101 protein-coding genes, 10 pseudogenes and 1 riboswitch (1 of these 112 cut by a window edge) are annotated in these 111,083 nt (G+C 71.3%); of the genes and pseudogenes, 45 read left to right on the forward strand and 66 right to left on the reverse strand.

Translation table 11 applies throughout. The features are described from left to right. A partial coding sequence (locus tag B9S57_RS35955; RefSeq protein WP_308457424.1) for an SbcC/MukB-like Walker B domain-containing protein occupies positions 1-1,558 on the forward strand: 1,558 nt, incomplete at its 5' end. On the opposite strand, the gene B9S57_RS28025 is transcribed toward B9S57_RS35955, so the two are convergent. Then, positions 1,548-1,994 (reverse strand): Lrp/AsnC family transcriptional regulator, encoded by a 447-nt coding sequence (locus tag B9S57_RS28025; RefSeq protein WP_103759972.1) that lies wholly within the window; start codon positions 1,992-1,994, stop codon positions 1,548-1,550. The two genes, B9S57_RS35955 and B9S57_RS28025, sit on opposite strands and share 11 nt — an antisense overlap. Positions 1,995-2,088: 94 nt before the next feature. On the opposite strand from B9S57_RS28025, the gene B9S57_RS28030 reads away from it, so the two are divergent. After that, the gene (locus B9S57_RS28030; RefSeq protein ID WP_103759973.1) at positions 2,089-2,574 is read left to right on the forward strand and encodes a rhodanese-like domain-containing protein; all 486 of its coding nucleotides are present in this window, start codon (positions 2,089-2,091) and stop codon (positions 2,572-2,574) included. A gap of 67 nt (positions 2,575-2,641) precedes the next feature. Here the strand turns inward: B9S57_RS28030 and B9S57_RS28035 are convergent, their stop codons facing one another. The 3 genes from B9S57_RS28035 to B9S57_RS28045 form a co-directional block, all read right to left on the reverse strand. Then, positions 2,642-3,511: an ATP-grasp domain-containing protein gene (locus B9S57_RS28035; protein WP_103759974.1), complete on the reverse strand. Its 870-nt coding sequence runs from the start codon at positions 3,509-3,511 to the stop codon at positions 2,642-2,644. Positions 3,512-3,595: 84 nt separating this feature from the next. After that, positions 3,596-5,284 (reverse strand): DUF885 domain-containing protein, encoded by a 1,689-nt coding sequence (locus tag B9S57_RS28040; RefSeq protein WP_103759975.1) that lies wholly within the window; start codon positions 5,282-5,284, stop codon positions 3,596-3,598. A gap of 67 nt (positions 5,285-5,351) precedes the next feature. Beyond that, a complete protein-coding gene (locus B9S57_RS28045; protein ID WP_103759976.1) occupies positions 5,352-5,882 on the reverse strand; it encodes an Lrp/AsnC family transcriptional regulator in 531 nt (176 codons plus the stop codon). 59 nt (positions 5,883-5,941) lie between these two features. Here B9S57_RS28045 and B9S57_RS28050 point away from each other — a divergent pair, with 59 nt between their 5' ends. Then, complete coding sequence (locus B9S57_RS28050; protein WP_103759977.1) at positions 5,942-7,216, forward strand: PLP-dependent aspartate aminotransferase family protein; 1,275 nt, start codon at positions 5,942-5,944, stop codon at positions 7,214-7,216. Here the strand turns inward: B9S57_RS28050 and B9S57_RS28055 are convergent. From B9S57_RS28055 to B9S57_RS28065, 3 genes and pseudogenes are all read right to left on the reverse strand, one after another. Next, positions 7,182-8,516: pseudogene (locus B9S57_RS28055) on the reverse strand (GNAT family N-acetyltransferase); the annotation flags it as partial. The gene B9S57_RS28050 and the pseudogene B9S57_RS28055 overlap by 35 nt on opposite strands. A 216-nt stretch (positions 8,517-8,732) precedes the next feature. Continuing rightward, positions 8,733-10,313, reverse strand: coding sequence for an alkaline phosphatase (locus B9S57_RS28060; RefSeq protein ID WP_103759978.1), 1,581 nt, complete (start codon positions 10,311-10,313; stop codon positions 8,733-8,735). A gap of 150 nt (positions 10,314-10,463) precedes the next feature. Next, positions 10,464-11,936 (reverse strand): PLP-dependent aminotransferase family protein, encoded by a 1,473-nt coding sequence (locus B9S57_RS28065; RefSeq protein WP_103759979.1) that lies wholly within the window; start codon positions 11,934-11,936, stop codon positions 10,464-10,466. A gap of 47 nt (positions 11,937-11,983) precedes the next feature. Here B9S57_RS28065 and B9S57_RS28070 point away from each other — a divergent pair. Beyond that, a pseudogene (locus tag B9S57_RS28070) lies at positions 11,984-12,784 on the forward strand (EamA family transporter); the annotation flags it as partial. Between the two features lie 96 nt (positions 12,785-12,880). Here the strand turns inward: B9S57_RS28070 and B9S57_RS28075 are convergent. Beyond that, positions 12,881-13,714: an alpha/beta fold hydrolase gene (locus B9S57_RS28075; protein WP_103759980.1), complete on the reverse strand. Its 834-nt coding sequence runs from the start codon at positions 13,712-13,714 to the stop codon at positions 12,881-12,883. Between the two features lie 145 nt (positions 13,715-13,859). On the opposite strand from B9S57_RS28075, the gene B9S57_RS28080 reads away from it, so the two are divergent. Together B9S57_RS28080 and B9S57_RS28085 are read left to right on the forward strand one after the other, a co-directional pair. Next, positions 13,860-14,741 (forward strand): RNA polymerase sigma-70 factor, encoded by an 882-nt coding sequence (locus tag B9S57_RS28080; protein ID WP_103759981.1) that lies wholly within the window; start codon positions 13,860-13,862, stop codon positions 14,739-14,741. Positions 14,742-15,084: 343 nt separating this feature from the next. Beyond that, on the forward strand, positions 15,085-15,852 hold the full coding sequence (locus tag B9S57_RS28085) for a GntR family transcriptional regulator (protein WP_103759982.1): 768 nt from the start codon (positions 15,085-15,087) through the stop codon (positions 15,850-15,852). A 139-nt stretch (positions 15,853-15,991) separates the two neighbouring features. Here the strand turns inward: B9S57_RS28085 and B9S57_RS28090 are convergent, their stop codons facing one another. From B9S57_RS28090 to B9S57_RS28100, 3 genes are all read right to left on the reverse strand, one after another. Next, positions 15,992-17,149, reverse strand: coding sequence for an ROK family protein (locus tag B9S57_RS28090; RefSeq protein ID WP_103759983.1), 1,158 nt, complete (start codon positions 17,147-17,149; stop codon positions 15,992-15,994). A gap of 327 nt (positions 17,150-17,476) precedes the next feature. Further along, positions 17,477-18,127: a response regulator transcription factor gene (locus B9S57_RS28095; protein ID WP_103759984.1), complete on the reverse strand. Its 651-nt coding sequence runs from the start codon at positions 18,125-18,127 to the stop codon at positions 17,477-17,479. Positions 18,128-18,131: 4 nt separating this feature from the next. Continuing rightward, positions 18,132-19,304, reverse strand: a complete 1,173-nt coding sequence (locus tag B9S57_RS28100; RefSeq protein ID WP_103759985.1) for a sensor histidine kinase — start codon at positions 19,302-19,304, stop codon at positions 18,132-18,134. A 107-nt stretch (positions 19,305-19,411) separates the two neighbouring features. Between B9S57_RS28100 and B9S57_RS28105 the strand changes: the two genes are divergently transcribed. The 3 genes from B9S57_RS28105 to B9S57_RS28115 all read left to right on the forward strand — a co-directional run bounded on the left by B9S57_RS28105 (position 19,412) and on the right by B9S57_RS28115 (position 21,671). Continuing rightward, positions 19,412-20,347, forward strand: a complete 936-nt coding sequence (locus B9S57_RS28105; RefSeq protein ID WP_103759986.1) for an ABC transporter ATP-binding protein — start codon at positions 19,412-19,414, stop codon at positions 20,345-20,347. A gap of 11 nt (positions 20,348-20,358) precedes the next feature. Continuing rightward, the gene (locus B9S57_RS28110; protein ID WP_181011505.1) at positions 20,359-21,096 is read left to right on the forward strand and encodes an ABC transporter permease; all 738 of its coding nucleotides are present in this window, start codon (positions 20,359-20,361) and stop codon (positions 21,094-21,096) included. A gap of 137 nt (positions 21,097-21,233) precedes the next feature. Continuing rightward, entirely contained in the window at positions 21,234-21,671 is a 438-nt protein-coding gene (locus B9S57_RS28115; protein WP_103759988.1) for a hypothetical protein, read from the forward strand. Between the two features lie 324 nt (positions 21,672-21,995). On the opposite strand, the gene mug is transcribed toward B9S57_RS28115, so the two are convergent. From mug to B9S57_RS28150, 7 genes are all read right to left on the reverse strand, one after another. Further along, positions 21,996-22,544, reverse strand: a complete 549-nt coding sequence (gene mug, locus B9S57_RS28120; RefSeq protein WP_103759989.1) for a G/U mismatch-specific DNA glycosylase — start codon at positions 22,542-22,544, stop codon at positions 21,996-21,998. Between the two features lie 19 nt (positions 22,545-22,563). Further along, on the reverse strand, positions 22,564-24,006 hold the full coding sequence (purB, locus tag B9S57_RS28125) for an adenylosuccinate lyase (RefSeq protein WP_181011506.1): 1,443 nt from the start codon (positions 24,004-24,006) through the stop codon (positions 22,564-22,566). A gap of 106 nt (positions 24,007-24,112) precedes the next feature. Continuing rightward, positions 24,113-24,877: an SAM-dependent methyltransferase gene (locus B9S57_RS28130; RefSeq protein WP_103760083.1), complete on the reverse strand. Its 765-nt coding sequence runs from the start codon at positions 24,875-24,877 to the stop codon at positions 24,113-24,115. A gap of 156 nt (positions 24,878-25,033) precedes the next feature. Next, a complete protein-coding gene (locus B9S57_RS28135; RefSeq protein WP_103759991.1) occupies positions 25,034-25,870 on the reverse strand; it encodes an SGNH/GDSL hydrolase family protein in 837 nt (278 codons plus the stop codon). Positions 25,871-26,018: 148 nt separating this feature from the next. Next, positions 26,019-27,038: a hemolysin family protein gene (locus B9S57_RS28140; protein ID WP_103759992.1), complete on the reverse strand. Its 1,020-nt coding sequence runs from the start codon at positions 27,036-27,038 to the stop codon at positions 26,019-26,021. Then, positions 27,035-28,372, reverse strand: a complete 1,338-nt coding sequence (locus tag B9S57_RS28145; RefSeq protein WP_103759993.1) for a hemolysin family protein — start codon at positions 28,370-28,372, stop codon at positions 27,035-27,037. Before B9S57_RS28145 ends, B9S57_RS28140 begins: the two co-directional genes overlap by 4 nt. Before the next feature lie 211 nt (positions 28,373-28,583). After that, the gene (locus B9S57_RS28150) at positions 28,584-29,003 is read right to left on the reverse strand and encodes a GNAT family N-acetyltransferase (protein ID WP_103759994.1); all 420 of its coding nucleotides are present in this window, start codon (positions 29,001-29,003) and stop codon (positions 28,584-28,586) included. A gap of 184 nt (positions 29,004-29,187) precedes the next feature. On the opposite strand from B9S57_RS28150, the gene B9S57_RS28155 reads away from it, so the two are divergent. Together B9S57_RS28155 and B9S57_RS28160 are read left to right on the forward strand one after the other, a co-directional pair. Next, on the forward strand, positions 29,188-29,415 hold the full coding sequence (locus B9S57_RS28155) for an antitoxin (RefSeq protein ID WP_073750044.1): 228 nt from the start codon (positions 29,188-29,190) through the stop codon (positions 29,413-29,415). Beyond that, a complete protein-coding gene (locus B9S57_RS28160; protein WP_103759995.1) occupies positions 29,412-29,783 on the forward strand; it encodes a fic family toxin-antitoxin system, toxin component in 372 nt (123 codons plus the stop codon). Before B9S57_RS28155 ends, B9S57_RS28160 begins: the two co-directional genes overlap by 4 nt. Positions 29,784-29,793: 10 nt before the next feature. On the opposite strand, the pseudogene B9S57_RS28165 reads toward B9S57_RS28160, so the two are convergent. The 4 genes and pseudogenes from B9S57_RS28165 to bioB form a co-directional block, all read right to left on the reverse strand. Next, positions 29,794-30,491 (reverse strand): annotated as a pseudogene (locus B9S57_RS28165) (class I SAM-dependent methyltransferase). 73 nt (positions 30,492-30,564) lie between these two features. Beyond that, positions 30,565-31,254: a dethiobiotin synthase gene (gene bioD / locus B9S57_RS28170; protein ID WP_103759996.1), complete on the reverse strand. Its 690-nt coding sequence runs from the start codon at positions 31,252-31,254 to the stop codon at positions 30,565-30,567. Position 31,255: 1 nt separating this feature from the next. Next, complete coding sequence (locus tag B9S57_RS28175; RefSeq protein WP_103759997.1) at positions 31,256-32,560, reverse strand: adenosylmethionine--8-amino-7-oxononanoate transaminase; 1,305 nt, start codon at positions 32,558-32,560, stop codon at positions 31,256-31,258. Beyond that, positions 32,553-33,719 carry a biotin synthase BioB gene (bioB, locus tag B9S57_RS28180; protein ID WP_103760084.1) on the reverse strand — a complete coding sequence of 389 codons (1,167 nt, stop codon included), beginning with the start codon at positions 33,717-33,719 and terminating at the stop codon, positions 32,553-32,555. The genes B9S57_RS28175 and bioB overlap by 8 nt, the downstream gene beginning before the upstream one ends. 144 nt (positions 33,720-33,863) lie before the next feature. On the opposite strand from bioB, the gene B9S57_RS28185 reads away from it, so the two are divergent. Further along, positions 33,864-35,012, forward strand: coding sequence for an 8-amino-7-oxononanoate synthase (locus tag B9S57_RS28185; protein ID WP_103759998.1), 1,149 nt, complete (start codon positions 33,864-33,866; stop codon positions 35,010-35,012). Here the strand turns inward: B9S57_RS28185 and B9S57_RS28190 are convergent. Further along, positions 35,005-35,211 carry a DUF397 domain-containing protein gene (locus tag B9S57_RS28190; RefSeq protein WP_103759999.1) on the reverse strand — a complete coding sequence of 69 codons (207 nt, stop codon included), beginning with the start codon at positions 35,209-35,211 and terminating at the stop codon, positions 35,005-35,007. The two genes, B9S57_RS28185 and B9S57_RS28190, sit on opposite strands and share 8 nt — an antisense overlap. Beyond that, entirely contained in the window at positions 35,148-36,101 is a 954-nt protein-coding gene (locus B9S57_RS28195) for a helix-turn-helix transcriptional regulator (RefSeq protein ID WP_103760000.1), read from the reverse strand. Before B9S57_RS28195 ends, B9S57_RS28190 begins: the two co-directional genes overlap by 64 nt. Positions 36,102-36,331: 230 nt before the next feature. Here B9S57_RS28195 and B9S57_RS28200 point away from each other — a divergent pair, with 230 nt between their 5' ends. Beyond that, positions 36,332-36,760, forward strand: a complete 429-nt coding sequence (locus tag B9S57_RS28200; RefSeq protein WP_103760001.1) for an ATP-binding protein — start codon at positions 36,332-36,334, stop codon at positions 36,758-36,760. 21 nt (positions 36,761-36,781) lie between these two features. On the opposite strand, the gene B9S57_RS28205 is transcribed toward B9S57_RS28200, so the two are convergent. Then, positions 36,782-37,696 carry a LysR family transcriptional regulator gene (locus B9S57_RS28205; protein WP_103760002.1) on the reverse strand — a complete coding sequence of 305 codons (915 nt, stop codon included), beginning with the start codon at positions 37,694-37,696 and terminating at the stop codon, positions 36,782-36,784. A gap of 72 nt (positions 37,697-37,768) precedes the next feature. On the opposite strand from B9S57_RS28205, the gene B9S57_RS28210 reads away from it, so the two are divergent. Beyond that, positions 37,769-38,410, forward strand: coding sequence for a LysE family translocator (locus B9S57_RS28210; protein WP_103760003.1), 642 nt, complete (start codon positions 37,769-37,771; stop codon positions 38,408-38,410). An 18-nt stretch (positions 38,411-38,428) separates the two neighbouring features. On the opposite strand, the gene B9S57_RS28215 is transcribed toward B9S57_RS28210, so the two are convergent. The 3 genes from B9S57_RS28215 to B9S57_RS28225 form a co-directional block, all read right to left on the reverse strand. Beyond that, positions 38,429-38,899 (reverse strand): C40 family peptidase, encoded by a 471-nt coding sequence (locus B9S57_RS28215; RefSeq protein WP_103760004.1) that lies wholly within the window; start codon positions 38,897-38,899, stop codon positions 38,429-38,431. Between the two features lie 3 nt (positions 38,900-38,902). Next, positions 38,903-39,099, reverse strand: a riboswitch (cyclic di-AMP (ydaO/yuaA leader). Positions 39,100-39,441: 342 nt separating this feature from the next. Next, a complete protein-coding gene (locus B9S57_RS28220; RefSeq protein ID WP_103760005.1) occupies positions 39,442-39,750 on the reverse strand; it encodes a hypothetical protein in 309 nt (102 codons plus the stop codon). Between the two features lie 7 nt (positions 39,751-39,757). Next, positions 39,758-40,393: an ATP-dependent Clp protease proteolytic subunit gene (locus B9S57_RS28225; RefSeq protein WP_103760006.1), complete on the reverse strand. Its 636-nt coding sequence runs from the start codon at positions 40,391-40,393 to the stop codon at positions 39,758-39,760. Between the two features lie 96 nt (positions 40,394-40,489). On the opposite strand from B9S57_RS28225, the gene B9S57_RS28230 reads away from it, so the two are divergent. Next, the gene (locus B9S57_RS28230) at positions 40,490-40,771 is read left to right on the forward strand and encodes a type II toxin-antitoxin system Phd/YefM family antitoxin (protein WP_103760085.1); all 282 of its coding nucleotides are present in this window, start codon (positions 40,490-40,492) and stop codon (positions 40,769-40,771) included. A 118-nt stretch (positions 40,772-40,889) separates the two neighbouring features. Here B9S57_RS28230 and B9S57_RS35960 read toward each other — a convergent pair. Further along, positions 40,890-41,499, reverse strand: a pseudogene (locus tag B9S57_RS35960) (ABC transporter permease); the annotation flags it as partial. Positions 41,500-41,677: 178 nt separating this feature from the next. On the opposite strand from B9S57_RS35960, the gene B9S57_RS34735 reads away from it, so the two are divergent. The 8 genes from B9S57_RS34735 to B9S57_RS28275 all read left to right on the forward strand — a co-directional run bounded on the left by B9S57_RS34735 (position 41,678) and on the right by B9S57_RS28275 (position 48,222). Then, entirely contained in the window at positions 41,678-41,824 is a 147-nt protein-coding gene (locus B9S57_RS34735) for a hypothetical protein (RefSeq protein ID WP_181011507.1), read from the forward strand. 138 nt (positions 41,825-41,962) lie between these two features. Continuing rightward, positions 41,963-42,265 (forward strand): urease subunit gamma, encoded by a 303-nt coding sequence (locus B9S57_RS28245; RefSeq protein WP_103760007.1) that lies wholly within the window; start codon positions 41,963-41,965, stop codon positions 42,263-42,265. Positions 42,266-42,279: 14 nt separating this feature from the next. Next, positions 42,280-42,591 carry an urease subunit beta gene (locus tag B9S57_RS28250; RefSeq protein WP_103760008.1) on the forward strand — a complete coding sequence of 104 codons (312 nt, stop codon included), beginning with the start codon at positions 42,280-42,282 and terminating at the stop codon, positions 42,589-42,591. Next, positions 42,584-44,305 carry an urease subunit alpha gene (locus B9S57_RS28255; RefSeq protein WP_103760009.1) on the forward strand — a complete coding sequence of 574 codons (1,722 nt, stop codon included), beginning with the start codon at positions 42,584-42,586 and terminating at the stop codon, positions 44,303-44,305. Before B9S57_RS28250 ends, B9S57_RS28255 begins: the two co-directional genes overlap by 8 nt. Before the next feature lie 17 nt (positions 44,306-44,322). Then, the gene (locus B9S57_RS28260; RefSeq protein WP_103760010.1) at positions 44,323-44,988 is read left to right on the forward strand and encodes an urease accessory protein UreF; all 666 of its coding nucleotides are present in this window, start codon (positions 44,323-44,325) and stop codon (positions 44,986-44,988) included. A gap of 42 nt (positions 44,989-45,030) precedes the next feature. Beyond that, positions 45,031-45,708: an urease accessory protein UreG gene (ureG, locus tag B9S57_RS28265; RefSeq protein WP_103760011.1), complete on the forward strand. Its 678-nt coding sequence runs from the start codon at positions 45,031-45,033 to the stop codon at positions 45,706-45,708. Then, positions 45,705-46,490 (forward strand): urease accessory protein UreD, encoded by a 786-nt coding sequence (locus B9S57_RS28270; protein ID WP_103760012.1) that lies wholly within the window; start codon positions 45,705-45,707, stop codon positions 46,488-46,490. The genes ureG and B9S57_RS28270 overlap by 4 nt, the downstream gene beginning before the upstream one ends. A 154-nt stretch (positions 46,491-46,644) precedes the next feature. Further along, positions 46,645-48,222, forward strand: coding sequence for an alpha/beta hydrolase (locus B9S57_RS28275; RefSeq protein WP_103760013.1), 1,578 nt, complete (start codon positions 46,645-46,647; stop codon positions 48,220-48,222). A gap of 50 nt (positions 48,223-48,272) precedes the next feature. Here the strand turns inward: B9S57_RS28275 and B9S57_RS28280 are convergent, their stop codons facing one another. From B9S57_RS28280 to B9S57_RS28315, 9 genes are all read right to left on the reverse strand, one after another. Beyond that, on the reverse strand, positions 48,273-49,340 hold the full coding sequence (locus B9S57_RS28280; protein WP_103760014.1) for an NAD(P)-dependent oxidoreductase: 1,068 nt from the start codon (positions 49,338-49,340) through the stop codon (positions 48,273-48,275). Between the two features lie 65 nt (positions 49,341-49,405). Then, complete coding sequence (locus B9S57_RS28285; protein ID WP_103760015.1) at positions 49,406-50,116, reverse strand: 1-acyl-sn-glycerol-3-phosphate acyltransferase; 711 nt, start codon at positions 50,114-50,116, stop codon at positions 49,406-49,408. Between the two features lie 282 nt (positions 50,117-50,398). Next, positions 50,399-50,527, reverse strand: coding sequence for a hypothetical protein (locus tag B9S57_RS35965; protein ID WP_258036685.1), 129 nt, complete (start codon positions 50,525-50,527; stop codon positions 50,399-50,401). A gap of 319 nt (positions 50,528-50,846) precedes the next feature. After that, positions 50,847-51,233 (reverse strand): SRPBCC family protein, encoded by a 387-nt coding sequence (locus B9S57_RS28295; RefSeq protein WP_374935993.1) that lies wholly within the window; start codon positions 51,231-51,233, stop codon positions 50,847-50,849. A gap of 273 nt (positions 51,234-51,506) precedes the next feature. Further along, entirely contained in the window at positions 51,507-51,665 is a 159-nt protein-coding gene (locus B9S57_RS34740) for a hypothetical protein (protein WP_164493765.1), read from the reverse strand. Between the two features lie 66 nt (positions 51,666-51,731). Continuing rightward, positions 51,732-52,682, reverse strand: a complete 951-nt coding sequence (locus B9S57_RS28300; protein WP_103760016.1) for a cytochrome c oxidase assembly protein — start codon at positions 52,680-52,682, stop codon at positions 51,732-51,734. Between the two features lie 111 nt (positions 52,683-52,793). After that, entirely contained in the window at positions 52,794-53,819 is a 1,026-nt protein-coding gene (locus B9S57_RS28305) for a 6-phosphofructokinase (RefSeq protein ID WP_103760017.1), read from the reverse strand. A gap of 191 nt (positions 53,820-54,010) precedes the next feature. After that, positions 54,011-54,739 carry a type 1 glutamine amidotransferase gene (locus tag B9S57_RS28310; RefSeq protein ID WP_103760018.1) on the reverse strand — a complete coding sequence of 243 codons (729 nt, stop codon included), beginning with the start codon at positions 54,737-54,739 and terminating at the stop codon, positions 54,011-54,013. 34 nt (positions 54,740-54,773) lie between these two features. Then, complete coding sequence (locus B9S57_RS28315) at positions 54,774-56,012, reverse strand: MurT ligase domain-containing protein (RefSeq protein ID WP_103760019.1); 1,239 nt, start codon at positions 56,010-56,012, stop codon at positions 54,774-54,776. 114 nt (positions 56,013-56,126) lie between these two features. Between B9S57_RS28315 and def the strand changes: the two genes are divergently transcribed. After that, on the forward strand, positions 56,127-56,678 hold the full coding sequence (gene def / locus B9S57_RS28320) for a peptide deformylase (RefSeq protein ID WP_103760020.1): 552 nt from the start codon (positions 56,127-56,129) through the stop codon (positions 56,676-56,678). Between the two features lie 24 nt (positions 56,679-56,702). Here def and B9S57_RS28325 read toward each other — a convergent pair whose 3' ends face one another. After that, positions 56,703-57,353 (reverse strand): TetR family transcriptional regulator, encoded by a 651-nt coding sequence (locus tag B9S57_RS28325; RefSeq protein WP_103760021.1) that lies wholly within the window; start codon positions 57,351-57,353, stop codon positions 56,703-56,705. Between the two features lie 174 nt (positions 57,354-57,527). Here B9S57_RS28325 and B9S57_RS28330 point away from each other — a divergent pair, with 174 nt between their 5' ends. Continuing rightward, a complete protein-coding gene (locus tag B9S57_RS28330; RefSeq protein WP_103760022.1) occupies positions 57,528-58,763 on the forward strand; it encodes an acyl-CoA dehydrogenase family protein in 1,236 nt (411 codons plus the stop codon). A gap of 56 nt (positions 58,764-58,819) precedes the next feature. Here the strand turns inward: B9S57_RS28330 and B9S57_RS28335 are convergent, their stop codons facing one another. From B9S57_RS28335 to B9S57_RS28345, 3 genes are read right to left on the reverse strand one after another with little or no spacing between them, the layout of a single operon-like run. Beyond that, positions 58,820-59,311, reverse strand: a complete 492-nt coding sequence (locus B9S57_RS28335) for a glutathione peroxidase (RefSeq protein ID WP_103760023.1) — start codon at positions 59,309-59,311, stop codon at positions 58,820-58,822. Positions 59,312-59,342: 31 nt separating this feature from the next. After that, a complete protein-coding gene (locus tag B9S57_RS28340) occupies positions 59,343-59,891 on the reverse strand; it encodes a GNAT family N-acetyltransferase (RefSeq protein WP_103760024.1) in 549 nt (182 codons plus the stop codon). A 19-nt stretch (positions 59,892-59,910) separates the two neighbouring features. Beyond that, a complete protein-coding gene (locus tag B9S57_RS28345; protein WP_103760025.1) occupies positions 59,911-60,486 on the reverse strand; it encodes a helix-turn-helix domain-containing protein in 576 nt (191 codons plus the stop codon). Positions 60,487-60,627: 141 nt separating this feature from the next. On the opposite strand from B9S57_RS28345, the gene B9S57_RS28350 reads away from it, so the two are divergent. Beyond that, positions 60,628-61,065: a hypothetical protein gene (locus B9S57_RS28350; RefSeq protein ID WP_103760026.1), complete on the forward strand. Its 438-nt coding sequence runs from the start codon at positions 60,628-60,630 to the stop codon at positions 61,063-61,065. Here the strand turns inward: B9S57_RS28350 and B9S57_RS28355 are convergent. Beyond that, on the reverse strand, positions 61,019-62,263 hold the full coding sequence (locus B9S57_RS28355; RefSeq protein ID WP_258036678.1) for a chloride channel protein: 1,245 nt from the start codon (positions 62,261-62,263) through the stop codon (positions 61,019-61,021). The genes B9S57_RS28350 and B9S57_RS28355 overlap by 47 nt on opposite strands. Here B9S57_RS28355 and B9S57_RS35975 point away from each other — a divergent pair. Further along, on the forward strand, positions 62,262-62,420 hold the full coding sequence (locus B9S57_RS35975) for a hypothetical protein (RefSeq protein WP_258036679.1): 159 nt from the start codon (positions 62,262-62,264) through the stop codon (positions 62,418-62,420). The two genes, B9S57_RS28355 and B9S57_RS35975, sit on opposite strands and share 2 nt — an antisense overlap. Before the next feature lie 65 nt (positions 62,421-62,485). On the opposite strand, the gene B9S57_RS28360 is transcribed toward B9S57_RS35975, so the two are convergent. Continuing rightward, the gene (locus B9S57_RS28360) at positions 62,486-63,916 is read right to left on the reverse strand and encodes a DUF2252 domain-containing protein (RefSeq protein ID WP_103760027.1); all 1,431 of its coding nucleotides are present in this window, start codon (positions 63,914-63,916) and stop codon (positions 62,486-62,488) included. A gap of 94 nt (positions 63,917-64,010) precedes the next feature. Next, entirely contained in the window at positions 64,011-64,964 is a 954-nt protein-coding gene (locus B9S57_RS28365; protein ID WP_103760028.1) for a DUF389 domain-containing protein, read from the reverse strand. 87 nt (positions 64,965-65,051) lie between these two features. On the opposite strand from B9S57_RS28365, the pseudogene B9S57_RS28370 reads away from it, so the two are divergent. Both B9S57_RS28370 and B9S57_RS35020 read left to right on the forward strand, forming a co-directional pair. After that, positions 65,052-65,976, forward strand: a pseudogene (locus B9S57_RS28370) (trehalase-like domain-containing protein). A gap of 179 nt (positions 65,977-66,155) precedes the next feature. Next, positions 66,156-66,383 carry a DUF6011 domain-containing protein gene (locus B9S57_RS35020; protein ID WP_103760029.1) on the forward strand — a complete coding sequence of 76 codons (228 nt, stop codon included), beginning with the start codon at positions 66,156-66,158 and terminating at the stop codon, positions 66,381-66,383. 19 nt (positions 66,384-66,402) lie between these two features. Here B9S57_RS35020 and B9S57_RS28380 read toward each other — a convergent pair whose 3' ends face one another. Together B9S57_RS28380 and B9S57_RS28385 are read right to left on the reverse strand one after the other, a co-directional pair. Then, positions 66,403-67,278 carry an acyl-CoA thioesterase II gene (locus tag B9S57_RS28380; protein WP_103760088.1) on the reverse strand — a complete coding sequence of 292 codons (876 nt, stop codon included), beginning with the start codon at positions 67,276-67,278 and terminating at the stop codon, positions 66,403-66,405. Positions 67,279-67,312: 34 nt separating this feature from the next. Continuing rightward, the gene (locus tag B9S57_RS28385; protein WP_103760030.1) at positions 67,313-69,820 is read right to left on the reverse strand and encodes an RNA helicase; all 2,508 of its coding nucleotides are present in this window, start codon (positions 69,818-69,820) and stop codon (positions 67,313-67,315) included. A gap of 156 nt (positions 69,821-69,976) precedes the next feature. On the opposite strand from B9S57_RS28385, the gene B9S57_RS28390 reads away from it, so the two are divergent. Both B9S57_RS28390 and B9S57_RS28395 read left to right on the forward strand, forming a co-directional pair. Then, positions 69,977-70,768: a metal-dependent hydrolase gene (locus B9S57_RS28390; RefSeq protein ID WP_103760031.1), complete on the forward strand. Its 792-nt coding sequence runs from the start codon at positions 69,977-69,979 to the stop codon at positions 70,766-70,768. A 53-nt stretch (positions 70,769-70,821) separates the two neighbouring features. Beyond that, positions 70,822-72,346, forward strand: a pseudogene (locus tag B9S57_RS28395) (ATP-dependent DNA ligase). A 56-nt stretch (positions 72,347-72,402) separates the two neighbouring features. On the opposite strand, the gene B9S57_RS28400 reads toward B9S57_RS28395, so the two are convergent. The 6 genes and pseudogenes from B9S57_RS28400 to B9S57_RS28425 form a co-directional block, all read right to left on the reverse strand. Then, positions 72,403-73,764 (reverse strand): NAD(P)/FAD-dependent oxidoreductase, encoded by a 1,362-nt coding sequence (locus tag B9S57_RS28400; RefSeq protein ID WP_103760032.1) that lies wholly within the window; start codon positions 73,762-73,764, stop codon positions 72,403-72,405. 169 nt (positions 73,765-73,933) lie between these two features. After that, positions 73,934-74,030, reverse strand: a pseudogene (locus B9S57_RS35980) (AraC family transcriptional regulator); the annotation flags it as partial. 329 nt (positions 74,031-74,359) lie between these two features. Further along, positions 74,360-76,141: an ABC transporter ATP-binding protein gene (locus B9S57_RS28410; protein WP_103760033.1), complete on the reverse strand. Its 1,782-nt coding sequence runs from the start codon at positions 76,139-76,141 to the stop codon at positions 74,360-74,362. After that, entirely contained in the window at positions 76,138-78,000 is a 1,863-nt protein-coding gene (locus B9S57_RS28415) for an ABC transporter ATP-binding protein (protein WP_103760034.1), read from the reverse strand. Before B9S57_RS28415 ends, B9S57_RS28410 begins: the two co-directional genes overlap by 4 nt. A gap of 282 nt (positions 78,001-78,282) precedes the next feature. Further along, positions 78,283-81,225 carry an FAD-binding and (Fe-S)-binding domain-containing protein gene (locus B9S57_RS28420; RefSeq protein ID WP_103760035.1) on the reverse strand — a complete coding sequence of 981 codons (2,943 nt, stop codon included), beginning with the start codon at positions 81,223-81,225 and terminating at the stop codon, positions 78,283-78,285. 51 nt (positions 81,226-81,276) lie between these two features. Next, on the reverse strand, positions 81,277-81,723 hold the full coding sequence (locus B9S57_RS28425; RefSeq protein ID WP_103760036.1) for a MarR family winged helix-turn-helix transcriptional regulator: 447 nt from the start codon (positions 81,721-81,723) through the stop codon (positions 81,277-81,279). Between the two features lie 154 nt (positions 81,724-81,877). Here B9S57_RS28425 and B9S57_RS28430 point away from each other — a divergent pair, with 154 nt between their 5' ends. Then, positions 81,878-83,683: an ABC transporter ATP-binding protein gene (locus B9S57_RS28430; protein WP_103760037.1), complete on the forward strand. Its 1,806-nt coding sequence runs from the start codon at positions 81,878-81,880 to the stop codon at positions 83,681-83,683. Between the two features lie 363 nt (positions 83,684-84,046). Here the strand turns inward: B9S57_RS28430 and B9S57_RS28435 are convergent, their stop codons facing one another. Beyond that, positions 84,047-85,123 carry an NAD(P)-binding domain-containing protein gene (locus B9S57_RS28435; RefSeq protein WP_103760038.1) on the reverse strand — a complete coding sequence of 359 codons (1,077 nt, stop codon included), beginning with the start codon at positions 85,121-85,123 and terminating at the stop codon, positions 84,047-84,049. 74 nt (positions 85,124-85,197) lie between these two features. On the opposite strand from B9S57_RS28435, the gene B9S57_RS28440 reads away from it, so the two are divergent. Beyond that, positions 85,198-85,620: a secondary thiamine-phosphate synthase enzyme YjbQ gene (locus B9S57_RS28440; RefSeq protein ID WP_103760039.1), complete on the forward strand. Its 423-nt coding sequence runs from the start codon at positions 85,198-85,200 to the stop codon at positions 85,618-85,620. An 820-nt stretch (positions 85,621-86,440) separates the two neighbouring features. Here the strand turns inward: B9S57_RS28440 and B9S57_RS28450 are convergent. Both B9S57_RS28450 and katG read right to left on the reverse strand, forming a co-directional pair. After that, entirely contained in the window at positions 86,441-86,851 is a 411-nt protein-coding gene (locus B9S57_RS28450; protein WP_103760089.1) for an FKBP-type peptidyl-prolyl cis-trans isomerase, read from the reverse strand. A gap of 338 nt (positions 86,852-87,189) precedes the next feature. Further along, complete coding sequence (gene katG / locus B9S57_RS28455) at positions 87,190-89,445, reverse strand: catalase/peroxidase HPI (RefSeq protein WP_103760040.1); 2,256 nt, start codon at positions 89,443-89,445, stop codon at positions 87,190-87,192. Between the two features lie 358 nt (positions 89,446-89,803). Here katG and B9S57_RS28460 point away from each other — a divergent pair, with 358 nt between their 5' ends. Together B9S57_RS28460 and B9S57_RS28465 are read left to right on the forward strand one after the other, a co-directional pair. Beyond that, positions 89,804-90,214: a Fur family transcriptional regulator gene (locus tag B9S57_RS28460; RefSeq protein ID WP_103760041.1), complete on the forward strand. Its 411-nt coding sequence runs from the start codon at positions 89,804-89,806 to the stop codon at positions 90,212-90,214. A gap of 71 nt (positions 90,215-90,285) precedes the next feature. Next, positions 90,286-90,987, forward strand: a complete 702-nt coding sequence (locus tag B9S57_RS28465) for a response regulator transcription factor (RefSeq protein WP_103760042.1) — start codon at positions 90,286-90,288, stop codon at positions 90,985-90,987. On the opposite strand, the gene B9S57_RS28470 is transcribed toward B9S57_RS28465, so the two are convergent. From B9S57_RS28470 to B9S57_RS28495, 7 genes and pseudogenes are all read right to left on the reverse strand, one after another. Continuing rightward, positions 90,956-92,182, reverse strand: a complete 1,227-nt coding sequence (locus tag B9S57_RS28470; protein WP_103760043.1) for a sensor histidine kinase — start codon at positions 92,180-92,182, stop codon at positions 90,956-90,958. The genes B9S57_RS28465 and B9S57_RS28470 overlap by 32 nt on opposite strands. 145 nt (positions 92,183-92,327) lie before the next feature. Continuing rightward, positions 92,328-93,698 (reverse strand): ABC transporter permease, encoded by a 1,371-nt coding sequence (locus tag B9S57_RS28475; protein ID WP_103760044.1) that lies wholly within the window; start codon positions 93,696-93,698, stop codon positions 92,328-92,330. Next, positions 93,698-94,456 carry an ABC transporter ATP-binding protein gene (locus tag B9S57_RS28480; protein ID WP_103760045.1) on the reverse strand — a complete coding sequence of 253 codons (759 nt, stop codon included), beginning with the start codon at positions 94,454-94,456 and terminating at the stop codon, positions 93,698-93,700. Before B9S57_RS28480 ends, B9S57_RS28475 begins: the two co-directional genes overlap by 1 nt. A gap of 201 nt (positions 94,457-94,657) precedes the next feature. Further along, positions 94,658-95,050: pseudogene (locus B9S57_RS28485) on the reverse strand (DUF4246 family protein); the annotation flags it as partial. A gap of 45 nt (positions 95,051-95,095) precedes the next feature. Further along, positions 95,096-95,323, reverse strand: a pseudogene (locus tag B9S57_RS36550) (hypothetical protein); the annotation flags it as partial. Between the two features lie 270 nt (positions 95,324-95,593). Continuing rightward, entirely contained in the window at positions 95,594-96,145 is a 552-nt protein-coding gene (locus tag B9S57_RS28490; protein WP_181011513.1) for a TetR/AcrR family transcriptional regulator, read from the reverse strand. Further along, positions 96,142-97,653 (reverse strand): MFS transporter, encoded by a 1,512-nt coding sequence (locus B9S57_RS28495; protein WP_103760047.1) that lies wholly within the window; start codon positions 97,651-97,653, stop codon positions 96,142-96,144. The genes B9S57_RS28490 and B9S57_RS28495 overlap by 4 nt, the downstream gene beginning before the upstream one ends. A 373-nt stretch (positions 97,654-98,026) precedes the next feature. Between B9S57_RS28495 and B9S57_RS34745 the strand changes: the two genes are divergently transcribed. Beyond that, complete coding sequence (locus tag B9S57_RS34745) at positions 98,027-98,191, forward strand: hypothetical protein (protein WP_181011508.1); 165 nt, start codon at positions 98,027-98,029, stop codon at positions 98,189-98,191. Positions 98,192-98,376: 185 nt separating this feature from the next. Here the strand turns inward: B9S57_RS34745 and B9S57_RS28500 are convergent, their stop codons facing one another. Beyond that, complete coding sequence (locus B9S57_RS28500) at positions 98,377-99,564, reverse strand: substrate-binding domain-containing protein (protein ID WP_258036680.1); 1,188 nt, start codon at positions 99,562-99,564, stop codon at positions 98,377-98,379. A gap of 198 nt (positions 99,565-99,762) precedes the next feature. Between B9S57_RS28500 and B9S57_RS28505 the strand changes: the two genes are divergently transcribed. The 6 genes from B9S57_RS28505 to B9S57_RS28530 are packed head-to-tail and all read left to right on the forward strand — an operon-like array spanning position 99,763 to position 106,529. After that, positions 99,763-100,782 carry a hydroxyacid dehydrogenase gene (locus B9S57_RS28505; RefSeq protein WP_103760048.1) on the forward strand — a complete coding sequence of 340 codons (1,020 nt, stop codon included), beginning with the start codon at positions 99,763-99,765 and terminating at the stop codon, positions 100,780-100,782. Between the two features lie 50 nt (positions 100,783-100,832). Next, positions 100,833-102,107, forward strand: coding sequence for a sugar ABC transporter substrate-binding protein (locus tag B9S57_RS28510; protein WP_181011509.1), 1,275 nt, complete (start codon positions 100,833-100,835; stop codon positions 102,105-102,107). After that, the gene (locus B9S57_RS28515; protein ID WP_103760049.1) at positions 102,104-103,048 is read left to right on the forward strand and encodes a carbohydrate ABC transporter permease; all 945 of its coding nucleotides are present in this window, start codon (positions 102,104-102,106) and stop codon (positions 103,046-103,048) included. The genes B9S57_RS28510 and B9S57_RS28515 overlap by 4 nt, the downstream gene beginning before the upstream one ends. Next, complete coding sequence (locus tag B9S57_RS28520) at positions 103,045-103,956, forward strand: carbohydrate ABC transporter permease (RefSeq protein ID WP_103760050.1); 912 nt, start codon at positions 103,045-103,047, stop codon at positions 103,954-103,956. The genes B9S57_RS28515 and B9S57_RS28520 overlap by 4 nt, the downstream gene beginning before the upstream one ends. Positions 103,957-103,975: 19 nt before the next feature. After that, positions 103,976-104,737, forward strand: a complete 762-nt coding sequence (locus B9S57_RS28525; RefSeq protein WP_258036681.1) for a hypothetical protein — start codon at positions 103,976-103,978, stop codon at positions 104,735-104,737. Between the two features lie 4 nt (positions 104,738-104,741). Then, positions 104,742-106,529 carry a heparinase II/III family protein gene (locus tag B9S57_RS28530; RefSeq protein ID WP_146057824.1) on the forward strand — a complete coding sequence of 596 codons (1,788 nt, stop codon included), beginning with the start codon at positions 104,742-104,744 and terminating at the stop codon, positions 106,527-106,529. Positions 106,530-106,657: 128 nt separating this feature from the next. On the opposite strand, the gene B9S57_RS28535 is transcribed toward B9S57_RS28530, so the two are convergent. Then, positions 106,658-107,542: a DUF4394 domain-containing protein gene (locus tag B9S57_RS28535; protein ID WP_103760052.1), complete on the reverse strand. Its 885-nt coding sequence runs from the start codon at positions 107,540-107,542 to the stop codon at positions 106,658-106,660. Between the two features lie 416 nt (positions 107,543-107,958). Between B9S57_RS28535 and B9S57_RS28540 the strand changes: the two genes are divergently transcribed. Together B9S57_RS28540 and B9S57_RS28545 are read left to right on the forward strand one after the other, a co-directional pair. Next, positions 107,959-108,306, forward strand: coding sequence for a chaplin (locus B9S57_RS28540; protein WP_103760053.1), 348 nt, complete (start codon positions 107,959-107,961; stop codon positions 108,304-108,306). 327 nt (positions 108,307-108,633) lie between these two features. After that, positions 108,634-109,281: a class I SAM-dependent methyltransferase gene (locus B9S57_RS28545; protein WP_103760054.1), complete on the forward strand. Its 648-nt coding sequence runs from the start codon at positions 108,634-108,636 to the stop codon at positions 109,279-109,281. 80 nt (positions 109,282-109,361) lie between these two features. Here B9S57_RS28545 and B9S57_RS28550 read toward each other — a convergent pair. After that, a pseudogene (locus tag B9S57_RS28550) lies at positions 109,362-109,693 on the reverse strand (PEP/pyruvate-binding domain-containing protein); the annotation flags it as partial. Positions 109,694-109,843: 150 nt separating this feature from the next. Between B9S57_RS28550 and B9S57_RS28555 the strand changes: the two are divergent. Continuing rightward, positions 109,844-111,083 carry the 5' portion of an acyl-CoA dehydrogenase gene (locus B9S57_RS28555; protein ID WP_103760055.1) on the forward strand. The gene runs 719 nt beyond the window's last position, so 1,240 of the gene's 1,959 nt are visible here — the first part of the coding sequence; its start codon is at positions 109,844-109,846; its stop codon lies beyond the right edge, outside the window.

A 111,083-nucleotide genomic window follows, 5' to 3' on the forward strand; every position in this document is an offset into this window, starting at 1 on the left:
CATCGCGGCGGAACTGGCCGGTCAGCTCGTCGACGGCACGGCCTGCACGGTGTGCGGCTCGGCCGAGCACCCGGAGCCGGCCCGCGCCGAGGCCGGCCATGTGGACCGGGCCACGGAGGAGGAGGCGCTCGCCGCCCACCAGCGGGCCGACCGGGCCCGCGCCGCGGCCGAGAGCGAGCTCGGTGTCGTGCGGGAGCGCCTCGCCGCGGCGCGGTCGGAGTCGGCCGAGCCGGAGCACGGAACCGGAGCCGACGGGGGGCCCGCTCCGGCGGACCGGGCCCCCGCCTCCGTGGCCGCACTCCAGGCGGCGGTCGACGGCCTGACCCGGGAGCACGCGGACGCACACCGCCTGGCCGCGGGAACGCATGCGGCCAGGGAGGCACTCGCCACCGCCGAGCGCGAGCACCTCGGACGGCTCGACGACCGGCAGCAGGCCGAACGGCGCGCCGCTGCCCGCACCTCGCGGCGGGAAGCGCTCGACCGCGAACAGGCGGCGCTGGAGGAGGAGCTGGTCACGGCCCGCGGCGCCTGTGACTCCGTGGCCGAGCACACAGCCCTTCTCGAGCGCCGTGCCGGCCTGGTCGCCGGCGCGGCAGAGGCGCTCCGCGCCGAGCAGGACGCGGCGCAGCGGCTCAAAGAGGCCGACGGCAGGGTGGCCGACGCCGCATTCCGGGCCGGCTTCGACACCCCGCGCGCGGCCGCCGCGAAGCTCCTCGGCGACACCGCGCAGCGGGAACTCCAGCACCGGATCGACGCCTGGCAGACGGAGGCCGCAGCGGTCGCCGACCGGCTCGCGGAGGAGGACGCCCGGACTGCCGCCGACCGTCCGGCCGCGACACCCGACGCGGCGCAGGAGGCGTACGAGCTCTCCGCGAAGCACCTGCGGGACAGCGCCGCCGTGCACGCCTCCGCGCAGGAGCGCGTCAAGGAGCTCGGCCGGCTCTCGCGCGGTGTCGAGGACGCGGTGCGCGCCCTGGGGCCGCGGCGCCAGGAGTACGAAAGGGTGGCCCGTCTTGCCGGCCTGACGGCGGGCACCTCCGCGGACAACGAGCGCAAGATGCGGCTGGAGGCCTACGTACTGGCGGCGCGCCTCGAACAGGTGGCCGCCGCAGCGACGGCCCGTCTCCAGCGGATGTCGTCGGGGCGCTACACGCTGGTCCACTCCGACGAGCGCAGCGGGGGCCGCAGGGCGGGGCTCGGTCTGCACGTCGTCGACTCCTGGACGGGCCGCGAGCGCGACACGGCCACGCTCTCCGGCGGGGAGACCTTCTTCGCCTCGCTCGCACTGGCCCTCGGGCTCGCCGATGTGGTGACCGACGAGGCGGGCGGCGTACGCCTGGACACGCTCTTCATCGACGAGGGCTTCGGCAGCCTGGACGACCAGACGCTGGACGAGGTGCTCGACGTGCTCGACTCGCTGCGCGAACGCGACCGCAGCGTCGGCATCGTGAGCCACGTGGCCGACCTGCGACGCCGCATCCCCGCCCAGCTCGAGGTGGTGAAGGAGCGGCAGGGGTCGGCGGTGGTCCACCGGGCCGCCGGCATGCTCAGCGGCTGATCGCCCGTCGGGGGAGGGGCGAGGAGTAGACGACGTTGGTGGTCACGGAACCGAGGGCGCCGATCCTCCCCGTCACCTCCTCCAGATGACGCATGGACCTGGCGGTGACCTTCAGGACGAAACAGTCGTTCCCGGTGACGTGGTGGGCCTCCACGATCTCCGGCGTCGTCTCCGTCAGGTCGTGGAACGGCTTGTAGTTGCCGTTCGGATAGCGCAGTCGTACGAGGGCGAGGATCGGCAGTCCGAGCCGCTCGGGGTCCACCACCGCGGCGTACCCACTGATCACCCCCGCCTCCTCCAGGCGGCGCACCCGTTCGGTGACGGCGCTGGGGGACATGGCGACGGCGCGGGCCAGCTCGGCGAAGGTCGCGCGTCCGTCACGCTGCAGGACATCGAGGATGCGCCAGTCAGTGGCGTCCGGGGAATACTCGGTCATGAGGCCAGGCAACAGGGGAAGCCCCTGCGGATCAAGTGATGTGCCGGGGATCACCACTTCCGAGAGGGGGTGGACCGATCGTAGATTTCCGGACATGACCCCACAGACCCTCACCACTGCCCGCCCCGTTCTCCGGGTACCGCCTGCCTCCCCGGCAGCTGCCGCCCGGTACTTCGGTGCCTCGCTCGCCTTCCACGCGGACGTCTCCGACGTGGCACACGCCCTGGAGGGCGGCGGCGCCCCCGGATTCGTCGTGCTCGACTCCCGCTCCACAGCGTCCTGGGACCAGGGGCACGTCCCCGGCGCGGTGCACCTGCCGACCGCCCTCATCGCCGAGCAGGCGGCCGGACTCCTGGACCCGGCCGTCCCCGTGGTCACCTACTGCTGGGGGCCGGGATGCAACGGCGCGACCCGGGCAGCACTGGCGCTCGCCGAACTCGGCTACCAGGTCAAGGAGATGCTCGGCGGATTCGAGTACTGGGTACGCGAGGGGTTCGCCTTCGAGACCTGGGAGGGGTCCGAGCGACGCACCGCCGACCCGCTCACAGCGCCTGCGGAGGCCGGCGACTGCGGCTGCTGAACGGGCAGGCCCCACGGCTCACGTCCGGGGCACCCCACGGACCTCGCGCCGAGGCCGGTGAATGGGATCAGGACGCGAGGAGCGCGGCGAACAGCCACGCGCCGTCGTCACCGGCCGGCAGACCGCTGACCTGACCGTCACCGACCTCCACCACGCGCCACGCCCCGTCCTCCCGCAGCGCCATGTCGGTGGTCACCCATCGGCAGCCGAGCGCGCGCACGGCCTCGCCGACGGCGTCGAGTCCGGGCGCCGGCACCAGGCCGGGCGTGTCCGGATGAGCCGTCACCCGGACGGCCTCGCCGTCCACCCACCACACCCGCGCCTCACCGCCCGGCACGAAGGACTCGTACGCCCGCAGCACCACTCCGCCGGTCAGGAACTCCCCCTGCAGCTCCAGGAAACGGCCGACCACGCGGGCGAGCCGCTCCCCGTCCTCCAACTCCGGCACGAAGCAGGCCTCGTGCCACTCATGCTTACGGGACTTCACGAAGTCCTTGACGATGCCGGGGCCCGGGCCGAGAGCCCCGGCGAGGACGGACCAGACGGCGGGGTCCGGAGGAGGCCCTCCGGCGGGCAGGGCACGCCACACACTGTTCGGGGTGAGACCGGCGAACGCCTCGTACCATCCGGGGAGTTCATGGGCGGTGCGGTAGGCGGTCGCGCCCGTGCGCAGCGAGCAGCCACGGTCGGCGAGGGCGCGCTCCAGTTCCCCGTAGTGACCCGCCGGAATCATCCACCCCCGGTAGCCGTACGGCCCCGAGTCCGGCCCGACCCGGCCGACGGCGGTCCGCGTGTCCCCGGCGAGCAGCGCGTCGTGGTCGATCAGGGCGATCCGGGCGCCGGCGCGCCGGGCAGCGGCCGCCTCCCGGGCGAACTCGGGATCGGGGTGCCGCGGCCGCAGCGGGTCGCAGCAGAACAGGAAGCCGGGCGGAGCCATGCGGAGTTCGTCCTTCGGACCGCGTGCGGGGAGGGAGTGTGGTGCCGGGGGCGTGCGTGCGGGCACGCCCCCGGCACCACGGCGTCAGAGCTTGGACAGCTCGTCCACCAGGTCGTCCAGGCCGAGCGACCCCTGGGAGAGGGCAGCCATGTGCCAGGCCTTGAGGTCGAACGCGTCGCCGTGGGCCTTCCGGGCGTTCTCCCGGCCCAGCAGCCAGGCGCGCTCGCCCAGCTTGTAGCCGATGGCCTGCCCCGGCATCGACAGGTAGCGGGTCAGCTCGCTCTCCACGAAGTCGGCGGGCCGGCCGCTGTGGCTGCCGAAGAACTCCTCGGCCAGAGCCGGCGTCCACCGCTCGCCCGGGTGGAACGGCGAGTCCGCGGGGATCTCCAGCTCCAGGTGCATGCCGATGTCGACGATCACGCGGCAGGCACGCATCATCTGGGCGTCCAGATAACCCAGTCGGCGCTCCGCGTCGGGCAGGTAGCCCAGCTCGTCCATGAGCCGCTCGGCGTACAGGGCCCAGCCCTCGGCGTTGGCGCTGACCTGGCCGACCGACGCCTGGTAGCGCGACAGGCTGTCGGCGACGTGCGTCCACTGCGCGATCTGCAGGTGGTGGCCGGGCACGCCCTCGTGGTACCAGGTGGACACCAGGTCGTAGACGGGGAAACGGGTCTCGCCCATGGTCGGGAGCCAGGTGCGTCCCGGCCGCGAGAAGTCCTCCGAGGGACCCGTGTAGTACGGAGCGGCGGCACCCCCCGCGGGGGCGATCCGGGACTCCACCTTCCGCACCCGCTCGGCGAGTTCGAAGTGGGTTCCGTCGAGCGCCTCGATGGCCTCGTCCATCAGGCTCTGCAGCCAGACCCGGACCTCGTCCACACCCTCGACGTGTTTGCCGTGCACGTCGAGATGGGCGAGCGCCTCCCAGGGGCCCGCCCCAGGAAGGATCTTGTCCGCCTCGGTCTTCATCTCGGCCAGCAGCCGGTGGTATTCGGACCATCCGTACGCGTACGCCTCGTCGAGGTCCAGATCGGTGCCGTTGAACTGACGCGCCCAGCGGGCGTAGCGTTCCCGGCCGACGGTGTCGGGGGCGCCCTCGATCGCGGGGGCGTACACGTCCCTCATCCAGTCCCGCAGCGCGACCAGCGCGGCGGCGGCCTGCCCGGCCGCTCCGTCCAGCTCCGCGCGAAGGGCTTCGGGCCCCTCCGCCACGAAGTCCTGGAAGAACCCGGCGCCGCCGTTCTCTCCCGCCCAGGTCCCCAGCTGGCCGATGAACGTCGCCGCCGGGCGCGGGCCGCCGTGGAGCTTGCGCTCCAGGCCCAGCGCGAGGGAGGCGCGGTACCCCTCGAGTGCGTCCGGAACCGCACGCAGACGGTCCACGACCGCCGCCCAGTCCTCGTCCGTCGCCGTGGGCGTCGCCGAGAACACGTCACGGAGGCTGTGCGCGGGAGAGTGGATGTTGGAGACGGCCCGCAGCCCCTCCTCGGCTTCGATGACGGCGAGCTCGGCCGTCAGGCGCTCCCGCAGCAGCCGTGCGCAACGCCTCTCCTCGTCGGTCTCCGCGCCCGGGACCTGCTCCGCGGCGTCCAGTTCCAAGAGGGTGCTGCGGATCAGGGCGGCCATGGCGGCCTGACCGGCGGGCGAGAAATCGGGCAGCCGACGGGAGCTTTCCGCGACACCGAGATAGGTACCGGTGATCGGGTCGAGTTCGATGTATGCGTCGACGTAGGCGTCGGCGACCTGGCGCGGCAGTGCGCTGCTCGATGTGTCTGACATGTGGACATCCTCGTACGCCGAGGGCCCTTACGTCACGAGGGAACGGGACTTCGGCCGGGAAGATCCCCTACGGCGCCGAGGAGTCGGGACGTGGCTCCGTGGAGTCGGCGGGATTCCGGGCGTGCGCCGTGGGCGGCATCAGCGGGCCGCATTCCCACTGCTGGAAGATCAACCGGGTCTCCACGCGTGCCACCTCCCGGCGTGAGGTGAACTCGTCGAGCACCAGACGCTGCAGGTCCGTCGGGTCCGAGACGGCCACATGCACCAGGTAGTCGTCGGGCCCGGTGAGATGGAAGAACGCCCGGGACTCCGGGAGCGCCCTGATCCGTTCGACGAACGGACCGATGAGCTCCCTGCGGTGCGGCCGGACCTGGACCAGCAGCAGCGCCTCCAGGCCGCGGCCGAGCCGCGCCGGGTCGAGCCGCAGGCGGTGTCCGAGGATCACGCCCGAGCGGCGCAGCCGCGCCACGCGGTCCAGACAGGTGGACGGGGCCACCCCGACCTCGGCGGCGAGCTCCCGGTACGTCGTCCGCGCATCGTTCTGCAGGAGACGCAGAATATGCAGATCGACCGGATCCAGTGCGACGGATTCAGACATATGGCGAACGTAGCACGGCTTCACACCGCCATCAGCCGGTCACTGTTCAGTCTGGTGGCATGGACACCGAAGCCTCCTCGCTGACATCCCAGCCCTCCTTCCGGTCCAGGGCCCTCGCCACCGAAGCGGTGCACGCCGGACGCGACGATCTCGCCTCTCTCGGTCTGCACGCCGCGCCGATCGACCTCTCCACCACCTATCCCTCGTACGACTCCCGGGGCGAGGCCGCGCGCATCGACGCCTTCGCCGCCACCGGAGCCCGCCCCGACGGGCCGCCCGTGTACGCGCGGCTGGACAATCCGACGACGGGCCGATTCGAAACGGCGCTGGCCCGGCTGGAAGGCGCCGCCTCCGCGGTCGCCTTCGCCAGCGGTATGGCGGCGCTCACCGCCGTCCTGCTGGCCCGCGCGAGCCTGGGGCTGCGGCATGTGGTCGCGGTGCGTCCGCTCTACGGATGCAGCGACCACCTCCTGGGCGCCGGCCTGCTGGGCACCGAGGTGACCTGGACGGATCCGGCGGGTGTCGCGGACGCGATCCGCCCGGACACCGGTCTGGTGATGGTCGAGACGCCCGCCAACCCGACGCTCGCCGAACTCGACATCCGGGCCGTGGCGCACTCCTGCGGCTCGGTGCCGCTCCTGGTCGACAACACCTTCGCCACCCCCGTGCTGCAGCGGCCGCTCGAACACGGTGCCCGGATCGTGCTGCACAGCGCCACCAAGTACCTGGGCGGTCACGGCGATGTGATGGGCGGCGTCGTCGCCTGCGACGAGGAGTTCGCGGCGACCCTGCGGCAGGTGCGCTTCGCCACCGGCGGCGTACTCCACCCGATGGCCGGATATCTGCTGCTGCGCGGGCTGTCGACGCTTCCGGTGCGGATCCGTGCCGCCTCCGCGTCCGCGGCGGAGCTGGCCCGCAGGCTCTCGGCGGACCCCCGTGTCGCGCGGGTGCACTACCCGGAGATCGGAGGGGCGATGGTGTCCTTCGAGGTGTTCGGGGACCCTCACAGGATCATCGCCGGAGTCCGGCTGATCACGCCCGCCGTGAGCCTCGGCAGCGTGGACACCCTCATCCAGCATCCGGCCTCCATCAGCCACCGCATCGTGGGTGAGGGAGACCGGAAGGCCGCGGGTGTCGGCGACCGTCTGCTGCGTATGTCGGTCGGCCTGGAGGACGTCGAGGACCTCTGGGCCGATCTCTGTCAGGCGCTCAGCGACCGGAGCGCTGCTCCGCCTGCGCGCCCCGGGGCAGCGGCCGTGACACCGACGGCGCCCCCGACCGGGTCGCCGGCCGGTCGAGGGGCTGGGCAGGAGCCGCGGCCAGTCGGGCCGTGATCACCAGCGTGCCCTCTTCGATCTGGTAGTCGAGAGGAAGCGAGAGCGCCCGCATGGCGGCCACCATCCCCGTGTTGTGGGCCTGCGTCACCGCGTACACGCTCTCGCAGCCCGCCTCGACTGCCAGGGTCACCAGGCGGCTGAGCAGCTCGGAACCGATGCCGCGGCGCTGCCAGTCGTCCTCGACGAGGAGGGCCACCTCGGTCTCGTCGCCGTCCCAGAGCAGATGACCGAGCGCCACCATCCGGCCGGAGGCCGTCTGTACGGCTAGGGTGCGGCCGAAGCGCGGGCTCAGGAGGTGGTCCAGATAACGGTCGGCGTCACGGACCGGTCCGTGGTAGCGCAGGCCCAGGGTCTGCTCGGAGCAGCGGTCGTGCATGGCGACGGCGGCGTCGAGGTCGCTCCGGTCCGCGCGGCGGACCGTGATCTCGTTGCCCTCGGGCAGGGTGAGGACGTCCTCGCTGCGGGGCACGCGCGGGCCGAGCCGTGCGTCGAGCTCGACCAGGGCCCGGGCGCGGGCGAACTCGGTCGGAGTGAACGGGAGATAGGGGCGCTCGACGGTGATGACACCGCCCGAGGGATCGCGCAGCCTCATCACGGTGTCCTCGAGGACACCCTCCACCGGAGCACTCTCCCCGGTGGGCCGGCCGGTGATCGACAGGGCGGGCAGCGAGTGGATGGTGCACCGGCCCAGGAGCTGGCGCAGTGCCAGGGGGAGCTCGGCGGCGTCCAGCGCGGTGCGTGTGGCGAGCCCGAGGACCCGGGTGGGCGTGTCCACCAGGTCGTGCGCGTCGGCGCGTTCGATCCAGGTCGACGTACCGCCCGCCTCGGAGATCTCCCGGGTGAGCTGCTGGGCCGGCAGCGACACGGGAGCGCGGAGCAGGAACTCGTCGACGGTGCCCTCGGCCAGCGGGTGGGTCTGCAGGGTGAGGATGTCTATGCGGTGACGGGCCAGCGCGGTGCAGAGGGCGGCCAGGGTCCCGGGCGCGTCCTGCACGGTCGTCCGCATCCGCCACAGCACCGTCTCGGCCGGCTCGTCCGCGGAGGGAAGCCCCGGGCCGGCGCCGGTATCGGTGTCCGGAGGCGGCGCGTGGCTGTGCCGTCGTGCCCACCAGGTGTGGAACGCCGCCGTGGCGACCAGGGCCACGGCCGAGGCGATGAGCAGAGAGGGGCCGTCGGGCTGGTGCCCGATCAGGTTGGCGATCGCGTCGGCCACGGCCACCGCCGTGAAGAGGGCTGCCAGCTCGATCAGGTCCCGCCGCCAGTGGTGCGGACGGCGGGCACTCTTCGCGGATGTCACATCAGTCATGTCTTCACTGTGACCGAACGGTGTTGCCTGGTCACGAACGGATTGTGACTGATGGGTTACGTGTGGATCCGGTCGCCTTGAGCACCTTTTCGCGGCCCCGTAAGGGCATGCCGACGGGGACCGTGAACGGCGGCTGCCCCAGGTGCCCCGGAACCGGGCGGGGCGGGCTCACCGTCCGCAGAGTTCAGGAGCGGGACGCACGTGGGCTCACTGCCCGGTGCGTCCGGGCTGGAGCACCTTGCTGAACAGGACCGTGCCGCCCTGCGCCCGGAGCCGTACGGTCAGCTCCCCGCTCCCGCCGTCGATGTCCACCTCGCCGAAGAACTGCGGCGACTCCATGGGGGACACGTTCGCCCGGTCCGGTGCCCGTACGAAGACCCGCTCCGGGCCGAACGTGCCGTCCAGCGCGTTGGCGGGGAAGCCGCCCGCCGCCAGCGGCCCCGAGACGAACTCCCAGAACGGCGAGAAGTCCTTGAAGGCGGCCAGCCCGGGGGAGTAGTGCTGAGCGGAGGTGTAGTGCACATCGGCCGTCAGCCAGACGGTCCCGGTGATCCGCCGGTGCTTGATGTGGCGCAGCAGCTCGGCGATCTGCAGCTCCCGGCCCAACGGCGCGCCCGGGTCGCCCTGCGCGACCGCCTCGAAGTCCGTTGCTCCGTCGGGCACCACCAGGCCCAGAGGCATGTCGGCGGCGATCACCTTCCACACCGCACGTGACCGCGACAGCTCGCGCTTGAGCCATCCCAGCTGCTCGGCACCGAGGATGCCCGTGGTGTCGTCGGGCTGCCGGCCGGGGGAGTTGGCGTTGCGGAACGACCGCATGTCCAGCAGGAACACATCGAGCAGCGGACCGTGCCGAACGACGCGGTGCATGCGCCGCTCGTCCGGTGCGGCCCGCAGTGTGGGCACGGGGAAGTACTCGCGGAACGCCCGCATCGACCGCGCGGCGAGCCGGTCCACGTTCTTCTCGGTGTACCGGACGTCGTCGAGGATCTGCCCCGGGTACCAGTTGTTGCGCACCTCGTGGTCGTCCCACTGGACGAGGGAGGGTACCTGTGCGTTGAACGCCCGCAGATTGTCGTCGAGCAGGTTGTACCGGAAGTTCCCGCGGTACTCGTCCAGGGACTCGGCGACCTTCGACTTCTCCGGGGTCGTGATGTTGCGCCAGATCCGGCCGTCGGGCAGCGTCACGCTGGGCTCCAGCACCCCGTCCGCGTAGATGTTGTCGCCGCTGCACAGGAAGAAGTCCGGGTCCAGACGGCGCATCTCGTCGTACACCCGGTAGCCGCCGATGTCGGGGTTGATGCCCCAGCCCTGTCCCGCGATGTCGCCCGACCAGAGGAACCGCACCCCGTCCCGGCGGCCCGCGGGGGCCGTGCGGAAGGTTCCGTACACCGGCCTGCCGGTGCGGCGGGGGTCGTGCGGGTCGGCGAGCGTGACCCGGTAGTGCACCTGCTCACCTGCCGGCAGCCCGTGCAGCACGGTCGTCCCGGTGAAGTCCGTCCCGGCCCCGACCAGTGGACCGTGCCAGGTCCGGGCACGGCGGAAGGACTCGGTCGCGGACGTCTCGACCGTCATCCGGGCCGGACGGTCGGAGCGCACCCACACCAGGGCCGACGACGCCGTCACATCGCCCACCTGGACCCCCCACGACGCGCTCGGCCGGCCCGACAGGGCGAACGCCGGCGCGGTGGCGAACGCCGCGGGCGCCGCAACAGCGGCCGAGGCGAGGAGCGAGCCGCGCAGGACGGACCGGCGGCCCGGGGCGGGGACGAGCGGCGGGTTCGACATCGATGCGCCTCCAGGGGGGAGCGGGGCTGCCGGAACAGCGGTTCCGTACAGGCTGGTTGTGAGCCCATGCCTAGTCCCCGGCAGCGGCGGGCACCCCAACCGCAGATGAACAACAGGGCCGGGCCGTTCCTTCGCCCCGGCGACCCGCTCCTACTCCCCGGCGGGCCGGACCTTCCGGACCGCATCGGACAGCAGCCGGACACCGTGCTCGAGGGCCGCGGGCGTCAGATGCGCGTAGCCGAGCACCAGACGGACCGTGCCGTCGTCCGTGCGGTCCGCCGTGCACTGGCTCAGCGGACGCAGGGCGATGCCCGCGGCGGTCGCCCTGCGCAGGAAGTCGTCCTGTGGGCCGCACCGTTCGGGCAGGCGGGCGATGATGTGCAGACCCGCGGAGATCCCGCTGACCTCCGTCCCGGGGAAGTACGCGGCCAGTGCGCCCGTCAGGGCGTCCCGGCGCTCCCGGTACGCGCGCTGGCAGCGGCGCAGCTGCCGGTCGTAGCCACCGCCGGCGACGAAGTCCGCGAGAACCGCCTGGTCGACCGACGGATTGCCGAGGTCCATGGTCCGCTTGCGGGCGACGATCTCGTCGGTCATGGACGCCGGAGCGATCAGCCAGCCGAGGCGCAGACCGGGCGCCAGTGACTTGCTGACCGAGCCGGTGTACACGACGTGCTCCGGGTCCAGGCCCTGCAGCGCCCCGACCGGTGCCCGGTCGTAGCGGAAATCGCCGTCGTAGTCGTCCTCCATGATCACCCCCGAGATGCTGCGGGCCCAGTCGAGCAGGACCCCGCGCCGATCGGCGGAGTACGCGATTCCGGTGGGGAACTGATGAGCCGGGGTGGTGACGACGGCGCGGACGCCGGAGCGCAGGAGTGGCTCCACGGCCAGGCCCTCGTCGTCCAGCGGAAGGGGGACCGTCGTCAGGCCGGTGGAGGCGAAGAGCGAGGCGTGTTCGGGACTGCCGGGGTCCTCGGCACCGACGGTGCTCGCACCGCGCCCGCGCAGGACGAACCCGAGCAGGGCCGTCGCCTGTGCCACGCCGGAACAGACCACCACCCGCTCCGGATCGGCCACCACACCGCGTCGCCTGGTGAGCAGGGACGCCAGCGCCACACGCAGCTCCGGCAGGCCACGCGGGTCCGGATAGCCGAGGGCGCTGTGCGGAAGGCGGTCCATGACCGTGCGGTGAGCAGTTGCCCACGCGCTCCGCGGGAAGAGCGCGAGATCCGGGGTTCCCGGGCGGAAGTCGACCCGGGCACCGGGCGCGCGCGGTGACAGATCCCGCGCTGTCCGTGCGGCCGGCCGCACCGTCCCGCTCACCCAGGTGCCCGCGCCCCGGCCGGACCGGAGGTAGCTCTCCGCGGTGAGCTGCTCGTACGCCTCCGTCACCAGTCCGCGTGAGACCCCGAGGTCGGCGGCGAGTTCACGGCTGGCCGGGAGACGGGTCCCGGCCGGCAGAAGGCCCGAGCGCACGGCATCGCGGAGGGCCGACTGCAGCGCGCGCCCTCGCCGGCGTACGGGGACGGAGGCGGCGGGCAGTAGCAGTTCCCAGGCGGCGGACGCGTCCGCAAGCCCTTGTGCCGAGGTCGGGCCGGACGCTGGATTGGTCCCCGAAGAGGTCATGGAAGTGGACCTTAAACCGGACCGTGCCGGAATCTAGCGTCGCCCTCATGAACGCAACCTCCTTGCGCGGAGCCCTTCTCGCGGCTTTCGCCTGCACTCTGGTCGGTGCCTCCTTCACGGCGAACAGTGTCCTCGGTGACTACCCCTGGGCGGGTGGTCAGGCGCTCCGGTACGGTCTCGCGGCGCTGCTGCTCCTGCCGCTTCTGCGCCTGGGCGGGGGTAGCCGGCCCGCTGTGTCCCCGGCGATGTTCACCCGGCGGCAGTGGGGCCGGCTGGGAGTCCTCGCCGCCGTCGGAATGGTCGGCTTCAACTGTGCGGTCCTGGCGGCGGAGCGCACGGCGGAACCCGCGGTACCGGGGGTGCTCGTCGGCTGCGCGCCCATCGTCGTCGGCGTCCTCGTCCCGGCCCTGGAAGGACGCCGTCCCGCCCGGGCGGTCATGTGCGCGGCGGCTCTGGTGGCCCTCGGGGCGTTCACCGTCCAGGGCTGGGGCAGGACCGACCTGGCGGGAGTCCTCTACTCGGTGGGGGCCCTCGGCGGGGAGGTCGGCTTCGCGGTCCTCGCCGTGCCGTTGCTACGCCCCTTGGGGCCCCAGTTGCTGTCCGCTGCCGTGTGCGCCGTCGCGGCCGTGGAGTCGGTACTGCTCGGCGTCCTGCTCGACGGGGGAGGCTTCCTCCGGGTGCCGACCCAGGTGGAGGCGCTCGCACTGGTCTGGCAGGCGGTGGTGGTCACCGTCGTCGGCTTCGTGTGCTGGTACAGCGGTATGCGGCGCATCGGCGCCGAGCGCGCCACCCTCTTCTCCGGACTGATCCCCGTGTCCGCCGCGCTGACCGCACCCCTGGTCGGCACGGGGACGTACGGTCCGGGCCAGGGTGCGGGAAGCCTCCTGGTGGGTCTGGGGGTCGTGCTGGGCTCGGGTGTCCTGGACCGTGGCGGGCAGGGGACGTCAGCGGCTGGTGTCGAGGATGACCCGCGCCACGGCGGCGGGGTCGTCGTTCATCGGGACGTGGCCGCAGGCGGGAAGGCGGACGAGACGGGCACCCGGGATGACCTGCTTCGCCCTGACGCCCTGCCGGCGCAGGAGGAGACGGTCCTTCACGCCCCACGCGACGGTCACGGGCATGTCCGGCACGTCATCGGTGAACGCGACGGTCAGACCCGCCTCGAGAGTCTGCCGGAATCCGGTGGCCTCGCGCAGAGCGACCGTCTCGGACACGACCGCGTCGGGCGAACGGCGGCCGGGGCGGGCGTAGATGGTGCTGGTCAGCGCGGTGCGGCCCGGTGAGCTCTTCGAGAGCCGCTCGATCATCGGCATCGGCATCGAGAGCGCGGCTCCGCGCATCGCCCGCAGCACTCCGAACGCGTAGCGGCGCTCACTCCGCGTCCAGAACCCCGCGGGGGAGAGCGCCGTCACCGAACGCACCAGCTTCTCCCGGCCCAACTCCAGTGCCAGCAGGCCTCCCAGGGAGTTGCCGGCCACATGCGGGCGCACCACGCCGAGCGCGTCGAAGAACGCGCCGAGCACGGGCACCATGGTCCCCAGGTCGTACGTGAGCCCGTCCGGCAGTGCGGGCGAGGCGCCGAATCCGGGCAGGTCGACGGCTATGACATCCCGCTCCGCCGCCAGGATCCGCAGGACCGGATCCCAGGCCTGACGGTGATGACCGATGCCGTGCAGCAGCACCAACGGCGCTCCGGTGCCCGACCGTTCGTACGCCACCTCGACGGTACGACGGCCGGCGGCGGGGGAGTCGACGGCGAACGAGACCGTAGCGGTCATGATGCTCCTCGGGACGGACCTGCCGGACTGGACGTCGGAGAGTGGGACGCTTCGTCCACCATGATTACCGCCGGGTAGCTTGCGGTTCAAGGGGCCGGTGCCATTCCCGCTGGACACCCACGGGCGCGTCGGCTGGGATGGGCGGGTGACTGCAGACGCCGTGACCGACCTCTTCGAAGAACACCGGCCCTTCCTCTCGGGGGTCGCCTACCGCATGCTCGGCCGCGTCGCCGACGCGGAGGACGTGGTGCAGGACGCCTGGCTGCGCTGGTCCTCGGCCGAGCGCGGGGACGTGCGGGAACCACGCGCCTTCCTCGTGCGGATCACCACGCGCCTGGCCGTGGACCGGCTGCGTCATCTGCGGTCCAGGCGGGAGGCGTACGTGGGGCCCTGGCTGCCCGAACCGGTGGTCACGCGGTTCGGGGCCGTCCCCGATTCCGCGGAGCACGCGGTGCTCGCCGACTCCGTGTCCCTCGCCGTCCTCGTCGTCCTCGAAAGCCTCTCCCCGCTCGAGCGTGCGGTCTTCGTCCTGCGCGAGGCCTTCGGTTTCCCGTACGCGGAGATCGCCGCCGCTCTCGACCGGTCCGAGGCCGCGGTCCGGCAGCTCGCCGGCCGTGCCAAGCGCCATGTGGAGGAGCGCAAGCCGCGGTACGAGGTGGATCCGGCCGTGCGGCGCGACCTCACGGAACGCTTCCTTGCCGCCGCCTCCGGCGGCGACCTGGACCGGATGCTCGCGATCCTGGCTCCCGACGTGCGGCTCGTCGGTGACAGCGGGGGCAGGGCGAAGGCCCCCCGACGGATCGTCGAGAGCGCGGACAAGGTGGGCCGCTTCCTGCTGGCCGTGGGCCACGAGATCCCTGCCGGCACGGAGGTGACGACCATGGAGCTCAACGGCGGTCCCGCCCTGGTGGTCAGCCTGGACGGAAAGGTGGACACGGTCTTCCAGCTGGACGTGGGCGGCGGCGTCATCCGATGCGTCTACGTCATCCGCAACCCGGACAAGCTGGCCGGGATTCGGATGGGTTAGCGGCGGAGCGGGAGCCTGCCCGCTCCCGGCCTCGCCCTCCGCGCACACCCTGCGTGTGCGACGACCTCCGTGAGCTCCCCGAGTCCCGCGCACACCACTCGCTCCTCGAACTTCCCACGTCGGCCCCACGGAAGATGTCCGCCGTGGGGCTTCGTGTTGCCCGGGTTCACAGTCGCGCGAACGTTCCGTGAACGCTCTGCGCCAGCGGGCTGTTTCGCAGTGTCACGGGATGAGGATTGGTCTTGACCAAGGTGGTTCGCCGTCCTAAGGTCTGAACGATAAGGCAGGAACCTTTAATAAATAACGTCGCGGAAGATGCCACCGGGCGGATGCGGAGGACAGGGTGGGGACCACGCAGCTGGAATCGGTGCAGGAGCCGAAGTACTGGCACCTCAAGACCGTGCTCAGTGAGGCACTCGACTCGGACTTCGCGGTGGGGGAGGTCCTGCCCAACGAGCGGGATCTCGCGGCGCGATTCGGTGTCGCCAGGGCAACGCTCCGCCAGGCGCTGGAGCAGCTCGAACTCGAAGGACGGCTGCAGCGGCGCCGGGGTGTCGGCACGACCGTCGCCCCGCCCCGGGTCGGAGTGGCCGTCGCCACCGCTCAGCACGGCTGGGCGGGCGATGACACCTCCGAGGCATGGCAGCCGGTCGAGTGCACGACCGCGACCCCTCCCGCCGCGGTGGCCGCAATGCTCGACGCGGACGCCGGTGAGGTCGTGCACGTGGTGCGCCGCATCCGTGTGGCCCAGGGGCAGGCCGTGGCAGCGGAGCTCCTGTACGTCCCGACGTCATCGGTGCCCGAACTCTCCGCCATCGAAGCTCCGTCCGGGCCCGCCCGGGCCAGGAGCGTGCTGAGGGAACTGCACCGCGTCGGCCTCGACGGGCAGGACCGCTCCGTCGAGCTCGGGTCCGCCCGTGCGGACGACGCCAAGGAGCTCGACCGGCTTCCCGGCGCTCCGGTTCTCGTCGTCACGACCCGGTACTTCTCCGTCGTCGGCACGGCCGCGGTCTCCGTCGCTACCTACCGGGCCGACACCTGCCGGCTCACCTTCGGGGATACCGGAGCGCTGGAGATCAGCCACGACGAGCAGGAGTGCAAGGCTTCCTGACTCCACCGGGGCGCAAGACGGCCACGTCGGCGGCCTCCGGACCGGGGCGGTTCCTGCCCCCTGCTCCCTGCGCCCCTGCCCGGTCGGCGCCGCGCTCCGACCGCACCGCGGGTTCGTTCCCCCTGACGGCCCGTCGCTCTCAGCGGCGGGCCGTCACTGTTCCCTCGACGGCGAAGAGCTCCTCCTCGACGTGGTCGAGCGCCAGCCGCAGCGCCCCGGTGGCGACGGCCGCCTCCCCGAGGAGGGAGAGGGTGACCCGGGGCGGCCGCAGACAGTAGCGGGCGAGTTCCTCACGGAGCGGATCGAGGACACCGTCCAGACCGGCGGCCCACCCGCCGATCACGACGAGCTCCGGATCGAGTGCCAGGACGAGAGCCGCGACGTCGTGGACGAGCCGCTGTATGAACCGCGCCATCGCGGCCTGCGCACCGGCGTCGCCGTCCTTGGCCTTGGCGAAGACGGCGGCGACGGCGTGCTCGTCCAAGGGATCCAGAGGGGTGTCCGTCGTGGAGAGCAGATGCTCCGGTGTGACGTCGCGGCCCAGCAGATGCAGGGCGCCGATCTCCCCGGCCGCGCCGCCGAAGCCGCGGTGCAACCGCCCGCCGATCAGCGAACCCGCGCCCGGGCTCAGGCCCGCCAGGACGAAGACGATGTCGTCCGACTCGGTGGCCGAACCCTTCCAGTGCTCGGCCACCGCTGCGGCGTTGGCGTCGTTCTCCACGAGGACGGGGCATCGGAACGAACGCCGCAGCCTCTCGCCGAGCGCCAGCCCCGTCCAGTCCGGCAGCGCCGTGCCCAGGCGTACGGTGCCGTCGGCCTCGACGATGCCGGGACTGCCGACTCCCACCGCGCGCAGGCTGCTCCGTGCCACGCCCGTGCGCCTCAGCACATCGGCGATCACGCCTCGGACCTGGTCGATCCGGTCGTCCGCGCTCAAGGTCTCGGACACGTCGCGTGAGGCGGCGCCGACGATACGGCCGTCCAGACCGGACAGGAGGGCGGAGACGCGGTGCGAGCCGATCTCGACGCCCAGCAGATATCCGGCCTCGGCACGGAACCGGAACCGCCTCGCGGGGCGGCCCTGGCGCCTGGTCCCACTCTCGTCGGGGAGCGCCTCCACCACGAGGCCCGCCCCGAAGAGCCCTTCGACGACGCCTTCGACCGTGGGACGCGACAGTCCCGTGATCCGGGTGAGATCCGTGAGCGTGGGCGAATCCGCTCCGCGCAGCGCGTGGAGGACCACCGCGGAGTTGATCCTCCGCAGCAGAGACGGGTCCCCACCGGTCAACCGTCCCACCGTGTGTCCTCCCAGGTCGAGCGCGTGTCTGCCGGATCGTACTCGCTGACCCAGGCCACGGCGACCAGCACCCGGGGAGAGATAACCGGAACCCGTACGGCGCCCCTCCGGAACGCCGGCGCGGACCGTGCGGACCCGGGGTCCGCGCTTGGTGCGGAACCTGTCCCGGAACCTGTCCGTGAGCGAGGCCCGGGGCACATGTTCCGGAGGGGCCACGCGGAAGGATGGCGCGGAGCGACTGCGCGGGGGGATTGCACAGCGGGTCTGCGCAGAGGGACTGGGGGCAGGGTCCGCGCAGAGGGACAGCACAGGCCGGACGCGGGCTCGTCAGCGTGGAGTCACGAACCCGGACTCGTAGGCGGCGATCACCGCCTGCGTGCGGTCCCTGGCGCCCAACTTGGCAAGCACCGCACTGACATGTGTCTTCACGGTCTCCACCCCCACCACGAGATCGGCGGCGATCTCCGCGTTGGACAGACCTCGCGCCATCAACCGGAGGACCGCCGCTTCTCGTTCCGTGAGCGCCGCCCGGCCCATCGCCTCCCGTGCCTCGTTCGTGCCGTACGCCGCAGCGAGCTGCCTGACCGCGGCAGGGAAGAGCAGCGACTCGCCCTCCGCCACCAGCCGCACCGCGTGAACGATCTCGGCCGGACGGGCACGCTTGAGCAGGAACCCGTCCGCCCCGGCGCGCAGGGCTTCGTACACGTACTCGTCGTTCTCGAACGTGGTCACCACGAGGATCTTCGGCGGATCCATGACGGTGCGCAGCACCACGCGCGTGGCCTCGATCCCGTCCATCAGCGGCATCCGCACATCCATCGCGACGACATCCGGACGCAGCTGGCGCACCAGCGGAATCACCGCGGCACCGTCGGCCGCCTCACCCACCACCTCGATGTCGGGCTGCGCTTCCAGGACCGCACGGAGCCCCGTGCGCACCAGGGGCTCGTCGTCGACCAGAAGAACGGTTACCGGCATCCCGTCAGCGTATGTGGTCCAGCGGGAGACTCGCGTGCACCCTCCACTCCCCTTCGTGCGGACCGGTCCTGGCCTTGCCGCCCATGAGGGCGGCCCGCTCCCGTATGCCACGTAGCCCACTGCCACCGCCAGGGCCGTGCGGCGATGCCGGGAACGGGTTGGTCACCTCCAGCTCCAGCCGTTCCTCCTCCACCGCGATCCTCACCCGTACGGGAACCGGGCCGGCGTGACGCAGCACGTTGGTGAGCGACTCCTGCAGAATCCGGTAGCCCTCCCGGGACACCGGGCCGGGAACCAGAGCCAGGGGCCCGGTCATCTCCACGTCGATCTTCGTACCGGAGCCGCGGGCCGATTCCAGCAGCCGATCGGCCTCGACCATGGTCGGACGTGCGCTGGAGGGGAGGTCCGGCTCACGCAGCACCCTCAGGACGCGTTCCAGATCGTCCAGCGCGTTGCGTCCCGTCTCCTCGATGGCGGCGAGTGCCCGTGCGGTGAACTCCGGGCTGCCCGCAGTCCTGGCAGCCCCTGCCTGGACCACCGCGACGGTCAGCGCGTGCCCGATCGAATCGTGAATCTCGCGCGCGATCCGGTTGCGCTCCAGCAACTGCTCCGTGCGCTCCTCCAGAGCGGTCATCCGCTCGGTCGGTGAGGGTCCCAGCAGGCCGCGGGCGGCCGCCGTCGCCACTTCGCCGCACAGGACGACCAGCCCGAGGAGTGCCAGGACCGGCAGCGGGACGAACAACGCGCACAACCACCGCGCTTGGAGGAAGCCCGTCAGCCAGTCCAAGCTCGGTCTCGCTCCGACCGAAAAACTGACGAGGTCGTACGTCGTCGCCGACAGCCAGACGGTGACGAACCCCGCCGCGGCCGCGAGCAGCAGCCTGACCTCGAGCCAGACAACGGTTCGCCAGCGGTCGGCCCATGTGACCGACGGTGCGGCGGAGATCGACGCGTCCGCCCGTCCGCGTTCTCCGGGCGTGAGGAGAAGCTGCGCCTGCACCCCTTCGGCGAGACGGATCGCCGGCAGCAGCCCGACCGGAACCGCGAAGACGCAGGGCATCCATGGAGTGTCGACGGAGATGAACATCCACAGGCTGACGACGGTGGACGGGATCAGGAGGTGCAGCCAGCGGCTGTAGGTGACGGGAGCGGCCAGCGGTCGGAGAAGGTGGCGCATGTCGCCATCGTGCCAGCGCCGGGCGGAGGGCGGCTCCCCCGAGCGAGGGAGATGATCCACCCTCGCGAGGGAGGCGGCAGACCGGGGCCGCGAGCCAGGCTCGACACATGACCAGCATCGACGTGCACGAACTCACCAAGGACTACGGGGCCACCCGCGCCGTGGACAGGCTCTCGTTCAGCGTGGGACCAGGACGGGTGACAGGGTTCCTCGGCCCCAACGGAGCGGGCAAGTCCACCACCATGCGGCTCATTCTCGGCCTCGACCGGCCCACGTCCGGCACTGCCACCATCGGAGGGCGGCCGTACGCCGCGCTCGGGAATCCGCTGGGTCGGGTGGGCGCTCTGCTCGACGCCCAGGCAGCTCACGGTTCCCGCACCGCACGCAGCCACTTGCTCGTTCTCGCCGCGAGCAACGGCATAGCCGCCGGCAGGGTCGAGAAGGTCCTCGAGGAGACCGGGCTGGCAGCGGTCGGAGGACGGCGGATCAAGACGTTCTCACTGGGCATGCGGCAACGGCTCGGTATCGCGGCGGCACTGCTGGGTGAGCCGGACGTGGTGATGCTGGACGAACCGTCGAACGGGCTGGATCCGGAAGGGATCGTATGGATCCGTGAGCTGATGCGCGGCATGGCTCGTGAGGGCCGCACCGTCCTGGTCTCCAGCCACCTGATGAACGAGACCTCTTCCTTCGCCGACCACCTGATCGTCCTCGGACGGGGCCGGCTGCTCGCTGACCTGCCGATGCGGGAGTTCCTCGACTCTCGCAGCCGGCCAGGGGCCCGGGTCCGTACCAGCGAGGCGTCCCGGCTCCGCGACGCCCTGATCCGCAAGCGGTACGCGCCCGTGCAGAGTGACGACGGGTCCTGGACGATCGCGGGGGCCACGGCGGAGGAGGTCGGCCTGGTGGCCGCAGCCGAAGCCGTCCCTCTTCTCGAACTCAGCGATGTGCAGCCGACCTTGGAAGAGGCCTATCTCGGCCTCACCGCGGACGCATCGGAATGTGCCAGTGCGGTGTCCCCCGCCGCACGACAGGAGGTCTGATCATCGTGAGCATGTCGATGGCTTCGGTACTGCACTCCGAATGGATCAAGATCAGGTCGGTGCGGTCCGTCCTGGGGGCACTCATCGCGGTATTCGCCGTCACACTGGTCGTCACGGTGCTGGTCTTCGCCACCGTGGGACAGGCAGAGGCGGACCGCGTCGGCTACGAGCCGCTCTACTCCGCCTTCTACGCAATGAACTTCGCCCAGATCGCAGCCATCGGATTCGGGGCCACCGCGCTGTCCTCGGAGTTCCTGAACGGTGCATTGCGCACGTCGCTCTCGGCCGTTCCGCGACGAGGCTTGTTCTACGGGGCCAAGATGGTGGTCATCGCAGGACTTGCCCTCGCCGTCGGGCTGGTCACCAGTTTCGCCGCGTTTCTCGTGGGACAGAGTTTCATGGGCGACCGTGCGACAGGGCTGGGGGACCCCGGATCCCTCCGCGCCGTGTTCGGCGGTGGTGTCTACCTCGCGCTCATGGCGCTGTTCGCCGCGGGCTTGACGACCGTGCTCCGCAGCGCCGTCGCGGTGCTCGGTCTGCTGATCCCCTTCATACTGCTCGTCTCCTTCGTGGTCGGAGACATCGCGGGAGACCTGGCCCGCTATCTTCCCTCCCAGGCGGGCCAGTTGGTGCTCCACCAGGATCCGGAAGGGCCCCTTGGCCCCTGGACAGGGCTGGCGGTGACCGGTGGGTGGGCCGGGATATCACTGTTCGCGGGCTGGTGGAGCCTTCGGAGGCGGGACGCCTGAGTCGTGTGTGGTGGGACGGTCGTCGCGGCTCGGCCACCGTCCCCCTCTCCCTCCGGAACAGGCTTTCGGATATCCGGGATTGGCTGGGGGCGGCTCGACGGAGGCCATGTGTCAGTGCGGGGCGGTTTACTGACGGTATGACCACCGCACATCACCTCCGGCTCATCGACGGGATGCGTGCCAGCGAATTCCCCTCGGAGCGCGTGCCGTCGGGCTCGGGAATCAGCGGACCTGGCTACCACACGACGTTCCTTCGCGGGGAGTACGACCACGGTGACGGCGACCGGGCAGACCTTCTCGAGCTCCGGGCACAGTGCCTCGCGGAACACGATGCACTGCTCGCGCTCCTCACTCTGCGCTGGGGCGAGCCACAGATGGTCAGCCTGTGGAGCGCGCAGGAGCGGATGATGGCGGGGGAGGTGATAGCCGAGCCCTGGGCCGAGCCCGCCGCGAGCTGTGAGCATCTTCTGCTGTGGAGGGCGGACAGCCTGTGGATCGCTGTCGTGCTCTACCTGGAGGACGACGGACCGGGCTGCGAGTTGGGCGTCCTGGTCACGGTGATCGATCCTCCCTGAGCCGAGCCGAGCCGAGCCGAGCCGAGCCGAGCCGAGCCGAGGCAGGCGGCCGCGCGCCGCCCCACCTGGCCGCGCAACCGGCCCGCCCCACCTGCCCGCGTAAACGGTCCACCCCGCCGGTCCGCCACCGCCGCCCTGCGGAACCGGCCCGCCCCGCGCAACCGGCCCGCAGCACGTTGGGTATGGCCTCGGGACGACAGGACACCCGCAGTTCGATGCCGACCTACCGCCGCACCTTCGGCTCGTACCGGCCGAGTGGGCCGACTCCATGCACCTGCCGGGTGGGCCGACCGTACGCACCACCGGGTGAGCCGACCCCACGGGCTAAGCGCGGGTGCCCCGACGGACCGCTGTCAACAGACGGGCGTACTCCTCCGCCATGGCGGTCACGGTCCAATGGGCGTTCAGACCGCTCGGGTTGGGCAGTGCCCAGACTCGGGCGCCGCCGATCGTCCGCTCCTGGGGGCCGATCCGGGCGCCACGTTCCCCGAAGGCCGTGCGGTACGCGGTGACACCGACGACCGCCAGCCACTGTGGGCCCAGCCCCTCCACCTTGGCCGACAGCAATCGTCCGCCCTCACGGAATTCCTCCGCGCTGAGCTCGTCGGCCCGTGCCGTGGCCCTGGCGACCACATTGGTGATGCCGAGACCGTATCGGGGAAGAAGGCCCTGCTCCGACGGCTTCAGCTGTCGTGGCGTGAAGCCCGACAGGTGCAGAACCGGCCAGAACCGGTTGCCGGGATGGGCGAAGTGATGCCCGGTGGCGGCCGACATGAGGCTCGGGTTGATGCCGCAGAACAGGACACGCAGACCGCCCGCGACCACGTCGGGGACGAGGCGGTCGCGGGCGGCCCGGACTTCTTCGGGAGTCATCCGTGTGCGGATCCGGATGTCAGAGGATCGAGCCGGGTGCGTATGCGGCGGCCTCCGGGTGCTGCTTGGTGATCTCCTCGATCCGGGACACCAGAGCGGCGACCTGGTCGCCGGCCGCGCCGGTGAACGAGAGCTTGTCCGCCATCAGGGCATCGAGCTGTCCGCGGTCCAGCGGGATCCGCTCGTCGGCGGCCAGCTTGTCCAGCAGCTCGTTGCGTTCGGCGCCCTGCTCCCGCATGGCGAGAGCCGAGGCGACCGCGTTCTCCTTGATGGCCTCGTGGGCGACCTCGCGGCCGACCCCGGCACGCACAGCGCCCATCAGCACCTTGGTCGTGGCGAGGAAGGGCAAGTAGCGGTCCAGCTCGCGCGCCACGACTGCAGGGAACGCCCCGAACTCGTCGAGCACGGTGAGGAACGTCTCCAGCAGCCCGTCGAACGCGAAGAAGGCGTCCGGCAGCGCGACCCGGCGGACCACGGAGCAGGACACGTCGCCCTCGTTCCACTGGTCACCCGACAGCTCACCCGTCATCGACGCGTAGCCGCGCAGGACCACCATGAGGCCGTTGACCCGCTCGCACGAGCGGGTGTTCATCTTGTGCGGCATCGCCGACGAGCCGACCTGGCCCGGCTTGAACCCCTCCGTCACCAACTCGTGGCCCGCCATCAGCCGGACGGTCTTGGCGACCGACGAAGGGGAGGCCGCCAGCTGCACCAGCGCGGTCACCACGTCATAGTCGAGGGAGCGGGGGTAGACCTGGCCGACAGAGGTGAATGCGTGTGCGAAGCCGAGGTGCCCGGCGATGCGCTGCTCCAGGTCGGCGAGCTTGCCCGCGTCGCCGCCGAGCAGGTCCAGCATGTCCTGCGCCGTGCCGACAGGTCCCTTGATGCCGCGCAGCGGGTAACGGCCCAGCAGGTCCTCCAGCCGGCCGTAGGCCACCAACAGCTCGTCGGCGGCGGTGGCGAAGCGCTTGCCCAGCGTCGTCGCCTGCGCGGCGACGTTGTGGGAACGGCCCGCGATGACCAGTTCGGCGTACTCCGCCGAGAGCTTGCCCAGCCGCGCCAGCACGGCCACCGTGCGGTCCCGCATCAGCTCCAGCGAGAGCCGGATCTGCAGCTGCTCGACGTTCTCCGTGAGGTCCCGGGACGTCATGCCCTTGTGGACCTGCTCGTGGCCGGCGAGAGCGTTGAACTCCTCGATCCGGGCCTTCACGTCGTGCCGGGTGACCTTCTCGCGCTCGGCGATCGAGGCGAGGTCGACCTGGTCGATCACGCGCTGGTAGTCCTCCAGCGCCGCGTCCGGTACCTCGATCCCGAGGTCCTTCTGAGCGCGCAGCACCGCCAGCCAGAGCTGACGTTCCAGCTTCACCTTCTGCTCGGGGGACCAGAGGACGGCCAACTCCGTAGAGGCATAGCGGCCGGCCAGGACATTGGGGATGCGAGGCTTCGCAGACACAGCAGTCACGTGTCCTGATTCTACTGGCGGTTTCTGCAGGTCCGCGCCGCGGGCTGGTATGTGGATTCCTACGAAGCCGGCGGACGCCGTCCTCGCCGGCCACTTCCCGTGGAAGCTACCGTTTCGCGCCCACGAAGCCCCACTGGTCGACCGGCTCACCGGACACCGGCTCCTCGGGGCGCCACAGGCTGATCGACCCGAACCCGGGCTCGACGAGGTCGAGCCCGTCCGCGAAAGAGCGCACGACCTCCAGGGACCGCGATACGTAGGGCATGGCACCGCCGTCCGCGTACTCGTCGGATGCCGCCCGTGTCTCGTCGGTCTCGATGGTGTCGCACAGCATCAGGAAGCTTCCGGCGGGGACCGTGTCGAGATAGGAGCGCAGGAGGGCGGCCGCCTCACCCGAGTCCGCGACGTGTCCGAGGGTGGAGAGCAGCATCAGTGCCACCGGCTGTTGCAGGTCCAGGGTCCTGGCGGCTTCGCGAAGTACCGTCCCGGCGTCCCGAAGGTCCGCGTGCACATGGTCCGTGGCCCCCTCGGGGGAGCTGGTGAGCAGAGCCCGGGCGTGGGCCAGCACGATCGGGTCATGGTCCACGTACGCGACGCGGGCAGCGGGGGTGACCTCCTGCGCGATCTCGTGGGTCGAGTCGGCGGTGGGCAGTCCGGCCCCGAGATCCAGGAACTGCCGTATCCCCGCCTCTCCGGCCAGGTGGCGCACCGCCCTGGCCTGGAACCGGCGGGAGGCGCGGGCGATGTCGATGACCTGCGGGTAGAGCTCCGCCATCGTCGAGCCCAGGCGGCGGTCCGCCTCGTAGTTGTCCTCGCCGCCCAGCCAGTAGTTCCAGACACGTGCGGAGTGGGGCGTGGCCGTGTCGATCAGGTCAGTCCGTGTCTCCTGTTCGTCGCTCGTGGACCCTCCCCTCCGGTGCCCAGGACACCCCTGCGCGGTGAGGACCCATGCTGGCCGACCAGCTACACGCGGAACAGCGGGAACCAAGCCAATCCGGCCGAAAGTCTTCGTAGCCCGGCGGTGCGGTCAGCCGTCCAGCCGGCGCCAGCCTGCCACCGGTCCGGGGGTCGTCACGTCCTCCGGGGAGATCCAGAACGCCTTTCCCAGCGCCGCGTCGAACTGTGCGCCGGCCCTGCCGTCGCCGGACGAGCGTCCGGTCAGACGCCGCCCGATCCAGGGGAACAGATGCTGACGTGCGAACCGGACGTCGTCGATCCGCCGCTGCGCCCACCGCGCGGGCGCGGACGCGGCCATGGGGGCCTGCCAGTCGCTCTCGGCGGGCAGTCCCAGCGTCTGCCAGACCGCCTCCGCGACCCTCCGATGCCCTTCGGCCGTCAGATGCAGCCGGTCGACGTCCCACATCCGCGGATCACCCAGCGACGGCGCGCCGTACAGGTCGGCCACCAAGGCGCCATGGCGGTCGGCCAGGTCGCCGACCAGCGCGAACAGCTCCTCCATGCGAGGCCGGAAGCGCTCCATCACCGGACCGTTCCGGCCGGGGCTGCGCATCAGCACCAAGGTCTTGCAGGACGGTGCGAGACGCTCCACCGCCTCCTCGAGCCGGCCCCGCACCATGCCCATGTCGCACTTCGGCCGCAGGGTGTCATTGAGCCCGCCGACGAGGGTGATCACATCCGGCTGCAGCGCCGCGGCGACCGCGACCTGCTCGTCCACGATCTGCCCGATGAGTTTTCCCCGTACGGCGAGATTGGCGTACCGGAAGTCGGGCGTCCGGGCCGCGAGGCGGCCGGCGAGGACGTCGGCCCAGCCGCGGTAGGTGCCGTCGGGCAGAAGATCCGACATGCCCTCGGTGAACGAGTCGCCGACCGCGACAAAGCTGGTGTAGGGAGCATTCAATTCCATGGCGCTGCCGATGGTACCGCGACGGGGCCGGGCGGCCGGTGTCGCCCGAGCGGCGGCGACCGGGAGCGGTGACCGCCCGGAGGACGGAAGGAGGGGTGCGGCCGCAGCCGCCCCCCTCCACACACCGGCACCCGAGGCCGGGCCGATGTCAGCGGGCCTGGGGCCTGCCCACCAGCTCGCGCAGGACGTCCTCCATCGTGATCATGCCGGCCAGCCGGCCGTCCCCGTCGAGCACGGCTGCGAGATGCGTGCGGCTGCGCCTCAGCGCGGTGAGCACGTCGTCCAGCGGGGTCGCCGCCCGCACGCGGGCGATCGGCCTCAGCGCCGTGACCGGGAAGGGAACGTCGCGCGGCGCGGCGTCCAGGGCGTCCTTCACGTGGAGGTACCCGATGATCCGCTGCTCGCTGTCCATCACCGGGAAGCGCGAGAAGCCGGACTCGTGCGAGAGCCGCTCCAGTTCCTCCGGGGTGGTGCCGACCCTGGTGTACAGCACCCGGTCGACCGGCAGGAGCACGTCCTGGACCGGGCGGCGGCCCAGTTCCAGCGCGTGCCGCAGACGTTCCGCCGAACGGTCGTCGACGAGCCCGGAGTCCTCGGCGTCCTTGACGAGGCGTGCGAGTTCGTCGTCGGAGAAGGTCGCCGAGACCTCGTCCTTCGTCTCCACCCGGAGCAGTCTGAGCAGCGTGTTGGCGAAGGCGTTGATCGCGAAGATCACCGGCTTCAGCGCCCTGGCGAGGGTCACCAGGGGCGGTCCGAGCAGGAGCGCGGTGCGGGCGGGCTCGGCCAGCGCGATGTTCTTCGGCACCATCTCGCCGAGCAGCATGTGCAGATACGTCGCCACGGTCAGGGCGATGACGAAGGAGATCGGGTGCACCAGTCCGTGAGGCACCCCCACCGCGTCGAAGACGGGCTCCAGCAGGTGGGCGATGGCGGGCTCGGCGACGATGCCGAGCACCAGCGTGCAGAGCGTGATGCCCAACTGCGCCGCCGCGAGGAGCGCCGACACGTGCTCGAGCCCCCAGATGACACTGCGCGCGCGCCGGTTGCCGGCCTCCGCCTCGGGCTCGATCTGGCTGCGGCGTACGGAGATCAGGGCGAACTCCGCACCGACGAAGAAAGCGTTGACGACCAGGGTCAGCAGGCCGATGAAGAGCTGGACGGCGATCATCGTTCGTCCTCCGCCGACTCGTCGCTGCCGGGAAGCGGCGCGTGCAGCAGCGCCCGCGCGGCACGATGGCCCGAGGCGTCCACCACGTCGATCCGCCAGCCGGCGAGCTCGACGGTGTCACCGACGACCGGAATGCGGCCGACCTCCGTGGCGATCAGCCCGGCCAGCGTCTCGTACGGCCCGTCCGGCACCCGCAGTCCGATGGTACGGAGCTGGTCCGTGCGGGCCGCTCCGTCGGCGGACCACAGGGTGCGCCCGTCCGCGTCCTCACCGGCGGCTGCCAGGTCGGGCGTCTCGTGCGGGTCGTGTTCGTCCCGCACCTCGCCGACGACTTCCTCCACGATGTCCTCCAGCGTCACGACTCCTGCCGTGCCGCCGTACTCGTCGATGACGACGGCCATGGCCAGCTTTCCGGAGAGCCGGTCCAGGAGGCGGTCCACGGTGAGCGTCTCCGGCACGAGAAGGGGTTCGCGCAGCATGTCCGACACCCGCTTACGGGGTCTCTGCTCCACCGGAATCGCCAGTACGTCCTTGATGTGTGCGACGCCGACGACGGTGTCCAGGCTGCCCCGGTAGACGGGGAACCGGGAGAGGCCGGTGGCCCGCGTGGCGTTCGCGACGTCCTCGGCGGTCGCCTGGACCTCCAGGGCGGTGACCTGGACGCGGGGTGTCATCACGTTCTCCGCGGTCAGTTCGGACAGGTTGAGGGTGCGGACGAAGAGTTCGGCGGTGTCCGCCTCCAAGGCGCCCTCCTTGGCGGAATGGCGCGCCAGGGCCACCAGTTCCTGCGGGCTGCGTGCCGAGGCCAGCTCCTCGGCCGGCTCGAGGCCGAAGCGCCGCAAGATCCGGTTGGCGGTGTTGTTGAGGTGGCTGATGAATGGCCGGAAGACCGCGGTGAAGGCGCGCTGGGGCGTGGCGACCGCCCTGGCGACGGCCAGGGGGGAGGAGATCGCCCAGTTCTTCGGGACGAGCTCGCCGACCACCATCAGGACGACGGTGGAGAGCGCGGTGCCGATGACGAGAGCCAGCGAGGAGGACACGCCGGGCGACAGCCCGGTGGCCTCCACCGGTCCCTGGATCAGCTTGGCGATGGACGGCTCGGAGAGCATGCCGACGACGAGGTTGGTGACGGTGATGCCGAGCTGCGCGCCGGAGAGCTGGTAGGTGAGGCTCCGTACGGCTTTGAGCGCGCCGGCGGCACCGCGGTCCCCTCGCTCGACGGAGCGTTCGAGCTCGCCGCGCTCCACCGTGGTCAGAGAGAACTCGGCCGCCACGAATGCGCCGCAGGCGAGCGAGAGCAGCACCGCAACGAGGAGCAGGAGTACTTCGGTCATCGGTTCACCTCCGTCCCATGATCGTGCAGGGGCGGGAGGACCGCGCGATGTCGGCGGTATCGACTACTGGGGGGCTCGCCCATGGGCGGACGCTCACACCTTTCGAAAGGTTCGGATGGTTGAGGTTCATGGTAAAGGACCGGCAAAATGTCGTGGCCGGTGGATCGTGTGCGGTGGGCCCGTGCCTCTGGCCGGCCGGTGCCTCAGGTGCTCAGAGGGACTTGACCCAGCGCCGCCAGGGGTCCTCGCGATGGTAGCCAGCCGCGGTCCATGTGGGGTGAGCCTGAGTGTTGTCCTCCAGGACCATCGCGTCGATCCGTCGCCCTCCGAGGGCCTTGAACCGTCGCTCCGCGGCCTCCATCAGTGCGGTGGCTACGCCCTGCCGGCGCTGGTCGGGGTGCACGGCGAGCCGGTACGCGGAGCACCGCCACCCGTCGAAGCCGGCTATGACGGTCCCGGCGATCCGGCCGTCGCGTTCCGCGAGCAGCAGGGCCTCCGGGTCGCGCGCGATCAGCCGGGCGACCCCGTCGTGGTCGTCGGTGATGCTGGTGCCTTCCGCGGCCTCGCGCCAGAACCCGAGCACGGCGTCGATGTCGGGGAGGGCTGCGCAGCGGATATCAAGATCAGTCATGGTGCGAGCCAACCAGGGAGCCGCCGGGAAAGGGAGATGATTTCCGTCGCCCGTCGCCCGTCGCCCGTCGCCCCCGCCCCTGCCGCCGTCACGCCTCCTCTGCCGTCTCCGTCGCCCCGCCGCTGCCCGCGCGCCGTCCCCGCTCCCCTTGCGGGTGCTAGCGCACGCGCGCTAGCGTGAGGGCGTGCCCAAGACTCAGCTGAACGTTCGAGTGGACGAGGCCACCGCCGAGGCGGCGCGACAGCGCGCCCTGCAGCGGGGGATGAGCGTGAACCGCTACATAGAGGAACTCGTCAAACAGGATGCCGGTGAGGTGGGACACACCTTCGTCGAGGCCGCGGCCGACTTCATGAAGCAGTACGAGTCGGTGTTCGCCGAGGAGTTCGGCACGGAGCGCAAAGGCACCCGTTGAACCTGCAGATCGACCTTTCCTGGCTGCTCATGGTCGCCGAGCACAAGACGCCCGGTGATCCACAGGTCGTCGACTGGGGCGCGCTCGTCGCCGCCGTGAGCCGGCACGAGGCGGAGATCTTCGGCAGCCCTGTCTACAGCGACCCGCACTCCCGCGCGGCCGCCATGCTCCAGCTCCTCCTCCACGTGCCCGCACTCGAGCACTCCAACGCGATGTTCGCCTCCGCCGTCGCCTACGGCTATCTCGTCGCCTCGGGGCTGAAGGTCATCACCTCTCCGGAGCAGGTGAGGGACCTGGCCCGGCTGGTGAAGGAGGGCAAGGCAGACGTCCGCTCCATCGCCGATGAGCTGCGCCGCTGGAGCATCTGACCGGTGCTCCTCAGCTTCCCTCCGCGGGACCGTCCAGCACGACGGACCGGCGGGCCACGCCGATGACGCAGGGGGAGCTCGGGAGCCGCACACCCCTGTCCGGTATGCGGAATCTGCGGCAGACGCCCAACTCGAAGCCGGCCGCCTCGATCGCCGCGACCGTGTCCCGCGCCGTGTGACAGCCTCCGAAGAGCCTCGGCCAGAAGGTGCGGTCCACCGCGCGCTGCGCCGACGCCAGAGCCCCGCCGGGGGCCAGGGTGTGCTCGAAGAAGCGCAGCTCGCCGCCAGGCCTCAGTACCCGCTTGATCTCCGCCAGTGCCCGGGGCAGGTCCCGCACGGTGCACAGGACCAGCGAGGCCACCGCCGCGTCGAACGCCTCGCTCTTGACGGGCAGCGCCTCGGCGGTCCCGGGCACGCGACATCGACCGGAACCTCCGCACGCAGGGCGGCGCCGGCCGCAAGCTGCCGCAGGCTGCGCTCGGGCTCGATCGCCACCACTTCGGACACGGCACCCGGATAGTGCGCGAAATTGAGACCGTTACCGGCGCCGACCTCGATGACACGTCCCGAGAGACCGGCGAGGAGCTCCTCGCGGTGCGCCGCCACGCCCCCCTTGAGGTCGGCTGTCACGCTCATACGGGCGTAGAAGCGGGCGAAGAGCGGATGGTGCACCGCGTCACGGGGGACAGGTGTGCTGCGCCGTCGCATGATCGGGCCTCCTCGGAGGGCACGTGGATACGGCTCTCCTTCGATTCTCCCCCGTCGGGAGCCGCTCAGCCGCTCATCCGGCGGGACGATTCCCGCCGAGCTCCGGAGCCAGCCAACTGGCCGCTCCCGCGCGGAAGTCGGCCGGGGGCCAGGCCCCTGCTCCGGCCGGCACCGCGCCGAGCAGTGGGACGCCCGCCGCGACGGGGAGGTCCTCGATGTTGCACCGTGAGGCGAGATCCGGCTCGGCGGGCATGCTTCCGACCACCACCCCGGGACAGGTGAGCCCTCGTCTCCGCAACGCCTCTGTGGTCAGGGCCGTGGCGTTGAGGGTTCCCAGACCTGCGGGTGCGACCACCAGCACGGGAGCAGCCATCAGACGGGCGGCGTCCGCGAGCGTCGCCCCCTCGTCGTCGTAGCGCACCAGCAGCCCGCCCGCGCCCTCGACCAGGACGAGGTCGTGCTCCGTCGCCAGCTTCTGAGCGGCCTCGGCGATCTCGTGCGGGCGTACGGGCGTGAGGCCGGCACGGCGGGCCGCCGTCGCGGGCGCCAACGGCTCGGGGAAGCGGGCCAGTTCCACCGTCGTCACGTGACCGCCTGCCAGCCGGGCCACCTCGGCCGCGTCCCCGGGTTCACCCGGGGCGAGGCCCGTCTGGGCCGGCTTGAGGACCGCGACACGGCGGTCGCGGAGAGCGGCGGCCACCGCGGCGGTCACGATCGTCTTGCCGATCTCGGTTCCCGTACCGGTCACCACCAGGATCGTCATCTCAGCCCTCCCTCGCCACCGCGCACACGGCCCGGCAGATGCGTGCCACATCGTCGTCACCGGTCACGTAGGGCGGCATCGTGTACACGAGATCGCGGAACGGACGCAGCCACACGCCCTCGCGGACCGCGGCCCGCGTCGCGGTCGCCATGTCCACCTCGTGATCGAGCTGTACGACCCCGATCGCGCCCAGTACCCGGACGTCGCGGACGCCCGGCAGGCCGGCCGCCTCGGCCAGCCCCGCGCGCAGCCCCGTACCGATCCGCTTCACCTCGAGCTCCCAGTCCTGGCCGAGCAGCAGGTCCACGGACGCACAGGCCACCGCCGAGGCGAGCGGATTGCCCATGAACGTCGGCCCGTGCGCCAGCACGGGCACGTCGCCGCTCGAAATGCCCTCCGCCATCCGTGAGGTGCACAGGGTCGCCGCCAGTGTCAGGTAGCCGCCGGTCAGCGCCTTGCCGACACACATGACGTCCGGTGACACCCCGGCGTGCCCGGCCGCGAACAGTTGCCCGGTCCTGCCGAACCCCGTCGCGATCTCGTCGAACACCAGGAGCACGTCGTTCGCGTCGCACGCCTCGCGGAGCACCCGCAGGTACGCGGGGGAGTGGAAGCGCATGCCGCCCGCACCCTGCACCACGGGTTCCACGATCACCGCTGCCAGCTCGTCGGCGTGGGTGGCCACCAGCTCGCGCAGGTGCTGCGCATACGCCTCGTCCGGCTCGGCGTCGAATCCGTCCGGAGGGGCGTCCGCGAAGATCTGCCGTGGGAGAGACCCCGACCACAGCTCGTGCATCCCGCCCTCCGGGTCGCACACCGACATCGGCTGCCAGGTGTCCCCGTGGTATCCGCCGCGCCAGGTCAGCAGCCGGTGCTTGGCCGGCCGCCCCGCCGAGCGCCAGTACTGGAGGCACATCTTCACCGCGACCTCGACGGAGACCGACCCCGAATCGGCGAGGAAGACGTGGCGCAGCGGCTCCGGGGTGATCTCCACCAGCCGGGTCGCCAGCCGGACGGCGGGCTCGTGCGTGAGCCCGCCGAACATCACATGGCTCATCCGGTCCAGCTGGCCGCGTGCGGCCTCGTTGAGGACCGGATGGTTGTAGCCGTGGACCGCCGACCACCAGGACGACATGCCGTCCACCAACTCGCTCTGCCCATGGGCGGGTTCGGCGAGCCGGAGGCGCACCCCGGACGCGGACTCCACGACCAGCGGCTCCTGCCGGCCGGGCATCGGGCCGTACGGGTGCCAGACGTGGGCCCGGTCCAGGGCACGGAGTTCTGCGGGGCGGAGCGGATCAGGCATTGGGCGCGAGATCCGTTCCGGCACCGCGACGGCGGACCGCCACCAGATCCGTACGCGCCGCCGACACCTCGGACAGGTCCGGAGCGGGTGCCTCGGCGCCGTCGCCGCACGGAGCGCAGCCGCCCTCGTGCGAGCCACAGCCCCCGGCCGCAGGCGCACGGTGATCGGGGAGCGTCGTCGTGGCCGCTCCCTCCACCTCGAATCCGGCGTCCGTGATCATGTCGAGGTCGGTCTGCCCGGACTGGCCCTCGCTGGTCAGGTAGTCACCGAGGAAGATGGAGTTGACCAGGTTCAGGGCGAGCGGCTGCATCGAGCGCAGATGGACCTCGCGGCCGCCCGCGAGGCGTACCTCGACGTCCGGGCACACGAACCTGACCATCGCCAGGATGCGCAGGCAACGCTGCGGTGTGAGGTGCCAGTCCTTCGCCAACGGGGTGCCTTCCATCGGGATCAGGAAGTTCACCGGCACCGAGTCGGGGTCCAGCTCGCGCAGCGAGAAGACGACGTCCACCAGGTCGGCGTCGGTCTCGCCCATGCCCGCGATCAGACCGGAGCAGGCCGAGAGCCCTGCGGCCTGCGCCTGCTGGACGGTGTCCACCCGGTCGGCGTAGGTATGGGTGGTCGTGATGTCCCCGTACGTCCCCTCCGAGGTGTTGAGGTTGTGGTTGTACGCGTCGGCGCCCGCGGACCTCAGCCGGTCGGCCTGGCCCTCCGACAGGAGGCCGAGGCAGGCGCACACCTCGACGCCCTCGTGCTGTTCCTTGATCGCCTCGATCGTCTGCGACACCCGGTCGACGTCCCGGTCGGTCGGTCCGCGGCCGCTGGCCACCAGGCACACCCGCTTCGCGCCGCCCGCCACCCCCGCGGCGGCTGCCTTCTTCGCCTCGTCCGGTTTCAGCCAGGTGTACTTGAGGATCTCGGCCTTGGAGCCGAGCCGCTGCGAGCAGTACGAGCAGTCCTCGGGGCAGAGCCCGGACTTCAGGTTCACCAGGTAGTTGAGCTTGACGCGCCGCCCGAACCACTGACGGCGCACCTTTCCAGCCGCAGCCACCACGTCGAGCAGTTCGTCGTCGGAGGTCGCCAGCACGGCGAGCGCTTCGTCACGGGTCGGCAGTTCGCGCCGCAGCCCCTTGTCCACCAGCGTGTTCAGCAGGTCCATGGCCTTGATCCTGACGTACGGCACCACCATCGGCCAAGGAGGAACCGGACAGTACAGCCGGTCGATGCTGTGTGTATTGCCACACCCTGGCCTGTTGCGCACCCGGTTAGGGTCTGTGAGCTGCCTACAAAAAGGGACCCGCCCATGTCCTACGCCCCGTTCGACTGGATCGACGACGAGGCCCGGCGCCGTGCCGACGCCGGACTCGTCCGGACACTGCGCCCCCGGCCCGCCGAGACGGAACTGCTGGACCTCGCGAGCAACGACTACCTCGGGCTGAGCATGAACCCCGAGGTCACGGCGGCTGCCGCCGATGCGGTACGGACCTGGGGCGCGGGCGCCACGGGCTCGCGGCTGGTCACCGGGTCCACCTCGCTGCACGCCGAACTCGAAGGCGAACTCGCGGCCTTCTGCGGATTCGAGGCCGCCCTGGTGTTCTCCTCCGGGTACGCGGCCAATCTCGCCGCGCTCACGGCGCTCACCGGACACGGCTCACTGATCGTGTCCGACGCAGGGAACCACGCCTCGATCGTCGACGGCTGCCGGCTCTCCCGGGCGGCCACCGCTGTCGTCCCGCACGCGGACCCCGCGGCCGTGCGCAAGACACTCCACGCGCACGCCGGACGGGCGCTGGCCGTGACCGACTCCGTCTTCTCGGTGGACGGCGACGCCGCCCCGCTGCCGGGACTGGCACAGGCCTGCCGCGAAGAGGGCGCGGCCCTCCTCGTGGACGACGCACACGGGCTGGGTGTCCTGGGCGAGGGCGGGCGTGGCGCGCTCGCTGCCGCCGGGCTCGCGGGCGAGGAGGGGATCGTCGCCACGCTCACCCTCTCCAAGTCGCTCGGAAGCCAGGGCGGAGCGGTGCTCGGATCCGCCCGGGTCATCCGCCACCTGGTCAACACCGCCCGTACGTTCATCTTCGACACCGGCCTCGCGCCGGCAGCCGCCGGAGGGGCCCTGGGCGCCCTGCGGCTGCTGCGTCGCGAGCCGGAGCGCGCGGCCAGAGCCGGGGCGGTCGCCGTCGAACTGCACGACCGGCTGACCGCGGCCGGTCTGACCGCCGTGCGTCCCGACGCCGCCGTCGTGTCGGTCCGAGCACCCTCGGCAGAGGAGGCGGTGCGGTGGGCGGCGGACTGCCGCGCGGCCGGTCTCGCGGTGGGGTGCTTCCGTCCGCCGTCGGTGCCGGACGGGGTCTCCCGGCTGAGGCTGACCGCCCGGGCCGACCTGACGCGGGAACAGATCGAGACGGCCGTGGGGACGCTCGTCGCGACGGCGCCCCTCCCGGTCAGCTGATCCGGGGGCCGTGGAGTCCCGCGACGAAGCACGTCCATGCCGCCGCCGAGAAGCGCAGCGGCGGCAGGTCCGTGTCCTTGGAGTCCCGTACGGCGAGACGGTGGTCACCCAGAGGTGCCGTCTCCACGCAGTTGTTCATACCGGTGCTGCGGCTGCTGCGCCGCCACCTGGGTGCGGGCTGTGCGAAACGGTCGGACATCGTGCCCCCCTCGGGCAGTCTGAAGGTTCCGTCTGACCGCCGCGTCCTGTTGCGGCGATGAGGTCCAGCGAGCGCTCCGGCGACAGCGCGTGAGCCTGCATCGTGCGGAAGGCCGAGCTGTATGCCTCAAGGTCTTCTCTCCGCTCCAGATAGAGACTACTCGTCAAGTGGTCAAGAACGACCACATCCAGATCAGAACTGCTCGGAAAGGAGAAGATTACGAAAGGTCCGGTGAGCCCGACGTAGCTCCCGGCCTCGAAGGGCAGTAACTGGAGCGTCACGTGGGGGAGTCGAGCTGCGCGGGCCAGGTGGCGCAGCTGTTCCTCCATGACCCGCGGGCCTCCTACCTCACGTCGGAGCACGGCCTCGTCGAGCACGACACTGAGCCGCAGCGGCCGGGGTGCCTGGAGGACGCTCTGCCGGGCGAGCCTGACCTCCACCAGCGAGTCGAGCTGTGCGGGCGGGAGCTCGTCCAGCGAGGACCTCGTCACCGCCCGCGCGTAGTCGGCGGTCTGCAGCAGACCCGGGACCACCGACGTCTCCAGTGTCCGGGCGGCGTCGGCCTGGGACTCCAGGCTGATGAAGTCGCGGTACTGGGGCGGGATGAGCCCGCGATAGGCGTGCCACCATCCCGCTCCGCCGCCGCCGGCGGAACCGGCGAGTGCCTGGAGAAGGGAGCGCAACTGCGGGTCGTCGACGCCGTAGGCGTCCAGCAGCCGCGTCACGTCACGAGGCGTCACCCCGCTCGCCCCCGTCTCGATCCGGCTCACCTTCGACTGGTGCCAGCCCAGCATCCCGGCGGCGTCCCGGCTCGTGAGTCCCGAGGTGTGGCGCAGGCTGCGCAGCTCCTCGCCGAGTTTGCGGCGGCGTACCGCCGGGCCGTTGCGCATGGCGGCCTCCTCCCGTTGTCCGGAGAGCCGCCCCTGCGGGTCCGGCTCGGAAAGGGGCCAGTGTCGCGCTCGTATGCGGATCCGGGTGCGCAGTTCACCGTAATGAGCGACAGATATATGCATATCTTGGTGGATCGCCGTCATGGAGGGCGGCATCGGTGGCAGTCTGGCGCGAAGCACAATCCAGGCCGGCCGTGGGCCGGTCAGGGCGCGAAAGGGACGGCGTCGCCATGGCAGACCATCAGGAAGCAACCGTCACTCTGCCGAGCGATCCGGGCTCGGTCTCCGAGGCCCGCAGATACGTGGCCCGCGTGCTCGCCGACTGGGGCCTGGCCGACGACGACACGGCCGACACCATCCGGCTGATCGTCTCGGAGCTCGCCACCAACGCCGTCCAGCACACCTTCGGTCAGTCGCCCACCTTCACCGTGGACCTCCGCCTCGACCGGGACGTGGAGTTCGTCCTCGGGGTGACGGACAGCCACCCCCGCTGGCCCCAGCGGCTGCCCGCCGCCGTCCGGCAGGACAACGGCCGCGGCATGGTGATCATCCGGGCCCTGGCGAAGGAGTACGGCGGCCGGCTCGGTGTCAGCCCCACCCCGGACGGAGGGAAGACCGTGTCGATCGCTCTTCCCTGGCCGGCTCCCGCGCAGGCCTGAGGAGGGGCCCGGCGGGCCGCCTCACGGAGCGGAGGCCCGGCCGAAACCGCTGCGCAGCAGCGCCATCAGCGTCTTCGCCGCCGCGGTGTTCCGGTCCCCCCGGTGCACCACGGAGATCGTCCGCCGGAAGTCGGCCGGTTCCAGGCGCCGCACGGCGAGGGGGGCCGGTGACATCGCGGCCACCATCTCCGGTACCACCGCCACGCCGAGGCCCGCGCTGACCAGGGCACACACCAGGGCGTAGCCGGGCGACTCGCACACCACCGCGGGGGTGGCCCCCGCCTCGGCCAGTGCGCGCTCCACCCCGCGCCGCGGCGGGTGCTCGGGCGCGCTGCTGATCAGCGGGCGGCCCGCCAGTTCGGCGACGGGCAGCGGCCCGCTCCCCTCGGACAGCATCTGCCCCGGCGCGGTGACCAGCACCAGCTCCTCGACGAGGAGCCGCTCGGCGGACACCCCCGCGGGCATCGGCTCGGCGGCCGCGGGCTCGTAGGCGTGGGTCAGCGCCAGGTCCACGTCCCCCGCGGCCACGGCGGCGACCCCGGCGGGCGGCTCGTAGTCCGTGACGGCCAGCTCCACGTCGGGGTGGGCCCGGCGGAACGCGGTCAGCACCGGAGGCAGCAGATGGATCCCCGCCGTCACGAACGTACCCACCCGCAGCCGGCCGCCCGAGAGCCCCGCGAGCCGGGCCAGCTCGTGCCGCGCCTGGTCCATCTCGTCCAGCACACGCCGGGCGCGCCCCGCCAGCAGCTCGCCGGCGGCCGTCAGGCGTGCCCCCCTGTGGTGGCGCACGAGGAGGGCGGCCCCCGCCTCCCGCTCGAGCTTGGCCAGCTGCTGCGAGAGCGCGGGCGCGGTGTATCCGAGCCGTGAGGCGGCCCGTGTGATCGATCCGGCCTCCGCCACCGCCACCAGCGCGGCCAGTCGGATCGGGTCGTACATAAAGCGTTCCTTTTGGCAGACCCAGGAGATTACACATACACGTTAAAGGGTCGATGCGGTCAGGCTGTACCCATGGACGCACAACTACTCGCCTTCGTCGCCGTCGCCGCGGCAATGGTGGCGCTGCCCGGAGCCGACTTCACCGTGGTCGTACGCAACGCCCTCGCATCCCGGAGATCCGGGCTGGCCACCGCGGTGGGGGTCGCCGGGGGGCTCCTCGTGCACACCGCGCTGGCCGTCGCCGGGCTCGCCGCCGTGCTGGTGACGATGCCCGTCCTCTTCCGCACCGTGCAGCTGCTCGGAGGTGCCTACGTCCTCTACCTCGGCCTCAGCGGCCTGTACGCGATGCGGCGGCGGGCCACCGCCGGAGCGGATGAGGGGACGGAGCCCGGGGGAAGGGCGCCGTCGGGCCTCCGGCGCTCGCTGCGCCAGGGCTTCCTGACCAACGCCCTGAACCCGAAGGCGCCCGTGCTCTTCCTGAGCCTGCTGCCCCAGTTCGTCCCCGAGGGGCAGCCGCCCCTGCCCAGGACCCTGCTGCTCGCCTCGGTGGTCGTCCTGCTCGCGCTCGTCTGGTTCCCGGCGGTGGCCCTCCTGGTGGACCGCCTGGGCCGGTGGCTGCGCCGGCCGCGTACCGCCCGGGCGATCGAGGGCGGCAGCGGCACGGCGCTCACCGCGCTGGGGCTCGTGCTGGTGACGGGGCCCCTGATGCACTGAACCAGGCCAGGATGAAGGTCAGTTGACCCTCCCGTACCAGACGCTTCCGGACCAGATCTTCTCCAGCCGGACCACCGCCCCGGTCTTCGGCGAGTGCCAGATCTTCCCGCTGCCGGCGTAGATGCCGACGTGGTACACGCTGCGGCCCGCATGGAAGAAGACCAGGTCGCCGCGTTTCCGCTGCGACCTGGAGATATGGCGGGTCTTGTTGTACTGCTGCTGGGCGGTGCGGGGAAGCTTCCTGCCCGCTTTCTTGAACGCGTAGAGCGTGAGCCCGGAACAGTCGAACCGGTGGGGGCCGGTGGCACCCCATCTGTAGGGCGCACCCTTCTTCGACGCGGCGATCCTGAGCGCCGTCGTCGAGTGGGCGGCGGCCTCGGCCTCGTGCACGAAACCGGGAGCCAGCATCGTGGTGCCTACGGCGAACGTCAGAGCCGAGGCCGTACCGACCCGGGCGAACAGAGACGGGACATGAACCTGCGCAGTCATGCGCAACCCTTCGTCAGCCGCCTGTGAAGGATGACCTGTCGGGTTCGGGCTGGCGAAGTTGCCCGGCCGCGTGAAGCGGCTTCACCCCGAGGGCCGTCCGGATGTCCCGGCGGCCCGTTGTGCTCGGGTCCTCCACTCCTGCCGATCCACTTCTGTCGACCAGGCATCCGGACAGTGGCAGGACTCGGCGTCCGCCCGGACCGCCCCGCCGCGGTGGCGGGGGCTTGTCGTCCCAGGGATCTTTACGCACCGGCTGACGGATTTCCTCGTGGAAGCGGTGATATGTGAGAGTCGTCACCACTGACCCGAACGGGTGGACGCGGCTGGTCCCGCAGCTCGGCGGCTGCGTCGGACGAGCCGCGTACCAGCAGCGGAACAAAGCATTCCGTTCACTGTCCGTGCCCGTTGCGCAAGTTGGGCCGTCCCTCGGGAGGGGGAGCTTCTACGCCGAACGAGCGAGGGAAACTCATCAGCCGACCGGGCGTGTCGTGGCCGGGTGTCGAAGGAGCCGGATTCGCCGCCGAGTCGAGGGGCCGGAGTTCTCAACTCGACGAGGCGGGAGGTACGGCGACCCGTGCCGCGCGACGCTCACCGTCCAGCAGTCGCAGGGCCCGGGCCAGGGTGTCCGCGTGGATCTGCGACTCACCCCGCTCATGCATCAGCGCGAGTGCGTCACGCAGGGCGGTCGCCCTGGACGCGAGCGCCTGAGCCGCACGGAGCGCTCCGTACGTGTCGCCGCCCCGGGCCGGATTGATGCGGCCGAGCTGGTCGAGCACCTCCAGGTAGCAGTCGATGAACTCGGCCTCGGCGCGGGTCAGGGCGGGAAGCGGCGGGAACTGGGGTGAGAGCATCGGGCGTTCACCTCGCGGCATGCGGCGGCTGGGGTGGCGTGCGGTTCTCCACGACGTGGTCCACCAGCCCGTATGCCAGGGCGGCCGGGGCGTCGAGGATGGTGTCCCGTTCGATGTCGGCGCTGATCTCCCCCTCCGAACGACCCGTGTGCCGGGCCAGCATGGCCGTGAGCAGCTCGCGCTCGCGCATCAACTCGCGCGCCTGGATGTCGAGATCGGAGGGCTGGCCCCGCACCGGCTCGTCCAGAGAGGGTTGCTGGATGACTACCCGGGCGCCCGGCAGGGCATGTCGGTGTCCCGGTGCGCCGGCCGCGAGCAGCACCGCGGCACCGGCACCCGCCTGACCCAGGCAGAAGGTCTCCACCTCGCAGGCGAGGAAGCGCATGGTGTCGTAGATCGCCGTCATGGCGTTGAAGGAGCCACCGGGCGAGTTGATGTAGAGGGACAGGGGCCGGTCGGGGTCCGCGTGCTCCAGGTACATGAACTGCGCGATCAGGTCGGTCGCCGCGACGTCGTCGACGGGTGTGCCCAGGAAGACGATCCGCTCCGACAGCAGCTTGGAGTACGGGTCCATGCTCCGGGATCCGTATGCGGTGCGTTCGGTGAACTCGGGCAGAACGTGGCGGGCGGCGGGACGGAACATGATGATGCCTCTCCTCGGAATCCCACAGGCACGGACCGGTGCAGCGCCCCATACGTAAAAAATGTACAGGACGTACAGATGGTTATGATGGGGACTATGGCCTACGAGATTCCGGTGACGCAAGCCCGCGCAGAGCTCGCCGAGCTCATCAACCGCGTTGTCTACGGCGGTGAGAGAGTGGTCGTGACCCGCCACGGGAAGCCGCTGGTGGCGTTCGTCTCTGCTGCTGACCTGCAACGACTCGAGAACGAGGAGTCGGCGGAGGAGGAGCAGGTGATCCGGTCGGTGTCCTCGATCCACTCGGTGCCGTCCGCTGCGGGCGAACGGAACCGGTTCGGCATCGCCGCGGAGCACCGCGACCCCGGCCGGGAGGACTGAGGGCGCCCGGTCCGGCCCGGTGACGCACGCGTCCCCCCCGGTGGCCGGGGGGACGCTGCCTGCCCGGCGTCGAGACGGGCGAGGCCGTGCCTCCCGGCCACCGGGGCGGGAGGCACGGCTCGGTCCACCAGTCGCCCGTGATCACGCCGAGCCAGCTGCCGGTCAGGGCCGTCGCGGCGATGCCCACCAGTGCCGCCGCGCCGACCAGGGTCACGGCCGCCCGGACGCCGCGCAGCCCGAGAAGGGGCACGACGGCCCCGGCGGCCGCACCGGCGAGGGCGAGAGGCAGGACGCTCGCGCCCAGCGCGCTGCCGCGAGGGTCGGCCTTCGGTGCCGCCACGACGTCCGTGACGGGGATGCCGGCCCGCCGGGTGCGGCCGCTCCGGCCGCCTCGGCCAGCAGCTGGGCGACGGCGGGGCCCGCCGCCCGAGGCGGTGAGCAGCTGCGGGCCTTCCCCGGTGATCACGACGGCGCCGTATACGACACGGTCCTCGATCGCGGTGCGGGCGGCGGCCTCGTCCTTGTACCGGTGGACCTCGAAGGCCCCTCGCGCTGCTCGAAGCGCGTCTGCAGCCGATCGGCGGCGGGTGCCGCGCCGGCGACGCCGACGGGCAGGTCGCGCGGCGCGATCCTGGCGGCGGGCCAGGAGAAGGTCCAAGCGCGAGCGTCACGATCAGCGGGACGAGCAGGATGGCCGCCACCGCACGGCGGTTCGCAGCAGCATGCATGGCGGGATGCCTCGATTCAAAGAGAAGGATCGTTCGTTATGCGACCTCCAGGCGTGGGCCGGGACCATGTGGAACGAGCGCCTGCCGAAGGCGCTCGACGAGGGGTACGCGGGTATGCGTGCCGCCTGGGCGAGCTGGCGGAGGCGCGTACCGCGCGGCCGGCGTCATACACTCCGACGTGCCTGCCGACGGCGTCGCCCGCACGATGATCGCCACCGCCCAGGACTTCTTGGCGCAGGAGGCGCTGTTCGGCGGGGTCGAGCCGCAGGCCCTGGAGAACGGGTTGCGCGGCCTGATGTCCATGGATCCGCAAAAGACCAGTTAACGCGCCGGAAAAACTTCCGCCCTAACGTGCAATACCTGGCCGCGGAATCCTCTTCATCGTTCAACAGAGTGTTGAAGGCGGATAGGGTCCCGCTGCGCCCGGGGCAGGTACCGGGCGGAAGACGAAGAGGGTGGAAGCGTGCAACTGACTCCGCACGAACAGGAACGCCTGCTCATCCATGTGGCGGCCGACGTCGCAGAGAAGCGCAGGGCGCGCGGACTGCGGCTCAATCACCCTGAGGCGATCGCGCTGATCACCTCGCACCTCCTCGAAGGCGCCCGCGACGGCCGGACCGTGGCTGAACTGATGGCCTCCGGCCGGAAGGTGCTCACCCGCGACGACGTCATGGACGGCATCCCGGAGATGATCCACGACGTCCAGGTCGAGGCCACCTTCCCGGACGGCACCAAGCTCGTCACCGTCCACGAACCGATCGCCTGACGGGGGAGCAGCCGATGATTCCCGGAGAGATCCTCTACGCGCAGGGCGCGGTGCCCCTCAACGAGGGGCGCCCCGTCACCCGTCTCACCGTCCTGAACGCCGCCGACCGGCCCGTCCAGATCGGCTCGCACTACCACTTCGCCGAGGCCAACACCGGCCTGGACTTCGACCGCGGTGCCGCCCACGGGCTGCGGCTGAACATCGCCGCCGGAACCGCCGTGCGCTTCGAGCCCGGTATCCCCGTCGATGTCGAACTCGTCCCGCTCGCAGGCCTGCGCATCGTCCCCGGACTGCGTGGCGACACCGGAGGTTCCCTCGATGCCTGAGCTCAGCCGCCCCGTGTACGCCGACCTGTTCGGGCCCACCACGGGCGACCGCGTCCGGCTCGCCGACACCGATCTCCTCGTCGAGATCGAGGAGGACCGCTCCGGCGGCCCGGGAAGGTCCGGCGACGAAGCGGTCTTCGGCGGCGGGAAGGTGATCCGTGAATCGATGGGGCAGGCGCGCACCACCCGCGCCGAGGGTGCCCCCGACACGGTCGTCACCGGCGCCGTCATCATCGACCACTGGGGCGTCGTCAAGGCCGACGTCGGTATCCGGGACGGCAGGATCACCGGGATCGGCAAGGCGGGAAACCCGGACACGATGGACGGCGTCCACCCCGATCTGGTGATCGGCCCGGAGACCGAGATCATCGCGGGCAACGGCAAGTTCCTCACCGCCGGAGCCATCGACGCGCACGTCCACTTCATCTCGCCGACCCTGATCGACCAGGCGCTCTCCTCTGGGATCACCACCCTCGTGGGCGGAGGTACGGGCCCGGCCGAGGGCACCAAGGCCACGACGATCACCCCGGGGCCCTGGCACCTGGCCCGGATGTTCGAGGCCCTCGAGGGGTACCCGGTCAACATCGGTCTCCTCGGCAAGGGCAACACCATGTCCCGCGAAGCCATGCACTCCCAACTGCGCGCCGGGGCGCTGGGATTCAAGATCCATGAGGACTGGGGTGCGACCCCTGCCGTCATCGACGCCTGCCTCGGCGTCTGCGAGGAGACCGGCGCCCAGCTCGCCATCCACACGGACACACTCAACGAGGCCGGGTTCGTCGCCGACACACTGGCAGCCATCGCGGGGCGCTCCATCCACGCGTACCACACCGAGGGCGCGGGCGGTGGGCATGCTCCCGACATCATCAGTGTGGTCTCCGAGCCCTACGTCCTGCCCAGCTCCACCAACCCGACCCGGCCGCACACCGTCAACACGATCGAGGAACACCTCGACATGCTGATGGTCTGCCACCACCTCAACCCGACCGTCCCGGAGGACCTCGCCTTCGCCGAGTCACGCATCAGGCCCTCGACCATCGCGGCCGAGGACATCCTCCATGACCTGGGCGCCATCTCGATCATCTCCTCGGACTCCCAGGCGATGGGGCGGATCGGCGAGGTGATCCTGCGTACCTGGCAGACCGCCCACGTGATGAAGCGGCGACGGGGCGCCCTGCCGGGTGACGGCGTCGCCGACAACCACCGGGTACGTCGCTATGTCGCCAAATACACCATCAACCCCGCAGTGGCGCAGGGGCTCGACGGGGAGATCGGGTCCGTCGAGACCGGCAAGCTGGCCGACCTCGTGCTGTGGGACCCGGCCTTCTTCGGCGTCAAGCCGCAGACGGTGATCAAGGGCGGCCAGATCGCGTACGCGCAGATGGGCGACGCCAACGCCTCGATCCCCACCCCGCAGCCGGTCATGCCCCGTCCCATGTTCGGGGCGGTGGGCCGGGCTCCGGCGGCCAACTCGTTCAACTTCGTGTCCTCGGCGGCCATCGAGGCGGGGCTGCCCGAGCGCCTGGGGCTCGGCAAGGGCTTCGTGCCGATCGCCGGTACCCGCGGCGTCACCAAGGCGGACATGCGGGAGAACGACGCGCTGCCCCAGGTCAAGGTCGATCCCGACAGCTTCGCCGTCACCATCGACGGTGATCCGGTCGAACCCGCCCCCGCCGCTGAACTCCCCATGGCCCAGCGGTACTTCCTCTTCTGAGGGCAGGACAGGACATCATGACGACGCGAGCAGCCCTGCTCGTCCTCGCCGACGGCCGGTTCCCCGCCGGTGGTCACGCCCACTCCGGTGGCGCCGAGCCGGCCGTCAAGGCGGGACACATCCGCAACGCCCAGGACCTGTCCGACTTCTGTCTGGGTCGGCTCCACACCACCGGTCTCACCTCCGCCGCACTCGCCGCGGCGGCGGCCCACGGCCTCGACCCGCTCGCGCTGGACCAGGCCGCCGACGCCCGGACCCCGTCACCCGCGCTCAGGAGCGTCGCGCGCAAGCTCGGCCGGCAGCTGATGCGAGCAGCACGGGCCACCTGGCCCAGCCCCGAACTGGCCGCGCTCGCCGAAGCCCGGCCGCGCGGCGCCCACCAGCCCGTCGTCCTCGGCCTCACGGCACGGGCGGCAGGGCTGGGGCCCGCCGACGCGGCGCACTGCGTCGCGTACGAAGCGGTCAGCGGCCCGGCCACCGCGGTGGTCCGGCTCCTGTCCCTGGATCCCTTCGAGGCGACCGCCGTCCTCGCCCGGCTCGCGCCCGCCCTCGACCGGGTCGCCGAACAGGCCGCCGAGGCGGCGCTGCACGGCATCGACGCGCTGCCCGCCTCCTCCGCCCCGCTGCTCGACATCTCCGCCGAGGCCCACGCGGCCTGGCCGGTCCGTCTCTTCGCGTCCTGAACCCAGCACCGCGCCCGCCCGCCCTCACCAGGAGCCGCACCCATGCATCTCGACCACGTACACCACGGCCCCGCGGCCGTCAGCGCCGACGCGGCACGCCCCGACGGCACGCGCCGCGCCCTGCGCATCGGCCTCGGCGGGCCGGTCGGCTCGGGGAAGACCGCGACCGTCGCCGCCCTCTGCCGCGCCCTGCGGGACCGGATCTCCATCGCCGTCGTCACCAACGACATCTACACCCGCGAGGACGCCGCCTTCCTGCTCCGCAATGCCGTGCTGCCGCCCGAGCGCATCCAGGCCGTCGAGACCGGTGCCTGCCCGCACACCGCGATCCGCGACGACATCTCCGCCAACCTCGAGGCCGTCGAGGACCTGGAGGACTCCGTGGGCCCCCTCGACCTCATCCTCGTCGAGTCCGGCGGCGACAACCTCACCGCCACCTTCTCCAGGGGCCTCGTCGACGCACAGCTCTTCGTGATCGACGTCGCGGGCGGCGACGACATCCCGCGCAAGGGAGGTCCCGGTGTCACCACCGCCGACCTCCTCGTCATCAACAAGACCGACCTCGCCCCCTACGTCGGCTCCGACCTGGACCGGATGGCCCGGGACGCCGCCGAGCAACGCGGTGATCTCCCCGTGGTGTTCACCTCGCTGACCGGCGCCGACGGTGTCGACCCCGTCGCCGACTGGGTGCGGGCGCGGCTCGCGGACTGGGCCGCATGAGCGTCACGGCCACCGCGAGGATCACGGCGGTCGCCGACGGGCGGGGCTCCACCTCCCTTCCGGTGCTTGAGAGCGAAGGGCCGCTCGCGGTGCGCCGGACCAGATCGCCGGACCCCGCCCGCGCGCGTGTCACCGTGGTCGGCGCGATGAGCGCACCTCTCGGCGGCGACCGGCTCGCCGTCGAGGTCAGGGCCGAGGACGGGGCGCGGATGACGGTGGACTCCGCTGCCGCCACCGTCGCGCTGCCGGGGGCGGGCCCGGACGCCGGACCCGCGGCGTACGACGTGCGGCTGAGCGTGGGAGAGGGAGCGGAGCTCCACTGGCTCCCCGAACAGCTCGTCTCCGCGTGCGGCAGCGCACTCGACATGACGACCCGGGCGGAACTCTCCGGCACCGGGCGCCTGGTGCTCCGCGAGGAACTGATCCTGGGTCGCCACGGCGAGACCACCGGCCGGCTCTCGACCCGTCTGACGGTCCGTCGAGCCGGACAGCCGCTGCTCGACCAGCAGCTCGCCTACGGTCCGGGAGCGCCCGGCGGGTGGGACGGCGCAGCCGTGCTGGGCGGGCACCGGGCCGTGGGTCAACTGCTGCTCGTCGAACCCGCGTTCGGGAAGAGCCCTCCGGGGCCGAGGCTGCTCGGCCCCTCCACCGCACTCACCCCGCTGGCCGGCCCCGCGGTCCTCGTGACGGCGCTCGCCGCCGACGGACGGCTGCTCCGCGCGGTGCTGGACGAGGCGCTGGAAGGACTCCTGAAGGAGTCAAGGGCCCTGCGGAGCGCGTGAGTTCGCTCAGCGGGCAGTCGACACCGGTTATTGGTTCGGTAAAGAAACACGCGTCCGCCCTGTTCTCGGCAACCTCACAGACGGAAGGATCCGCCTGGACACATGAACGAAGGCGTTCGCCACGGGCGGCGCATCACACAGGGGGAGGTTCCACTTGAAGCGCACAGCGGTGCTCGGCTCGGCCGGCACTCTGATCGCGGGCACGCTCATAGCGGGGGCGATAGCCACACCGGCAGCCGGTGCCGACAGCAGGCACCACGGCGGCCAGGAGGCATACGGCGTCCAGGTCGCCGCCGCCCGCGCCGCGAAGGCCGGCATCGACTGGACGGACTGTCCGGCCGACTGGGCGATCGCCGCACCCATCCAGTGCGGATGGGTGAGTGTCCCGCTCGACTACAGCAAGCCGAACGGCAAGCAGATCAAGCTCGCGGTCGACCGGCACGTCAGCACGGGCACCCAGGACGAGCGCCAGGGCGCACTCGTCTACAACCCCGGCGGCCCCGGCGGCTCGGGCATGGCCTTCCCGAAGCGCATCGTCACCAAGAACCCGCTCTGGACGAAGGCAGCGAAGGCATACGACTTCGTCGGCTTCGACCCGCGCGGGGTCGGCCACTCGGCGCCGATCTCCTGCATCGACCCCCAGGAGTTCGTGAAGGCCCCGAAGGCCGACCCGGTTCCGGACAGCGAGGCCGACAAGCGGGCCCAGCGCAAGCTCGCGGCCGAGTACGCCGACGGCTGCGGCGAGCGCAGCGGCGACATGCTGCCGCACATGACCACGCCCAACACCGCACGCGACCTGGATGTCATCCGCGCCGCGCTCGGAGAGAGGAAGCTCAACTTCCTGGGCGTCTCCTACGGCACCTACCTGGGCGCCGTCTACGGGACCCTCTTCCCCTCGCACGTACGCCGCATGATCGTCGACAGCGTGGTCAACCCCGCGAAGGGCAACATCTGGTACGAGGCCAACCTCAACCAGGACGTCGCCTTCCAGACCCGCTGGAACGACTGGAAGGCGTGGGTCGCGAAGAACGACGCGGCCTACCACATCGGTGACACGCCCGAGAAGGTCGAGCAGGCGTGGCTGACGCTGCGCGCGGCGGCGAAGAAGAAGCCGATCGGCGGCGTCGTGGGCCCCGCCGAGCTCATCGGATTCTTCCAGAGCGCGCCGTACTACGACTCCGCCTGGGCGCCCACCGCCCGGATCTGGAGCGACTATCTGGGCGGCGACACCGCGGCGCTGATCGACGCCGCGGCACCCGACCTGTCGGACACCGCGGGCAACATCAGCTCGGAGAACGGCAACGCCGTCTACACGGCGGTCGAGTGCGCGGATGCCCGGTGGCCCACCAGCTGGAAGAAGTGGGACCGCGACAACACCCGTCTGCACAAGGACCACCCGTTCATGACCTGGGCGAACGCCTGGATGAACCTGCCCTGCGCGACGTGGCCGTCCAAGCAGCAGACCCCCCTGGACGTCCGCACGGGCAAGGGGCTGCCCCCGGTGCTCATCGTGCAGTCCACGCGTGACGCCGCCACCCCGTACGAGGGAGCCGTCGAGCTGCACAAGCGCTTCAAGGGTTCCCGTCTCATCACCGAGAAGGGTGCCGGCTCGCACGGTGTCACCGGGCTGGTCAACCCCTGCATCAACGAGCGGGTGGACACCTACCTGCTCACGGGAGAGACCGACCGGCGCGATGTGACGTGCACCCCGCACGCCACACCGAAGCCGTGATCACCACCTGAACGTGAGCGGGCGGCCGATGAATCCCGGCGGCCGCCCGCTCACCCCGTACGGAAGGCCCACCCGGCCCGGTCGTACCGCTCCAGCCAGGCGTCCTCCGCCGCGTAGTCGAAGAGGGCCTCGCCGTAGTTGCGGACCATCTTCGGGAACGCCTGCCTCCAGTCGCGCCCCTCCAGCTGTGCGGCGAGCCATTCGACGGTTGCCGGGAGGGACTCCTGATATCCCGTCACCGGTCGGTAGCCCAGATCCCGCTCCGCTGCCGTCATGTCGTAGACCACCGGGTGCGCGCCGGTCCACGGTGTGTCACCGACAAGACCCTGCGGCGGGGCACCGGCCACCAGCACCGACTCGGTCTCCACACCGAGTACACCGTCGACGGCGGCGCCGATCTCGGCCACGGTGGGCGCCTGCGGGTCGCCCGCGTTGAGCACCCGGGACGCCGGCCGCAGCGCGGCCAGACGTATCAGCTCGGCGAGGTTGGACACATGGACCGGATGGAAGCGGCTCTCCCCGTCGTACGCGAGGACCCGCCGTCGGCGCCCGTCCAGCAGCCGCTTGACGAAGTAGAGCTCGCGCGGAGTGCGGCAGTGAGCCCCGTGCACCGCTCCCGCGCGCAGCAGCGTCACCGGCAACGTGTCGCCGGCCGCGAGCAGTTCCTGCTCCAGTGCGACCTTGCGCCTCCCGTACGTCGCGTCCCCGGGGGCGACCGTGGGCTGCGTCTCCGGGACGGGCACCGGATACTCGGGGAAACCGTCCGGCTCGCCCTGCGTGTCGAAACTGCGGCCCCAGGCGTCTTCGTACACCGCGCCGCTGGAGACGACGACCGCGGATCCGACCCGGTCCGCGAGCCCCGTCAGCTGTGCGGCGTGATCAGGGCCGAAGGCCACCATGTCCACCAGCACGTCGCACCCGTCGCCGAGGGAGGACGCGAGGGCCCCCTCCTCCTCGCGATCGAGGGCGAGCGGCCGGACCCCGTCACCCCAGGCGCCGTCCCTGCCGCCTCCGCGGGAGGCCGCGGTCACGTCCCAGCCGTCCTCGGCGAGAGCCCTCACGGCGGCCCGGCCGATCTGTCCCGTCGCGCCCAGTACGAACGCCCGTCCTCTGCTCATACGGAAGACGCTACGGCCGCCTCAGCGGCAGGACCAGGGAAATCGGCCCTCAGCAGATTCCCCGCTCAGCGTGCCCGGCGGGGGAACTTCTTGGACTCCTCGCCCTGCGCCGCCTTCGCCTTCACCGCGTACTCGTCGACGTACTCCTGCCCGGAGAGCCCGAGAATGGCGTACATGATCTCGTCCGTCACCGCGCGGATCGCGGCCTTCTGGTCCTCCAGCCCGGCGTAGCGGGAGAAGTCCAGCGGCTCCCCGAACCGGATGGTCACGCGCTTGACCTTGGGTACCTTCTGGCCGGGCGGCTGGATCTCGAAGGTGCCGACCATCGCGCAGGGGATCACGGGGACCCCTGCCCTGATCGCCATCACCGCGACCCCGACCTTGCCCTTGTACAGCCGTCCGTCGTGCGAACGGGTCCCCTCGGGGTAGATGCCCAGCAGCTCTCCCTTGCTCAGCACTCCCAGTCCTTCGCGGATGGCCGCCTGTCCCGCCTCCTTGCCGGACCGGTCCACGGGGATCTGCCCGATGCTGTGGAAGAAGGCCGCGGTCAGCTTGCCCTTGATGCCCGGACCGGTGAAGTACTCGGCCTTCGCGAGAAAGGTGATGCGCCGCTTGAGGATCGACGGCATCAGGAAGTGGTCCGAGAACGAGAGGTGGTTGCCCGCCACGATGGCCGCACCGTCGTCGGGAATGTGTTCCAGACCTTCGATGCGCGGCCGGAACACCAGCCGCAGCAAAGGGCCCAGCACGACATACTTCAGGACGTAATAGAACACAGCTTCTCTCCTAGCCTTCCGGACCGGGCTGGTGGCCGCGTTCTGTCAGGTCACGTGCGGGCTGTCTCCCGCCCGACCCGATGGTGCGGTCGGCCGGGGCCCGGCCTCCCCGGACGGGTACCCACTCCTCGTCGTCTCATCTGATGCGCCATCAGTCGGTCGCCCGTACGCACCGTGCTCCTCGGTGATCGATCGTAGCTTTGATTCCGGTGCATCCGAAGTCCCTGGCACGCCCGAGCCCCCCGGCGCGGGCCCCGGCCGCCGTGGCGCCCCGCATGGCCGTCAGTCCCGGTGGATGTCCGCGCCCGGGCCGAGCGGCAGGTCGAAGCCGTGGAAGACGCCGAGGGCGATCAGCCAGGCCACACCGGCCTCGTGAAGGCGGTGAGCCCGGCCGACTCGAGGAGCGAGCACGTCGGACGCATCCTCGATCGCGACGGCCGCAGCGTCGGGCTCGCGTCGGTGAACTACTGGGCGGATCCGGCTTGAAGGCCTGCTGGGCGGTGTAGTTGACGCACATGTGCGTCATGAAGCCGGGCAGCACGAGGTCCCTGCCGCTGTCCGCTCCGAAGCCGAGGCCCGTCAGGGTCCTCTCCAGTTCGACGCCCGGAAAGACCGCGATCACGACGCGGTGGGTGAGGAGCATGGCTCCATCCTCCCCGCCACGGTCCCGGGGCCGCAGTGACGGCTTCCTGTCACATCCGGACATGGCGCCCGCCCCCACCCCGCCCGGTCATCTGCCGACCAGGCGTCCCAGCGCCCACCGGGCCGGCCCGGCGTAGGCGGCGAGAGCGAGGGCCGGACCCTCGATCCGGAGCGTCGTGGCCGACCCGCCCGGCCGGCGCAGAACCTCGTGGAACAGGCGCAGGCGGACCGGCCCGAGCCGGACGCGCCAGGTCCACCTCCGGCGCTCCTCGTCCACGGACTCCACGGCGAACACCGCGCTGACGCCGAACAGGGAGACGATCTCGCCCCGCATGCCAGGCGTGACGCGTGTACCGTCCACGCGCACCGCCCGGATCTGAGGGGACCAGGAGGGCCAGCGGGCAGGCGTGACATAGCGGAGCCAGACCGCCTCCACCGGCGCGGGGCCTTCGGCCCGGAGGGTCAGGCGCGCCACGAGTGCGCCGTCCGGATCTGCAGGCGCGGTCGGGGACGCGCGGCACCCCTCCGGCCGCCGCCCGCCTCGATCGGTCCTGGCCTGTCCATGTGCAGCTCTCCTCCCGTCGGCGAAGGCGCGCCGCAGCCACGACCGCCCCGCCCGAAGCGGCTGCCCGTCCGCCGCACCGGCACGACCGGGACGCCCTCGCCCGCAGCCCCGCGCCGGCCGGGCGGCCTCGTGGAGACGGCGGTTCCGGGGAACCGCCCCGGTGCCGTCCGGCCGACTGACGCCTCAGGTGTCGCGGGTGGCCACCATCCCCAGGGTGGCCAGTCCCAGCACCACCCAGCCGAACCAGAGCCAGCCGTTGCTCCCCAGCGCCACGGTGTACGCCGTCACCGCGACGAGCGCGCCGACCGTGAGCACTCCCATGGTTTTCGTGGATCCAGGCATGAGCGCACGCTCCTCACCGGCCGCACGGCCGTTGAAGCCATGGTCACCCCTGGGGCACGTCCACCGCTACTGTCCGCGTGCCTGCAATGAGGCGAGATAGGCGTTGTACGCCTTCAGCTCCTTGTCGTCGTCCCGGTCCGCCGCGCGGTCGGAGCGCTTGGCCGTCCGCTGCTCGGAGCGGTACCACTGGAAGACCAGCGCGATCAGGACCAGCACGGACGGGATCTCGCTGAACGCCCACGCGATGCCACCCGCCATCGACTGGTCGCTCAACGCGTCGATGCCGAGGGAGGCGGGCGGATTCTCGTACGCCTTCACCATCGGCTGGGTGGCCATCATCAGCGCGATCCCGAAGAACGCGTGGAACGGCATGCCCGCGAACAGCTCCAGCATCCGCATCACGTATCCGGGCCTGTGCGGGCCGGGGTCCACGCCCATGATCGGCCAGAAGAACACCAGGCCGACCGCCAGGAAGTGCACCATCATCGTGAGGTGACCCGCCTTGGACTCCATCAGGAAGTCGAACAGCGGAGTGAAGTACAACCCGTACAGGCTCGCGATGAAGAGCGGGATCGTGAACACCGGATGCGTGATGATCTTCATGTAGCGGCTGTGGAGCAGCTTGAGCAGCAGTTCGCGCGGCCCCGTGCGGCCCCGGCCGGCCACCGGCAGCGCCCGCAGCGCCAGCGTCACCGGGGCACCCAGTAGCAGCAGGATCGGCGACACCATGCTGATCACCATGTGCTGCACCATGTGCACGCTGAACATGACCATGCCGTAGTCGTTGAGTCCCGTGCACATCACCAGGGCGATGGACAGCACGCCGAGGACGAAGAAGACGGTCCGGTTGACCGGCCAGCCGTCGCCCCGCGCACGCAGCCGCAGGACCCCGTAGCCGTACAGGACGAGGGCCGCGACGCAGCCGATCAGGAAGAACGGGTCCGCGGAGAACTCGAGCCCACGTACCAGCGTGAACGGCGGCAGATCCATGTTCATGCCGTGCCCGCTGTGATCCATCTGTTCACTCCCGCTGGGGACGTCCCCGTTTCGTGCCGGTTGTCCGGTCCAGACTAGAACCGCCCCCGGCCGCGGGTGCGGCCGGGGGCGGTCCATGGGGTGTCGTGACGGTCAGAGCACGACCTGAGCCTCGGCGTAGCGCTCGGCCGGGACCGTCTTGAGGGTCTCCACGGCCGCTGCCAGCGGGACCATCGTGATGCCCGTGCCGCGCAGCGCCGTCATCATGCCGAACTCGCCGCGGTGAGCCGCCTCCACCGCGTGCCAGCCGAAGCGGGTGGCCAGGACACGGTCGTACGCGGTCGGGGTGCCGCCTCGCTGCACATGGCCGAGGATCACCGGGCGGGCCTCCTTGCCGAGGCGCTGCTCCAGCTCGCCGGAGAGCTGCGTCGCCACACCGGCGAAGCGCTCGTGCCCGTAGATGTCCTTCTTGCCCTGGCTGAATTCCATCGAGCCCTCGCGGGGCTTCGCGCCCTCCGCGACGACGACGATCGCGAACTTCTTCCCGTCCGAGAAGCGCCGGCCCACCAGCTCGGTCAGCTCGTCGATGTCGAAGGGCCGCTCGGGTACGACGATGGCGTGCGCGCCGGCCGCCATGCCGGAGTGCAGGGCGATCCAGCCGGTGTGCCGCCCCATGACCTCGACGATCAGCACCCGCTGGTGCGACTCGGCCGTCGTCTTCAGCCGGTCCAGCGCCTCGGTGGCGACCCCGACGGCCGTGTCGAAGCCGAAGGTCACATCGGTGGAGGCGATGTCGTTGTCGATGGTCTTGGGAACACCGACGATGGGCAGCCCCGCCTCGGAGAGGAGGTTGGCCGCCTTCAGCGTGCCTTCGCCGCCGATCGGGATGATCGCGTCCAGGCCGAGCTCGGCGACGTGGCCCTTCGCGCGCTCCACGCCGTCACGCAGGTGCGCGGGCTGGACACGGGAGGAGCCGAGGATCGTGCCGCCGCGGGCGAGGATGCCGCCGACCGCGTCGAGGTCGAGCTTGCGGTAGTCGCACTCGAGGAGGCCCTTCCACCCGTCGTGGAAGCCGATGACCTCGTCGCCGTGGTCGACCACCGCACGGTGCACGACGGAACGGATGACGGCGTTGAGGCCGGGGCAGTCGCCGCCGGAGGTGAGCACACCAATTCGCATTGCCCGGGAAACCTTTGCAACGTGGGCCGACGCCGGACCACGTCGTCCGGTTGGATCCCCGCCACCCTACCGGCGCGGGGTGGCCGGACCGAACCCACTGTCCGACTGATGGACGTCCCACGGATGTACACGGGGCATCCGCGTACGGACCGGCCCCCTCGGGGAGGGGGTCGGTCCGTACGGTGACGCGGTCAGGCCGGCTGGGTCGCCGCGGCGATCCGCTCGGCGCGCAGCGCCTCGTACCACCGGTCGTCACTCGGCGGCAGCGCGTTCACGTCCAGGGCCAGCTTCAGCAGCAGGTCCGCGATGAGCGGGTTGCGCGCCAGGACGGGCCCGTGCATGTAGGTGCCGAACACGGTGTCGTTGTACGCGCCCTCCGTGCCGTCCCCGGTGCCGTTGCCCCGGCCGAGCCGCACCCGGGCGAGCGGGCGCGCGGACGGGCCGAGATGGGTGACGCCCTGGTGGTTCTCGAAGCCGGTCAGCGGCGGCAGGCCGAGGTTCGGGTCGATGTCCCCGAGCACGTCGCCCACGCACCGGGTACCCTCGCCGCGGGTCGAGACGACGTCGAGCAGCCCGAGGCCGGGCTCGCGCTCGCCGAGGTCGTTGATGAACTCGTGGCCGAGGATCTGGTAGCCGGCGCAGACCGAGAAGATGATCGCGCCGTTCGCCGCGGCCCTGCTCAGTCCGCCGTCACGGCGCAGCCGCTCCGCGGCGAGACGCTGCGGCCGGTCCTCACCGCCGCCGATCAGGTAGATGTCGCCCGACGTCGGGATGGGCTGGTCGCTGCGCACGTCCACGCGCGACACGTCGAGACCGCGCTGGCGTGCCCGGCGCTCCACCACCAGGGCGTTGCCCTGGTCGCCGTAGGTGCTGAGGAGGTCGGGGTAGACCCACACCAGCCGCAGGCTGTTGTTGCTCATGCTTCGTCCTCTCCGGGGGTTGCCCGCGCGGGGGTCAGTTGCCGACACGACGGCGCAGATCCTGGAAGGCGGTGTAGTTGGCGATGACCTCGATACGGCCGGGCGGAGCCATCTGGACGGCCTCGTCCAGGGACTCGCACACACGGAAGTCGAGACCGGCCACCTCGAGCCGGACCGCCAGGTCCAGCTTGCGGTCGCCGAGCACGAAGATCGGGTGACCGTAGAGCTGGGTGTAGTCCACGTCCCACAGCCAGGACGTGTCCGTACCGTCGGCGCCGCGGGCGTTCACCGAGAGGATCACCGGGGTGGGCGGCGGGTCGATCAGGGAGAACGTCTCGAGCCAGCCCGCCGGGTTCTTCGCCAGCAGGAGCCGGAGCTCACGGCCGAGGAAGGTGACGACGTCGTACCGGCCGGCCACGGCCTGCACCTGGTACATGCGCTCCAGGGCGACCTGGGGCGGCACGCCGAAGACCGCGGCCACGGCCGCCGAACTCGTGGCGTTGGCCTTGTTGGCCCGGCCCGGCAGCTGCAGGTGGATCGGCCACGCGGAGCCGTGCGGGTCCAGGACGTAGTCGCCGTTCAGCGCCCAGCTGGGGGCGGGGCGGCGGAAGCCGCACTCGCCGCAGAACCAGTCGTCACCGGGGCGCTGCATCACACCGCCGCAGGACGGGCAGGACCAGGCGTCGTCCTTCCACGCCTGCCCCGCCGCGACCCACACCACGTTGGGGGAGGAGGAGGCGGCCCAGACGACCAGCGGGTCGTCGGCGTTGGCCACGATCACGGCCTTGGAGCCCGACAGGCCCTCACGCCACTTCTCGGCCAGCATCCGGGTCTCCGCCGCGCGGTCCAGCTGGTCGCGGGAGAGGTTGAGCAGCGCGATCACCTTCGGTGTCGTGTCCCGGGCCACTCCGGCGAGGTACTTCTCGTCGACCTCGATCACGCCGTACCGCGCGTCCGAGCCCCCGGCCAGCGCGGAAGTGATCCCCGCGGGCATGTTGGCTCCGAGCGCGTTCGACACGACGGGCCCCGCGGCCCCCAGTGCCTCCGCGATCAGCCGGGTCGTGGTCGTCTTGCCGTTCGTCGCGGACACGAGGATCACGTCCAGGTGCTGCGCCAGCCGCCCGAGCAGGTCGGGGTCGAGCTTGAGCGCCACCCGGCCGCCGATCACCGATCCGCTGCCGCGCCCCGCAGCGCGCGACACCGCCGCCGCGGCCTTGCCCGCCGTCACGGCGAGCTTGGCCCGCGGCGACAACGGCTCCGTGTTGCCTGCCATCGTCCTAGATCCTCCTTGCGTAAGTCCGCACCCAGCCTATCGATGTCCGGCCCGCCGCCCGCACCTCGGCACCACGGGGAACGTGGAGGTCGCGTGGAACGTACGCTTCTCCCCATGCGAAACCGCCCGATCCCCGGCAGTTCCGGACGCGTTCGTGCCGTGAGTCTGTTCGGCGCCCCGGTGCTCCACAGCCCGTGCGACGACGTCACCGACTTCGGCCCGTCGCTCGCCCGGCTGGTGGAGGACATGTTCGCCACCATGTACGCGGCGAACGGTGTCGGGCTCGCCGCGAACCAGATCGGCGTCCCGCTCAGGGTGTTCGTCTACGACTGTCCGGACGACGACGAGGTCAGGCACCTGGGCCATCTCGTCAATCCGGTACTCGTCGAGGCGGACGGCATCACCGTACGCGGACCGGAGGGCTGCCTCTCGCTTCCCGGCCTCGAAGCGGGCACCCCGCGCCTCGACCACGCGGTGGTCGAGGGCCGTACGGTCACGGGGGAGCCGGTGAGGGTCACCGGCACCGGGTGGTTCGCCCGCTGTCTGCAGCACGAGTGCGACCACCTCGACGGCCTGATCTACACGGACCGGCTGACGGGCCTGCGCCGCGCCAGGGCGCTGCGCGCGGCCCGGCGGGCACCGTGGGGGAGCGCGGACGGCGGCTGAAGGGCCCCGGTGGCGGGCGCGATCTCAGAACCCCTGGCCGCCCGGCCGGTCGCCCGCCTCGGACAGCCTGCCCCAGAGCAGGTCGGCGAGGCTGCGCACGAGCTGCTCGCGTGAGCACGGACGGTCACCCAGCCACCAGTCGCCGGCCGCGTGCATCATGCCGACGATCCCGTGTCCCCAGATGCGGGCCATCTGCTCACTGTCCGGGCCCAGGTCGACCCGCTCCACGATCACCTTGCCCAGCTCCTCGCCGAGGCGGCGCAGCAGCGGGGCCGAGTGCCGTCCGACGTCGAAACCCTGCTCGGGAGAGGGGGCGGCGTCGTCGGACGGATGCATGAGGAAGCGGTACACCTGCGGCCGTGCCTCGATCGCCGTGAGATAGGTGTCCAGGGTCGCCTCGACCCGCTCGCGCCGCTCGGAGGGTGCGTCGAGTGCGGCCCGCAGGGCGCTCAGCAGGGCGTCGGTGTGGCGTTTGGCGAGGGCGCGGTAGAGGCCGCCCTTGTCGCCGAAGTGCCGGTAGAGGATGGGCTTGGTGATCCCGGCCTCCGCGGCGATCGCGTTCATCGAGGCCTGCGGGCCGTCCCTGAGCACCACCCGGTCCGCCGCTTCGAGCAGTTCCCGGCGGCGGCGTTCGGCCGCCGTCCGCTGCCGTTCGGCCCCTCTTGTGGTCTCCATGCCGTATCTCCCGCCCCACCCAGCTGTCCTGCGATCTCGTCACGCCCGGGCAACGTAACACCCTGCTCTGCCGTGCGCGGATCAGCCGTCGGCCGGTTGACAGAGGCTACTTGCTGGTAACAGACTGTTGTTACCGCTAGTAACGGGTTTATCCGGAAGTGCATGGAGGGAACCATGGCCGAGTTCACGCTCGAGCTCAACGACGACCAGAAGCAGGTCCGTGACTGGCTGCACGGATTCGCCGCCGAGGTGATCCGGCCGGCCGCTTCGGAGTGGGACGAGCGTGAGGAAACGCCCTGGCCCGTCATCCAGGAGGCGGCCAAGGTAGGCATCTACTCCCTGGACTTCTACGCCCAGCAGTTCTTCGACCCTACGGGTCTCGGCATCCCCATGGCCATGGAGGAGCTGTTCTGGGGCGACGCGGGCATCGCCCTGTCGATCGTCGGGACGGGCCTCGCGGCCGTCGGGGTCCTCGCCAACGGCACCGAGGAACAGATCGGCACCTGGATCCCCCAGATGTACGGGGACGCCGACGACGTGAAGGTCGCCGCCTTCTGCTCCTCCGAGCCGGACGCGGGCTCGGACGTGGCCTCCATGCGCACCCGCGCGGTGTACGACGAGGCGAAGGACGAGTGGGTGCTCAACGGCACCAAGACCTGGGCGACCAACGGCGGAATCGCCAACGTCCATGTCGTCGTCGCCGTCGTGGACCCCGAACTGGGCTCGAAGGGGCATGCCTCCTTCATCGTCCCGCCGGCCACTCCCGGCCTCTCGCAGGGACAGAAGTTCAAGAAGCACGGCATCCGCGCCTCGCACACGGCCGAGGTCGTCCTCGAGGACGTCCGTGTCCCCGGTCACTGCCTGCTCGGCGGCAAGGAGAAGCTCGACGAGCGCCTCGCCCGCGCCCGTGAGCGCGCCAGGTCCGGTGGCGAACGGAGTGAGAGGGTCAAGAACGCGGCGATGGCCACCTTCGAGGCGTCGCGCCCCGCCGTCGGGGCCATGGCGGTCGGCACCGCCCGCGCCGCCTACGAGGTCGCGCTCGACTACGCGAAGACACGGACCCAGTTCGGCCGCCCGATCATCGACAACCAGGGCATCGCCTTCCAGCTGGCCGACATGCGGACGCAGATCGACGCCGCACGGCTCCTCGTCTGGCGCGCCTCCTGGATGGCCAGCGCCGGCAAGCCGTTCACCGCGGCCGAGGGCTCGATGTCGAAGCTGTACGCGAGCGAGACGGCCAAGTCGGTCACGGCCCAGGCCGTGCAGATCCTCGGCGGCAACGGCTTCACCCGCGAGTACCCGGTCGAGCGCATGCACCGGGACGCGGCGATCTACACCATCTTCGAGGGCACGAGCGAGATCCAGCGCCTGGTGATCGCCCGTACCCTCTCGGGGATGCCGATCCGCTAGTCCGGCGCGAGGGGCCGGGGCCGTCGCACCGGTCCGGGCCCCTCGCTCCGTCCGCCCTACTTCCGCGGCAGCTGCGCCTCGATGGCGGCCACGACCTCGGGGGCGTCCGGCTCGGTGCGCGGCCGGATCCGGGCGACCGGCTCGCCCGCAGGGGAGATGAGGAACTTCTCGAAGTTCCACTGGACGTCCCCGGCGGCGCCCTCGGCGTCGTCGAGCTTCGTCAGCTCCGTGTACAGCGGGTGGCGGTTCTCGCCGTTGACGTCGATCTTCTCCAGGAGCGGGAAACTGACCCCGTACGTCGTCGAGCAGAACGTCTGGATCTCCTCGGCGGTACCCGGCTCCTGGCCCGCGAACTGGTTGCAGGGCACCCCGAGGACGGTGAACCCCCGGTCCCCGTACTCCTTCTGGAGCCTCTCCAGGCCGGCGTACTGCGGGGTGAGGCCGCACCGGGAAGCGACGTTCACCAGCAGGACCGCCGAGCCCTCGTAGGCCCCCAGCGTGGTCGGTTCGCCGGTGAGCGTGCGGAGCTGGATGTCGTGCAGCGTCATGGGATGTCTCCTCGGTAGCGTGGCGTCACCCTCATTGTGACGGCCCTTCCTGGGGGTCCTGGGGGCCGAGCCTCCGGTAGTAGAGGGTGGTCGGCCTGAGCGCTCCGTACGGGTCGGTCGCGTAGTCCGGGACGGAACCGCACGGCGTCCAGCCCGCCGCGCTGTAGAGCGCTTCCGCGTCGCTTCCCGTCTCGGTGTCCAGGACCAGGAGTGTCAGCCCCTCGCCGACGGCGAAGGATTCGGCCGCCGTCAGCAGTGCCCGGCCGACCCCCCGGCCGCGCGCGGAGGGCCTGACCACGAGCTTGGCGACCTCCGCACGGTGCCGGGCGTTGGGCAGAGTCGTCCTGACCAGGCTGATCGTGCCCGCCACCCGCTCGTCGTCACGGGCGATCCAGATGTGGACGCTCCCCGACTCGACGACGGCGGCCCGCTCCCGCCACCAGCCGGCGGCCGCGGTCCTCTCCAGCGGGGCGAGGAAGCCCACGGACGCCCCGCCCTCCACGGCCTCGATCAGCAGGGCGGCGAGCTCATCGGCGTAGGTGACCAGTTCGGGGCCGGACACGGGGACGATCTCGGTCATGAAGCAGGTCCTCTCACGTTCACGGCAGGACGATCATCAGGGCGTAGCGGACCCGCTCGGGGCCCGGGCAGTGGAAATGCGAGGGGCCGCGCAGCCGGAAGCGCAGGCAGTCGCCCTCACGCAGGGTGTGCAGGGCGTCGTCGACCGTGATCCCGAGCGTGCCTTCGAGCACCCAGACGTGCTGCTCCACACCGGGCACGGGCGCGTCCGCGTAGGCGATCCCGGCGCCGGCGTCGAGCGTGCTCTCGACTACCTCGGCGCGCAGCCCCGGGTGCGGCGGCGACACGGACCGGCGTACGAAGCCCGCCTCCTCGTCCCGCCACACGGGCTGCCGCGCGGCGGGGACCAGCCGGGGCGGCTCAGCCTCGAGCTCCATCAGGAGCCGGGACATCGTCCGCCCGTAGACGGTGCAGAGCCGCCCGAGCGTGGCGGTGGTGGGGCTCAGCTCGCCGCGCTCCAGCCGCGACAGGGTCGAGCGGCTCACCCCGGCGCGGCGGGACAGCTCGTCCAGGGACCAGCCGTGTTCGGTGCGCAGTGTGCCCAGTCGCGCCGCGAGGCGGTCGTCGACGGTGTCCGGCACCCCTTCCTCTCTCATATCCGGGATCATATCTCTTTTCTGGGACTGCTCTGGGTGGCCCGCGTGCCGATCGCGTGATGGCGTGTCAGTCTGATAAGCGCGATATGAGATGTATTGCGCCTTGTGTCGCACTGTGACCACGGAGCCCAGGAGGCCGACATGGCTGGAAGTACGAGTGGGATGCGGACGGATCACGACTCCGCCGCGGCGCGCAAGGCCGGCCCGTCCGGCCGGGCCGTCTTCGCGGGGGTGATGATGATCTTCGGTGGCGCCATGGCGCTCTTCGAGGGGATCTCCGCCCTCGCCAAGGACGACCTGTTCGTCTCGACCGACAACTACGTGTTCCAGTTCAGCCTGACGGGCTGGGGCTGGGTGCACCTCATCCTCGGCATCGTCGTCGTGGTCGCCGGCTGCGCCGTGCTGTTCAGCGGAGCGCTCTGGGCGCGCGGCGTCGGCGTCGTGCTCGCCGGACTCCTCGCCCTCGCCAACTTCCTCTGGCTCCCGTACTACCCCCTCTGGTCCATCGTCCTCATCGCGATCAACGTCTTCGTCATCTGGGCGCTGTGCTCGGCGCCGCACCAGGACGCTCGAGCCTGAGCACGAGGACGTAGGAGACCACCACGGAGACGATCACGAGCGGCATGACGGTGATGCCCTCGGATCCCAGCAGCAGCGTGGCCAGCAGAACCGACGTCATCGGCAGGCGGAGCATCGCCACACACATGGCGCCGATCCCCATCGCGAAGCCGGAGGTCGCGTTCAGGCCGGGCAGGTGCGACAGCGTCAGCCCGGCCGCCGCTCCGAGGAACATGGCAGGGAAGATCGGCCCGCCCCTGAAGGCGCCCAGGGAGGCGGAGTACGCGAGCGCCTTGCAGAGGATCAGCACGAGGAGCGTGGCGGCGGTGTACGTCGCGTCCTGGGCGAGCAGGCCGCCCATATCGTCCTGACCCGAGTACAGCACCTCGGACGCGTCCCTCCCCGTGCTCTCGGCGTAGAGGAGCGCGAGGACGCCGACGGCCAGTCCCATCACCACCGTCGTGATCACGCGCCGCTGCTCGACACGCCCCTGCAGCGAGAGCGACAGCTTCTTGATGCCGGTGCCCGCGAGAGCTGCGGCCGCCCCCAGTGCGACGGCCCAGCCGAACTCGGCGAACGTGGGCTGGGGGGTGTGTGGCACGTGGGGGAGGGTCAGGGAGTACGTCCCCAGGCCTGTCCACGACCCCAGGCCGACGAAGATGAGCGAGCCGATCCCCGAGGCGAGCAGCCCCGGCACGAGGACGAGCCCGAGCATCATCCCCGCGAGTCCTGACGCCTCCATCAGCAGGAAGGCGCCGAGGAGCGGCGATCCCAGCAGGGCGCTCACGGCCGCGAAGCTGCCCGCGGCGGCCACCATGGCGCCCGCGCTCGGCTCGATGCCGGGCTTGAGCAGGCGCGCCGCGTACACCGCCAGCCCGCCGCCCAGGGCGATCAGGGGGGCCTCGGGGCCGAGGACCGCGCCGAGCCCGAGGGAGGCCACGGCGGCGAGCGCGACCCCGGGAAGTTCGGCGGCCGTCGGCGCCGCTCCGGTCGAGAGCCCCTCGGCGGGCCTGTGCCCGCCCGTTCCGGGGAGGTGGCGGATGGCCAGGCCGGTCAGCAGGCCCGACGCTGCCAGCAGCGGCACCGGCCACCAGGAGGGCGTGCCGTGGAAGCCCAGCGCGCGGGGGAGGTCCTCGTAGGTCAGGGACTGGATCTCGTGGACGAGCGCCAGGAAGCCGAACGCCGCGGCGGAGATGGGGACTCCGAGGATGGCGACCATGATCAGAAGTACCGTGTATCCCCGGGTCCGGATCACCCTGAGCGGATCCGGTGACTCCGTGCCGGGTGCCCCTGCCCGTTCGGCCGACATGGTCATGGTCTCCTCGGTGTCGGGTCCCGGCCGGGTCGAACCGCCCGAGCCGGGGTCCTCACGGTGATACCACGATGTCCGCTTATGTCTGTGATGTACCCGCTGTCGACGGGTGGTGAATCGGCGGCGGCGTCAGCCGCGGTCCTCCTCGGCCGCCGGGAGCCGGCCCGCGGCCACCGCGTCGACCAGCGCCCGGTGGTCCCGCTCGTTCTGATCGGCGTAGAGCTCGGCGAACCTCTCCAGCGCCCGGTCGAACACGTCGCTCCGGCCCAGATACGCCGCGATGGCGACGCGGTCACCGGACCGGGCGTGCGCACGGGCCAGTGTCGACCCGCACAACTCCCCGAAGGCGCCCATGCCCCGCGGCACCATCGCCTCCGGTTCGGCGATGCCCTTCCAGTCGCGCAACTGGCGCACGTAGAAGTCCCGTCGCTTCCCGTCGAAGCCGTCGACGCGCTCCCAGCCCAGGAAGATGTCACCGGCCGCCTGCATCAGGCGCTGGCCGGCCACGACCCGCCGGCCCTGGTTCCGGTACGCGCTCGCCCCCGCGTGCGGGGCCAGTACCGAGGTGTCCGCCTCCTTGGCCTGGAGGAAGAGGGGGTCCTCGCCGTCCCTGCCCAGCAGGAGGATGATCCAGCAACGCGTCCCGACGCTTCCCACACCGACGACCTTCCGGGCCATGTCCACGGGCCGGAAGTCGGAGAGCAGGGCCCTGCGGTCCGAGGGGAGACTGCGGCCGTAGCCCTGCAGAAGCTTACGCAACTGCCCTTCCGCCACCCGGCGTTCCGCATCGGGCAGCAGCTCCCCGAGCGGCACGATCAGCGGCGCGTCCGAGGCGATCCGCAGCCGCCCGCCGGCCACCTCGGTCAGTTTGCCGAACGCCTGCAGGCTGTCCCTGGTGCGGGCCTTGGCCGCCGCTCTGGCCACGCGTCTGCGGCCCGGGGCGGTGAGACGGTCGGCTGCCACGGTCCTGAGGCGGTCCACATCGGTCTTCGTGTACCAGACGTCGAGATTGCGCATGCCCGCGAACCGGATCATCGACTCCCGGTACGACCGCACGGTCGCCCGTACGATCCGGGCCCGTTCCTTCTCCGTGAAGCCGTTGGCGCGCCCGGCGATGACGAGACTGGCGGCCAGCCGCTTGACGTCCCATTCCCACGGTCCCGGGAGCGTCTCGTCGAAGTCGTTGATGTCGAACAGCAGATTGCGCTCGGGGGAGGCGAGCAGCCTGAAGTTCAGGAGATGGGCGTCGCCGCAGAGCTGGGCCCTGATTCCGGACGCCGGCGTTCCCGCCAGATCGGACGCCATGACGGCCGCAGCCCCCCGGTAGAAGCGGAACGGCGACTCCGTCATGCGTCCGTAGCGGATCGGGACCAGTTCCTGCACCCGGGCCGCCGACTGGGCCTCCAGAAGGGTGAGCGGGTCCGGCCGGCCCGCCGGCGGCTCGTACGTGTCCTGGCTGGATCTGGGGGCCCGTTTGCGCGCGGCCTTGCCGAGCGCGGCCCGTTCCTGGGGCGTCGCGCCCGGTACGGCGCGGAGCGGAGAGGTGCGTTCCTGGGGCATGACGGCCCTCCTGGCTGCGTGCGGGGCCGTGGGGGCGGCCTGCCTCCCATCATCCCGGGCCGGGCCGATTTCGGCCGCCCGGCCCCGCGCGGACTCAGGCTGTGCCCTTGCGCGTCCGGTCGGCGCCCACGCGCCGCCAGACCGCACGCTGGCACCTGAGCGCGGCCGCGCCCACCGCGATGAGCACCGTGATGTTGACCAGGAGCTGGATGAGCGCACCCCGCGCCTCGGACCAGCTGGCGAAGGCCGTGGAGACGCTGATGGCCGCGGCCGCCGGAATGGTGGTGACGGAGATGAACACCCCGAGCAGGGCGCTCGCGCGGGCCTCGGTGAGCGACACGATGCCGACCACGCCGGCCAGGCCCGCGACGGCGAAGGAGAAGAAGTTCGGCGTGTTGATCAGGTCGGAGACCGGCCGCAGTCCTCGGTCGAACGCCTCCGACTGGAGACCGAACCCGCGGATGAGCAGGCTGAAGAGGAAGGTGACCGCGATGGTCAGCAGCAGTCCCGAGCAGAGGGCGGACAGGCCTGTGCGGATCATCGTCCGGTCCCCCCGGTCGATGCCCAGGGCCACGGCGACGATCGCCCCGTACTCGGGCCCCACGACCATCGCCCCGACGATCAGGATCTGCGAGTTCGTGACGATGCCGACCGAGCCGATGAGGCCCGCGATGACCAGGTAGAGGTAGAAGCTCGGCGCGTACCTCCCCTCGGACCGGATGCGCGCCTCCACCTGCTCCCAGACGGGCGCGCCGGCCAGTGCCCCGAGGTCGCCGGCCGCCTCCTGCGAGGCGCGCCCCGAGAACGCCATGCCGACCGGTGCGATGACCAGGGACCCGCGCAGGTCGACCCGCAGTTCCCGCAGGCCGTGGAGGATCTCGTTCGCGGCGCCCGTCAGCACGTCGCAGGAGACGGAGTCGCCGTCCGGGTTGCGCGCGGCGCCCCGCTGCACGATCAGGTTGAGGACGTGGGGACTCCCGGCGAGGAGCTCCTCGACCTGCCCGGTGAGGTCCGGCGGGCTGACGGCCCGGACCTGGATCATGTCCACGCGGCGGTCCCTCGGGGCTGGGGGAGCGGCCGGGAGGCGTTTGCCGGATAGTGGCCTTCTCGGGGATATGACGGAGATCGGACGGTCATGGACCGATACCCTCCCATAGCCGCGCACGGACTGGTGGGCGACCTGCAGACGGGCGCGCTGGTTTCGGCGGAGGGCGTCGTCGACTGGTTCACCGCACCCCGTTTCGATTTCCCGAGCATCTTCGCCGCGCTCCTCGCCCACGACCGCGGGGGCCTCTTCCGGCTGTCCCCCGACGATCCCGCGTGCTCACGCAAGCAGCTCTACTACCCGGACACCGCTGTGCTCGTCACCCGGTTCATGCCACCCGACGGGGTCGGCGAGGTGCTCGACTGGATGGTCCCCCTCACCTTGGGCGCCGCGACCGCCCGGCACACGCTGTTCCGGACCGTGCGCGTGGTGCGGGGCACCGTGCGGTTCTCGATGGAGTGCCGGCCACGGTTCGACTACGGCCGCGCCTCCCACACGCTGGAGATCAACCCGCGGGGAGCGTCGTTCCGGTCGGCGGGGACCACCTGCCACCTGAGCACCGGCATCCCCCTGGAGCGCGAGGGCGACGACGTCCACGGAGCCGTCACCCTGACCTCGGGCCAGGCCGCGGCAGCCGTGTTCACCGTCTGCGGCGCGGACGAGTCCGCGCCGGCGCCCCTGACCGTCGACGGTGTCACCGAACAGCTCTGGGAGACGGTCGACTTCTGGCAGAGGTGGCTGCGCACCTCCTGCCGGACGGCCTGCGCGGCTCGGAGGGCACCTTCAGCCTCTGCACGTTCCTCTACGTCGACGCCCTGGCCAGGGCGGGCCGCAGCGGCCCGCCCGGTACGTGTTCGAGAAGATGCTCACCTACGCCAACCACGTCGGCCTCTTCGCCGAGGAGATCGGCCCCAGCGGTGAGCAACTCGGTAATTTTCCACAGGCGTTCACCCACCTGTCGCTGATCACGGCCGCCCGGACCCTCGACGAGGCACTCGACCGGCAACGGGACTGACCGTCGCCCTTCCTGCCGTCCCACTCCGGGCCAGGACCCGGGCTGCCGTCCCAACTCCGGGCCCGGGCGCCGGCTGTCGAACGTCCCCACCACGGCCAAGAGCGCCCCGGCGCCCGCACCAGCGGGTCGACGGGCCTTCTCCGTCGCCCTCTGTCGGACCGGCTTGAGAAGATCCTTCCGTGGAGTCTCCCGAACCCTTTCCCGATTTCCCCGAACCGCAGGCCGGCCCGGCCCGGCCGTCCGGCCGGACCACGGTGCGCTGCGCCCTGTGCGGGCGCCCTCTCACCGGCACACGGTCACGGCGGACCGGACTCGGTCCCTCCTGCGACGCCAGACTGCACCCGCCGGGGCCGGACATCCCCAGCCGACGACGCGAGGCCGACCAGGACCCGTTGCCCGGCACCTGACCAACCCCGCACGCCCCGGCTACGCGCCGTCGAGCCGCCTGAACAGCCCCTCCTGCACCACGGACACCAACAACTGCCCCTGACGGTCGTAGATCCGCCCCCTGGCCAGCCCGCGGCCGCCCGTGGCGATCGGCGACTCCTGGTCGTACAGGAACCACTCGTCCGCCCGGAACGGCCGGTGGAACCACATGGCGTGATCCAGCGAGGCCATGTCGAAGCCGCGCGGCCCCCAGAGCGGCTCGACCGGGATCCGTACCGCGTCCAGCAGAGTCATGTCGCTCGCGTACGTCAGCGCGCAGGTGTGGACGAGCGGGTCGTCGCCCAGCGGGCCGACCGCGCGCATCCACACCGCGCTCCGCGGGTCGGCGTCCTTGATCTCCTCCCGCGTCCAGCGCAGCCGGTCGACGTAGCGGATGTCGAAGGGCTGGCGACGGGCCATCCGCTCCAGGGCCTCCGGCAGGCCGCCCAGGTGCTCACGCACCTCGTCGGCGACGGTCGGCAGCTCGTCCGGATCGGGCACGACACGGGCCGGCGGCAGCTGGTGCTCGAAGCCGGCCTCCTCCGGACGGTGGAAGGAAGCCGTCAGATTGAAGATCGTCCTGCCCTGCTGCACCGCCGTGACCCGGCGCGTGGTGAAGGACCGGCCGTCCCTCACCCGCTCCACGTCGTAGACGATCGGGACGCCGGGGCGCCCGGGCCGCAGGAAGTACGCGTGCAGCGAGTGCACCGGACGGTCGCCGTCCGTGGTGCGGCCCGCCGCGACCAGCGCCTGGCCCGCCACCTGCCCCCCGAAGACCCGTTGCAGGGACTCCTCGGGGCTGCGGCCACGGAAGATGTTGACCTCGATCCGCTCCAGGTCGAGCAGATCGACCAGGCTTTCGGCGGGGTTCGTCATGCGGTTCTTCTCCACTCTCCTGGCCTGCGCGCCGTCACAGCCGGCCCACGGCCGTGACCCGGACGACCGCGCGGCCCTCCTCGTCGGAGGCCGCGAGATCGACCTCCGCACGAATTCCCCAGTCGTGGTCGCCCGCCGGGTCGGCGAAGGCCTGCCACACCCGCCACAGCCCGGGCTCCTCGTCGATCTTCAACAGCTTCGGGCCCCGGGCATCCGGGCCCGTGCCGAGGTCCTCGTGCTCGTCCCAGTAGGCGTCCATCGCCTCGCCCCAGGCGTCCTCGTCCCAGCCCGCGTCGCCGTCCAGCTCGCCCAGGTCGCGGACCCGGTCCAGGGCCGCCAGCTCCACCCGCCGGAACATCGCGTTGCGGACCAGGACCCGGAAGGCACGGGCGTTCGCCGTCACCGGCTTGACCTCGTCGGCCTTCTCCTGCGCCTGCTCGGCGGTCTCCACCTCCGGGTTGGCCAGCTGCTCCCACTCGTCCAGCAGACTGGAGTCCACCTGGCGCACCATCTCGCCCAGCCAGGCGATCAGGTCCTGGAGGTCCTCGGACTTCAGGTCGTCCGGGATCGTGTGCTCGAGCGCCTTGTACGCGCTCGCCAGGTAGCGCAGCACGATGCCCTCGGTGCGGGCCAGCTCGTAGTGCGAGGTGAACTCCGTGAAGGTCATGGCCCGTTCGAACATGTCGCGGATCACCGACTTCGGCGACACCGGGTGGTCCCCGACCCACGGATGGCTGGTCCGGTACACGTCGTACGCGTGCCAGAGCAGCTCGCTCAGCGGCTTGGGGTACGTGACCTCCTGGAGCCGCTCCATCCGCTCCTCGTACTCGACGCCGTCCGCCTTCATCTGCCCGACGGCCTCGCCCCGCGCCTTGTTCTGCTGGGCGGCCAGGATCTGGCGCGGGTCGTCGAGCGTCGACTCGACGACGGAGACCATGTCCAGCGCGTACGAAGGGGATTCGGCATCCAGCAGGTCGAACGCTGCCAGCGCGAAGGTGGACAGCGGCTGGTTGAGTGCGAAGTCCTGCTGGAGGTCGACGGTGAGACGGACGATCCGGCCCTCCGCGTCGGGGGTCTCGAGCTGCTCCACCACACCGCCGTCGAGCAGCGAGCGGTAGATCGCGATGGCACGGCGGATGTGCCGGAGCTGGGCCCTGCGCGGCTCGTGGTTGTCCTCCAGCAGATGACGCATCGCCGCGAACGCGTTGCCCGGCCGGGCGATCACCGACAGCAGCATGGTGTGAGTGACGCGGAAGCGCGACGTCAGCGGCTCGGGATCGGACTGGATCAGCTTGTCGAAGGTGGTCTCCGACCAGGCGACGAAGCCTTCGGGGGCCTTCTTGCGGACCACCTTGCGCTTCTTCTTGGGGTCGTCGCCGGCCTTCTTGACGGCCTTCTCGTTCTCGATGACGTGCTCGGGCGCCTGCGCGACGACGAATCCCGCGGTGTCGAAGCCCGCCCGGCCGGCGCGGCCCGCGATCTGGTGGAACTCACGGGCGCGCAGCGTACGCACCCGGGTGCCGTCGTACTTGGTGAGCGCGGTGAACAGCACCGTGCGGATGGGCACGTTGACGCCGACGCCCAGGGTGTCCGTCCCGCAGATCACCTTCAGCAGGCCCGCCTGGGCGAGCTTCTCGACGAGACGGCGGTACTTGGGGAGCATCCCCGCGTGGTGCACCCCGATCCCGTGCCGCACGTAGCGGGAGAGGTTCTGGCCGAACTTGGTGGTGAAGCGGAAGCTGCCGATCAGGTCGGCGATCTTCTCCTTCTCCTCCTTCGTGCACATGTTGATGCTCATCAGCGACTGCGCCCGCTCCACGGCCGCCGCCTGCGTGAAGTGCACGATGTAGACGGGCGACTGCCGGGTGTCCAGGAGCTCGGTGAGCGTTTCCGTGATCGGCGTCAGCCGGTACTCGTAGCTCAGCGGCACCGGCCGGGTCGCGGAGCGCACCACGGACGTCGGGCGGCCGGTACGCCGGGTCAGGTCCTCCTCGAACATCTTGACGTCACCGAGGGTCGCCGACATCAGCACGAACTGTGCCTGCGGGAGCTCGAGGATCGGGATCTGCCAGGCCCAGCCGCGGTCCTGCTCCGCGTAGAAGTGGAACTCGTCCATCACGACCTGGCCGATGTCGGCGTACCTGCCGTCACGCAGCGCGATCGACGCCAGCACCTCGGCGGTGCAGCAGATCACCGGGGCGTCGGCGTTGACCGAGGCGTCGCCCGTCAGCATGCCGACGTTCTCCGTGCCGAAGAGCTTGCACAGGTCGAAGAACTTCTCCGAGACCAGCGCCTTGATCGGCGCGGTGTAGAAGGTGACCTTGTCCTGGGCCAGCGCCGTGAAGTGCGCACCCGCCGCGACCAGGCTCTTTCCGGAGCCGGTGGGAGTGGAAAGGATCACGTTGGCCCCGGAGACCACCTCGATCAGCGCCTCCTCCTGAGCCGGGTAGAGGGTGATGCCCTGCGTTTCGGTCCATGACGAGAAGGCCTCGAAGAGGGCGTCCGGGTCGGCGGTCGGGGGCAGCTGATCGATAAGGGTCACGCCCCCATCTTGCCTGTCTCCTGCCCGGATGAGGGAACCGGCGGACACGGCGAAGATCACGGACGATACGCTTCCCACTCAACTCGGCTGTCTCGCACAGGCAATGACAGCCCGGCCTGGACGCCAGGCCGAATCACGATGGGGGCGGGAACAGCCATGATGGGACCGGCACACTCTCTGTCAGGGGCGGCGGCCTGGCTGGGGGTGGGTGCCGCGGCGGCCGCCGCGGGCCACGCCATGCCCTGGCCCGTCCTGGTCGTCGGGGCCCTGATCACCGCCGGCGCCGCGCTCGCCCCGGACCTCGACCACAAGTCGGCCACCATCTCGCGGGCCTTCGGACCCGTCTCCAAGGCTCTCTGCGAGATCGTCGACAAACTCTCCTACGCGGTCTACAAGGCGACCAAGGGCCCCGGCGACCCCCGCAGGACCGGCGGTCACCGCACCCTCACCCACACCTGGCTCTGGGCTGTGCTGGTCGGTGCCGGCTGTTCCCTCGCGGCCGTCACCGGCGGCCGGTGGGCGGTCCTGGCCATCCTCTTCGTGCACCTCGTCCTTGCCGTGGAAGGGCTCCTGTGGCGCGCGGCCCGGGTGTCCAGCGACGTCCTCGTCTGGCTCCTCGGCGCGACCAGCGCCTGGATCCTCGCCGGTGTGCTCGACAAGGCTGACCACGGCGCCACCTGGCTCTTCGACGCGCCCGGTCAGGAGTACCTCTGGCTCGGGCTCCCGATCGTGCTCGGCGCGCTCGTCCACGACATCGGGGACGCGCTCACGGTCTCGGGCTGCCCGATCCTGTGGCCGATACCGCTGGGCCGTAAGCGCTGGTACGCCCTCGGACCGCCGAAGGCGATGCGCTTCAGGGCAGGCAGCTGGGTGGAGATCAAGGTACTGATGCCCGCCTTCATGATCCTCGGGGGAGTGGGCGCCGCGGCGGCGCTCAACGTCATCTGACCTCAGGGCGCTCTCCGGGAGCGCCCGGGCCGCCGCCGGGGGACCATGGCCGCATGCTGCTCGCCCGGCTCGCCCACGTGTCCCTGGAGGTCGCCGCGACGTCGGCCCGGACCCGTAAGACCGCCCTGCTGGCCGGACTCTTCCGGGAGGCGGGGCCGGAAGACGTCCCGGTCGTCATCCCGTATCTCGCCGGACGGCTCCCGCAGGGGCGGCTCGGGATCGGCTGGAGCGCCCTGCGCGGCCCCGTGGAGCCGGCGGCCACTCCCACGCTCACCGTGACGGCTACGGACGCGGAGCTGACGGCGATCGGCGCCCTGTCCGGCCCGGGCTCACAGTCCGCCCGCAAGGAACGGCTGACGCGGCTGCTCACAGCCGCCACAGCGGACGAACAGAGATTCCTGCGGGCCCTGCTCACCGGAGAGGTCCGCCAGGGCGCGCTCGACGCCGTCGCCGTCGACGCCCTGGCCGGTGCGGCCGGGGCCCCGCCCGCCGAGGTGCGGCGCGCCGTCATGCTCGCAGGGTCCCTCGGCCTCGTGGCCCGTGCGCTGCTCGCCGAGGGCCCCGGGGCCCTCGCGTCCTTCCGGCTCACCGTCGGCCGGCCGGTCCAGCCCATGCTCGCGCACACCGCACGCTCGGTCACCGAGGCGATCGACCGGCTGGGGCCCTGCGCGGTGGAGGAGAAGCTGGACGGCATCCGCGTCCAGGTGCACCGGGACGGGCCCCGGGTGCGCGTCCACACCCGCACGCTCGACGACATCAGCGACCGGGTCCCCGAACTCGCCACGGCGGTGAGCGGCTTCCCCGGCGGCCCCTTCATCCTCGACGGCGAGGTGATCGCGCTCGGGACCGACGGGAGACCCCGGCCGTTCCAGGAGACCGCCGCCCGGGTGGGCTCCCGGCGCGACGTCGCCACCGTCGCGGACGCCGTCCCCGTGGTCCCCGTCTTCTTCGACGTGCTGTCCGTGGACGGACGCGAACTGCTCGACCTCCCCCTCGCCGAACGCCACCGGGAGCTGGCGGCCCTGGTCCCCGAACCGATGCGCGTACGGCGCCTCGTCGTGGCGGACCCCGCGGACGAGGTGCAGCGCGAGGCCGCCGTCGCGTTCTTCGAGGCCACGCTGGCCCGCGGGCACGAAGGCGTCGTGGTCAAGGGAAGTACCGCGGCGTACAGCGCGGGCCGCCGGGGCGCCTCCTGAAACCCGTGCACACCCTGGACCTCGTGGTCCTGGCAGCCGAGTGGGGCCACGGCCGGCGCACCGGGAAGCTCTCCAACCTCCATCTGGGGGCGCGCAGGCAGGACGGCACGTTCGTGATGCTGGGCAAGACCTTCAAGGGGCTCACGGCGCCATGCTCACCTGGCAGACGGAACGCCTCGGGGAACTGTCCACGGGCGACGACGGCCACGTGGTGACGGTGCGTCCGGAGCTCGTCGTGGAGATCGCCTACGACGGTCTCCAGGACTCCACCCGCTATCCGGCCGGTGTCACGCTGCGGTTCGCCCGTGTCCTGCGCCACCGGGAGGACAAGGGGCCGCAGGGGGCGGACACGATCGACACGGTGCTCTCCCGCCGCACATGACCCCGGCCCCCCGCCCGCGCGGCTGAAGCCGGGGGAGAGGGCCGGAGCGGGGCGGCTCAGCCGCGGGCGTCCGCGCCCGCGGTGTGCGCGCGGATCTCCTCCGGCGTGAGGTAGGCGTCGGTGTACTCGAAGTCGCGCAGCGTGGCCTGCTTGCGCGCCTGGAACCCCGTGCGCACGAAGTCGTCGCCGGCGATCGCGTTGAGCAGCCAGTTGGTCATGACCCGGGTCTTGGCGACGTTCGTCCGCAGGGCCGCCCAGTGGTAGCCGCGCGCGGCGGCCTGGGCCGGCATGCCCCGCAGCTCGATACCCAGCGGCTTGGACACCGCGTCCCGGCCACCGAGGTCCACGACGAGTCCCAGGTCCTTGTGCACGTAGGGCTGCAGGGCCTGGCCACGCAGGGACGCGATGATGTTGTCCGCCAGCTTGCGGCCCTGACGCATGGCGTGCTGGGCGGTGGGCGGGCAGATCGCCCCGTCGCCCTTGGCCAGGTCCGGCACGGCCGCCGCGTCGCCCAGCGCGAACACGCCGTCGACGCCGGGCAGGGCCATCTCCGGGGTCACGGCGAGCCGGCCGCGTACCGTCTCGGCGTCGAGGGTCGCGACGAGCGGGCTCGCCGCGACCCCTGCCGTCCAGATCAGCGTCCGGCAGGGCAGCACCCGGCCGTCGGTGAAGGTCACCTTGTCCGGGCCCGCCTCCGCCACGGAGACGCCGAGCGAGACCTCGATGCCGCGCTTGCGCAGGATCTCCAGGGCGCTGAGACCGAGCTTGTCACCGAGCTCCGGCATGAGCTTGGGCGCGATGTCGATCAGATGCCACTTGATCAGCTTGGGGTCCAGCCTGGGGTAGTGCTTGACGGCGTTGCTGGTCAGCAGCTGCAGGCACGCGGCCGTCTCCGTACCGGCGTACCCCCCGCCCACCACCACGAACTGCAGCCGGGACGCCCGCTCCTCCTCGTCGTGGCTGGCATCGGCCAGATCGAGCTGCGAGATGACGTGGTCCCGGATGTAGGCGGCCTCCGCCAGGGTCTTCATGCCCCGTGCGTTGTCCACCAGCCCGGGGATGTCGAAGGTCCGCGTGACGCTGCCGGCGGCCATCACGATGTAGTCGTAGGGCTCGTTCACGATCTCGTCCGTGATCTTGCGGACCACGCAGACCTTCGCCTTGGTGTCCACTCCGATGGCCCCGCCCGGCACGATCCGGGTGCGGTGGCGACGGCTCCGCCGCAGGGAGACGGCGACCGACTGCGGGGTGAGGACCCCGGACGCGACCTGAGGGAGCAACGGCAGGTAGAGCTGGTACGAGAACGGAGTGACGAGCGCGATCTCCGCCTCACCGGGAGCGAGGGTGCGCTCCAGCCGGCGTACGCACTCGACCCCGGCAAAGCCGGCGCCGACAACGAGAATCCTGGGTCGTGCCACGGTGTGCGTCCCTTCTCGGGCTTACGCGGTCATCGCTCGCCTGCCCCGTATCCGGGGCCAGTCACGTCCTCATCCTCACCGGAGGGGACCGAGTCCGCCTCTTGTGACCGGGCGCTCCCTCCGGCCCCGGACCCGGGGTGCGTGGGGTGATGCTCCGTCGAGGTCCCCGGGTCGGGGGTGTCACGGAGCAGGGTGGCGGCGAACGTCAGGCGCCACCACCTGAGGTAGGCCATCGGCGGGCGGCCCACCAGGGCGGTGAATCGGCGCTGCGACAGAGAGATGCGACAGAGAGAACTGCCCGTCCCGCGCACCTCGCCGGCGCGGGCGCCGTGGAGGTCCGGCAGGAGGCCCGACTCGTTCGCTCTGGCACGGTGGGCGGCCTACGGCAGCCCGTAGACCCCGCCGGCATCGCGCTCCGCCCCGTCGCCACGGGGCCCGGGGCGCAGCCGTGACCGACGGTCCCGGTGGGCATCGGAGCCTCGGAATCGCCCGTCCCTCGGGTCATTCACCGCACGGGTGCCCACCGGCGCCGGCGCCTGTGAAGGCCCCGGCCCGAGGGCGGCCGGACAAGCCGCCCCCGGGCTCCGGGGCCCGGTCAGCCGTGCCAGGAGCGCCACAGCGCCGCATAGGCGCCGTCCGCGGCCACCAGCTCGTCGTGACCGCCCAGTTCGCTGATCCGGCCGTCCTCCACGACCGCGATCACGTCCGCGTCGTGCGCCGTGTGCAGCCGGTGCGCGATCGCGATGACCGTACGGCCCTCCAGCACCCGCGCCAGCGAGCGCTCCAGATGACGCGCGGCCCGCGGATCCAGCAGCGAGGTCGCCTCGTCCAGCACCAGCGTGTGCGGGTCCGCCAGGACGAGGCGCGCCAGGGCGATCTGCTGCGCCTGTGCCGGGGTGAGAGCCAGCCCGCCCGAGCCGACCTCCGCGTCCAGCCCCTCGTCGAGGGCCTTCGCCCAGCCATCCGCGTCCACCGCCGCCAGCGAGGCCCACAGCTCCGCGTCCTCGGCATCCGTCCGCGCGAGAAGGAGATTGTCCCGGAGCGAGCCCACGAACACGTGGTGCTCCTGGTTGACCAGCGCCACATGGGTCCGTACGCGCTCCGCCGTCATCCCGGACAGCTCGGCGCCGCCCAGCGACACCGAACCCGCCCGGGGCGCGTAGATCCCGGCCAGCAGCCTTCCCAGTGTGGACTTGCCCGCACCGGAGGGCCCGACCAGCGCCAGCCGGGTGCCCGGGGCGACCTCCAGCGACACCTCGTGCAGGACGTCTACCCCCGAGCGGTACCCGAACCGCACCTGCTCGGCCCGTACCTCCCGGCCGGCGGGACCGACGCCCTCGTCACCCGCGCCGGGTTCGATCTCCCGTACGCCCACGAGCCTGGCCAGCGACACCTGGGCGACCTGCAGCTCGTCGTACCAGCGCAGGATCAGACCGATCGGATCCACCATCATCTGCGCCAGCAGCGCCCCCGTCGTCAGCTGCCCGACGGTGATCCAGTCCTCCATCACGAACCAGCCGCCCAGCAGCAGCACCGCGCCGAGGATCGTCACGTAGGTGGTGTTGATGACGGGGAAGAGCACCGACCGAAGGAACAGGGTGTACTGCTCCCAGGCCGTCCACTCCTTCACCCGCCGGTCCGACAGCGCGACCCTGCGCGCCCCCAGCCGGTGCGACTCCACGGTCCGCCCCGCGTCCACGGTCTCGGCCAGCACCGCCGCGACCGCCGCGTACCCGGCGGCCTCCGAACGGTAGGCGGAGGGCGCCCGCCGGAAGTACCAGCGGCAGCCGGTCACGAGGACCGGAAGCGCGATCAGCACGGCCAGGGCCAGGGGCGGTGCGGTGACCGCCAGCGCACCGAGCAGCAACCCCGCCCAGACCACGCCGATCGCCAGCTGCGGCACGGCCTCCCTCATCGCGTTGGCCAGCCGGTCGATGTCCGTGGTGATCCGGGACAGCAGATCCCCGGTGCCGGCCCGCTCCAGCACGCCGGGCGGCAGCCCGACCGACCGCACGAGGAAGTCCTCGCGCAGATCGGCGAGCATCTCCTCGCCGAGCATCGCTCCGCGCAGTCGCATCGTCCGTGTGAACACGGTCTGTACGACCAGCGCAAGAGCGAACACCGCTGCGGTCCGCTCCAGATGGAGGTCGGTGACCCCGTTCGAGAGGTCCTCGACCAGTCCGCCCAGCAGATAGGGGCCGGTGATCGAGGCGATCACCGCGACCGCGTTGACGGTGACGAGCACGGCGAAGGGCTTGCGGTGACGCCGCAGCAGGTCGCGGACGTACGTCTGCACGGTCGTGGGCGAACCGACCGGCAGGGTCGTCGCCGACTCCGGTGAGGCCGGGTCGTAGGCCGGTGGTGCCAGGCCGATCATGCGCGCTCCTCGATTTCCTCGGCCGCACGGGCCATTTCCTCGGCCTCCGGGGCCGGTCGCAGGCCGCCGATCGCGGCGAGGCCGTCGTGAGAGCCGGCCGCCGCGTCCTCCTCCTCGGTCTCACGGGTCACCACCGCCCGGTAGAGCGGTTCGTCACGCAGCAGTTCGCGGTGCGTGCCCGCTGCCACGACGGTGCCCCCGTGAAGGAGCACGACGCGGTCCGCGAGGTCCAGCAGCAGCGGCGACGAGGCGAAGGCCACCGTCGTACGGCCCCGGCGCAGCCGCTCGATGCCGGCGGCGACCCTGGCCTCCGTGTGCGAGTCGACGGCGGACGTCGGCTCGTCCAGCACAAGAGCCTCGGGGTCGGTGACCAGCGAGCGGGCCAGCGCGAGACGCTGCCGCTGACCGCCGGACAGCGACCTGCCCCGCTCGGTGATCCGGGTGTTCATCGGGTCGCCGTCCGTCTCCACGGACGCCTGGGCCAGCGCGTCCAGCACATCACCGCACCGGGCCGCGGCCAGCGCGTCCTCGGCCGTCACGCCGCCGGAGGACGGGACGTCCAGCAGCTCCCGGAGTGTCCCCGAGAGCAGCACCGGGTCCTTGTCCTGCACCAGTACCGCGGTCCGCGCCGAGTCGAGCGGCAGCTCGTCCAGCGGCACGCCGCCGAAGAGGACCGAGGGGACCGGACCGGATCCGTCATCCGTCTCGGCATGGCCGCCGAGCCGTTCCGCCAGCCGCCCCGCTTCGTCGGGATCACCGCAGACCACGGCGGTGAACAGACCCTGAGGTGCCATCAGCCCGGTCACCGGGTCGTACAGATCACCACGGGGAGCAGCCCCGGCATCCGCCGTCGGCACACGGGTGCTGCGACGCAGGGACAGCACCCGGACCGCACGCTGTGCGGACGGCCGTGAGAAGGAGTACGCCATGGCGATCTCCTCCACGTTGCGCAAGGGGAAGAGCATCAGGGTCGCCGCGCTGTACACGGTGACCAGCTGGCCGACGTCGATCCGGCCGTCCCGGGCCAGCGTCGCGCCGTACCAGACCAGCGAGATCAGCAGAACTCCCGGCAGGAACACCTGGATCGCCGAGATGAGCGCCCACATCCGCGCACTGCGCACGGCGGCCTTGCGGACCTCCTGGGAAGCACGCCGGTACCGGTCGAGGAACAGCTCCTCGCCGCCGATGCCGCGCAGCACCCGCAGCCCGGCCACCGTGTCGGAGGCCAGCTCCGTGGCCCGGCCGGCCTTCTCGCGCTGCAGGTCCGCCCGGCGGGTGGCCCGGGGGAGCAGCGGCAGGACGGCCAGTGCGAGGACGGGGGTGGCGATCGCGACCAGCACACCGAGCGAGGGCAGGTAGAGGACCAGCCCGACGCAGATCAGCACGAGCGCCGTCGCGGCGGCCAGGAAGCGCGACAGCGCCTCCACGAACCAGCCGATCTTCTCGACGTCGCCCGTACTCACGGCGACCACTTCGCCGGCCGCCACCCTCCGGGTCAGCGCGGAGCCCAGCTCGGCCGTCCTGCGGGCCAGCAGCTGCTGCACCCGGGCCGCGGCGGTGATCCAGTTGGTGACCGCCGTCCGGTGGAGCATGGTGTCGCCCACGGCGATGAGGATGCCGAGGACGACGAGGAGGACGCCGGCCGTCGCGAGGTCCCGGCCCGAGCCGTCGATGGTCGCCTGCACCGCCAGGCCGACGGCGAGCGGGAGGCCCGCGATGGCGCAGTGGTGGAGCAGCCCCCAGGAGAGGGACTTGAGCTGGCCGGTGAGCTGACGTCGCCCGAGCCAGAACAGGAATCGGGGGCCTGACCGTACGTCGGGATCGCCGGGATCCGAGTACGGAAGATCGCGAATCTGCATGACGTCCCAAAGGATCGGAAGCGGAGATCCGTCGCGGACCTCGAGGAACAGTGGGGGGACCAAACCGTGCAAGGTTCGCTTCTTGACCGCGTCCGGGGCAACCGATTATTTCCGGCCCCGGAATCGGTGCCCGCACCACGCGGGGCGTCCGTGTCCCGGCCGTCCGCCCGCCCGGGACCCCGCGCGCTGGCGGGACTTCTGAGTCCCGCGGCCGTTCGCGCCGGCCGGGGGAACGTGCCGGGTCGGGCCGGCGGAGGGCCGGACCGGGTCGGCGGGCCTGACTCAGAGAACGGGCCGGGTCGCGCGCTCGAGCTCGATGAGCGCCGAGTGGTAGCGGTGGCCGGTCGCCCGGTCCATCCCGATCTCGCACATGCGGTTCGCCGACAGATAGGCGTCGTACTCCCGGGTGTTGACCTCCGCGGCCTCCCTGGCGGTCGCCGAGTCGGTGAGCTCCTTGTGCAGCATCCCCCGGTCGCCGGCGAATCCGCAGCAGCCCGCGTCGTCCGGCACGACGACCTCTTCGGCACACGCCTCGGCCACGGTGCGCAGGTGCGCCACATCCCCCAGATGCTCCATCGAACAGGTGGGGTGCAGGACGGCGGAACCCGTCCTGCGGAACACGGTCAGGGAGGGGAGCAGTTCGTCGGCCGCCCAGACCAGCGAGTCGACGACGGTCAGCTCCCTGTGCAGGGCCAGATTGTCCTCGGTGAGATACGGAACCACCTCGTGCGCCAGCCCCAGCGTGCACGACGACGCGTCGACGACGAGAGGCAGCGCGCCTCCGGCGGTCCAGCCCCACGCGGCCTCCACGATGCGGTTGGCCATGACCGCGTTGGCGACGTCGTACCCCTTGGAGTGCCAGATCGTCGCGCAGCAGGTCCCGGAGACGTCCTGCGGAATCCAGACCGGCCTGCCGGCCCGCGCGGACAGGGAGACGACGGACTCGGCGAGCGAGGGCGCTCCCGCGTCGCCCGGGCCGGCGAAGATGCGGTTCACACAGGCCGGGTAGTACACGGCGCTCGCACCCGCCCGGGAGGTCGGCGGCAGTCCGCGGGGCGCCGGCCCGGGGATCTCGGGCAGCCACTCGGGCACCAGATCCGGGTCCACGGCCTTGCGGGCGAGCCGTGTCACGGCCTCGAGCAGCCGATCACCCGCGTGGCGCGTCACGAAGCCGGCCGCGCCGAGCGCGATCCGTGCAGATGCCTCCACGGCCTTGAAGTGCTGTGCCGTCAGAGCCGCCACCCGCTCCTCGCGAGGGGAGTGCCGGAGGTGGCGGAAGTCCTTCATCATCGCCCCGGTGTCGATGCCGACCGGGCACGCGAGCTTGCACGTGGAGTCGCCCGCACAGGTGTCCACCGCGTCGTAGCCGTACGCGTCCAGCAGCCCTGCCTCCACCGGTGAGCCGTCCGGCTGACGCATCATCTCCCGGCGCAGCACGATCCGTTGACGCGGCGTCGTCGTGAGGTCCTCACTGGGGCAGGTGGGCTCGCAGAACCCGCACTCGATGCACGGGTCGGCGACCGGCTCGACCTTGGGGATGGTCTTGAGCCCCCGCAGGTGCGCCTTCGGATCCCGGTCGAGGACGATCCGGGGTGCCAGGACCCCGTCGGGGTCGATGGCCCGCTTCGTACGCCACATCAGCTCCGTCGCCGTGGGCCCCCACTCCCGCTCCAGGAACGGTGCGATGTTGCGGCCGGTGGCGTGTTCCGCCTTCAGCGATCCGTCGAAGCGGTCGACGACGAGTGTGCAGAACTCCTCCATGAAGGCGGCGTACCGCTCGACGTCGGCCGGTCGCGCGGCGTCGAAGGCCAGCAGGAAGTGCAGATTCCCGTGCGCCGCGTGACCTGCCACGGCCGCGTCGAAGCCATGGTCGGCCTGGAGTGCGAGCAGCGCCTCGCAGGCCTCCGAGAGCCGCGACGGGGGGACGGCGAAGTCCTCGGTGATCAGCGTCGTGCCCGAGGGGCGGGAGCCGCCGACGGCGGTGACGAACGCCTTGCGTGCCTTCCAGTACTCGGAGACGGTGGCGGCGTCGCGGGTGAACTCGTTGGTCACGGAGACGGCGGGCGCCACCAGGTCGAGATCCGCGACGACCGAGGCCGCCGCCCGCTCACAGGCGCCCAGCGCGTCCTCGTCCGGGGCGCGGAACTCCACCAGGAGCGCTGTCGTCCCCTGCGGGAGACCGGCCCAGTCGGAGGGGACACCGTCGACCCGGACCGAGGCGCGCAGGGTGTTGCCGTCCATGAGCTCGACGGCTGAAGCCCCCGCCTCGTTGAACCGCGGCACCGCCGCCGCTGCCGCCGTGAGCGAGGGGAAGAACAGCAGGGCGGACGAGACCCGGCGGTCCAGGGGCAGGGTGTCGAAGACGACCTCGGAGATGAAGCCGAAGGTGCCCTCGGAGCCGACCATCAGGCCGCGAAGGATCTCCACGGGTGTCGATCCGTCGAGGAACGCGTCCAGGCGGTAGCCGTTGGTGTTCTTGATCTCGTACTTGGCGCGGATCCGGGCGGTCAGCCGCTTGTCCGCCTCGATCTCCGCCTTGAGCGCAAGCAGTTCGTCGCACAGGTGTGGTTCCGCGTGACGCAGCAGCTCGTCGGCGTCCGGTTCGGCGGTGTCGACCACCGTGCCGCTCGGCAGGACGAAGGTCAGCGAGGAGACCGTACGGTAGGAGTTCCTGGTGATGCCCGCAGTCATGCCCGAGGCGTTGTTCGCCACGACACCGCCGACGGTGCAGGCGATGGCGCTGGCGGGATCGGGCCCCAGGATCCGGCCGTGCCGGGCGAGCGCCGCATTGGCCCGCATGACGGTGGTCCCCGGCCGGATCCGGGCCCGTGCGCCGCCGTCCAGGACCTCGACGCCCGTCCAGTGCCGGCGTACGTCGACGAGGATGTCCTCGCCCTGCGCCTGGCCGTTGAGGCTGGTGCCCGCGGCCCGGAAGACGACGCCCCGGCCGTTGCCGTGCGCGTAGGAGAGGATCGCGGAGACGTCGTCGAGATCCTCCGGTACCAGCACGACCTGCGGCAGGAAGCGGTAGGGGCTGGCGTCGGAGGCGTACCGCACCAGGTCGGAGACCTTCCACAGCACCTTCTCCGGACCGAGCAGGGCCGTCAGGCCGGCCCGCAGCGCCGCAGGGGTCCCCGAAGCCTTCCGGTCCGGCACCCGATCGGGGGACGGTTCCCGCGCCGTACGCGGACGCAGGGCTTCCGGCTTGGGCTCCAGCAGCGGCATGTCAGGGTCCCCTCGACGGTGCGGTGCGGTGCGGGGACCGCACCGCACGCCTCAGCAGCGGCGGCGCTCCGGCATCCCGTCGACCAGAGCGGTGAGCAGCCCGCCGAGCACCTCGCGCTGCTCGGCGGTCAATGGAGCCAGGATCTCCTCCGCGGCGGCCTTCCGCGCGTCGCGCATCGAACGGAGCACCGCACGGCCCTCCTGGGTGATCTCGATACGGACCACCCGGCGATTGGTCGGATCCGGGGCGCGCCGCACCCGACCGCTCGCCTCCAGGCCGTCGACCAGGGTGGTCACCGCTCGGGGGACGACGTCCAGGTGCTCGGCGAGATCGGCCATCCGGGGAGGGCCGTCGTAGTGCGCGGTCGTGCGCAGGAGGCGGAACTGGGCCGGGGTGATGCCTATCGGCTCCAGCTGCCGGCTCTGGATGCGCTGGAGCCTGCGCGTGAGCCGCAGCAGCTGCTCGGCGAGCATGCCGTCGGAGTCGGGGGAGTCCATACGGGAACAATATCAGGACTTCGTTCATTGTGAACAGGGGTAACAATGAGCTAGGCTCCCGAAGTCGGCTCGTGCGGTCGGTCATCGAGGCCTGTCGGCCGCGGGAGCCGGCCCGCACACACCGCATTTCCCTCGCACGCTCTCGAAGGAGCCCATGAAACCCGACGAACCCGCCTGGACACCTCCGGCCGCAGACACCGGGCAGCCGCCCGCCGAACTCCGCCGCATCTTCCGGCTCTTCCGTCCCTACCGCGGCAGACTCACCGTGGTGGGGTTGCTGGTCGGCGCCTCGTCGCTCGTCTCGGTCGCCTCGCCCTTCATGCTCCGTGAGGTCCTGGACACCGCCATCCCGCAGGGGCGCACGGGCCTGCTCACGCTGCTCGCGCTCGGCATGATCCTCACCGCTGTGATGAACAGCGTCTTCGGCGTCCTGCAGACCCTGATCTCCACGACGGTCGGCCAGCGGGTGATGCACGACCTGCGCACCGCCGTCTACACCCAGCTGCAACGCATGCCGCTCGCCTTCTTCACCCGCACGCGCACCGGCGAGGTGCAGTCCCGCATCGCCAACGACATCGGCGGGATGCAGGCGACGGTCACCTCCACCGCGACCTCCCTGGTCTCCAACCTCACCTCCGTCGTCGCCACCGTGGTCGCGATGCTCGCGCTGGACTGGCGCCTCACGGTCGTCTCGCTGCTCCTGCTGCCGGTCTTCGTCTGGATCAGCCGCCGTGTCGGCCGGGAGCGCAAGAAGATCACCACCCAGCGTCAGAAGCAGATGGCCGCGATGGCGGCCACGGTCACCGAATCGCTCTCGGTCAGCGGGATTCTGCTCGGCCGGACCATGGGTCGATCCGACTCCCTCACCAGGGCCTTCTCCGAGGAGTCCGAGCGCCTGGTCGACCTCGAAGTGCGCTCGAACATGGCGGGGCGCTGGAGGATGTCGACCATCGGGATCGTGATGGCCGCCATGCCCGCGGTCATCTACTGGGCGGCGGGCCTGACCCTCCAGTCGGGTGTCACGGCCGTCTCCATCGGCACGCTGGTCGCGTTCGTGTCGCTCCAGCAGGGACTCTTCAGGCCGGCCGTGAGTCTGCTCTCCACCGGTGTGCAGATGCAGACGTCGCTGGCCCTGTTCGCGCGCATCTTCGAGTACCTCGATCTCGACGTGGACATCACCGAGCCCGAGAAGCCCGTCCGCCTGGAGAAGGTCCGTGGCGACCTCGCCTTCGAGGACGTCACCTTCGGCTACGACGCGACGAGCGGCCCCACCCTGAGCGGCATCGACGTGGCCGTGCCCGCAGGGAACAGCCTGGCCGTCGTCGGTCCCACCGGATCGGGCAAGTCCACGCTCAGCTACCTGGTCCCGCGCCTCTACGACGTCACGTCGGGCCGGGTCACGATCGACGGCATCGACGTCCGTGACCTGGACTTCGACACCCTCGCCCGGGCTGTCGGCGTGGTCTCGCAGGAGACCTACCTCTTCCACGCCTCGGTCGCCGAGAACCTCCGCTTCGCCAAGCCGGACGCCACGGACGAGGAGATCGAGGCCGCGGCCCGCACCGCACAGATCCACGACCACATCGCCGGACTGCCCGACGGCTACGACACCCTCGTCGGCGAACGCGGATACCGGTTCTCGGGTGGTGAGAAGCAGCGCCTGGCGATCGCCCGGACGATCCTGCGCGACCCGCCCGTGCTGATCCTCGACGAGGCGACCAGCGCCCTCGACACCCGCACCGAACACGCCGTGCAGCAGGCCATCGACGCTCTGTCGAAGGGCCGTACCACCCTCACCATCGCGCACCGGCTCTCCACCGTCCGTGACGCGGACCAGATCGTCGTCCTGGACGGCGGCCGTGTCGCCGAGAGCGGCACACACGAGGAACTGCTCGCGCAGGACGGGCGCTATGCGGGCCTGGTCCGCCGCGACGGCAGTCCAGCCCCCGTCGCTACCTGAGCCGTGGGTCCGGCCGCTGTCGGCCTCACGGTGAGCCCGGGGTGTCGAGGGGCGGACACACGGCAGCGCCGCCGCTCCCGTGGGACGGGGAGCAGCGGCGCCGTGGTGCAGAGACGGTCAGACGAGCCAACCCACGAAGTGGACGACGCCGGCAAGCAGGTTGGTCAGGAAGTTCGTCTCGGTCATTCTCCTTGTTGCATGGTGGATCTGTGGGACATGCGCAGTAGCGTTCTGTAGCCCTCTGTGTGCGTGTAGTAATCATTGACCGGCGCCCGGCAGTTGAGCAATCAATCCCGGAGCGGCCACGCGTTCGAGCGAACAACCGATCCCCTGTTCGTGTGTTCTGGCGTTGCGCCGGTGCGCTCAGGCGGGCACCCCGTCCAGCAGCCGGGTGACCGAACGGACCGCGGCCCGGCCGGCCCGGTTGGCGCCGATCGTGCTCGCGGACGGGCCGTACCCGACGAGATGCACGCGCGCGTCCCGTACCGCCCGGGTGTCCTCGACGCGGATGCCGCCGCCGGGCTCGCGGAGCTTCAGGGGCGCCAGGTGATCGACGGCGGCCCGGAAACCGGTCGCCCACAGGATCGCATCGGCCTCGACCGTCCGGCCGTCCGCCCAGGCCACCCCGTCCGGGGTGATCCGTTCGAAGATGGGCAGCCGATCGAGGACGCCCTGTTCGCGCGCGTGCCGGACGGCGTCGTTGAGCGGCAGCCCGGTCACGCTCACGACGCTCTGCGGCGGCAGTCCCCGGCGTACGCGTTCCTCCACCATGGCCACCGCCGCGCGTCCCTGGTCCTCGCCGAACGGCCCCTCCCGGTAGACGGGGGGCCGGCGCGTCACCCAGTAGGTCTCCGCCGCCGTCCCGGCGATCTCCATCAGGTGCTGGGTTCCCGATGCGCCGCCACCGACCACGATCACCCGCAGACCGGCGAACTCCTCCGGCCCCGGATAGTTCGCCGTGTGCAGCTGCAGTCCCCTGAACGCCCCCTGGCCGGGATAGCGCGGCCAGAACGGGCGGTCCCAGGTGCCCGTGGCGTTGATCAGCGCGCGCGTGGCGTATGCACCCTCGGAGGTCTCGACGAGCAGCCGCCCGTCCATTCCCTCGCGCACGGTGCTCACGTCGACCGGACGGTGCACCCGCAGGCCGAAGCGCCGCTCGTACGCGTCGAAGTAGGCGCCGATGACCTCCGACGAGGGGCGGCTTTCGTCGGCGCCCGTCAGCTCCATGCCGGGGAGGGCGTGCATGCCGTGCACCTTGCCGTACGTGAGGGAGGGCCAACGGAACTGCCAGGCGCCGCCGGGGCGCGGGGCGTGGTCCAGCACCACGAAGTCCCCGTCGGGTCGGAGACCGGCGCGCTGCAGGTGATGGGCGGCGGACAGCCCCGCCTGCCCGGCGCCGATGACGACCACGTCCAGCTCACGCGTCCCGAAGTTGTTCACCTTTCTACCAACCTCGGCCGCGCCCCGGATCTTCCCGGGGCCGCGCCGCGTCCCGGCAGCGCGAGAATGGGGTCATGACCGAAACCTTTGCCACTCACCTGCTGAGCGTCACCACCGGACGGACCGAGACGGTCATGGACCTGACTGCGGACTGCGCGGAGTTCCTCACCCGCACCGCACACGGCAGAGACGGCCTGCTCAACGTCTTCGTCCCCCATGCCACGGCGGGGATCGCCATCCTGGAGACGGGGGCCGGCAGCGACGACGACCTGCTCACCGCTCTGGAAACCCTGCTCCCCGCCGACGACCGCTGGCGCCACCGCCACGGCAGCCCCGGACACGGCCGCGACCACGTCCTCCCCGCCCTGGTGCCACCGCATGCGACCCTGCCGGTGATCGGGGGGCAACTGGAGCTGGGGACGTGGCAGTCGGTGTGCCTTGTCGATACGAACAGGGACAATGCCGACCGGCAGGTGCGGCTGAGTTTCGTGGGCTGATCAGGACTGTGCCGTCAATTCTCCGTACTATGCGTGCGCGAACGGAGAGTATCTTGCACGGTACGACCCCACATGCCATCGAACGTCCCTACGACAGGTGCGGCAGATGCCTGCTCGGAGTGTCGCGAGCACGATCAATGGCATGCCGTCGCCCCTCACCTCCCCCCCCCGGGCCAGTGCAGCCTTCGTCGGCGCCCTCGTGGGTGCCGCGGCCGGAGTCTGCTGATCACCGCTGCCGGAATGTTCTCGATCACCGTCAGCGTCGCGTTCGCGAGGCCGGTGCTCGGCGTGGCCGCTGTCGGCGCGGTCGTGGATGTGGCGGTGGCTCCAGGTACCACTCGCTCGAAATCGAGGTGGGCATCGTGTCTTCCCCCCTGTGGCTCCGCCGCGTCCCTCGCCTCGCCCATGGCATAGGACCCAGGTTCACACCCGGCGGGCAATTCGGCGCCCCGGCCGGATGGGCGCAGCGTCGCTGTTGGGCCGCCCTTGTGCTCTGGGTGGCTGTCGTGGCGGCCATCACGCTGGGCTACGCCCCAGCCGGGTCCGCGTACAGGAACGACTTCTCTCGCTGCCGGGCACCGATGCGCAGGCGGCCACCGACCTGTTCAAGGAGCACGGCAGCGACCAGGCGGGCGACAGCGTCGAGATCCCTGCATGAAGAACCACGGACTGACTCGCAGATGTGGCAGGAGGTGCGCACGAGTCGCCGCGCATACAAGGTCCGCTCGGGAGCGTGCGGGTCGAAGCCGACCGGGACGGCCGGGCTAGGCGGTGATCTCGTCGGTCGGTTCCAGCGAGCGGCCCCTCGGGCACGCCGGATTCAGGCCGAGCCGGGCCTCGCTCCGGCCGGCCCGCCCACGACCGTGAGCAGGTCCACGACGAAGATCAGGGTCGAGCCCGCCGGGATCGACGCAGAGGGGGATTCCTTGCCGTAACCGAGGCGCGGCGGAACGATGATCTCGCGCCGGCCGCCGGCCTTCATTCCCCGCACACCCCGGTCCCAGCCCTTGATGACCTTGCCACCGCCCACGGCGAACTTGAAGGGCCGGTCCCGCTCCCAGGAGGAGTCGAACTCCCTTCCTGACGCAAACGTGACCCCTACGTAGTGCACCTGCACGACCCGGCCCGGCTTCGCCTCGGGCCCGTCCCCGACCACGAGGTCCCGGATCGTCAGCTCGGTGGGCGCGTCACCCTCCAGAACCTCGATCCTGGGCTTGGTCCGTTCGCTCATCAGGGTCCCCTCGCTCGCCACCGGATCCCGCACGGACCGGTCGGACACATGGACGTTCCATGCGGCAGGTGATCACGCTACCGGCACGGCGCACGCTCCGGGGCCCCGTGCCACGCAGGGCTGTTCCCGCGTCCGAGGTGTCTCCGGGTGGGGGTGCCGACCTCGCACCTGACGCGTGGCCGGGGCGGGTGCCGAGGCGTCGGCGCGGCCTCGGGCGACCATGTTCTGGTGGGGAGTGGCGGGCTGCTCCGTCGATGGCTGTGGGGCCCGTGCGTGTGCGCACGGGCCCCACAGTTGGAGGTGTCCGGTTCTCGGCCGGCGGATGCGGCCGGGAGCGGCTAGCTCAGGTCGAAGCGGTCGAGGTCCATGACCTTGGCCCAGGCGGCGACGAAGTCCGTCACGAACTTCTGCTGCGCGTCGTCGCTCGCGTAGACCTCGGCGAGGGCGCGGAGCTCGGAGTTGGAGCCGAACACCAGGTCGGCGCGGGTGCCGGTCCACTTGACCTGGCCGGCCTCGTCGCGGGCCTCGAACTGGTCCTGCGCCGACGACGTCGACTTCCAGGTGATGCCCAGGTCGAGCAGGTTCACGAAGAAGTCGTTGGTCAGCGTGCCCGGCCGGTCGGTGAGGACACCGTGCTGCGAGCCGCCGGAGTTGGCGCCCAGCACACGCAGACCGCCGACCAGGACGGTCGTCTCGGGAGCGCTCAGTGTCAGCAGGTTGGCCCGGTCGAGCAGCAGGTACTCGGCGGGCAGGCGGCTGCCCTTGCCCGCGTAGTTGCGGAAGCCGTCGTAGGCGGGTTCCAGCGCGGCGAAGGACTCCACGTCCGTCTGGTCCTGCGTGGCGTCGACCCGGCCCGCGGTGAACGGCACCTGCACCTCGACGCCGGCGTCCTTGGCCGCCCGCTCCACGGCCGCGTTGCCCGCGAGGACGATCAGGTCGGCCAGCGAGACCTGCTTGCCGCCCTTGGCGTTGAAGGATGCCTGGACGCCCTCCAGCGCGCGCAGGACCTGGGACAGCTCGTCCGGGTCGTTCGCCTCCCAGCCGCGCTGCGGCTCCAGACGGACCCTGGCGCCGTTGGCGCCGCCGCGCTTGTCGCTGCCGCGGAAGGACGCCGCCGAGGCCCAGGCGGCCGAGACCAGCTGTGCCACCGTCAGGTCCGTGGCGAGCACCTGCTCCTTGAGCGCGGTGATCTCCGCGGCGCCCAGCAGCTCACCGGTGCGCGCGGGCAGCGGGTCCTGCCACAGCAGCACCTCGGAGGGAACCTCGGACCCCAGGTAGCGCTGGATCGGGCCCATGTCGCGGTGCGTCAGCTTGTACCAGGCACGCGCGAAGGCGTCCGCGAACTCCTCCGGGTTCTCGTGGAAGCGGCGCGAGATCTGCTCGTAGGCCGGGTCGAAGCGCAGCGACAGGTCCGTGGTGAGCATCTGCGGCTTGTGCTTCTTCGACACGTCGTGCGCGTCCGGAACGGTCGCCTCCGCGTCCTTGGCGATCCACTGGTGCGCACCGGCCGGGGACTTGGTCAGCTCGTACTCGTAGGCGAAGAGGTTGTGGAAGAACTCGTTGCCCCACTTGGTCGGCGTGCTGGTCCAGGTCACCTCCAGACCGCTGGTGATGGCGTCCCCGCCCTTGCCCGTCCTGTGGGAGCTGCGCCAGCCCAGGCCCTGCTCCTCCATCGGGGCGCCCTCGGGGTCCGCGCCGACGCTTTCGGCCGGGCCCGCGCCGTGCGTCTTGCCGAAGGTGTGGCCACCGGCGATGAGGGCGACGGTCTCCTCGTCGTTCATCGCCATCCGGCGGAAGGTCTCGCGGATGTCGCGGGCGGCCGCGACCGGGTCCGGGTTGCCGTTGGGGCCCTCGGGATTGACGTAGATCAGGCCCATCTGGACCGCGCCGAGCGGGTTCTCCAGCTCACGGTCGCCGGTGTAGCGCTCGTCGTCGAGCCAGGTGGTCTCCGGGCCCCAGTAGACGTCCTCCTCCGACTCCCAGACGTCCTCGCGGCCGCCGGCGAAGCCGAAGGTCTTGAAGCCCATGGTCTCCAGGGCGACGTTGCCGGTGAGGATCAGCAGGTCGGCCCAGGACAGCGCCTGGCCGTACTTCTTCTTGACCGGCCACAGCAGACGCCGGGCCTTGTCGAGGTTGCCGTTGTCCGGCCAGCTGTTCAGCGGGGCGAAGCGCTGCTGACCGGCGCCCGCGCCACCGCGGCCGTCGCTGATGCGGTACGTGCCGGCGCTGTGCCAGGCCATCCGGATCATCAGCGGTCCGTAGTTGCCGAAGTCCGCCGGCCACCAGTCCTGGGACGTGGTGAGCACTCCGGCGATGTCCCGCTTCACCGCAGGCAGGTCGAGGCCCTGGAAAGCGGCCGCGTAGTCGAAGTCCGCACCGAGCGGGTTCGCCACGGCGGGGTTCTTGGCGAGGATCTTCAGGTTGAGGCGGTCCGGCCACCACTGGCGGTTCCCGCCGCCCTGCGTGGGATGCGCCGCGCGGCCGTGGGCCACGGGGCAGCCGGCGGCCTGCGCCTCCGGCACCTCGGGGACGGCCGTCTCGGGGGAATCCGGGGTGACGGGATCAAAGACGTGTGACTCGTGGTTCTCGGTCATGGCAGTCCTTCCGGACCCGGCGGGTCGTGGGAGCGCTGAACAGGGGGAGGAGGATCCGGGCCGTGCGGAGGGGCACGCTGTCGCCAGGGTCCTGCCGCGGCCGCCCGAACGCCTCACGGGCCACCGGACCGGACGGTACCCGGGCGGGTGCGACGAGGGGGCGCTCGACCGGTGGTGTCCGTCGCGTGTCTCTGCTGCCGTACCGGAGTCTTCCTGTCTCTTGGATGTCGCCGGGATCGATCCTACGATGGACGTCATCCAAGTCAAGAACTGCGCTAAAACCATAACGACCGGGGCTCGGTGCCGTGGATCCTTCCGGGGCCGCGCGTCCCCCGTGAAGCGGAGCAGGTGGAACGAGATGAGCGACCTTCTTCAACGGCTGCGGGGCTCCGGCTGGCGGCTGACCTCGCAGCGGCGTGTTGTCGCGGAGGTCCTCGACGGTGATCACGTGCACCTGACGGCGGACGAGGTGCATCTGAGGGCCGCCGCGCGACTGCCCGAGATCTCCCGCGCTACCGTCTACAACACGCTGGGGGAACTCGTGGCGCTCGGCGAGGTGCTGGAGGTCTCCACCGTGGGCCGGGCCAAGCGCTACGACCCGAACGCCCGCCGCCCCCATCAGCACCTGGTGTGCTCCGGCTGCGGAACGGTCCGCGACGTCCACCCGGCCGGCGACGCGCTGGGCGACCTGCCCGAGACGGAGCGCTTCGGATTCGTCGTCGGTTCGGTGGAGATCACCTATCGCGGCTTGTGTCCGGCCTGCGCCTGAGCGCGGCGGCGGCGCGTGGGGGGCGGCGGGCCCGCTGACGGCCGACCGTCAGCGGGCCCGATAATGGCCTCATGACCGATGGGCTTCTGCGTGTGGTGCTGGCGGAGGACTCCGTCGTTCTCCGTGACGGCATGGTCGAGCTGCTGGGTGCCCGCGGATGTGAGGTGGTGGCCACCGCCGGGACGGCACCCGAGCTGCTCGCCCGGGTGGCCGAGTACAGGCCCGACGTAGCTGTCGTGGATATCCGGATGCCGCCCACCCATACCGACGAGGGCATTCGCGCCGCCGTCGAGATCCGTGAGGTGTCGCCCGAGGTCGGCATCCTGGTCTTCTCCCAGCACGTCGAGACCGCCTGGGCATCCCGGCTGCTGGCCGGTGGAGCGGCGGGTGTCGGATACCTGCTGAAGGAACGGGTGGCCCGGACCTCCGAGTTCGTGGACGCCCTGCACCGGGTCGCCGAAGGCGGCGTGGCGCTGGACCCCGAGGTGGTCACCCGCTTGATGCGCGGTGGCCGGCGCAGTGGGGTGGACACCCTGACGCCACGCGAGCGCGAGGTGCTGGATCTGATGGCGCAGGGACACTCCAACCGCTCCGTCGCCGCACTGCTGGTCGTGTCGGAGCGTGCGGTGGAGAAGCACGTCGCCGCTGTCTTCACCAAGCTAGGACTGCGGGCGACCCACACCGACAACAGGCGGGTGAAGGCCGTGCTGGCCTACCTGGCGGAGAGCGGCGGTGGAGGATTCAGCGCAGACGCGTCGGCAGTTCGGCGGTGATGACCGTGGGCCCGCCGTGCGGACTGTGCACGTGCAGGATCCCGTCCACCGCGGCGAGGCGCCCGGCCAGACCGGTCAGGCCGGTACCGGTGCCGGGTGCGGCGTCGCCGCACCCGTCGTCGCGCACGATCAGGCGGATGCGGCCGTCGGCCGCGCGTGCCGTGAGTTCGGCCGAGCGGGCGCCGCTGTGCTTGGCGATGTTGGTGAGGAGCTCGGCAGCGCAGAAGTAGACGGCTCGTGCGACCGCGGGGTGCGGGAGTTCCCGCAGATCCAGGTGGACGGTGACCGGTACCGGTGAGGTGGCGGCGAGGCCGGGCAGCGCCTCGCCGAGGCCGCCGTCCAGCGCCACCGGGTGGATTCCCTGGGTGAGCCGCCGCAGTTCGACGACGGTGTCGTCGGTCTGGGTGCGGGCTCGGTCCACCAGGCTCCGCAGCTTGCGGAGGTCGGGGCCGGCTGCGGGAGAGAGTGCGTCGTCGGCCAGCGAGAGGGTGATGGCCAGGGCGACGAGCCGGGCCTGGGTGCCGTCGTGCAGATCCCGCTCCAGGCGCCGGAACCGGTCGGTGCTGTCCGCGAGCAGAGTGGCACGGGCCGTCTCCAGCTCCCGCACACGCTGCTGGGCACGGGCCGGCCCGAGCAGCAACTGTGCGAGCCGCCGGTTCGCTCCGCTCAGCGACCGGATCGCGCCGGGCACCGCGGACAGGAGAAGGAGGCCCAGCAGCGTGGAGGCGGCAGCAGGCCAGCCGGCCGGCTGCCGGTCCGGTTCCAGCAGGCGGATCCAGAGCGGAAAGCCGATCAGCCAGCCGCAGCCCAGTGGAAGCACCACGGCGGCGGCGAACCCGAGCAGTCCGAGGGGCAGGCGCAGCACCAGGTAGAACAGGGTCCGCCAGGCGACCGGATCGGTCAGCACGACACGGCCACGGGCGACCGGGCCCGCCGGGAGCGGCAGCTTCGCCGGCGCCTCGACGTACTCGCCGAGCAACCGGCCGACCAGCCGCCGGTGCGGCGCGCCCGACCCACGCGCGCCCAGCAGCGCGACGACCACGAACGGCAGACCGAGCACGGTGAGTGAGAGCAGCGCCCCCGCGTACAGGACGGCGAGGGCGTATACGCCGCCGAGCACGGCAAGCGGCAGCCCGACGACGGCGAAGATCCATTCGCCGCCCCGGACGGACAGACAGCGCCGCCGTTCAGCCATCTCCGGTCCCGGCGTCTGTGCCGGTCCTCCGCGGCGGGCGCCGGGCTCGGGTTGGTGGGCGGTCGCGTCCGACCCGGCCCGAGGCTCCGTGCGGGCCGGTGCCCGCCCGGACGCCGCGCCCCCGGCGACAGGCCGTGCCGCGTGCTCAGTCACGGCCGCGCCCCACCTGCTCCGCCGCCGGGCCGTGGACCGCCCGCAGGCCCGTGGCCAGGATGCCCGGGACCGTCAGCAGCGCCGCTCCCGCGACGATGAACCAGCAGGCGGCCACCGGTACGGACGGCACCGGCGAGCCGGTCATCGCCGTGCTGAACGCCGCCGACGCGGCACCCGCGACCGCCGACCCGAGCAGGACACCCACCGCAGCGGTCAGCATCGCTTCCGCGGTCAGCATGCGCATCAGCTGCGGCCGGGTCGCACCGACCAGCCGCAGCAGCGCGAACTCGCGGCGCCGCTCGGCGGTCACGGCGACCAGGGTGTTGAGTGTGGACACGGCGGCGAAGCAGGCCAGGAGCGCCAGCTCGGCCTGACGCAGCCAGACGTCCGAGGCGGAGCTGACACCGTTCGCCGTCGGGCTCGCGGCGTGCTCGGCGGTGCTTGTCATGATCAGCATGGTGCCCGACAGCCCGACGAGCAGGGCCACCGGGACCACCACGGACGACAGGCGCCGCGCGTACCCGCGCAGATTGGCGTCGGCCAGCCACCCCGCACCGGGTGCCAGCGCCCGCAGCGGCGCTCCGAGCGCGGCTGTCAGGAGACGCGCCGCGAACGGCCCCGTCAGGGCGACGCCGATCAGCAGAACCAGCGAGGCGAGCAGTGCCGCCTGCCCCGCCTTGTCCGCCTGCTCAGCCGGACGCGAGGCCGCCAGCCGGAGCAGCAGGATTCCACCCGCCAGCACGCCGATCCCGGCGAGCAGGCGGGGTGCGCCGGTCCGCCCGTGCTCGGTCGAACTCGCCGCGAGGGCCGCCGCGGGCGCGACGCGGGAGATCCGCCGGGCCGCGACAGCCGAGGCCGTCAGCCCGACGGCGAGTACGGCGGCCAGCGCGACCAGCATCGGCACCGGTGCCGATGGCACCCGCACGCCCGGCGCCGCCATCCCCAGCCGCTGGAGTTCGGCGAGGAAGCGACGGGCCCCAGCCACCCCGACGACCCAGCCCGGCGGAGCCATCAGCAAGGTGGTCGCGACGACCTGGCCTCGGACCAGCCGCCGCGCCTGACGGGGCGTCGCCGCGACGGTGCGCAGCAGCGCCAGCTCCTGGTGCTGCTGACGGAGAGCAGAACCCAGCGCGTTGACCACGACGAAGAACGCCACCAGGACGGAGATCTCACCGAAGGCGCCGGCGATCACCGTCGGTCCGGGGCCCGAGACCGCCCCGCGGACGTCCGCAGGTGTGGTCGCGTCGGCAGCGAACAGCGAGCCGAACAGCGTCAGGGTGGCCATGGCGAGGAGCAGGGCGACTGCCAGACCGGTGAAGGCAGCCGGACGCCGGCGCATCTGGCCGAGAGCGAGTGCGACCATCACGCTGACGCACCCAGCCGGCTCAGGCGCTCGCCGACCTGGGCAGCGGTGGGACGGTCGAGTTCGTCCACCACCCGGCCGTCGGCGAGCAGCAGCACCCGATCCGCGTACCCGGTGGCGACCGGATCGTGGGTCACCATCACGCACGTCCGGCCGTCCTGCTCCACACCCGCGCGCAGCAGGGCAAGGATCTCATGGCTGGTGGTCCGGTCGAGCGCGCCCGTCGGCTCGTCGGCGAAGATCACCTGAGGGCGGGATACGAGCGCTCTGGCGATCGCCACGCGCTGCTGCTGTCCGCCGGACAGCTGTCCGGGCCGGTGCCGCTCACGTCCGGTCAGCCCGACCCGGGCGAGCGCGTCCGTCACCCGGCCCCGGTCGGGCCGCCGGCCGGCCAGCCGGCCGGGTAGCTCGACGTTCTGCGCGACCGTCATGGCCGGCATCAGGTTGAACGCCTGGAACACGAATCCCACCCGGCTGCGCCGCAGTTCCGCCAGCCGCCGCTCAGGCAGCCGGGACACCTCGGTCCCGCCCCACCAGACGGAGCCCCGAGTGGGCCGGTCCATCCCCGCAAGACAGTGCAGCAGGGTGGTCTTGCCGGAGCCTGAGGGCCCCATCACCGCAGTCAAGGTCCCGGGCTCGAAGGCCACCGACACACCGCGCAGGGCACGCACGGTCGCGGTGCCGCGCCCGTACTCACGGTGCAGGTCCTCCGCCCGGGCGGCGGTTCCCGTCTCGATATCCGTCGTCATCTCAGCCATACCCTCATCCTCGGCGGACAGGGCTCGGCGATCGATCGTGTCAGCACCCGGTTCCGGGGTTCGGGAAACCGAACCCCGGAACCGGGTGGAGCCGGGGAGTCGTTGCGCGCCGGCAGGGACGCCTGCGCCTCGCCCTGGCGTCGGGGACAGGTCAGGCGGGGGGAGGGCGTCGACGTGCAGGCCTCCCGGGAAGGGAACGGTTCAGTGTTCATAGAGGGAGAACGCTCGTTCGTGGAGCTGCTCGTTGTGCTCGTCGACGAAGAACGTGCGTTCCTGCATGAGCTCTTCGCGAAAGTGCTTGGGCTGTTCAAGCGTCATGGTCGACGTGGCGGACCAGGGTTGTTGCGGAGGCACGTCGGATGTCGAGGCGATGCGTTCCGACGGGTCGACCAGGAAGAACGCGAGAATCTTTCGATGTCCCGGGCGTGTGGCGTCCGTGAGGCGGATCGGCCCGACGCGGTGCTGCAGGATGTTCGGGAACGCCAGACAGCGGCCCGCGGGGGTCGACGCCGATCCCAGCGTCTGGTTCAGCGCGTCCTCGTCCTCCAGGCCGTAGACCTCGCGCACCCCGTTGTCGTCGTTCTGTTCGTAGCGAACCTGCGCTTCGGTGGGCCCTTGGGCGAACGCCTCGTTCGTCCACCTGGCGACGATGCCGGCATCGTTCATCTTGTCGAACCAGTCAGGCTTCGCCCGGATGTGCGAGCTGCACTGCAACATCTGGAGTTCCCGCAGTGTCCGCGGTGTCGCGGACGCTATGGAACGGGAGAGATGAAAGGGCAGCGGGAAGGCAGTCAGGTTGGTCAGTTCTCTTGGTCCTCCGAGTCGCTGTGCGGTGGCGGGAAGGAGGATACGACAGCAGACCGACACTGCCCCCGCGGTCCGCCCGTCGTCGCTCCAGACCGGACGCCCCGGACGGTCTGCGGCCCGGACGGTCAGGGCTGGTCCTCGCTCCCCGGTCCGACTCGCCCCGGGTGCGGACGTTTCGTGGACCGGCTGTGCGGCCCGGGGGAGTGGTGGGCGAGCGCGACGAAGGACGGACGGGAACAGCCGGGCCGACGGCGTACCGGCACGGGGCGAGGGCCGGGCGGCGCCGGGTCCTACCGTGAGCGCGTCGCCGCCAGGGCCCCGTGCCCGCGCTCAGCGACCTTGACCGAGCATCTCCAGGACCAGCTGGACGACCTCGTCCGTCCCGGCCTCGGCCAGCGTCCTGAGCGCGCCGCAATGGCGGGACAGCACGATGCCCACGAACGCCGCCACCGCCAGCTCCGCCCGCAGCCGGGGCCGGTCCAGGCCCTCGCGGGTGAAGCGCTCGCAGAGCGGGTCCACCAGGCGCCAGTGCAGCTGGTCCATGGCGGCGTCCTGCACCTCGGGGTCCTCGTGCGGGGTGACCGCGGCCCGGAGGAGCGGGCCCGGGCCGCGCCGGTCGACGCCGTTCACCAGCATCAGGTTGCGCTCGGGTTCCAGCAGGTCGGCCGGCCTGGCGCTGGCCCGGTCCAGGTCGAGCACAGCGATGTACAGCTGCGCCTTGCCGCCGAAGTAGCGGGCGATCAGGGCCGGGTCGACGCCGGCGCGTTCGCCGATCTCCCTGGTGGTGCTGCGGTCGAAGCCGCGCTCGGCGAACAGGCCGGCCGCGGCGGTCAGCAGGAGCTGCCGACTGCGGGCGGAGTCCCGCCGCTTGCCGGGGCTCACCGGTCGGACCGGCCCGGTGTCGCGGTGGCACTGTCCTCGGCGGACTCGGCGTCCGCGATGCTCTCGTCCATCAGCAGTTTCTCGTCCAAGGTCACTGGGGTCGCAGGGTGCTCCGCCGCTGCGGAGCGGCTCGGCAGGACGATCGTAACGACAGCGGTGACCACCCATATCGCGCAGCCCAGCCAGGCGGCGCTCTGGTATCCGCTGTTGGCGGGCAGCAGCTGCCCGGAGTCCGTGTGGGCCTCTAGTACGACGGCGCTCAGCACGCTGCCGGTGGTGTAGCCGATGGTGCGCACCACCTGGTTGAAGCTGATGGCGCTGCCGGTCCCGTGTGCGGGCACGGCGCCGACGATCAGGCCTGGCATCACCGCGAAGGTGCAGCCGACACCGAGTCCGGCGACGCCCATGATCACGAACAGTTCCCACAGGCTGTTCCGGGCGACCAGGAACAGCACCATCGAGACCAGCGAGATTCCGCAGCCGATCGGCAGCACCATCGCCGTGGAGGTCCGCCGGGTCAGCAGCGGCACCAGCTTGCTGGACGCCACACTGGCTGCCGAGAAGGGCAGCAGCACCAGCCCGGTGACCCACACCGACGTACCGAAGCCGTATCCGGTGGAACTCGGGGTCTGCACGAATCGGGTGACCAGCGACATCATCATGTACATCGCCACACCGGCTATCAGTCCGGCGACGTTGGCGGTCAGCACCGATCGGTTGCGCAGCGTCCTCAGGTCCACCAGCGGGTGGGTGGTGCGCAGTTCGTGGACGCTCCAGCCGGCCAGCAGCGCCAGCGCGAACAGGACCAGGCCCAGCACCCGGGCCGAGGTCCAGCCCCAGACCTCGCCCTCGCTCAGCGCAAGCAGCAGCGAGGCCAGCCCGACGGCGAGCATCACCGCCCCCGGGGCGTCCAGCGGACGCTCCTCCCGTCCGTCGACCTGGGGGACCACCAGCGCGGCGGCCAGGAGGGCGAGAGCGCTGATGGTCGCGCCGAACCAGAAACCGGCGTGGATGCCCGACGACTCGGTGATCAGCCCGGTGAGCGGGTAGCCGAGGCCGACACCGGCCACGGTCGTGATGGAGAGCAGTGCCACCGCCGGACGTGACCGCTCGGCCGACAGCACATCGCGCGCGGTGGCGATGGCCAGGGGGACGAGACCGAGGCCCACCCCCTGCAGTGCGCGCCCGGCGACCAGGAAGGCGAAGCCCAGCGGCAGTGCCGCGAGCACGCTGCCGACCAGCACCACCGTGAGCGCTCCCAGGATCACCCTGCGCCGGTGCGGCCCGTCGCCCAGTCGTCCCATCACCGGGGTGGCGACCGATCCGACCAGGAGCGTGATCGTGAGCGACCACTGTGCGTCGGCCAGCGACACATGGTCCACGGCGGCGATGGTCGGCACCAGGGGCGCCCCCAGGCTGCTGATCACCGCTACCACCGTGCCGATGAACACCAGCACCGGAACCAACGCGCGCTGCCGCAGGCCGGCCCCTGTGTGTCTGGCGGTCATCGGCACTCCCCGAGTTTGTCATCAAGTGATGTCTTCATATGATGACACAGTGCGACGCTCGTCGTGTGCGGCTGTCTTCCCACCGCCGTCCTGACCGACGGCAGACTTGTGCTCCTGCGCGACGACCGGTGGGCGGTGGTGGTGATGGGCGGGCCGTCGTCGTGCCGGACGCGTCGGTCCCCCACGTCATCCTGGCCGCGACGAGGCAGCGGGACGGAGCGGGAGGACAGGGCTGATGGGGGCCGTCCACTACCGGGCGGAGAGTGAGAGCGGCGACCAGGACGCGCTGTCATGCTGATCGACGAAGACCGCCGCCACCCACAAGCGTCCGGCGGCCTACTCGCTGCGCGGCCTGCCGGACCGCAAGCACCAGGTGCGATTCGTCCTGAAGCCGGGGAAGCTCGTCCTCGACGCCTTCAACACCTTCTCCGCCCCGCCGAAGGGGGGCCGGGTCGACACGACGCCGGTCCGCCGTGCCCTGGCGGAGGCCGCGATGCCGGAGCAGGGGGCGTACACGGCCACGTCGTGGGACGTGTAGGCCCCTGCCGTCGCCGCGGCGCGGTCCGCCGTGGCCGGGCAGGACGGCCTCGACACCCTGGGCGTCGAACAGCTCGCGACCAGAGTGCGAACGGCGTACGGCCGGTTGACACGCAAGGAGGACGCAGCGGGGTGGCCCGCGCTCCTGCGGGGGAGCGGTCCCGGCAGAAGTCTTACCGGGACCGCTCAGGCCGGTTCGCGGCGCCGCGGACCGGGTGCGGGCAACGACTGCGGTGCAGCGGGCTGCGACGAGGCGCGGATCATCAGCTCCGGCAGGATGAGGGCACGCTGGGCGGGACGGCGACTGCCTTCGAGCAGACGCGCCAGCATCATCTCGACGGCCGTGCGTCCCACGAGCGCCTTGGGCGGCCGTACGGCCGTGATGGCCGGGTCGGCGAGATGGGCGACCTCGTCGTCGTAGCTGACGACGGCCAGGTCGTCGGGGATGCGGACGCCCTGCTCGGTCAGGTACTGCACCACCGAGAGGGCGTCGGGGTCGCTGTGCACGATGAGCGCGGTGATGCGGGAACGGCGGCAGCCTTCCAGGATGTCACCGATGATCCGACGGTGTCCCGGGACGTCGAGGGCGACGCTCTCGCGTATCAGGAAGTCGGCGGGCAGACCGAGTGCGCCGCAGGCGCGGTGCCACCCCACGGCGAGGTGTGCCGAGGTGGGGCTGCCCTTGGAAAGCACAAGCCCTATGGCGCGGTGGCCGAGCGTGTGCAGATGCCGGACCGCCATCTCCAGCCCGGTCGCGTGATCGCTCCGCACCCATTCGAGCTGGTGCGGTGTGGGGGTCCAGTCGGGGGTGTTGCGCTCCACGAACACCACGGGGACCGGCAGCCTGCCGATCCAGTCGATCATCTCGTGCATGCCGGGGCCCTCCAGGTTCGGTGCGAGGAGCAGTCCCTGCACCTGCCCGGACTCGGTCAGGCGGACTATCTGGCGGCGGTCCTCCGCCTGGTCGTAACTGGATCCCCTCAGCTGCACGTTGACGCCGTGCGCCGCCGCGGCGTTGCGGACGCCACTGACGATGTGCGGCCAGTAGAAGTCCAGTGAGGGGACCACCATCCCGATCGTGAACGCCGGTATCGCGAGCCGCCTCCGGCGCACCGGCTCCTGCTCCAGGGCGGAGGGCAGCGTGGCCCCGCCGTGCACCCTGGTCAGAAGGCCCCGCTCGGCCAGCGCCGCGATGTCCCGCCTGATCGTCAGCTCGCTGACCGAGAGGGTCTGTGCGAGGTCGCGTACGCGAACGGCACCGTGCAGCCTCAGCTGGTCCATCAGCCGTTCGCGACGTTGCAGTGCGAACAGCTGGTCGGTCCTCGTGGAGGATCCCGCGGGTCCCTCGGGGCCGGTGGGCCGTGTCGACGTCATGGCGCATCCCCTCCGTCCGGTGCTGGGTCCGGGCGATGTTCGAGTCTGTTCAACTCGTTTCGTCTGTGGTCGAGCTCTGGTGAGTCTGTGTGGGTGACCACTATCTCTGACTCAGCGTCTTCTGGCTGGAACTCGCCGGAAACATGGATGGCACCTGCTGTTCGAGCGGGCTGCCCGAGGCAGAGGAGCCCGCACCGCATGCAGACCAAGGCCCGTGCTCTGGTCGTGATGAGCAGGTCCAGCTTCGAGGCACACTTCGACCAGGACCGGCTGCGCCGCCTCGCCGACCTCGTGACCCTGGACGACCCCTGCTGGACCGACGACCTCGACAGCGCACGGTCCCGCGAACGCCTGGCCCGCGCCGACGTGCTGCTCACCTCGTGGGGCGCGCCCGCTCTCACGGCGCAACGGCTCGCCGCCGCACCCCGCCTGCGGGCCGTGATGCACGGGGCGGGCAGTGTGCGCGACCTCGTGGGGCAGGAGGTGTGGCGCCGCGGGATCCGGGTGACCAGCGCCGCCGCCGCCAACGCCGTACCGGTGGCGGAGTACACCCTCGCGGCGATCATCTTCGCCGGGAAGAAGGTCCCGTTCCTCGCCGCCGACGAGCAGCGCGCGTACGGGGGATGGGGGTCGGCCACCGGCTACGGGGACCTGTCCAACTTCCGGCGGACCGTCGGCGTCGTCGGCTTCTCGCGGATCGGCCGTCAGGTGGTCGAGCTCCTGCAGGTGCTGCGCGGCACCACCTGCCTGGTGGCCGACCCCTACGCCGACCCCGAGGAGGTGGCGCGGGCGGGCGCGAGGCTCGTGCCGCTGGAGGAGATGCTGCCGCGCGTCCACGTGCTGTCCGTGCACGCACCCGAACTGCCCGAGACCCATCACCTCATCGGCGCCGAACAGCTGCGCATGCTTCCCGACTTCGCGACGGTCATCAACACCGCGCGCGGCTCGCTCGTCGATCCCGACGCGCTCGCCGCCGAGTGCGCCGCCCGCAGGCTCTTCGCGATCCTCGACGTCACCGACCCCGAACCGCTGCCCGCCGACTCCCCGCTGCGCCGTCTCGCCCGCGTGATGATCACACCCCACATCGCCGGGTCCCTGGGCACCGAGACCGGCCGGCTGACCGACCACGTCCTCGACGAACTCGCCCGCTGGGCCACCGGCAAGCCGCTCCGCGCCGAGATCACCGCGGAGAGCTGGGCGCTGGGCCTGAGCGCCTGATCCCCGCCCCTCGCTCCACCGTCCACCACCGCTCGAAGGAGAGCCCCGCCATGAAGTTGACGAAGAAGCTCGCCCGAATCGCCCCTCTGGTCGTCGCCGCGGCCCTGACCGCCACCGCCACCGCCTGCGACGCCAGCGGCACGGACAGCGCCTCGTCGTCCGACGGCAGGACCGTCGTGAAGGTCGCACTGTGGAACTACAAGACCACGCCCGAGTTCAAGGCACTGATCGACGGCTTCGAGGCCGAGAACCCCGGCATCGACGTCCAGCCGGTCGACATCCTCGCCGACAACTACCCGGAGAAGGTCACCACGATGCTCGCGGGCGGTGACACGACCGACGTCCTCACCATGAAGAACGTCACCGACTACGCCCGCTACGCCTCCCGCGGCCAGCTCCTGCCGCTGACCGACGAAGCGGCCGGGCTCGACAAGGCGTCGTACTCCGGTCTCGACGACTACGACCTGAAAGGCGACTACTTCGCGCTGCCCTACCGCTCGGACTTCTGGGTCCTCTTCTACAACAAGGACATGGTCGGCACGGAGGACCTGTCCGAGCTGACCTGGGACGACTACGCGAAGCTGGCGAAGAAGTTCACCAAGGGCTCCGGCTCCGACAAGGTCTACGGCACCTACCTGCACACCTGGCGCTCGGTCGTCCAGGCGGTCTCCTCCGCGCAGACCGGCGGCGACCAGCTCGGCGGCGACTACGCGTTCTTCAAGGACCAGTACGACATGGCCCTCGGCCTGCAGAAGGCGAAGGCGGCCCTGCCGTTCTCCACCGCCTCCAGCAACCAGATCACCTACGACTCGCAGCTGACCACCGGCAAGGCCGCCATGGTCCCGATGGGTTCGTGGTGGGCGGCGGCGCTGCTCGCCGAGAAGGCGCAGGGAAAGAACGACATCGACTGGGGCATGGCGCCGATGCCGCAGGCCGGGAGCGGCGGCAAGACCGTCACCTTCGGCTCGCCGACCGCGTTCGCCGTCAACAAGAAGGCCCGCAACGCGGACGCCGCCAAGAAGTTCGTCACCTGGGCCTCGGGTCCTGAGGGTGCCGCCGCCGTGGCGAAGATAGGCGTCACGCCCGCGTACACCAGTGACAAGGTCCTCGACACCTTCTTCTCCGTCGAGGGCATGCCGGCCGACGCGCTCTCCCGCAGGACGATGCAGCCCACCACGGTGCAGCTGGAGATGCCGGTGAGCGACAAGACCTCCGACATCGACCAGATCCTCAAGGAGGAGCACGAGATGATCATGAGCGGCGAGAAGTCCGTCGACGAGGGCATCAAGGAGATGGGCCGGCGTGTGAAGGACGAAGTCCAGTGAGTCTCGTCGCACCCCCCGTCACCCCGCACGCGCCCGACGGCGCTTCCGCGGCCCACCAGGCCGCCGCGAAGCGCCGGCGGCGCCGCAACCTCCTGGTCGGCTGGTCGTTCATCCTGCCGAACTTCCTCGGCTTCGCCGCCCTCACCCTCGTCCCGGTGATCGGCGCACTCGCGATCTCCTTCACCGACTGGGACTCCTACTCCACCCCGGAGTGGGCCGGCCTGGACAACTTCGAGCGGCTGTGGAACGACTCCAACTTCTGGGCCGCGCTGCAGAACACCCTGTACTACGCGGCAGGACACATCCCGCTCACCCTCCTGGTCTCCCTCGGGCTGGCCGTGCTCCTCAACCAGAAGCTGCGCGGCGTGCACGTCCTGCGGACCGCCTTCTTCTTCCCGTACATCACCTCGCTCGTCGCCGTAGCCGTGGTGTGGAACATGCTGCTGAGCCCCGAGGCGGGGCCGGTCAACCAGTTCCTTGAGTTCCTCGGCATCGACCACCCGCCGGGCTGGACCAGCTCCCAGGACTGGGCCATGCCCGCGCTGATCATCACGAGCGTGTGGCGGGACATGGGCTACTACATGGTGCTCTTCCTGGCCGGGCTGCAGACCGTCCCGGCCGAACTCTACGAAGCGGCCCGCATGGACGGCGCGGGTCCCTGGCAGCGGTTCTGGCACGTCACACTGCCGGGGCTCCGCCCCACGACCTTCTTCGTCACCGTCATGATCACGGTCTCCAGCTTCAAGGTCTTCGACCTGGTGCAGGTCATGACCGAGGGCGGGCCGGGCCGCTCCACCCTCGTCCTGTCCCAGCTGATCTTCCGTGAGGGCATCACGCAGGGCCGCTTCGGCTACGCCTCGGCAGTCTCCCTCGCACTCTTCCTGATCTGCCTCGTCATCACAGTGATCCAGTTTCAGGTGCAGAGAAGGAGCGAGCGATGAGCACCACCGTGCTGCGCAAGGACAGCGGTGCGCCCACGGACCCCGCTCCCGTGGTCCCCCCGGCGGAGAAGCGTGCCCGCAGGGGGGCGGGGGCCCTCACCGGGCAGATCGCCCTGTACGCACTGCTCACCGCTGTGGCCCTGGCGATTCTGCTGCCCTTCATCTGGATGCTGATCTCGTCGGTCAAGGACGACCGGGACGTCTTCACGGTGCCGATCCAGTGGATCCCCGAGGAGTTCGAGTGGGACAACTTCACCACGATCTGGACGAGGGTGCCGTTCGCCGCCTACCTCGGCAACTCCTTCTTCCTCAGCGTCGTGATCACGTTCCTGCAGGTGTTCACCGGCAGCTTCGCGGCGTACGGCTTCGCCAAGATGCGCTTCCCGGGCCGCGACCTGCTGTTCACCGGCTACATCGCGACGATCGCGGTGCCGTGGCAGGCGTACATGGTGCCCCAGTACGTGATCATGCAGAAGCTCGGCCTGGTGAACTCCTTCACCTCACTGATCCTGCTCCAGGCGTTCGGCGCGTTCGGCGTCTTCCTGATGCGGCAGTTCTACCTGACGATCCCGGACGAGATCAGCGAGGCGGCCCGCCTCGACGGCCTGACCGAGTACGGCATCTGGGCCCGGATCGTCCTTCCGCTCTCCAAACCGGCCCTCGCGAGCCTCGCGCTGCTCACGTTCGTGAACACCTGGAACGACTACATGGGTCCGTTCATCTACCTCACCGACAACCGTCTGTGGACCGTGCAACTGGGGCTGCGCGCCTTCATCGGGCAGTACGACGCGGAGTCGGCGATGATCATGACGGGCTCGGTGCTCTCCGTCGTACCGGTCCTGGCGGTGTTCCTGCTCGGCCAGCGCTACTTCGTCCGGGGCATCGCGACGACCGGCGTGAAGGGCTGAGCGCGTGGGGACGACGGAGGTGAGCCGGCGTCCGCGGCTCAATGTCGCCCACGGCTCATGGGAGTTGATCTGGGCGCACGTGCACCGTGTCCTGGTCGTCAACCTCGGGATCGCCGTGACCAACCTGCCCCTGGTGGCCGCGCTGTACGCGACCCCTCAGCCGTGGCGGCACCCGGTGTTCTTCGGGCTGTTGCTGCTGACGCTGCCGGGGCCGTCCCTCGCCGCCGCGTTCGCGTACCTCGGCGCCACGACCGGTGACGAGCAGACGCCGGTACGCGTGTTCGCCCGGGCGTACCGGCAGCTCTTCCGGCGGGCGGCGCTGGTCTCGGTACCCTTCGTGCTGCTCGTGATCGCGGCGGTCGCCGATGTCGTCACGCTGGGGACGTCCGTGCCGGGCGCGGCACTCGTGCCGATGGCGGTGGTGGTCGCGCTGGTGGCTGCCGCGGCGTGGCCGGTCGCGCTCGCGCATGTGGCCGGGGGCGGGGACATCGGACCGCGGCTCTTCCTGATGGCGCCGTACGCAGTGGCCCGGCACGGGCTTCTGGCCCTGATGAACCTCGTGCTGGGGGTGGTGACGCTGCTGCTCGTCAATCAGGCGCCGCTGCTGGGGCTCGCGGTGCTGCCCGGGTGCGTGCTGTTCGTGGTGTGGCGCAACTGCCGGGTCATGGCGGCCTTCGGCGATCCGGGCACGGAGAACGATCCAGTCGCACGAAAGGGGAGGCGCGATGGCACGGGAGGATTCCGGTCGGGCGCGGGACCGGCAGCAAGCGCCGGCCGCTGACCGGGTGGACGGGCTTCATGCCCGTATCCGGGTGGCGGCGGACTCCGCGCGGCGGACGCCCCTGCCGGACCTGCCGTTCTCCGTGTACCGCCGCTTCGACGACGACGGCGACCGCCTGGCCTACGAGGAGCTGTACTTCCGGCGCCGGGCGCTGGTGACAGCCCTCGCCGCCGAGGCCTTGACGGACCCGGCAGTTCGACTCGGTCCCTTGGCCGATGCGTTGTGGTCCGTGTGCGACGAGTACACCTGGGCCCTTCCCGCCCACGAGATGCATGCGACCCGCCTGGACCGGGGCATGGACCAGTGCCTCGACCTGTTCGCCGCGCTCACGGCGCAGCTGCTCGCCGAGACGGTCCGGATCTGCGGCGACCGTCTCGACCCCCGGGTGGCCTCCCGTGTGCGCGACCAGGTGGACCACCGTGTGCTGTCCCTCCTCGCCGACGACGAGCGCCCGCTGCTGTGGGAGGACTGGGCACACAACTGGGCTGCCGTCTGCGGCGGTTGCGTGGGGCTCGCGGCACTGGCCCTGTGGGAACCGGGACCACGTCTCACCCGAGTGCTCGACCGCTGCCGACGCGCCCAGCTCACCTACCTGAGCGGCTTCGGCGACGACGGGGGCTGCGCGGAAGGGGTGGGCTACTGGGTCTTCGGGTTCGCGCACTTCGTCTACTTCGCCGAGGGGCTGCGAGAGCTCACCGGGGAGGATTTGCTCACGCACCCCAAGGTGCCGGCCATCGCCCGCTTCCCCGGCGCGGTGCACCTGGGCGGCGGCCTGTTCCCCGCCTTCTCGGACGGGGAGGAACGGCCTCGTGTGCCCGCCGGTCTCGCCCGACAGCTCGCGCGCAGGCTCGGGGTGCGGGTCCCGGACGAGGCCGTGGAGGCCACGGACAGCGGGGCGGACCTCGCACGTGACTGGGCCGACCTCTCCCGGACCCTGTGCTGGGGCGCCCCGGACCCCGAACCGGGCCCTGCACCCGCCCCGGACCCCGAACCGGAACCGGGCAGCCCCGAATCCGCCCCGCTCCCTGAACCCGAGGCGCCCACGGCGTACCTCCCCGATCTGGCCTGGATGGTCGACCGGGGACAGGGCGTTGCCTTCGCTGCCAAGGGCGGGCACAACGCCGAGGCGCACAACCACAACGACCTGGGCCAGTTCGTCCTGGCGGCGCACGGCGAGGTGTTGCTCGCCGACCTGGGAGCCGGTGAGTACCGCAAGGGGTACTTCGACGAGGCCACCCGCTACACCTTCCTGCACGCCTCGTCCCGTGCACACTCCGTGCCGCGCGTCGACACGCGCGAGCAGTCCGCGGGTGGCGCCCACGCGGCACGGGTCCTCACCTCCCAGGTCCACCCGCACGGCGCGGACCTGACTCTCGACCTCACCGGCGCCTACGAGGTGAGCGGCCTGACAGCGCTGCGCCGCGCCTTCTCCTGGAACCGTGACGCCGGGGAACTGCTGCTCGTCGACGAGGTGGAGGCAGAGCGGCCGATGCCGTTGGAGGAGGTGTTCGTCAGCAGGCTGCGCCCCGAGCTCCGCGCGGACGGAGCCGTGTGGACCGGAGCCGTGGCACGGGCCCACCTGGACCTGCCGGAAGGCTGTGACCGGCACGTCGAGACGGTGTACACCACCGACCATGAGGGAGCGCCCGACACGGTGCACCTCCTGCGGATCGGCTTCCACCTCTCCGAACGGCGGGCGCGGTTGCCGTTCCGCTTCACCGTCGGCCCCACCGCCGGCGGGGACGGCCTCCCGCGAGGCCCGGAGCCCTCCGGGAGGCGCGGCAACCCGTGATCATGCCAGAGGCGCGAGTGTGGCGTCCCGTCCTCCGATCCGCCCAGCCGGTGTGCCGGGCGGCAGCGTTTTGATGCTGCAGGCGGCGGGAGGCCCGGGTCCTCCCGCCGCCGGTGCGATGGCCTGCCTCAGTTCTGGTTCAGCGGGAGCGCGATGTCGGTGACCCGGTAGCGGTCGGGGAACGAGCCGAGGAGGTCGGCTTCGCCGTTGAGGACATTGACCCGGTACAGACGCTGCTTCCCGCCGGTGGACAGCGCCGCGAAGCCGCGGTTCGAACCGGTGGAGGGACGGTAGTAGATGTCGAACCCGGCCGACGGGCCCGCGTTGACGCCGAGGCCGCCGGTGGGAGCGAGCGTTCCGGCGTTCGCGGGCGACTGCAGGGAGACCCGGTCGTTGACGGTGTCGATGTCGAACAGCGAGGTGGCCGTGGTCGCGTCGAGGTCGTTGTTGGTGTAGGCCGCGCCCGTGACGCCCAGGGCGGTGGACGGAGGCATGGTCGGGTTGGTGAGTGTCCCGTCCGTGGTCGTGGTGCGCGGGGCGGCCGGGTCGTCGATGTTGTGACGCAGGTTCTGCCCGGTGTCGCTGATGATGCGCAGCCGGTTGGCCGCAGGGTTGAAGTCGATCCCGAAGTGCGCTCCGGCCAGGGCGACGGTGAGCTGTGACACCTTGACGGCCTTGGCCCGGCTGTTCACGGTGTAGACGCCGCCCTTGTCGCCGACGCCGTACAGCTTGCCGTTCTGGACGCGGAAGTCGATCCCGACCAGCTTGCGGTCCTTGCTGAGGCCTGCGACGCGGCCGAAGGACCAGATGTCGTCCGCGTGCGCGACGCGGAAGCCGACCAGGCGCTGGTCCGACGTGAGGCCCACGCTGATCAGCCCGTTGCCGGCCGCCCGGCCGGTTGCCGCGAACGGTGTGGGTTCTCCGGCGTCGGCCGTCGCGAGGGCAGGTGCGATCAGGGTCGCGGCGAGGGCTGTGGCCACCGCGAGGGCGGTGGCGGCAACGCGATTACGCATGAGGGGAAGTCCGATCGGTCGACGGCCCGCTCCGTGGTCGGCGCGAGTCCGCAGGTGCTTCGAAACCACGCGCTGTCCAGGACGGGTCTCGGCCGGCAGGACCCCCGGGACAGCCCACATAAGTCGTACAGGCACGCCCACGTACAGCTCGGTCCGCGACAGCGGAACCGCCCCGATGTCACCCGAATGCGCGGAGCGCGGCAGGCCCCGGCCCGCGAGCAGTGCCGTCTCGCCGCCATGCAGCAGTCGCCGACATCGGCTCACATCCGGTCGGCTCCGACCCTCCGCCGAGCGCGGCCATTGAGGGGATTGGAGGCGACATGCAGGCGCGTCGAAGGGCCCGAGGGGGATGGACCCGCATCGTGAACGGAGCCGCCGCTTCCAGGCGACGGCACTCACACACAGCGGGAGAATTCATGTTCAAGCTCGGCAACGCGGCAGTCATGACCGTGGCCGCAGGAGCACTGCTGTTCGCCGGTGCGGGCGTGGCCTCGGCCGACGCCGGGGCTCAGGGAGTCGCCTACGGTTCCCCCGGCGTGCTGTCCGGCAACGTCGTCCAGATCCCCATCCACATTCCCGTCAACGTCTGCGGGAACTCGCTGAACATCATCGGTGCGCTGAACCCCAGCGGCGGGAACGCCTGCGTCAACGGCGGCTACGACCGTGGCCACGAGGAGTACAAGGGCAGCCACGACGACGGCAAGGGCGGTCACGACGACGGCAAGGGCGAGGACTACGGCTACTCCGAGAACCACGGTGAGTAGGACCGCTTGAGGTCCCTTTCCCTGCCTGGCTGAGGCCCGAGGTGCTCAGTCAGGCAGGGACGTCCCGATACTCCGCGGCGCGGTGTCGGGAGTCCTCCGCTCTCCCGGAACAGCCACCGAGCGGACGCGTCGCCACCAGCCCCCGGAGGGCCCCCGCCTCCGTCTCGTCGTGCGAGGCCGTACGGAGGCGTCGGTGGAACCCGCCCTGCGGTGCCCCGGCGTCGGGACCGGACCCCGACGGCGAGCCGGACCAGGAGGTCGGCGACCCTCAACACAGATCGCGACTCTCCCGGTTCCCCCCGGGGGACAGGAACTACTGTCGCGAGCATGGTCGAACACGACGCTCTCGGTGCCGTCCGCGATGCCTACGACGCCGCTGCCCCCGTCTACGCGCAACTGTTCCGCGACTCCTTGCGTGACAGTCCTCTGGACCGCGCGGTCCTGGGTGTCTTCGCCGAGGTCGTACGGGCGAGCGGGAACGACCGGGTCGCGGACCTGGGGTGCGGGCCCGGCTATGTCACTGCTCATCTGGGCGAGCTGGGGCTGGCGGCGTTCGGCGTCGATGCCTCTCCTGTGATGATCGAGTCGGCTCGACACGCCCATCCGGGCCTGCGGTTCGACGTGGGCTCGATGGCCGCGTTGGACATCGGTGACGGCCTGCTGGGAGGCGCCCTCTCGCGGTGGTCGATCATCCACACCCCGCCGTCGGAACTCCCCGCCCTCCTGACGGAGTTCCACCGTGTCCTGGCTCCCGGCGGCCACCTCCTGGTCGGCTTCTCCGCGAGTGATGACCCGTCTCACCTGACGCAGGCCTTCGACCACGCCGTCGCCCTCGCCTATCGGTGGTCACCCGATCATCTCGCCGTGCTGCTGCGTGAGTCCGGGCTGGCCGAGGTGGCCCGGACGGTTCGTGAGCCTCGGCCCACCGACCGACGGCAGTTCCAGGAAGTCCACCTGCTCGTGCGCAAGGCCTAGTCCTTCTGCCCGTGCAGGTGGGAAGGGGCGGCTGAGGTTCGGTTGCCCCGTCCCGATCGCGCGAGCAGCCGGTCGCCGGGCGGGAAGCTCCTCCCCACCGCGTCGAGAAAGCGGGCGCGGGCTCTGGGCGAGGCCGGTCGCCGGGTGGCGTCGACGAACAGCCTCCCGCCCGCTTCGAGCATCGGCGCCATGGCCGTCAGCTGCCACACCGAGATCCCCGGAGGCCTCATGGGGTCGGTCATCATCTGCTGGTGACCCCCGGCGTCCACGGTGGTGACCTTCCGGTTGCCCGTGACGGGGTCGGCCGTGGGATGCCGGCCGCCTCCGGGAAGACCATCTGCTGCACGACCACGGCCATGAGGACCCTTCGGTGGTCGATGCCGTTGCGCCGGCGGCAGGTCACGGCCCGCTGATGATGCCCGTCGGTCGGCGCCGGAGCGGGACCGGACGTCGCCGTGGCAGGGATGTCCGGCCCTGGCCGCCGTGCACCGCACTTCCCCCGTACGGCTCCCGCCGTACGGGCCGACCGCTTGATCGTCCGTCGGCGGGGTAGCGAACTGACATGGCTACCGACACATCCACGTCCGCGAGCGGTTACGTGCAGCCCGAAGTCGACGTACGGGCACTGACCGAGGTCCTCGACGGCGAGTACGCCGGGATCCGCGACCTCGTCCGCACCAACCTGGCGACGTACGCCTCCGTTCTCGAGGAGGCCGACGAGCTCGGCGTCGACGAGTTCCGCGAGCGGGTGCGTGAGCTCGTCGTCGAGATGGCCGCGACGGGGCAGACCGGCATGGGCTTCCCGGACGAGTACGGCGGGGGCGGCGACATCGGTGCGTCGATCGCCGCTTTCGAGACGCTCGCCTTCGGCGACCTGTCGGTGCTGGTGAAGGTGGGTGTCCAGTTCGGTCTCTTCGGCGGGGCGATCCTGCACCTGGGTACCGCACGTCACCACGACGCCTACCTTCCCGACCTGATCACCGGGAAGCTGATGGGCTGCTTCGCGATGACCGAGACCGGCCACGGCTCCAACGTCCAGGCGCTCGGTACCGTCGCCAGGTACGACGCCGCCGCGCAGGAGTTCGTCATCACCACCCACGGCGACCAGGCGCGCAAGGACTACATCGGCAACGCGGCCCGCCACGGCGAACTGGCCGTCGTGTTCGCCCAGCTGGAGGTCGGTGGAGAGTCCGAGGGCGTCCATGCCTTCGTCGTGCCGATCCGGGTCGACGGTGAGGTGGCGCCCGGCGTCCGGATCGAGGACGACGGCCGCAAGATGGGCCTCAACGGAGTGGACAACGGCCGGCTCCTGTTCGACGGCGTACGGGTGCCCCGCGAGGCGCTGCTCAACCGGTTCGCCGACGTCACCCCCGAAGGCGGCTACGAGAGCCCGATCGAGAATCCGAACCGGCGCTTCTTCACCATGCTCGGCACGCTCGTCCAGGGCCGGGTCAGCGTCGGTGGCGCCGGGGTCAACGCCGCCAAGGTCGCCCTGGCGATCGCCACGAAGTACGCCGTGCGGCGCCGCCAGTTCGAGGCCGCCTCGGACAGTGAGGAGCAGTTGCTCCTCGACTACGGTCTGCACCAGCGTCGGCTGCTGCCGCTCATCGCACGGACGTACGCGCTGCACTTCGCGCAGGACGTCGTACGCACGCAACTCCACGAGGTCTTCTCCGGCATCAAGGACGACGCCCGGGCGCGGCGACAGCTGGAGTCGCGCGCCGCCGGGACGAAGGCGCTCGGTACCTGGCACGCCACCCGGGTCGTCCAGGAGTGCCGCGAGGCGTGCGGAGGTGCCGGCT

This window comes from Streptomyces sp. SM10 (assembly GCF_002910915.1).
Lineage (GTDB): Bacteria > Actinomycetota > Actinomycetes > Streptomycetales > Streptomycetaceae > Streptomyces.

What these genes read in the sequence shown, in the direction of transcription:
- B9S57_RS28025 (WP_103759972.1), bottom strand. Translation starts at nt 1,994, where the DNA reads ATGACCGAGTATTCCCCGGACGCCACTGACTGGCGCATCCTCGATGTC.
- B9S57_RS28030 (WP_103759973.1), top strand. Translation starts at nt 2,089, where the DNA reads ATGACCCCACAGACCCTCACCACTGCCCGCCCCGTTCTCCGGGTACCG.
- B9S57_RS28035 (WP_103759974.1), bottom strand. Translation starts at nt 3,511, where the DNA reads ATGGCTCCGCCCGGCTTCCTGTTCTGCTGCGACCCGCTGCGGCCGCGG.
- B9S57_RS28040 (WP_103759975.1), bottom strand. Translation starts at nt 5,284, where the DNA reads ATGTCAGACACATCGAGCAGCGCACTGCCGCGCCAGGTCGCCGACGCC.
- B9S57_RS28045 (WP_103759976.1), bottom strand. Translation starts at nt 5,882, where the DNA reads ATGTCTGAATCCGTCGCACTGGATCCGGTCGATCTGCATATTCTGCGT.
- B9S57_RS28050 (WP_103759977.1), top strand. Translation starts at nt 5,942, where the DNA reads ATGGACACCGAAGCCTCCTCGCTGACATCCCAGCCCTCCTTCCGGTCC.
- B9S57_RS28060 (WP_103759978.1), bottom strand. Translation starts at nt 10,313, where the DNA reads ATGTCGAACCCGCCGCTCGTCCCCGCCCCGGGCCGCCGGTCCGTCCTG.
- B9S57_RS28065 (WP_103759979.1), bottom strand. Translation starts at nt 11,936, where the DNA reads ATGACCTCTTCGGGGACCAATCCAGCGTCCGGCCCGACCTCGGCACAA.
- B9S57_RS28075 (WP_103759980.1), bottom strand. Translation starts at nt 13,714, where the DNA reads ATGACCGCTACGGTCTCGTTCGCCGTCGACTCCCCCGCCGCCGGCCGT.
- B9S57_RS28095 (WP_103759984.1), bottom strand. Translation starts at nt 18,127, where the DNA reads ATGCCGGTAACCGTTCTTCTGGTCGACGACGAGCCCCTGGTGCGCACG.
- B9S57_RS28100 (WP_103759985.1), bottom strand. Translation starts at nt 19,304, where the DNA reads ATGCGCCACCTTCTCCGACCGCTGGCCGCTCCCGTCACCTACAGCCGC.
- B9S57_RS28105 (WP_103759986.1), top strand. Translation starts at nt 19,412, where the DNA reads ATGACCAGCATCGACGTGCACGAACTCACCAAGGACTACGGGGCCACC.
- B9S57_RS28110 (WP_181011505.1), top strand. Translation starts at nt 20,359, where the DNA reads ATGTCGATGGCTTCGGTACTGCACTCCGAATGGATCAAGATCAGGTCG.
- B9S57_RS28115 (WP_103759988.1), top strand. Translation starts at nt 21,234, where the DNA reads ATGACCACCGCACATCACCTCCGGCTCATCGACGGGATGCGTGCCAGC.
- mug (WP_103759989.1), bottom strand. Translation starts at nt 22,544, where the DNA reads ATGACTCCCGAAGAAGTCCGGGCCGCCCGCGACCGCCTCGTCCCCGAC.
- B9S57_RS28135 (WP_103759991.1), bottom strand. Translation starts at nt 25,870, where the DNA reads ATGGAATTGAATGCTCCCTACACCAGCTTTGTCGCGGTCGGCGACTCG.
- B9S57_RS28140 (WP_103759992.1), bottom strand. Translation starts at nt 27,038, where the DNA reads ATGATCGCCGTCCAGCTCTTCATCGGCCTGCTGACCCTGGTCGTCAAC.
- B9S57_RS28145 (WP_103759993.1), bottom strand. Translation starts at nt 28,372, where the DNA reads ATGACCGAAGTACTCCTGCTCCTCGTTGCGGTGCTGCTCTCGCTCGCC.
- B9S57_RS28150 (WP_103759994.1), bottom strand. Translation starts at nt 29,003, where the DNA reads ATGACTGATCTTGATATCCGCTGCGCAGCCCTCCCCGACATCGACGCC.
- bioD (WP_103759996.1), bottom strand. Translation starts at nt 31,254, where the DNA reads ATGACGATCCTGGTGGTGACCGGTACGGGAACCGAGATCGGCAAGACG.
- B9S57_RS28175 (WP_103759997.1), bottom strand. Translation starts at nt 32,560, where the DNA reads ATGCCTGATCCGCTCCGCCCCGCAGAACTCCGTGCCCTGGACCGGGCC.
- bioB (WP_103760084.1), bottom strand. Translation starts at nt 33,719, where the DNA reads ATGGACCTGCTGAACACGCTGGTGGACAAGGGGCTGCGGCGCGAACTG.
- B9S57_RS28185 (WP_103759998.1), top strand. Translation starts at nt 33,864, where the DNA reads ATGTCCTACGCCCCGTTCGACTGGATCGACGACGAGGCCCGGCGCCGT.
- B9S57_RS28190 (WP_103759999.1), bottom strand. Translation starts at nt 35,211, where the DNA reads ATGTCCGACCGTTTCGCACAGCCCGCACCCAGGTGGCGGCGCAGCAGC.
- B9S57_RS28195 (WP_103760000.1), bottom strand. Translation starts at nt 36,101, where the DNA reads ATGCGCAACGGCCCGGCGGTACGCCGCCGCAAACTCGGCGAGGAGCTG.
- B9S57_RS28200 (WP_103760001.1), top strand. Translation starts at nt 36,332, where the DNA reads ATGGCAGACCATCAGGAAGCAACCGTCACTCTGCCGAGCGATCCGGGC.
- B9S57_RS28205 (WP_103760002.1), bottom strand. Translation starts at nt 37,696, where the DNA reads ATGTACGACCCGATCCGACTGGCCGCGCTGGTGGCGGTGGCGGAGGCC.
- B9S57_RS28210 (WP_103760003.1), top strand. Translation starts at nt 37,769, where the DNA reads ATGGACGCACAACTACTCGCCTTCGTCGCCGTCGCCGCGGCAATGGTG.
- B9S57_RS28215 (WP_103760004.1), bottom strand. Translation starts at nt 38,899, where the DNA reads ATGACTGCGCAGGTTCATGTCCCGTCTCTGTTCGCCCGGGTCGGTACG.
- B9S57_RS28220 (WP_103760005.1), bottom strand. Translation starts at nt 39,750, where the DNA reads ATGCTCTCACCCCAGTTCCCGCCGCTTCCCGCCCTGACCCGCGCCGAG.
- B9S57_RS28225 (WP_103760006.1), bottom strand. Translation starts at nt 40,393, where the DNA reads ATGTTCCGTCCCGCCGCCCGCCACGTTCTGCCCGAGTTCACCGAACGC.
- B9S57_RS28230 (WP_103760085.1), top strand. Translation starts at nt 40,490, where the DNA reads ATGGCCTACGAGATTCCGGTGACGCAAGCCCGCGCAGAGCTCGCCGAG.
- B9S57_RS28250 (WP_103760008.1), top strand. Translation starts at nt 42,280, where the DNA reads ATGATTCCCGGAGAGATCCTCTACGCGCAGGGCGCGGTGCCCCTCAAC.
- B9S57_RS28255 (WP_103760009.1), top strand. Translation starts at nt 42,584, where the DNA reads ATGCCTGAGCTCAGCCGCCCCGTGTACGCCGACCTGTTCGGGCCCACC.
- B9S57_RS28260 (WP_103760010.1), top strand. Translation starts at nt 44,323, where the DNA reads ATGACGACGCGAGCAGCCCTGCTCGTCCTCGCCGACGGCCGGTTCCCC.
- ureG (WP_103760011.1), top strand. Translation starts at nt 45,031, where the DNA reads ATGCATCTCGACCACGTACACCACGGCCCCGCGGCCGTCAGCGCCGAC.
- B9S57_RS28270 (WP_103760012.1), top strand. Translation starts at nt 45,705, where the DNA reads ATGAGCGTCACGGCCACCGCGAGGATCACGGCGGTCGCCGACGGGCGG.
- B9S57_RS28280 (WP_103760014.1), bottom strand. Translation starts at nt 49,340, where the DNA reads ATGAGCAGAGGACGGGCGTTCGTACTGGGCGCGACGGGACAGATCGGC.
- B9S57_RS34740 (WP_164493765.1), bottom strand. Translation starts at nt 51,665, where the DNA reads ATGCCTGGATCCACGAAAACCATGGGAGTGCTCACGGTCGGCGCGCTC.
- B9S57_RS28300 (WP_103760016.1), bottom strand. Translation starts at nt 52,682, where the DNA reads ATGGATCACAGCGGGCACGGCATGAACATGGATCTGCCGCCGTTCACG.
- B9S57_RS28305 (WP_103760017.1), bottom strand. Translation starts at nt 53,819, where the DNA reads ATGCGAATTGGTGTGCTCACCTCCGGCGGCGACTGCCCCGGCCTCAAC.
- B9S57_RS28310 (WP_103760018.1), bottom strand. Translation starts at nt 54,739, where the DNA reads ATGAGCAACAACAGCCTGCGGCTGGTGTGGGTCTACCCCGACCTCCTC.
- B9S57_RS28315 (WP_103760019.1), bottom strand. Translation starts at nt 56,012, where the DNA reads ATGGCAGGCAACACGGAGCCGTTGTCGCCGCGGGCCAAGCTCGCCGTG.
- def (WP_103760020.1), top strand. Translation starts at nt 56,127, where the DNA reads ATGCGAAACCGCCCGATCCCCGGCAGTTCCGGACGCGTTCGTGCCGTG.
- B9S57_RS28325 (WP_103760021.1), bottom strand. Translation starts at nt 57,353, where the DNA reads ATGGAGACCACAAGAGGGGCCGAACGGCAGCGGACGGCGGCCGAACGC.
- B9S57_RS28330 (WP_103760022.1), top strand. Translation starts at nt 57,528, where the DNA reads ATGGCCGAGTTCACGCTCGAGCTCAACGACGACCAGAAGCAGGTCCGT.
- B9S57_RS28335 (WP_103760023.1), bottom strand. Translation starts at nt 59,311, where the DNA reads ATGACGCTGCACGACATCCAGCTCCGCACGCTCACCGGCGAACCGACC.
- B9S57_RS28340 (WP_103760024.1), bottom strand. Translation starts at nt 59,891, where the DNA reads ATGACCGAGATCGTCCCCGTGTCCGGCCCCGAACTGGTCACCTACGCC.
- B9S57_RS28345 (WP_103760025.1), bottom strand. Translation starts at nt 60,486, where the DNA reads ATGAGAGAGGAAGGGGTGCCGGACACCGTCGACGACCGCCTCGCGGCG.
- B9S57_RS28350 (WP_103760026.1), top strand. Translation starts at nt 60,628, where the DNA reads ATGGCTGGAAGTACGAGTGGGATGCGGACGGATCACGACTCCGCCGCG.
- B9S57_RS35975 (WP_258036679.1), top strand. Translation starts at nt 62,262, where the DNA reads ATGATCAGAAGTACCGTGTATCCCCGGGTCCGGATCACCCTGAGCGGA.
- B9S57_RS28355 (WP_258036678.1), bottom strand. Translation starts at nt 62,263, where the DNA reads ATGGTCGCCATCCTCGGAGTCCCCATCTCCGCCGCGGCGTTCGGCTTC.
- B9S57_RS28360 (WP_103760027.1), bottom strand. Translation starts at nt 63,916, where the DNA reads ATGCCCCAGGAACGCACCTCTCCGCTCCGCGCCGTACCGGGCGCGACG.
- B9S57_RS28380 (WP_103760088.1), bottom strand. Translation starts at nt 67,278, where the DNA reads ATGACGAACCCCGCCGAAAGCCTGGTCGATCTGCTCGACCTGGAGCGG.
- B9S57_RS28390 (WP_103760031.1), top strand. Translation starts at nt 69,977, where the DNA reads ATGATGGGACCGGCACACTCTCTGTCAGGGGCGGCGGCCTGGCTGGGG.
- B9S57_RS28410 (WP_103760033.1), bottom strand. Translation starts at nt 76,141, where the DNA reads ATGATCGGCCTGGCACCACCGGCCTACGACCCGGCCTCACCGGAGTCG.
- B9S57_RS28415 (WP_103760034.1), bottom strand. Translation starts at nt 78,000, where the DNA reads ATGCAGATTCGCGATCTTCCGTACTCGGATCCCGGCGATCCCGACGTA.
- B9S57_RS28420 (WP_103760035.1), bottom strand. Translation starts at nt 81,225, where the DNA reads ATGCCGCTGCTGGAGCCCAAGCCGGAAGCCCTGCGTCCGCGTACGGCG.
- B9S57_RS28425 (WP_103760036.1), bottom strand. Translation starts at nt 81,723, where the DNA reads ATGGACTCCCCCGACTCCGACGGCATGCTCGCCGAGCAGCTGCTGCGG.
- B9S57_RS28430 (WP_103760037.1), top strand. Translation starts at nt 81,878, where the DNA reads ATGAAACCCGACGAACCCGCCTGGACACCTCCGGCCGCAGACACCGGG.
- B9S57_RS28440 (WP_103760039.1), top strand. Translation starts at nt 85,198, where the DNA reads ATGACCGAAACCTTTGCCACTCACCTGCTGAGCGTCACCACCGGACGG.
- B9S57_RS28450 (WP_103760089.1), bottom strand. Translation starts at nt 86,851, where the DNA reads ATGAGCGAACGGACCAAGCCCAGGATCGAGGTTCTGGAGGGTGACGCG.
- katG (WP_103760040.1), bottom strand. Translation starts at nt 89,445, where the DNA reads ATGACCGAGAACCACGAGTCACACGTCTTTGATCCCGTCACCCCGGAT.
- B9S57_RS28460 (WP_103760041.1), top strand. Translation starts at nt 89,804, where the DNA reads ATGAGCGACCTTCTTCAACGGCTGCGGGGCTCCGGCTGGCGGCTGACC.
- B9S57_RS28465 (WP_103760042.1), top strand. Translation starts at nt 90,286, where the DNA reads ATGACCGATGGGCTTCTGCGTGTGGTGCTGGCGGAGGACTCCGTCGTT.
- B9S57_RS28470 (WP_103760043.1), bottom strand. Translation starts at nt 92,182, where the DNA reads ATGGCTGAACGGCGGCGCTGTCTGTCCGTCCGGGGCGGCGAATGGATC.
- B9S57_RS28475 (WP_103760044.1), bottom strand. Translation starts at nt 93,698, where the DNA reads ATGGTCGCACTCGCTCTCGGCCAGATGCGCCGGCGTCCGGCTGCCTTC.
- B9S57_RS28480 (WP_103760045.1), bottom strand. Translation starts at nt 94,456, where the DNA reads ATGGCTGAGATGACGACGGATATCGAGACGGGAACCGCCGCCCGGGCG.
- B9S57_RS28495 (WP_103760047.1), bottom strand. Translation starts at nt 97,653, where the DNA reads ATGACCGCCAGACACACAGGGGCCGGCCTGCGGCAGCGCGCGTTGGTT.
- B9S57_RS28500 (WP_258036680.1), bottom strand. Translation starts at nt 99,564, where the DNA reads ATGACGTCGACACGGCCCACCGGCCCCGAGGGACCCGCGGGATCCTCC.
- B9S57_RS28505 (WP_103760048.1), top strand. Translation starts at nt 99,763, where the DNA reads ATGCAGACCAAGGCCCGTGCTCTGGTCGTGATGAGCAGGTCCAGCTTC.
- B9S57_RS28510 (WP_181011509.1), top strand. Translation starts at nt 100,833, where the DNA reads ATGAAGTTGACGAAGAAGCTCGCCCGAATCGCCCCTCTGGTCGTCGCC.
- B9S57_RS28520 (WP_103760050.1), top strand. Translation starts at nt 103,045, where the DNA reads ATGAGCACCACCGTGCTGCGCAAGGACAGCGGTGCGCCCACGGACCCC.
- B9S57_RS28535 (WP_103760052.1), bottom strand. Translation starts at nt 107,542, where the DNA reads ATGCGTAATCGCGTTGCCGCCACCGCCCTCGCGGTGGCCACAGCCCTC.
- B9S57_RS28540 (WP_103760053.1), top strand. Translation starts at nt 107,959, where the DNA reads ATGTTCAAGCTCGGCAACGCGGCAGTCATGACCGTGGCCGCAGGAGCA.
- B9S57_RS28545 (WP_103760054.1), top strand. Translation starts at nt 108,634, where the DNA reads ATGGTCGAACACGACGCTCTCGGTGCCGTCCGCGATGCCTACGACGCC.